This window comes from Rheinheimera tangshanensis (assembly GCF_014645135.1).
GTDB classification, from domain to species: domain Bacteria; phylum Pseudomonadota; class Gammaproteobacteria; order Enterobacterales; family Alteromonadaceae; genus Pararheinheimera; species Pararheinheimera tangshanensis.
In genome coordinates, this window is the sequence record NZ_BMLH01000011.1 from 57,672 (window position 1) to 154,752 (window position 97,081).

Sequence of the window (97,081 nt, forward strand, 5' to 3'; positions counted from 1 at the left end):
CGTTGGCATCCGCATCCTGAATCAGCGAGGCTAGTTCAGTGCTGTAAGCTACGCCTTGGTTAAACTGCATCCGAGCCGGGATTTGAGTCAGATCCGGAGCTCGATTAACCAGATAACGTCTTAGCGCAAGCTGGTTGTCATTATCTTCCAGATAAAGATGCTGGCCCAGCATAAAAGCATGACGTAAATTCGGATAGTCAGCAAAATCAATAGTTTGTTGTTCAACAGCAATACCAGACTCCAAATCCAGCTTAGCAATTTTTATACTGGACCAGCCGTCAGGGATCAGTACCATCCGCTCATCCAGATAATAAATGCTTTGATTAGGCAGGTTATTAAGTGACAGGAGTTTGAACTGGTCATCTATTTCTTTATAGACATATACAGTTGAATTTATATGCAGGTGTAGCTGACCTGAAACATATTTTAACTGTGTGAGGCTATAACCTGGTTGTGGCGCAGTGAATAAGTCACGTTGCTTCAACCTGTTATTGACGACTCTTAACTCTTGCACCGTACCAGTATTTGAATTGTTAACTACTAAATTACCATTCATTTCAGCGGTATATGCCAGATCTGGTAAGGTCGTGAACTCATTAATTCCGGCTGCTGCTGTATCAAGGTAGGTTAAGGTTTTATCGCCTAAGCTAAACAGATGCAGCTTCTGATTCGCTTTGATCAATAAGTATGAACCAAAGACTTTAGCACTATCAACGTAGGCAAGTTGGTTTAGATCACTCAGCTTGCTGTTTAAGTCGATTTCTGCCGTTTGGGTAATAGTTTCGCTGCTTTTATCAAAAGTAAGGAAACGGACCTTAGAGTTTCGCACTGCCAGAACTGTTGATTCTCCATGTTTATGTACAGTGGAGGAGTTCCAATATTGTGATACTGGATAGAATTCAGAGCTCTCAAAGAACTGCAGTGACTTAATTTTGCCATCGGCTTCTTTCTTATATAATTCGGCTTCATCTGATGTAGCTCTGAAAAAGTAATTGTCATTCAACATGATACTATCACCAGCGCTCATATCTAGTGGCAATAGAGACATACTTTGTTGACCACGTTTCAGAGTCACTTTTTCTGCACTATTCAGTCCTTGGGAGTAAAAAACCAGACTATTTTCATGCAAGCTAGCGATGCTACCGTTCAATTCAGTTATATCTTTGATTGATAAATCCGAGACTGTGTCTACATCAGTAATGACGGTGCCATTGAAGTTCAAAACTTGTATTCTGTCGCCGTAATTCACATAAAGCGTATTACCGGAGAATACTGAGTTATTATGATAGCCCTGTGGCAATATAGAATCATTACTGGTAATTTTCTGCAATGTGCCATCATTGGCTACATGCAATTGACTGCTTAAATATCCCATCAACAAAAGATTACCCGAGTCTTTTGAATAAGCTACATTTTGTTGATTGGGGACTGAGTTGACCGATACTTCAGAAACCAGATTCAGTTGTCCCAAGTTGTCCTTTTTATACGTTCTGACTAAACTAACTGACAAGTTATAGTTGTAATAACCAGCAATTAATACAGCTTTCGTCTCGTCATAAAGGGCAAATTGCGGCTCCGACGGTAATACTATTGTTGATGACGTAAAACTGGCTGTTGTTTTATCAAAGCTACGAACAGAAACATTAGTGTTTGGATAGGCATTGTTAGCATCGATGTAGCTGCTATTTGCGTCCATTCGATACTGGTCATAATAATAGCCATTTCTTGTTGCCAATTTTGTCAGTGTGCCATCCGTTGCTACTGAGTAAGCAGCGACTTCATTGTATTGGAAGACAAACAAGGTAGAGGCATCAGCACTCAGACTTACATGCTGGACACTGCTCAGATTTAAATCCTGAAGGTCATATTCTTTTAGTGTTGTAAACTGGTCTCCAGTTTGTCTGATTAACGTAAAACCATTTTGGTTGTATGCAACTGTAAGATCTGCCGCCGAAGTCAGGTTTTCCGCCAGATGTAAAAAACCTTCACGTTCAGTGGTTTCTTCAGTAATGGCTAATGCTTCAGGGCTTTCTGTCTGCACTGAGCTGGCAGGGATTTGTTCATAAAACGGAATTTCAAAGGCAGCTAAAGGGCTTGATAAAACAATGGCAACAGCACATGCCACGGATGTTAGACGTAACATCTATATACTTCCTTGTAGTTAATAAATTAATGAGGGAAAGAGGGATAAAATCATACTGTTTAGTACCGAATAAAATCAATTCCCAGATAATTTAATTTTACTTTTTTGTTTCTTATTTCTCTGTTTTTATTTTAGTTTTAGGCCGTTTTGTGTCTTTTTTACCTATCTATCACAATATTTTGTTTATCTTGCAGGTAAAGTTGTTTCTTAAGTTATAGCGCACTTAGACAAATCAGGGGATTGTTACACATCGACAGGCTGTACTTTCACCATTGAGCCAAAAGCCGGGCAATAGGGTGGTGCCGCTGACAATACCGTCGAGCAGACTGGCATTGTCGCTGCATAATAAATCAGTGGCTACTGGCCCTGCGTACATCAGTTGTTTATTTTGAAACAGTAGCAAGAGTGGCGCGGCTATCACCTCGAAGCCAAGCGCTTTTGCTTCTGTCAGTTCCAACATTTTGACAGCTAAATGTGGCTGACGTTGCTGCGTGCGTCGCAGATGATCTTTCGCAAAAGAACTGCAGCTGCAACGAGAGTCTGTGATCAACACAGCTTGCCATAGACGGTCGGGCTGCAACTGCTGATCCAATATGTTTTGCACTTGCGCTGGCAAAAGTGGTTGCTGTTGCCACAGACCCTGTTCATCAAACACGCCATAATGGCCTAAAAAAAACCAATAAAAAGCTGCAGCGCTGCCTGCAATCCAAACTGCCAGCAACACAACTGCAGCTTTTACTTTCTTGGTTGAACCTGATTGTTTCAACAGCTGAATCTGTTCGCTTCAAGCGCCAGTTGGTTGGCAACCTGTTCAATTTGAGCTGTACTTTGTTTTACTTTTTCGCAGCGCTGCATTTGTGCGGCGGCGCTATCATTCAGATACTGTGCACCCTGGGCCATCTCAGCACTGGCATGACGTTGTTGCTCTAAAGACCCCGCCATAATATCCGCAGAGCGAGCTACAGACTGCGCTTCACCTGTAATGGTATTGAGCAGTTCATCGCTGCGTTTTGCCAGACTGACGGTATGGTCAACCTGACTTAAACAATGCTGTACTGATTTCACTGAACTTTGGCTGGCTTCAGTTAAGGTTTGGATCATACGCTGAATTTGCTCTGTAGATTGCTGGGTTCTGCCAGCCAAAGTACGAACCTCATCCGCTACTACAGCAAAACCCCTGCCTTGTTCACCAGCCCGAGCTGCTTCAATAGCGGCATTTAATGCCAGCAGATTGGTTTGTTCAGCAATACTTTTAATGACCTCAAGTACAGAGGTGATCTCTTTGCTGGATAACGCCATGCTATCCACTTTTTGTCCGGCGTCCTGCAAAGTCACCGCCAAAGTCGAGATAGCCGCTATGGTTTGATCAACAGACTCTTTACCTGATACTGAACTAAGTTCAGCCTGTTTGGCTGCGCTCAACACTGCGGCTGCCAGTTCGCCAAGCGCCTGAATACTTTGTGCCATTTCTTCAGAGGCCGCGGCTATACGGTTCACCTGAGTGTTTTGCTGATGCATACCTGACACCAACTGCTGGCCATCGTCAGACAAATGCGCGCTTTCGCTGTGCAGTAATGAAACAGACTGGTTAATAGTGTGCACTGTGCGCTGGATGCCATCCAATGCCTGGTTAAACTGCTGAACCAGATGGGAGCGAATATCAGGACAGCGCACCGTCAAATTGATACGGGCGGGGTCAGCAACCAATTCTTTTGTTGTTTCTGAAAAGGCCAGTCCAACCATAGCCTCTTTATACGAATTCAAACTGATGATGATAAGTACAGCAGATTCCACAACCACATAAGCTGCATGGACCAGCACTATGCTGAGGGTAGCGTCTTCTGTCGGGACTAAATAAACGCTGCCATACTGAGTTTGCAGATAAGCGAAAAGTAAATGGTGCACAGCAATAGCGCCAGCTGCCACTGCAATAACCAACCAGTCACGAAAAGCGCTTAACACGGCGAGCAATACAAAGATACCAAAGTGCAGTTCAGTTACACCGTTGGACTGATGAATATGTAAAGCGCAAAACAGCATAAAAGATACACCAAAAGCAATACGAGACAGGCGGTGATCTCTTAAGGTTTTGTATAAGACAAAAGGTACGATCAAAGCGGGCAGGCCAATCAATAAAGCAGCGCCCCAGGTCTGGTGCCAACTGGCTAAAGCTAAAGCCAGCAACATCAGCACTAAATTGATGCTGTTCATGATTCGAAAGGCTTGTTGACGGAACGGATAGATATGCATAAAAACCTCATTTAGTCCGGCAACTTGAGTAGCCGGTCACTACTACAACTGTATCCTGCAACGGCCTGTTGATAATGATACGACACAACACTTGTATTAATTTAGCTGTTTGTATACGGCGATTTACTGCACTGGATCAATATCTGAGTTGAATCTAGTCCTTATTCAGACAAAGTGTAGTCCGTCTGAGTAGTTCGTCATCAAAAAATCATCTAGGCCAGACAGAATAGCTTCTTTTTGGAGGAACTATGGCCAACTTGAACAGACGAGATTTTCTTAAAAACACAGCCTTTTTAACCGGAGCAGCCTGGTTGAGTCACGCAGTATTGGGTTGTAGTAGTAGCGATCCTCAAGCGAAAAACAGTAGCTCTATTGAGTTTTTACACGGCGTGGCTTGTGGTGACCCTTTAACAGATAGTCTGATTTTATGGACTAAAGTGACTCCGGCGCAGCAACCGGACTTGGTGCAATTATTGCTGGAAGTGAGCGAGACAGCAGATTTTTCCGTGATAAAACACCAGCAGCTTTGTTTAGCCCGTAAGGAAGCTGATTACTGCTGCAAAGTGGATTTAACAGGTTTAAAGCCTGGACGCAGTTATTATTACCGTTTTAGTGACCGCAATACGGTATCTGCTACAGGCCATGGCAAAACTCTACCCAGTGGCTCCGTGTCAGAGGTTCGTTTTGCTGTCTTGTCTTGCTCCAATTATCCAGCCGGTTATTTCCATGTCTATCAACAGGTGGCGCAGCAACAGCTGGACGCTGTACTGCATTTAGGGGATTACATTTACGAATATGAGCAAGGTGGTTATGCCACAGAGCGCTCTGTTGAATTAGGCCGGGCTTTAGCTGCAGACAATCAAGCCGAGATGGTAAGCCTGCAGGATTATCGCAAACGTTACGCCTTGTACCGTAGCGATAAAGATTTACAGCAGGCTCATGCCAGCCATAGCTTTATTTGTGTCTGGGATGACCATGAGATTACCAACGACGCCTGGACAGATGGTGCCGAAAACCATCAGCCGAATGAAGGTGATTATCAGCTGCGTAAACTGAACGCGCTGCAGGCGTATTACGAGTGGATGCCAATACGGCCTCTGGTTTCTGGCAAACAGCTGTCTGGTCAGCAGCAAAGCTTAAGCCGCAGTTTTGCCTTTGGTGATCTCGTCGATTTGCATATGCTTGACACCCGTATTGAAGGACGCAACCTGCAACTGGACTACAAGCACTACACAGATGAAAAAACCGGTGCTTTTGATACCCAGCGTTTTATCACTGATTTAACCAATCCAAACCGTACTTTGCTTGGGCAAAAGCAACAGCAATGGTTGCAAACTCAGTTGATGCGCTCTAAAGCTCATTATCAGGTGCTGGGGCAGCAGGTGTTGATGGCGAAGATGATGTTTCCGTCTGAGCTGTTGTCAGCTTTTTCTAAACCAGGCCCGGAGTTAGTAGAAAAAATAGCTCAGTTAACCGCCTTAAAGCAGCGAGTTGCCAAAGGGGATAGCAGCCTGAGTGCAGAAGACAAAAAACGTATTGAGTCTGTTGTGGCCTATAACCTGGATGCCTGGGATGGCTATCCGTACGAGCGTGAGCTGGTTTATAAAACAGCGCAGCAGCAGAACAAGCAACTGGTGGTTTTGGCGGGGGATACCCATAACGCCTGGGCCTCTACTTTACATGATCAGCAAGGCAATAAAGTAGGGATAGAACTCGCCACACCTTCGGTCAGTTCGCCTGGTATTGAAACCTATCTGAAGCTGAACACCACACAAGTGGAGCAGTTAGCCAGCGTACTGCCAACGCTGATTGACGAGCTGGAGTATTGTAATTTACACCAGCGTGGTTATTTGCTGGTGGCCTTTAGCAAAGAGCAAATCGATGCGCAGTGGTTTTTTGTTGATGACATCACCAAAGCGCAGTATCAGACCAAAATGGGGTACCAGCAGAGCTACAAACTCTAGCCGTCAAAACTAAAAATGATAGCCAAAGTAATTGGAGTTGCAGGGAGGCGACAAGTCAGCTAGGCCCCAGGAGCATAGTTACCTATGTGACTGGGGCTAGATGATGCAGTCAACGAAGCTGCAGCTTCAAGTACGAAGGCTATAACGTCTGAAACTCAACAGTCCAACACATAACAAGCTGATGACAAGCAAAGGCCAGTCGTTCCATAGACTATATAAAGTGCGGCCCTGCACTAATGGTACTTCAGCTGTTAATACACCTTGTTCAAACTGAGGTAAACGCGCCTGTTCTTTGCCATCTGCTGTGACTGTGGCGGTAATGCCGTTATTGGTGGCACGCAGCAAAGGGCGGCCTAATTCCAAAGCACGCATCCGGGCTATTTCCAAATGCTGATGCGGGCCAATTGAATCTCCAAACCAGGCGTCGTTGCTAACGGTCAACAGAAAGTCAGTGTTGTCATCAAAGTTGGCAATCATCTGGCGTGGAAAGGCAATTTCAAAACATAAAGCCGCCAGCAGCGCATAGCCATTGGCTTGTAAATTAGGCTGCAGCCAGGCGCCACGACTAAATGAACTCATCGGCAAATTAAAAAATGGTGCCACATGTTTTAGTATGGACTGAAAGGGGACAAACTCGCCAATCGGTAACAAATGATGCTTTTGGTAGCGATTTTGGGTGCTGTATCTGTAATCACCGCCAGTGGCTTCTTTGCCTGATTTACCCAGCACTATCATGCCGTTATAAGCTTCACCGTTTTCTTTGTAATCCAGAATACCTGTCACTACGGCGGTATTATTTTCTGCCGCCAGCATATCCAGATTAAACAAATAAGCCAAAGCTAAGGGCTCTAATTGTGGAATTGCAGCTTCAGGCCAAATCATAATGTCGGCATTCAAGTGTGGGCGGCTCAGCTCCATATACTTGCGCATCGTAATGGCTTCTTGATCCGGATCCCAGCGTAAATCCTGCGCTATATTGCCTTGTACTAAGGCAACTTTGACGTGCTCGCCTGTCTCTTGCCAGCCTTTGATGGTGTCGAGTGCTGGGCTGACGATCAAGACAATAGCGGCTATTGCGGGCCAAACCCAAAGTTTAGATCGCACGGCAACAGCAACAGAGCCAGCTATGAACAAGATTAAAAAGCTGATACCGGTTTCGCCAAGCACTGGTGCCCAGGGCGCCATCCAGCCATCGGTCTGACTGTATCCTACAGACAACCAGGGGAAACCCGTTAAGAACCAGGAACGGATATTTTCAGTGATAAACCAGCTGGAGGCTAAGACCAGCGGAAACCAAAAGTTACCCCGAAAACGCCAGCTAAACCAGATGGCAAGGGCAGGGAATAGTGCCAGATAACCCACCAGCAGCGCCATAATAGCCAGGCTGGCAATCAGTGGCATACCACCAAAAGTAGCAATACTGACATGCACCCAGCTAATACCCACACCAAACCAGCCTAAGCCATAAGCATAACCAAACAGGGCCGCCTGTTTTGGGGTTTGCGCTTGCAGCAGAAGCCAGGCCAGCACAGACAAGGTCAGCAGCGGCAGCATATGGTAAGTAAAAGGAGCAAAAGCTAAGGTATTTAATGCACCCAGCCCTGCTAAAAGCAGGGCTGGAAACCAGCTGGTTTTCGACAACAGCAAAAGTTAGTCCTTCTGTAGCGTTGAAGTGTCAGCAGCGGTTTTGGCGCGGATCACCTGCAACTGCACCAGCCTTCTGTTATTGGCTTTGCTGACTTTAAAGGTCAGATTTTGCAGTTCTATGGTTTCGCCTTTTTCCGGCATATGACCAAAAGCATGCAGCACAATGCCACCTATAGTGCCGGCTTCTTCTTCATCGAAGGTGGTGCCGAAACTTTCGTTGAACTCATCGACAGGAGTTAAAGCGCTGACCTGATAGACATGGCTGGCCATTTTTTTGATATCGACATCTTCTTCACTGTCGTGTTCGTCTTCGATTTCACCGACAATTTGCTCGAGGATATCTTCAATAGTCACAAGACCTGACACGCCACCGTATTCATCCACCACTATGGCCATATGGTAACGTTTCTGGCGGAACTCTTTGAGTAAGGCATCCACTCTTTTACTTTCAGGAATAATGACAGCAGGGCGTAATAAGTCGCGAAGGCTCCATTCGGTGCTACCTTGCAACGCATGTTGCAGTAAATCTTTGACCAGCAAAATGCCTTCGATATGGTCTTTGTCTTCATTGACCACAGGATAACGGCTGTGGTTATTTTCCAACAGCAGCGGCATCATTTGTTCGAGACTTTGGTCAACATTGATGGTTGCCATCTGAGAGCGGGGCACCATGATGTCACGGGCGCGCATTTTGGATACATCCAAAACCCCCTGCAACATACTTTGAGTGTCGTTATCAATCAGCTTGCGCATCGCCGCTTCATTGATCACTTCAACCAGATCAGATAAATCCTGTGGTTCTGCAGTAAAAATCGCTGCTATCCTATCCAGCCACGATTTTGCGGCAGAACCCCGACTAGAGTGGGAATGGTCGTCACCCATGAGTGAACTTAAGCTCCAAATAAAACAAAAGAAAATACCCAAAGTCATGTGAGTTGCAGCCAGACATCAATGTCAGTACTGCTGCTTCAGGTACGCAAAGAATTAAAATACCAGTTAATCTTCTAAAATATAAGGGTTCTTTATGCCCAATTGCTGCAAAATCAGAATTTCTTCTGCTTCCATTTCTTCAGCATCTGCGTCATTTATATGGTCAAAGCCCAATAAATGCAAGCTACCGTGCACCACCATATGAGCCCAGTGATGATCGAGTTCTTTGCCTTGCTCAGCAGCTTCTGCGGCGACCACCTGAGCGCAAATGACTAAGTCACCTAACAAGGGCAATTCTTCCACACCAGGCGGCAGCTCAAAAGGGAAACTCAGTACGTTGGTTGGTTTATCTTTTTCACGGTAATCAAAATTTAATTGCTGACTTTCTGCTTCATCGACAATCCGTACTGTGACTTCAGCGACATCCTGAAATGGCAGAATAGCGGCTTCCAGCCAGTGCTGAAATTGGGCTTCTGTCGGCAGGTTTGGTGCTTCGCTGGCCAGCTGTAAATCCAGGGTAATGCTCATAATTTAGTCTTTACTCGTGTTGGCTGAGTCCAGCGCAGCTTGTTTTGCCGCCTGCAGCTCTTGTTGTTTTTTCTCTTCAAAAGCTTCGTACGCCATAACAATTTTTTGCACCACAGGATGGCGAACCACATCTTTGGCTTTAAAGAAGTTAAAACTAAGCTCCGGTACAGCAGATAACACATCCATCGCATGTTTTAAGCCGGAGTATTGGCCTCGCGGTAAATCGACCTGAGTGATATCGCCTGTGATCACGGCTTTGGCGTTAAAACCAATACGGGTCAGGAACATCTTCATTTGTTCTACTGTGGTGTTCTGGCTTTCATCCAGAATAATAAACGCATCGCTTAACGTACGGCCACGCATATAAGCCAGAGGCGCAATTTCAATCACACCACGCTCTAAGTACTTTTCGACTTTCTCAAAACCTAACATTTCAAATAAAGCGTCGTACAAAGGCCGTAAATAAGGATCGACTTTCTGGGCTAAATCACCGGGTAAAAAGCCCAGCTTTTCACCGGCCTCCACCGCTGGGCGGGTCAGCACTATACGGCGCACTTCACCCTTTTCCAGCGCATCAACAGCACAAGCAACAGCTAAATAGGTTTTGCCTGTACCGGCAGGACCAATACCAAAGGTCACGTCGTGACGCTGAATATTGCGCACATAAGCGTTTTGATTGGCGTTACGGCCTTTGACCGCGCCTTTTTTGGTTTTGATGCTGACCAGTTCTTCGTCAAACTGCTGCTCTGTTGGTTCCTGCTGCTGTTGCTGGATCACCAGATGCACTTGCTCCGGACTTAAAGGCACAGCTTTGCCCTGGGCATTGACGGTTTCGCCATACAGAGTTTCGATAATGTGTTTGACTTGCTCTAGCTGGTCAGTGAGACCCACCAAACGCAACTGGTTATCGCGGTAGGACACCTGCACACGGTAACGGCGTTCAATCTGACGTAAGTTATCGTCAAAAGGGCCCCATAAAAAAGCCAGACGCTGAGGTTCAAAAGGGGAGAGAGAAAATTCTAAACTGGTGATGGGGTTATCCAATGCTCAATCTCTTTGTTTAGCCTTCGTACTAGACGCCGCAGCTTTGTTGACTTCGAACGCCAGTCCAGGTCACATAGTGAACTATGCTCCCTGGGACTGCCGTCTTTGTCGTCGCGCTGCAACGCCAATTACTTTGGCTGGCATATTTAGGATCTGAAACTAAGGAGTAAAAGTCGCCACTCCCAATTCGTCTGTTTTTGCCGCTTTCGCTGCCATAATTTGTTGAGGCGATACGTCACGACGTAAATCCATGTCTTTTTCAGTACGGATCACTTTACCTTTTAATGAGTTGGTAAAGACATCTGTGACTAACACATCAACAAACTGACCAATCATATCCGGCGAGCCTTCAAAGTTCACCACGCGGTTATTTTCGGTGCGGCCAGTCAGCTCCATAATGTCTTTTTTCGACGGGCCTTCCACCAGAATACGTTGTTCAGTGCCGAGCATAGCACGGGCAATTTGTAATGACTGCTGGTTTATACGGTCCTGCAGTATATACAGACGTTGTTTTTTCTCTTCTTCCGACACATCGTCCGGTAAATCGGCCGCTGGAGTACCAGGGCGCGCGCTGTAGACAAAGCTGAAACTCATATCAAAGTTGATCGCTTTGATTAAATCCATAGTGGCTTCGAAGTCTTCTGCGGTTTCGCCGGGGAAGCCGATAATAAAGTCAGACGACATACATAAATTTGGCCGTACTTTTTTCAGGGCACGAATTTTTGATTTGTACTCAATGGCGGTGTGGTTACGTTTCATCAGCGCTAGAATACGGTCTGAACCCGATTGCACAGGTAAATGCAGGTGATCGACCAGCTCAGGCACGTCGCGGTACACTTCGATAATATCGTCAGTAAATTCAACAGGGTGCGATGTGGTGTAACGAATACGGTCAATACCGTCTATGGCTGCTACTAAACGCAGTAACTCGGAGAAATGGCAAATACCACCATCAAAAGTTGCACCACGGTAAGCGTTGACGTTCTGACCTAACAGGTTCACTTCACGTACACCTTGTTCTGCCAGCTGGGCAATTTCCAGTAAGACATCATCCAGCGGACGGCTGACTTCCTCACCCCGGGTGTAAGGCACCACACAGAAAGTACAGTACTTAGAACAGCCTTCCATAATAGACACGAAAGCTGTTGGGCCATCGGCTTTAGGTTCTGGCAGGCGGTCGAACTTCTCGATTTCCGGGAAGGACACATCCACCACAGGCGATTTATCGCCGCGCACAGCATTAATCATTTCCGGCAGACGGTGCAGCGTTTGTGGCCCAAAGACGATATCGACATAAGGGGCGCGATCGCGGATGGCCTTGCCTTCCTGCGAAGCGACACAACCACCGACGGCAATAATCAAATCCGGGTTTTTCTTTTTCAGCGGACGCCAGCGACCTAACTGATGGAATACCTTCTCCTGAGCCTTCTCACGAATAGAGCAGGTATTTAGCAGGATCACGTCTGCTTCTTCTGCTTCTTCAGTCAGTGTGTAGCCATGAGTTGCATCCAGCAGGTCCGCCATTTTGGATGAATCGTATTCGTTCATCTGGCAGCCCCAGGTCTTAATGTGCAGCTTTTTGCCCATTTGTGTTCTAGCCCGTAAAAAGTTAACGCCAAGAAAAAGGACGCGCATTTTATCCTAGTAGGGCCTGAAGTGCCAGCAGTGGATACAGGCCGTGATAATCAGATAATTTGCAGTGACTTTTACCAGCCGCTGCTCTGATAATATCCACAGATAAACAACAGCTCAGAGGATAATGATGGAAAGCTTGGGTGTAATTCAGTTTTGGACCTTTTTGGCTGGTGTGGTGGTGATAATCCTGATGCCAGGCCCTAACAGCCTGTTCGTGCTGAAAACCAGTATAGTGCAAGGGCCAAAACACGCCTGGTGTGCGCTTTGTGCTGTGCTATTGGGGGATGCAACTCTGATTTTGTTGTCCTACCTTGGCCTGGCTTCTGTGCTGTTAGCATCACCTGAGTTATTCCGCTGGATACGTTATTTAGGTGCCGCCTATTTGCTGTTTATCGGTGTACAAATTTTATTAAGTTTGCGTCAATCTAAAGTAAGCGAAGGTACCGAGGGGCCTGTGGTTGTCGCCGCAGCCAGCTGCGCTTCAGTATTCCGTAAGTCCTTGTTATTAAGTCTGACTAACCCAAAAGCTATTTTGTTTTTCCTGTCATTTTTTATCCAGTTTATCGACTCCGGTTTCACCCCCAGCTGGGTGCCTTATCTGGCGCTGGCGGTGGTGCTGGAAATCATCAGCCTGCTCTACCTGACCACTTTAGTTTACGCAGGAGCCGCCATAGCCAGCTTCTTCAAAGGCCAGCCCAAAGCAGGGCAAGCAGGCAATCTGTTATTAGGTCTGTTATTTACCGGCTTTGCGGTGAGATTGGCTTTGGCTTAAAGGCTTTTGACAATTCCTCTTGTGACTAAAAAATCTTTACAACAACCTAAGGTGCATCCGAGCGGGGGATATTCAGAGTTCTGTTGCTGTAGCTTCTTTCAGAGCTAAAAACAAAAATCCCTCAGCCGAAGGACAAAAAAGCTGAGGGAAAGGTTGGTAACTTTTCACTTACCAGGGAGTCGTTACAATAGGTCTAAGCCCGTCCTCTGGTCGCAGTCGCAGGCGAAATTTTCGAAGCTATTAAAGCAGGATAACTAACCGCTAACTGACCAACAATCAGCAAGGCCACAACACCTATCACCAGCAACACAGGGCTTAACGGGCTCATCTCAAAAGTCGCCACCAGCCAGATGTTTAAGCCTATTGCTCCTGCTGCACCTAAGATCACACCAGCAAAGCTTATCAGCAGGTTTTCCAGCATAAAGTAGCGCATCACTTGCCATTGGCTGGCGCCTAAAGCACGGCGGGTGCCAATTTGGCGGGTGCGTCTATTGATACTGAACATCGCCAGACCGACAATGCCAAAGCCTGTGATCAGCGTCAGCACAATAATCACCGTCAGCAGAATGGTATTGGTGGCCTGATGTTCCTGATAACTTTCGTCACGGGTTTGTTCCATGCTGTTGACATTACGGATAATGCGGCCTCTGTCACTTTCAGCCAGCATTTTTTCAATCACTGGCATTAACTCGTCACGACGGCCCGGTTCGGTGCGGATAAAAAAGCGGCTGCCTTTGCTGTCCAGTTGTTGCGGCACCAGCATGCTGCGTTCTACACCATTCCAGCCGTTCCATGGCGCCTGCAGGGCTTTGATAATACCTATCACCTGTACTGGCTGATGGTTGTCGATATAAACAGTTTTACCTAAAGCATTTTTCCAGTCGCCTTCAAACATGGTTTCTGCCAGCGCTTTGCTGATAATGGCTTTAGGTGGCCATTTGGTGCTGCCTTCTTCGCGCCAGCCTATATCTGAGTTTTGGAAATTCTCGCCGGCAATCAGCTCCAGCCCCATGGAATTAATGCCATGTTCGTCCACCATATAAACCGCTGTGCCTGTGCCTTCAATATCGTCACCGGCTTTGGTTTGCAGGCTCATCGACCAGCCACCGCCACTTAAAGGTATCGCATTGATTTGAGTGGCATCCACCACACCGGGAGTCTGGCGGATACGCTGCAAATCCTGTTGCAGCGCGGTTTTCAGATTGTAGTTTTGCGCAAACACAGTGTTGCTCAGATAAAAGGTATTGGCTTCATCCAAACCGCTGGCTCTGGCCATTTGCTGACTGCGTTCCTGCATCATAAAAATGGCGTTGACCATAATGGTCAGGGTCAGCGCGATTTGCAGAGCTATCAGCAAAGCACCAATTTTATTGCGCATTAAAGCGCGGAACATAGGGCCAAGTTCTAATTGGGTTAGTAAAGTGGACATGGCAAACTCCTTATTGGCTTTTCAGCTGAACGGACGGCTGCACCTGACAGGCGCGCCAGGTGGGATATAAACCGGCTAATAAAGCACTGACAATAGCCAGACCTATCGCCATAGCCACTAAGGTGAAATCCAGCTGAGCTAAATCGCGGATCCAGTCGCCATACATCACTTTGATGGCTTCAAGCCCCAAAATAGCCAGCACTAAACCCAATAAACCACCGGCCAAGCCTATACAACCTGATTCAATTAAATGCTGAATAAACAAATCGTTACGGCTGGCGCCTAAGGCCTGGCGTACGCCAATCTCACTGGCTTTACCTAAAAACTTCGCCAGCAACAAACCGACTGTGTTCAGTAAACACACCAACAAAAACATCAAAGACATCGCCATCATCATGCTGGCGTCGTCTGACACTACTTCGGCGTATTCCAGCCACTGCATCACATCCCGCAATTTATTATTGTCAGTGCGGGCAAAGCGGCCGTATTGATTTTGTTCTTTGGCGTAGGCATTCATAAAGCTGAAGTAGGCTTCTTTATCCTGGGCTGTGGGTAATTCCACCCACAATTGCACCCAGATACACTCCGAGTCTAAAAAGGCCTGAAAGCCTGATTCCGTAGGTTTCCAGCAGTTGGTGTTGCCTGAGCGGTCAAATTTTTGTTCGGTGATTAAGCTAAAAGGCACAAAAACTTCTTCCACGTCGTTAAAAGAGCCTGTACTGATATCGTAAAATCGTGGTTTAGGGTTCCATCTGTCCATCACACCGGTAATTTTGTAGTCTTCACCGGCCATACGCACTGTCTGGCCTGTCGAGTCTTTGCCGCCAAACAAACGTTCATTCAGTTCGGCGTTAATCACTATCACCCGTTCTTTTTTTAAATCAGCCTGATGGTCCCAGCCACTGCCATATAAAAAGGGCACATCAAACATAGGGAAAAAATCAGCACTGTTGGCGCGGCCCTGTACCATAAAAGGCAAGACTTCTTTATCAGCCGGTTCAATCACCGCCGCCATACCACTTTGAATAGTCTGGCGTTTGGCCTTTTGTGCCTGCCATAAGTAGGTGGCGTCGCGATAGGTTAATTGGGTGGGGGCATCGCCATCGTCGCTGTAGGGATCGTTCGGCTGCCAGCTGTCCATTTGCACAAAAAACAACTGCTCACTTTTTTGTGGAATAGGGTTGGCCGACATCAGGTAATTCACGGTAATGGTAGTCATGGACGCACCAATACCTAAACCTATGGCGCAGACCATCAACAGTGTCATGCCCCAGGTGCGTTTGCAGCTTAAATACGCCAGCTTCAGATAATAGGAAAACATAGCAGCTCCTTAAGCTTCGCCAACCAGATGCAGGTTCGAGTTTTGGTTGGTCAGCTCGCTGACATGACCGTCTTTGATATAAATTTGACGTTTAGCGCGGGCGGCCAGGCTTGGGTCATGCGTCACCATTAAAATAGTGGTGCCGGCTTTATTGATGTCTTCCAAAAGGCTCATCACACTTTGTGCCATCTGGCTGTCGAGGTTACCTGTAGGTTCATCCGCTAATAGAAAGCGTGGTGAGGTGGCTAAAGCCCGGGCTATAGCGACACGTTGCTGCTGACCACCAGACAGCTGGCTTGGCAGGTGCTTCATTCGGGAGGCTAAACCGACCTGATCCAGATGGTATTCAATACGTTTTTTGCGCTCGCTGGCATTTAAACCACGGTAACGTAATGGCACATCGACATTGTCGAACAGGTTTAAATCCGGAATAAGGTTAAAGCTTTGGAAAATAAAACCTATTTTCTGATTGCGCATCCGTGAGCGGCCGCTGTCGTTGAGCTTGGCGATGTCTTCACCATCCAACAGGTATTCGCCGCTGCTGCTGGTTTCAAGTAAACCGGCAATATTTAAAAAGGTGGTTTTGCCTGAGCCTGATGGGCCAGTCACACTGACAAAGTCGCCTTCGTTAACATGCAGCTGAATATCGCGCAGCGCATGAGTGGCCACATCGTCCGTGATAAAAGATTTACTGATTTTATTCATAGTTAGCATAAGTAATTCCCTAGCCGAATGGCCATTATTGGTTCAGTTGTACTGTGCTGGCGCCGTTAAAAATATCGGTGCCGGAGGTGATGATTTGATCGCCCGGTTGTAAACCGGCCAGAATTTCGACTGAGTTCAGACTGCGGGCACCCAGTTCAATTGGTGTTTTAATGGCCATGCCATTGCTGACTTTGTAAGCAAATTTGCCATTGCTGCTGTCAAGGAATTGACCTCGGGCCACCTGCATCACGCCTTCGCGGTGTTCCAGTAAAATACGGCTGCTTAAGCGTTGGTTTTGACGCAGGGCTGGCGGTGCCTCTTTCGTAAAACGCACCCGGCCTTTGACCTGGTTTTCAAACACTTCAGGAGAGATAGTCACCAGTTTGCCCATATACAGCTTCTGCTCAGCGGTAATTTCTACCGGCAGGCCAATAATTAAATCGTTGGCATAACTTTCTGGGACTGCAATTTCCACTTCAAACTGGCTTAAATCCACCACAGATAAAATCAGCTGGTTTTTGGTGATATAGCTTTTGTTTTCTACCGCCAGATTACCCAGTAAGCCATTGACCGGAGAGCGTACCTGCAGGCCATTGACTTGACGCTGGAAGTCTTCCACCAGTAAACGCTGACGATCGAGCTGCTGGGCTAAGCTTTGCACTTCAAAATCGAGGTTCTCTTTATTCAGGCGGGCATCTTCAACGGCGTGTTGATGCTGCACTTTGGCAGTTTCTAAATCGTCTTGTGCTTTTTCCAGTTCTAATTTGCTGATCACACCTTTTTCAAAACCCTGATCGGCGCGGCGTTTTTCTCTGTCTGCTGTAGTAAGCGTCATCAGCGCTATATCCACGGCTTTTTTGTCGGTTAATTGCTGCTTTTTCGCTAAGATTTTTTGCCGGTCATGGCTGGTTTGTAAGCTGTAAAAAGTGGCTTGCTCTTGTTGTAATCTGTTGTTCAGTTCAGGGCTGTCGATAATGGCCAGCACATCCCCTTGTTTGACTTCATTACCAGCATCGAGCAATAAGCTGATGGTGCCTTCGGCTGTGGCATAAAGTTTTGGGCTGACCGCCGCCACCACCTGGCCCTGAGCGGAGATATCGCGGGTAAAATCTGCGGTTCTGACTGTATCCAGCCGTACGCGCGATAAAGAAACCGACATATCCGATTGTGACCAGCTACGAGCTGCCGGAATAATTTGCCATAACAGCAACACCAGAAGCAGGCTGGTTGAGCCTGCGACCCAGATTTTTTTATTGGTTTTTTTTGGTGCCAGCCGCTCATCCTGGCTGCTGGTATCGGCTATTTTCATGGTGTTTCCTGCACTCTGTGTGTTTGGTGAAGCATTAAAAAATGCTGTGATTACCAATGAGTCGGAACAAGCAGAAAAAAGGTTTGAATGGAATAAAAATAAATTTTTCGGAATAAAAACCGGACTGTTGATTGTTAAGGCGTAGGGGCGACCTTTATGGTCGCCCGTCTATGTGGGCAAGTTAAAATGCAGGGGCGAAAGTATGAAGTCAACAAAGCTGCAGCTTCAAGTACGAAGGGCAATTACCATAAGCGTTGTCTGGTGCTGACATAACCTGCATAAAAAATGATAGCTACACCGGCAAACCAGCTCATAGTCACAGGTTCAGACCAGAATAAATAACCAAAAAGGCCGGCAAAAATCACCGAACTATAAGTCCAGATGCCAATATCAGAGGCTGGTGCTAAAGCATAAGCTTTGGTCATCGCCATTTGGCCTATGGCGGCTAATACCCCCATAAAGCCAAAAGCCCACCAGGCTACAGCAGGTAGTTCCTGCCAGTAAAAAGGTACAGGTACAAAAGAAATAATGGCGGTCAGCAACGAAAAGTAGAACACGATACGGGCTGCAGGCTCAGTGTCCGACATATAACGTATGGTGGTTTTCGTCACCGCTACTAATACGGCCGACAACAGGGCTATTAAAAACAAATAAAAAGCACCGCCGCCGCTAGCGATAGGTAAGGCCAACAATACTCCACCAAAGCCCAGCGCTATGCTAAATAAGGTCAGGCGGCTGGCGGTTTCTTTTAGCCAGAATTTGGCGATCAGCGGCACTATAAAAGGCGACATCAACAGCACCACCATAGCCTGCGCCAAAGGTAACTGGCTGATCACATAAAAGAAGCAGTACATCGAAATAATGCCGGTCACAGAGCGGCTTAAATGCAGATACCAGCGTTTGGTATAAAGCAGTTGTTTGCCTTGCAGCCACAGCCAGGGCAGCATCACCAGCAAAGCAAAAAAGTTTCGGAAAAATACCACCTGGGCATGACTGGCGCTGTCGCTGGTTAGTTTAACCAAAGCCCCTATACCGGCAAAACAAGCTTCAGCCAGTAACAGCAATAAGGCGCCTTTAAGCAAATTGGGTTGCATTGGAAATCACATCCATCGAAGAGGCGCGCAGTATAGCAGAGTACAAAATGTAGGGGCGACCTTTATGGCCGCCCGTCTGTCCGTTTCATCGACTTGGGCGAAAGCGCGCAGCCAACAAAGCTGTGGTTTTAATTGCTCAGTGCGCAGCGCCTAATTCAGGTGTTCACTATGCAGCCAATTAATCAGCTCAACAGCAGGCATCGGCTTGGCGAATAAATAACCCTGAATCAGATAACACTGACGGCTACTGAAAAAGGCCAATTGTTGTTCGGTTTCTACCCCTTCGGCAACACAGCTCATGCCTAAGCTGCCTGCCATAGATAAAATTGCTTCGATTATGGTCTCATCGTCCGGGTCTATGCCAATATCTTTGACAAAACTGCGGTCAATTTTAATGGCGTCTATCGGCAGTTCTTTTAAGTATTTCAGCGACGAATAGCCGGTACCAAAGTCGTCCAGAGCCAATTGTATGCCGAGCTGGTTCAGCGCCAGCATAGTGGTAATGGCTTTTTCGTGATCCCGCATCAAAGCGCTTTCTGTCACTTCAAACCGCAGACAGGAGGGCGGCAACTGATATTTGTTCAGCAGCTTTTCGGTATGCTCTGCCAACGACAGCTGCTCTAAATGACTGGTGGATAAATTTACCGACAAATACAAATCTAAGCCAGCCTGACGCCATTGCTGTAAATCCACCAAAGCCCGTTCCAGCAAAGATAAGGTCATGGGAATGATCAGACGCAAATCTTCTGCCATAGGGATAAATTCGGTGGGCGGGATCAGCGTGTTTTTATGGCTCCAGCGCATCAGCACTTCAACCCCTATCACCGACTGACTACGACAATCGACTATGGGTTGATAGTAGTTAATAAATTCGCCATCTTTAAAGGCCTGACGCAACTGAGTTTCTTTCGCCAGTTGCATATGAGCTTTTTCATTCATTTCGGCAATAAAAAACTGGAAGTTGTTGCGGCCTAAATCTTTGGCATGGTACATGGCCACGTCCGCATGCTTCAGTAGTGCATTGGCATCGAGTGCATCGTCCGGGTAAACTGCTATACCAATACTAGGCGAGACGCTGACCGTATGAGTGCCCAGCTGCATAGGTTCACCAATGGATTGCAACATTTTGCGCGCCACATGGCTGATGTTGTCATCGTTTTTATAGCTTTCCAGCAGTACCACAAATTCATCGCCACCCAGCCGCGCTATGGTATCGGTTTCTCTTAAGGTGGCGCGCAAACGTCGGGCGACTTCCTGCAATAATTGATCACCGACATCATGGCCTAAAGAATCGTTCACTTGTTTAAATTTATCTAAATCGATAAAACACAGGGCCAGAGTTTTTTTCGCGCGTTTGGCTTGCTCAATACCATGTTGAATTCTGTCCATCAGCAAAGTGCGGTTAGGTAAGCCTGTCAGTGAGTCATAGCTGGCTAAATAACGTAACTCTTCTTCCGCCACTTTTTGTGCTGTGATGTCGGTAAACACCAGCACAAAAAACTCAACTTTATCTGCATCACCAATAGCGCTGATATTAATCAGGGTAGGGCGTTCTTTGCCATCCGGTGTATGCACCAGCTCTTCGCCTTGCCAGTGCTGATTCACAGTTAAACCTCGTAATAATGAGGTATAAAAACGACGGCGTTGCAAACTGATGCCTAAATGATGAGTTTTAGGGCTGACCAGATATTCGTCGACTGAGCCAAACACATCCGCAAAAGACTGGTTCGCTGCAATCACACGCTGATTTGCATCTAAAATCACTACCCAATCCCGGGTTTGCTGGAAAGCTTCGCCAAATAACCGGGCTTTTTCCTGGTTGGCTCTGGTTTCAGTGATGTTGCTAAAGGTGCCTATCACCCGTTCAGGTTGGCCTTTGTCATCCACTTCTGCCACTTTACCTATATCGCGGAACCACAGCCATTTGCCGTTTTTATGCTGCATTCTGTAAGTGTGGTCAAAGGTTTTGTCCGGCGTTTGCATCAGTTTTTGCCAGGCTTGCTGGTAAGCGTCTTTATCTTCCGGATGCACTAACGACAAATGCTGCGTCATCGCCAGCGGATTTAAAGCTTCCTGATACCCCAGCATGCTGTGAATACGGGAGGCAAACATAATATTTTTACGGGCATGCCACTCCCAGGCTCCGCTGTCTATCGAGTCCAACGCTTGTTTTAAGCGCTGTTCACTGGTGGTTACTTTGGTATGAGCTACTTTGAGCATGCGTTGCTGTTTTTGGCGGGTTCTAAGGTAAAACAGCATGATGACGAGGCTGACAGATGCATAAAGCATATAAGCCCAATGACTGAGCCATGGTGCAGCTTGGACCTGAAGTTGTAAGGTGGCCACTTCACTTTCAAGACCAGTGACTGGAGAGACGGCCACTACATTAAACTGGTAATCTCCCGGAGTAAGCTGTGGAAACATCACCGAACTGGAGCTTTGTTCCGGAAACACCAGACGCTGTGGGCCGTCCAGCCAATAACGGTAACGCATTTTTGCGCTGTCGCGGAAATTCAGGCTGGAATAACTGATCGTTAAACCCTGGCTGTCATAAGGTAAAGTAAAATGCTGACCTGATAAGTCAGTCAGCGGGCTTTTAATCGGAGATGACAGCAAATCCAGCTGAGTAATGACAATGCGGGGTTTACGTCTGGACTCTGTCAGAGCGACAGGTGACAGTAAATTTACACCCCGGATAGAGCCAAAGGCCATTTCGCCGTTGCTTAAACTTTCGCTGCTTTGGCTAATAAACTCATTACTGGTTAAACCATCTTTTTTGCTGAATTGTTCGATATGCAGAGTATCGACATTTAACGAAGAGACTCCATGCAGGCTGGAAAACCAGATATGCCCCAACTGATCGCTGCTGACGGCATAAACCACATTGGTATTGAGTTTATTCTGGCTATGAAAATGATGTTTCAGTTGCATAGTCTTGGCATCAAACGCCAGTAAACCTATATCTGAGGCGCTAAACCAGAGTGTATTATTTTTATCCAATGCCATCTTATCAGCAAAACGCATACTAAAAGCAGGGCTTACTTCCGCCTGATACAGTAGCTTTAACTCTGCTGTTTTTTCATTAAACAACCAGAGTTTTTCGTAAGCCGATAGCACCAGCCAGTCGGGCTGATCAGGCCATTTTCCTAAAATAACCCGTACATTAATAGCGGAGAGTTTTTGTTTTAACTCCGCAATCTCATCCACCTGACCTGAGTTAGGATGATAACGATAAATACTCTGGTTGGTCAGTAAATAAAAGGGCTGTTGTTGATTGAGCCAACTGCCTGGTCTGGCAGCTTTCAGCACGGCTTGCTGGTTTGGGTCAAGCAGAGCTGGAGCTTGTAATTCTTTGTTCTGAACAGAGAAAAAACTTAAACCATTAGAGGAAATAAACCATAAATCTCCCTTGGTATTCATCGACAGATTCATAATAGTACTGGTGTGCCAGACCGCTTTTGGATCAGGGTTGACCAGAAAGTTTTGTACCTGCCGAGTGTCAAGATTTAATAAATTTAAGCCATTGCGGGTGCCAAGCCATAGTTCATCTGTATTTTTTTCAACAATAGAAATTATTTTGTCATTACTTAAGGCATCAGGACCCATTTGACTGAAATTACGAATGGCTTTGCTCCGTGGATGCCAGTAATAAGCGCCATCAAAACGACTGCCTAGCCAGTAACCGCCTTGATCATCTTCTTGCAAAGCCACCACATTATCGTCGGATAAGTTAAAGTTACTTTGGCTGAATTTCAGCACCTGTTCTGTGTCGCCTGACTCAGGCGAGTAACGCAATAAGCCACGTTCTGTTCCGATGAACAGATGATCGGACTGGATTTCAATTTGCCAGACATTAGGGCCTGCAATCAGTTCTTTACTGACAGGGAGTTGTCCTGTTTGCAGGAACTGCGTGATCTGCTCTAACTCCAGTTGATACAATCCTTCTACTGTACCAATCAGCAGTAGGTTTTTATTCAGTTGTAAGGCTTTGACATGACGCTGATAGTCGGAGCTCTGTCCCTGTGGTAAGTGCGGAACCAGACTCAGTGTCTTGGTACTTTTGTCGTACAGCACTAAACCATGGCTGGTACCCAATAAAATCCAGTCTTTGGTGTTGAGCAGAGTACGGATAACAGCATCGGGCAAATTAATATCTGCTAACTTGGCTAAAAGCGTTACTTGGCTGGTGTCGGTTTGATAGTTGTAAAGCTCAGTCCTGCTACTGAGCAACAGGTCGTCGTTGTCTGCGTGAGTTAAATTGATAAAACGGTTTTCCAGTGTCATAGCGCCTGGTAAAGAGCCATGCAAATACAACTGCGCTTTGGCTGGGTCAAAAGCATACAAACCTGAGCGCGGTGCCAAAGCCCATAAACGTTGTTTTTTATCCAGTAGCAGTTGGGTAAAAGCCAGACTTTGTAATTGCGCCGAGTCAGCGCCTATCAGTAAGTTTTTGTAGCCATCAAAGCGGTTTAAACCAGCGTCTGTTGCTATCCATAAAAAGCCCTGACGATCGAGTAATAAGTCGTTGACAGAGCCTTGCGATAAGTTTTGATCCGGAGTCAGAGGCTGCAATAGCGTTTCAGCCAAAACAGATTGGCAGCAGCAAACAAGCAGCAACAAGCCGCAAAGATAGCGCAGTGTGGCTAAAACAGGCAAAACTATTCCTCAGTAGGTCGGATTATTATTGTTATCTGCTGGTAGAAGGTCTAGAAAATACAGTGAATGGCGTCACAAAGTCCAGCAGAGTTCCAAAGAATTTTACAAAAACTGGCGGGATGTTAATAAAGTAGCCAAAGTATTTGTAACAGACTGAAAATAAATACAATAAAGGCTGAGTACAACTGAAATTGTCTGTTGAGTCTGAGTGCATTAAGCACATCTCTGACTTCAGGTAATTGAGTTGGACCCAAACGCTGGCGCTGGTTTTTTTGTTGCTGGTAGATCACAGGGCCGGCCAGATTAATCCGCAAGGCCGCGGCTAAAGCTCCAAGGATCAGCAAATGAGGCAGGCAAAGTCGTAATGACAAGGCCTGACGCCATTGCCTGAAAGCTGCTGTGATATCCGTTAAAAAAGCCAGTAGCAAAGCGGTGAGCAGGCTGGCAGGAAAGCTGGCCCATTGAGTTAATAACGAGGCAGGTCTACCGAAATACCGAAAGTTGTTTTGTTTGTCGTTCCACTCTTGGTTGCACAGCAGCAATAAGCGATAAGCCACGGCAGCTAATCCTCCTCCTACTAAAAACCAGAAACTCACCCCAACCCATTGTTTGGCGGTGCGAAGCCAGAGCATCTCAATAGTGGCTTTGCATAAGCCAGTGCCGCTTAAACTTTGAGTCTGACGCAGAACCAAAGGTTGTAATAAGTCTTTGGCTCTGCTGTGTTGTTTTTGGCTGATAGCCAGCGCCGTTTTATGGCTTTGTTGGCGGTAATAGACAAAATCCAGACAAAAATACAGCAATAAGCCATCCAATACCAAAGGCCAGTCGGACAGCCAGTATAAAGGTGCCAGCAAAGCAAGAGTGGGTAACATCACCAGAGCTAAAGCTAAACTGCCGGAGATCAACTGCTGGCTAGTGGCTCTGTGCGGGTCCGGATGAACTTTGACCGCTAACTGTTTGGCAAAAATGCGGAAAAAGGTTAAAGGCTGGTAATCCTGCGGCAATAACACCAGGCTGCCAAGTAACCAAATACTTAGCAGCACTAGTGGATAGACTGAGATATCTTCCAGCCAATAGGGCATTTAGCTCAGCTGCACCGTTTTCAGGTTTTTCAGAAGTTCCAGCACCATAGCCGAACTGTTTTTTGAAGCGATTTCTAAATAAGCTTCAAAAGAGGTTGGCGATTCTTTACCGGCTATATCACTTAAACTGCGGATCACCACAAAAGGAGTCTTGAGCTGATAACATGCCTGAGCTATAGCCGCGCCTTCCATTTCTACCGCCAGCATAGTGGGGAATTGTGCACGGGTTTGAGCAATACGCTCAGGCTGGCACATAAACACATCGCCCGTGGTGATTAAACCTTTTTTAGTTTTGCAAAAACCTAAGGTATTGATGCTTTGCTCTGCTGCACTGATTAAAGCCGGATGAGCGGTAAAGCCTGCTGGCATACGTGGTACCTGGCCAATTTCGTAACCAAAAGCTGTTACATCGACATCGTGATGGCGCACTTCAGAAGAAATAACCACATCACCTACATTCAACTCTGGGTCAAAACCACCGGCTGAACCTGTGTTGATGACACAGTCCGGTTTGAACTGGCTAATTAATAAGGTGGTTGCTACAGCAGAAGCCACTTTGCCTATACCAGATTGGACTAACACCACATCGGTATCGGCCAGACGGCCTTGGTAAAACTCGTAATCCGCCAGTTTGACCGTGGTCATATCGCTTAATTGAGCTTTTAAAATTGCAATTTCCGGCTCCATAGCGCCGATAATACCCACAAGTTGCATCTGCCGATCCTCAAGATAAGAAAGGGCAGATGATAACATTGAGCGCTTGCGGCTGTTAAGACTTATGAATAGCTATGGTTTTGGCCTGCTGATTATTGGTCAGTTTTCCGGCCTGATAGTCGCGGATCGCCTGCTCAATTTCTTCTGGCTTATTCATCACAAAAGGACCGTATTGCACCACGGGTTCTTTAATAGGTTTAGCTGAGAGCAGAATAAAACGAGCTTTGTCTTTGGCTGAAACTGTAACACTGTCGCCATCGCTCAGTACTGCGCCGTGATGATTCGCTACTTTTAAACCTTCAACAAACACCTCGCCTTCAAAAGGATACACATAAGCGTTATGACCGGCGGTGACAGGTAAGGTCAGACTTTGGCCAGCTTCTAACTGAACGTCCAGATACAGAGGTTCAGTGGATAGGCCGAAAATAGGACCTCTTACTCTATCGCCATTCACCACTGTTTCTCCAGCTATCACTTTGACAAAACTTTGTGCTGTTAAATGCACAAGCGGAATATCTGCGGCCGGAATATCCACATAGGCTGCTTCTTTCATTTTCTCTGCGGCTGGTAAATTAATCCACAGTTGAAAACCACGCATCAGGCCAGATTCCTGTTGCGGCATTTCAGAGTGAATAATGCCTCGGCCCGCTGTCATCCACTGCACTCCACCACTGGTTAAATGGCCTTTATTACCAAGGTGATCTTCGTGCAACATATGGCCGTCCAGCATATAAGTGACGGTTTCAAAACCACGATGCGGGTGGGCAGGGAAACCGGCAATATAGTCGTCGGCTTTGTCGGAGCCAAAAGCGTCCAGCATTAAAAAAGGATCCAGCCGCACGCCCTGACTTTGGCCCAGGCTACGTTTAATTTTTACGCCAGCACCGTCAGAGGCCTGCATAGCGGGGATCAATTGTTTTAAAGTACGGGCTGTCATCTTTATTTCACCTAATAGGAGTTGCTTGATAATCCTATTAAAACAGCTCTTTTATCGAAGCAATAGCGGATTGTTTTGCTGGTAATGTTCAAAAAAATTGAATGATTTCCCGTCGTCCTTGAAGCTGCAGCTTTGTTGGCTGTGCGGGCGACCATAAAGATCGCCCCTACGGATTAATGGGCTTCCAGCTGAAACAAGCCCAAGGCTAAAGCCGTATTTTGTTCATGTTTGAGTAGCCAGTCTTTGCGCTCTAATCCGCCGGCATAACCTGTTAAAGTGCCATTGGCACCTATGACTCTGTGGCAGGGCACAATAATAGTCAGAGGGTTTCGGCCATTGGCCGCTCCTACGGCCCTTACTGCTTTTGGGTTATTCAGCTCATGGGCTATATGGCTGTAGCTGCGAAGCTGTGCGAAAGGGATTTTACTCAGTTGCTGCCAGACGGCTTGTTGAAATTCAGTGCCTTGAGCTGCCAGAGGTAAATCAAATTGCTGCAGGTTGCCAGCAAAATAAGCATCAAATTGAGCTTTGCAGTCTTGTAGCAGTGTGTCATTGCTGTGATCCGGTACTTCGCTTAAATCCCTGAACAAGACTGACTCTACACCTTTGGGATTGGCCGTAACCACCAAAGGCCCCAATGGAGTAGCAAATTGCAGTTGTTTCATTCGGTTGTCTCCTTTAAAGCTGGGCGGGATAAACTAAACCAGAGCTGAAAAGTGGCGTAACTGCGCCAGGGGGCCAGCTGCTCCGGTGTGATATCGCCATGACGTTTTAAGGCTTTTTGTACGCCTAGATCTCCGCCTAACCAAATGTCCGGATCGGCAAGCCCCCGCATTTTGCTATAGGCCACAGTCCAGGGTCCAATGCCTTTGAGTTTCAGCCAGTCATCCGGTGTGCTTTCTGGCTCTGCGATCACTGTCGCCGCCAACTGTTTTAAGGTGTCGCGTCTGGCTTGCGGCACTTTAAGCATCAGTAATTCATTTTGGCTGATGGCTTGTGGCGTCGGAAACAGCTTTTTCTGTGGCTCATCCGGCAAAGGCTGTGCTAATTCAGCAAGTAAACGATTGAGCTGAGTGCGGGCGCCTTGCACACTGACTTGTTGGCCTAAAATAGCCCTTACGGCCGCTTCAAACGGGCTCCATAAACCCGGTAGCCGTAAACCTGATTCCAGAGCATCACCAAACACTGGTGCAAGTTGCTGCTCTATCTGCGGCATATTGGCATCTAAATCAGCCAGTTGGCGAATACGTTGCAGTACAGAGGTGAGCTCTTGCTGGCTGGGCCAATGCAGTTTTAACAACATCGCCCCTTCTTTAAGCGGGCTTAATTCAAACCAGCCATGCACAACACCCTCCAAAGTTGGCCAGCTAAAGGTTCTGCCGTAAGCATCACCCTTAACCCATTCCATGCCGTCCAGCGTACGCTGGCGCCAGAAATCCAGCTGGGCTTGCCAGTTCAGTGGTGGTCGATAACTCAGTTGTAATTCAATCACAGAGGAGTGTCCTGTTGTTTTTTTACGCCGGATTTGGCTCGGGCTTAATAACAATTGTTGTTTAAAGGCGTCGTTAAAACGCCGGATACTATGAAAACCACATAAAGCGGCAATCTGATGCACAGGCAAACTGCTTTGATGGAGTAACTGTTTTGCCAGCAACACTTGCTGGTACAGGGCATATTGTTTAGGTGCTACGCCTAAATGTTGCTGAAACAGCTTACGTAAATAACGCTCACTTATACCAAGACGCGATGCTAAAGCGGCCTGATCGCCATGCACTAAAGCACCTTCTGCGATGAGCTTTAAAGCACGTCTGACACTGGTTTCGACACCAAGCCAGGCGGGAGATTGCGGCGCACTGTCGGGTCTGCAACGTAAGCAAGGCCGGTAACCGGCAGAGGCAGCCGCTGCGGCACAGGAAAAGTAGGTCACCTGATGTTCAGCCGGAGACTTAGCCGGGCAAATAGTGCGGCAATAAATCCCTGTACTTTTTACCGCAATAAAAAACAGGCCATCAAAACGACTGTCGCGCGATAACCGGGCTTGTTGGCAGATCAGCGGATCCAGCATGCTACGGACTCTTTTGCAGAAAACTAAACAGAGTGTACCTTGAGTACAAGAAAAAATCTGGCCGGATCCGGTACTGAAAAAACGCATTTTTATAGTGGTTCGCCGAGTCTCAACAGCAGTTTGATCTCAGACGACTATAGTTAAAGCAAAGTGAAGCGAACCCCTAACGCCAGTTCGATCAGACATTAATGTGAAGGAATGCTGTATGGAACACCACCTTAATGCCCAACAAGCCATAGGCGCTGAGGAAGACCGCTTGTTGTTTGCTGTTGATGCGCAAGTCACAGAAAAGCAGCAAGCGTGCTGGACTGTACTTATTGTCGATGATGAACCTGAAATCCATCAAATTACCTTATTGGCACTGCGCGATTTTAGCTTTCTGCAGCACAAACTGAAGTTTATCAGCGCTTATAGTGCGGCCGAAGCAAGGCACATTCTTCAGCACAACAAAGAGATAGCGCTGATTTTATTGGATGTGGTGATGGAAACGGATGACGCAGGTTTAGTGCTGGTGCGTTATATCCGTGAGCAGCTGCAAAACCAGCTGGTACGAATTATTTTACGCACTGGCCAGCCAGGGCAAGCACCTGAGCATCGTATTGTGCTGGACTATGACATCAACGACTACCGAGCTAAAACCGAGCTGACAGTGCAGCGCCTGACGACCAGTGTGGTGTCGGCATTACGATCTTATATCGCTATCAGGCAACTGGCTGATCTGAATGAACATCTGGAGCAACAAATACAAACCAGAACAGAGCAGCTGCAAAGCAGCAATCAGCAATTGCAGCATTCATTGGCTGAGCTCGAAGCGGGTGAAAAAGCCGGTAAACAACTGCAGTTTAAAATGCTACCGCCTGCCATTTTTAACTATGCCGAGTATCAATTTAGCCATGTGTTATATCCGTCAGAATTTATGAGTGGCGACTTTGTTGACTACTTTTGTGTGGATGAGCATAAAGTGGTGTTTTATATCGCCGATGTCTCAGGCCATGGCGTGGCTTCGGCTTTTGTTACTGTGTACCTGAAACGTTTTATCAGCGCCATGCTGGAGCGTTATCAGCGCGACAGCTCAGCTTCAGTGCTGGATCCGGCCGCTGTATTAACACAACTGAATCAAGAGCTGCTGAAAGACAAAATCGGCAAATACATAGCGCTGTTTTATGCGGTGCTGGATACACAAACAGCTGAATTGACCTATGCCAATGCCGGAGCCTTTCCCTGGCCTTTGCTGCTGCAACAACAGGAGCAACAACAGCAGCATTATCTGGAATTGAAAAGTACCCCTGTGGGCATGTTTGACTTTGCCAGTTACCACAATCAGCACTTAGTCCTGCAGCAAAACAGCAGCCTGGTTTTATGTTCCGATGGCATTTTAGACTTGCTGCCGCAGCAAAATACGGAGCAAAAACTGCAGCATTTATTACAACAAAGTTACCAGCACAAGGACATAGCCGATTTATTACAGGCTTTGGCGATAGACCCAGAGCAGCAGTTGCCGGACGACTTAACAATACTGAAATTAACCCGGCAACAGAGCACCTGAGTGAGGACTGTATGACTGATCAAATCCTGTTCGCCTGCGTTGACCAGTGCTGTTTTTTCAAATTATCCGGTGAGCTGCGTTACACCAATGCCAGTGGTATGGATGATCTGGTGGAACGGCTGTTTTCTGCAAAAATTCAATGCACTGAATTGGTGGTGGATTTAAACCAGGCTAGTTTTATCGACAGCACTTATATTGGCCTATTGGCGGCTTTAGCGCGTTATGCCCAGCAGCATCAGTTAGCAAAACCCGTGTTGTTTTGCACTGTACCGGCCATCAATGAGCTACTGCTTAGTCTTTGTTTTGATCAAGCTTTTGACCTGGTGCAGCAGTCTACTGATCCTGATATTGACCTTACCAGCGTTCAGGCTATGCCTTACAGCGATCAACAAAAAGGCCAAATGATACTGCGTGCTCATGAAGCCTTGATTGCACTGAATGAACAAAACAAAACTCAGTTTCAGTCTGTGGTGGACTTATTAAAACAACAGCTTAGTTAGCCCCTGCAGCAGGCCTGCTTCTGGCTATACTCAAAGCGCTTTTTTCAGCAAAAACCAACATCAAGGAGAACATTATGACCGAGGTTCAGGCTATTCCATCCGGTTTTGGCGCTGTATTGCCTTATCTGGTGATCAAAAATGCGGCAGCCGCATTCGATTTTTATCAAAAGGCCTTTGGCGCTGAAACCACATTACGGATGAATATGCCATCCGGCGCTGTGATGCATGCGGAAATGCGCATTGGCAGTGCGACTTTTATGTTTAGCGAACAAAGTGATGATTGGGGTACTAAAAGCCCGGATATGCTGGGCGCGAGTCCTGTCACTTTAATGATTTATGTACCTGACGTGGATGCTTTTGTTGAGCGTGCCGCAGCCGCTGGAGCCACTGTCACTATGCCGGTCTCGGATCAATTCTGGGGTGATCGCAGCGGTTGTCTGCAAGACCCTTTTGGTCACAACTGGATGATTTCGACTCATATTGAAGATGTGTCGGAAGAGGAGATGGCAAAACGTGCCGCGCAGATGTTTGGCTAGCTCTCTGTTTGCAGCGGCAGAGAAAAGACTTGTGTAAAGTCCCTCGTAGGTTGTACTCGCCGCGAGGCGGCAGTACAACAGCTAAACTTCTTCTGTGCACCAGCTCACACCTTCAAATCAATCTGCTGTAATAAGCCGACATCTTTATCTTCAGTGATAAAAATGGAGCTGCGCTCCAGCCGGCCTCGTACTTCGTCTTTGTGGCGCAAGCTAAAAGGTGTTGCGATAGAATCGACACTCAATGCCGCCACGCCCATTTCTTTTAAGCTATATAAGCCTTTATCTTCAGGGCGCCATAACCATAAACTTTGCCAGATAGGGTCTTGTTGATCGATCAGGCCGTTTTGGTCTTTATCATAAGCAGCCAGTTCAGCAAAACCCTGACCTGTGGTTGGACCAAATAATTCTTTACCTGAATCGACAGCGCCGTTGTTATTACTGTCTTTGGCGAGATAATACTGACCTTGTGCAAGTTGCTGAATACGCTTGGCATTTTCGCTCAGATTAAAGGCTGAGCTTTGTCCGCTCAGTTCCACAGGATGGCCGTTAAAACTCATCACTAAAGGGTCTTTCATTGGCTGTTCTGTGCGTTGGCTGTAGCTGAATTCTTCGTAGCTCATGGCAAATTGCATCGACCAGCTAAAGCTGCCGCCATCCTCTAAAGTCACTGAGCCGGAAAAATCGGCACTAATGGCTTCATAGCGGTAGGACCATTCGCGAATAGTGACGCCAGTGGCATTTTGGTTTTGTGCGTGCTCCGCTAAAGTGCTGTTATCAGCCCCTTTTAAAGCACGGTTTAACTCAGCCGGGTCGACCCAACCTTGCAACTCTTCGCCTGTTAGTTGCTCTAATAAAAGCTTGATGGTGCGAATCGAATACACGGCGTTAAATAAACCTTGGTCACTATCACTGTCACTCTCAGTCGCTGGATCGGCGGATGCTGCAGGCATAGTTTCAGCAGAAGCGCTAGTAGCCGAAGGTAACAGAGAAGTCTGAGTTAAACTTCTGTTATCCTTTGTTACAGTTGAGTTGTCGTTTCGCTCTGGACTCTGGCTGCGGCCAGCATAAAATAGCTGCTGACTAGTGGATGTCTGTTGTTGCTTGATGCTGAGGATTTGCATGTGTAGCTCCCTCTCTTACTTGGGCTTGACGACTGTATCGGCAGTGTTGTTTAAAATTTAACCAGGATCGCTATTATGTTAGAAAATTTTTTCCGTCAGTTGACGACAGATCCAGACAGCATCAGCTTTTCGCAAAGCATAGACTTGATAGAAAGCTTATATGACTTTACTGAAACTGCGTTTCGTAATGGAGATAAACAGAATGCGGCGGGGGAAAATAACGGCTCCTGCAAGATTTTTGCTTTTGCTTTACTACACCGTTTGTCAGAGCCTCAAACTTTGCAGATGTTTGGTGATTATTACCGCAAAGATGTGCTGGCAAGCCCTACAGGCACCGACCACCTTAATATCAGGCAGTTTATGCAGTATGGCTGGGATGGTATTGAATTTGCCAGTCAGGCGTTAAGCCCAAAATCGGTTTAAACAGATTTTACTTGTGGCAGTTTGCAGATGCGATTCATAGTGGCTTGAATTTTTTGCGGCGTAAAAGGTTTGGCCATAAAACCGCTTGCTCCACCTTCGACACTACGTTTCACATTTTCCACTGTGCTGTGTGCTGACATAATCACCACATGGCACTTCGGGTCCAAGGCTTTGATGTGGGTTAACAGCTCGTGGCCATTACTATCCGGCAGTTCAATATCTAAGAAAATTACGTCTGGTTGCTCAGTGCTGATCGCTATCAATGCCTGTTGGCCTGTGCTGGCTTCCGCCACTTTTTCGGCACCCATAATGCGTAAGTTTTGATTTAAGAAATAACGAACTGAGCTGACGTCATCAACGATCAGAATAGAGGATTGCTCCAGAGTCATGCACAACATCCTTGCTTGAGGCATTTAACTTTGGTTGAGCATGCAGCGATCCAGAGAAAAGCGCAATAAATAAACGATATTATTGCAATAAAGCGGGATTAAGAACGAAACTGGCTTGGTAGCAAGCCTGTCCAGCGTTTAAATGCGCGGCGGAAGTTATGTTCGTCGGAATAACCCAGCCGGTTGGCCAGTGTTTTATTTGACATACCTTGCACTAACAAAGCCTGTTGCGCCGCACAAGCTTTAACCTGATCCTGTAGCTGTTGGTAGCTGGTGTGTTGTAGCGCCAATAGACGTTTTAAGCTGCTCAAACTTAAACCCCAATGCCGTGCTGCGTCTTCCTGCGATGGCGATTGGCGTAATACAGTAAAAAGCCATTGTTCCAGTTGTTCAGTAAACGCAGCTTTTTCTGGTATCGACTGCTGCAAGTACAGGCACCAGTTCTGTTGTTGTTGCCAAAGAACAGGGTTGGCGTCAGCAAAAGGATGCTTTAGCAGTGCAAGGGGCAAGGACAAACAATTTTGCAAACAAAGTTCTGGTGTCAGTTGCCATTGATGCTGGTATAACCAACTGGTTTCATAATCCATACCCGTTGCACTGATACTTAGCCTTGATGTATCACCCAGCTGTTGTTTCACTAAACCCAGTAAGTAGTGAAGCATCAGTTGTTCTATAAAAGCCTGTTGTTTTCCCAGATCAAAAGAGGGTCGTAGCACTAAGCGTAACTGCCCCTGCACTCGTTGCAAACGTATATAAACCAGAGGCAACAGTTGTGAGCGGTAGCGGTAAAAGCTCAGTAACGCTTGCTGTAAATTGGCACTGTGTCTGAGCATCAGCAGCAAAGGTGAATGGCTGTGATGTAACCAGCTTTGGGCTGTTAAATACGCCAGCTCAGGCCCAGGCAAGGCTTTTTGGCAATTACTGACCAGTTGCAGATACTGCGCAGGGCTGATTTTAGTGGTGGCTTTGCGTAAATCTTGTTCAAATAACTTAGTGCCTTTGAGCAGGGAGTCTAAGGCAAAACCTCGACGCTGACACAATAAAATCATATCCAAAGCTGCAGTGCTGAGCAGCATGGCTTTGTCATCAAAGGCCAGCAAGGCTTTACTCACACTAAGCTCCACAGGGTTTTCTGCTGTTTCTGCCTTTGTAATTGTTGCCAGAGCTGGGATAGCAACCTTTGGGGTTGAGTGACGTGCTGCATGGCTGTGATTTCAGTGATGGTCCAGTGCAGTTGAGTTGGTAAATAGGTCGTGAGTTCTCTGCTGGCATTTTGCAACAGACTCTGCGCTATCGCCTGATTGCTTTGTGGCATCAGAATGACAAATTTATCGCCGCTGTAACGACAGACTAAATCACCGGATCTGAATTGCAGCAGCGTCAGTTCGCTGAGCTGTTGCAGCAATAAATCGGCAGCCGCCATGCCTTGTTCCCTGTTAAAACGTGAGAATTGGCTGATATCCACTAAGGCCAGACAAAAAGGCTGCTGGTGCTGTTGTTGTAGCTCCAGTTCACGTTTCAGTACAGCCAATAAATACTCTGGTTTATACAGTTTGGTTAATGGGTCAAGTAATTGATAATGGCGTAAATGCAGCTCGCGGCTGGCTAATTGCCTGTTAATAAAAGCTTGTTCTTTATGCCAGCCAATCAGGCCTAAAGTTAAGATCAGCATGCCAACAGGAGCCGGAATAGACTCAAGCCAGCTTAGTAGTCTGTGGCTATCCGGGTACTGGAAAAACTCGTCGAGTAAGTTCAGCTGGTAGGACAGTACCAACAATAAAGAACCGACATAAAGACCATTGGTAACCGGACCTGCCGGTCTGCTGTACAGCACTAATAATAACCAGGCAAGAACGACAGCCAGACTGCTGCCTTCGCCTAAAATATCCATCCAGTCGATGTCGGCCGCTGTTTTTAACTCGCCATAATTCACTGCCAGCAAAATACAAAGCAAAAAAAGTAGCGCTGTCAGCCAGAGTTTGGCCGGGTGCTGTGAGCTAAATCCCATCTCGACTCCTGCTTATGAAAGCATGGAAAAATAAACTCAGTTTGACCTTTGGATATGACAATGCCATGACAGAAATAAACGCAGCAGAGCTAAGCAGACCCCGGGTCAACTTAGCTCAGGCATAGCAGCTTTGACACGCTGAGTTGTCATAAAAACGCCGCAGAATAAATTCCAATCACTATAAACATTTTCAGGAATTGGGGTTCTTCTTATGCAAACGAACACAGTGTTTCGTCGCGCTTTATTGGCCAGCAGTATCAGTTTGATCTGCGCTTCAGTGATGTCGGCACAGGCCGCTGAATTAACAGGCCGGGTGGTGGATAGCCGTCAGGTATTATTGTCTGGTGTGCAGGTCAGTATTCCGGCATTAAAAATCAGTAAAGTGACAGGCCATGATGGTCGTTTTGTGTTTTCTAATTTGCCAGAAGGTCAGTACCAACTGCAATTTAGTTATGCCGGTGTGCCGCAGCAAAAATCAGACGTTAACCTGAGTTCAGATCAGGCGCTGGGTGATATCACGCTGGCAAAAGTGGAATCCGGCATTGAAAAACTGGAAGTACAAGGTCAGCTAGCTTCAGCAGGGAAGGCCTTAAGTCAGCAACGTTTTGCCAGCGGTATTGTCAGTGTGGCAACGACAGACGAACTGGGTCAGTTCCCGGATAAAAACGTCAGTGAATCCTTAGCCCGTTTAGCAGGTTTGTCTGTAGAGCCGGATCAGGGCGAAGGCCGTTTTATCCGCGTGCGTGGTTTAGCGCCGGATTATAATACTGTGACCTACAACGGCACTCAGCTGGCTGCGCCAGAATCAGGCCGCCGTGCCGTGGCTTTGGATGTGATCCCCTCAGATTTATTGTCCTCGGTTGAAGTCACCAAAACCATAGCACCAGAGCAAGCTGCTGGTTCTTTAGGTGGCACTGTCGATATCAAAAGTATCTCCGCTTTTGACCGCAGCTCGGATTTTTATACCTTTAGCGCTGAAGGTAGTTACAACCAGCAACAAAGCGAAACCAGCCCAAAAGTATCAGGTTTATACAGTAGCATTTTTGATGTAGCTGGTGATAAAGATGCTTTAGGTGTAGCACTTTCCGCAAGCTATGCCGATCGTAAATTTGGCTCAGACAACGTCGAGACTGGAGGTAACTGGGACATTGAAGAACAAGCTTTAGCTGAGTTTGAGCAGCGCCAGTATCAAATCAGTCGTAAACGTATGGGCTTAGCACTGAATTTAGATTATCGCCCTGAAGGCGATACCGACTACTACCTGCGGACTTTGTACAGCAAGTTTACCGACGATGAAGTGCGTCAGAGTTTACTGACTGAATTTGCAGAGCCAGTGCAAGCAGGCGCAGATTCCGCAGGTGAGCTGGTGCGCGGTATTAAAGCCCGTGAAGAAACTCAAACCATCAGCGCTCTGGTGCTGGGTATGCAACAGCAGTTAGCAGACTGGCAGTGGAAAGCCGAGGTTGGAGCCAGCAAAGCCGATGAAAAAACACCTTTTAGTCTGGCTGATGGTCAGTTTAAGCAAGAGTTTGACGAAGGTTTAAGTTTTAGCGGCACAGACAAGCTGCAGTTACTGGCGCCTGAATCTGCTTACAGTGCCGAAGACTACGAGCTGGATGAAGTCGAAGTCGCTGACACTTTCACTGAAGAAAAAGAGAAAAACGCCAAGTTTGATCTAAGCCGCGAATTGCTCCAAAGCTGGGGCGCGCTGGAAGTCAAAGCTGGTGTGAAATGGAGTGACAGAAGCAAAGTTGCAGATGAAAGCCTGTGGCTGTTTGAAGATTTAGAAGACGCTGGCCTGAGTAAATTAACCCTGGCTGATTACCCTATGGGCAATGCAGATTATGGTTTAGGGCGGTTTGGTCCTGCCATCAATCCCGGCTTGTTATTGTCGGAATTAAGCACCTTAGACAGAGATGATTATCTGGACCCGGTGGAATCACAAATTAATGATTTCAGGGTGGATGAAGAAATTAAAGCAGCTTATCTGCAAGGCAACTGGCAAGGCGAAAACTGGCAGGTCATTGCAGGCAGCCGTTTTGAGCATGACCAACGTGACGCTGTAGGTAGTAAATACGACGCCACAACAGAAGAATTCAGCCCACAATTGTACAGCGGCTCTGAATCACACTGGTTACCAGCAGTCATTAGCCGTTACAGTCTGTCGGATCAAACCCAGGTTCGAGCAGCCATTACCAGTTCTTTAGTGCGTCCAAGTTTTGCTCAACTGGCACCGGCTTTTGTGCTGGAAGAAGATGATGGTGATGTTGAAGCCAGCTTTGGTAACCCGGCACTTGAGGCCTTAACTTCAACCAACCTGGATTTAGGTGTGGAGTACTACCCGGATAAGTTAGGCGTCATGTCAGCCATGTTGTTCTACAAAGACATTAAAGACTTTATCTACGCCACAGACCTGGCAGGTCAGGGTGAATACGAAGACTTTAACCACGCCGAAACCTTTATCAATGGCGATGATGCCACTTTGTATGGTCTGGAGCTGAACTATGTGCAGCAACTGCAAGGGGTCAGCGAGTTTTGGGATCACTGGTTAGTCTCAGCCAATTTAACCTTAAGCCGCTCTGAAGCGCAAATCAGCTGGTTTGATGATGGCGAGCTGCTGACCCGTGATATTGATTTACCTAGTCAGTCGGATAAAACCGCCAATATGGCCATTGGTTATGAAGACAACAGCTGGAGTTTGCGTTTAGCGGCCAATTATAAGTCGGATTATCTGGTGGAAGTCAGCGAGTTTGACGACCCGGCTTATGACTTATTCAGCGACAGCCAGTTGCAATGGGATTTCAGCGCTAAGTGGAAAATCGACCCGGCCGTGCAGTTGTACTTTAATGCGGTGAACTTAACAGACGAGCCGTATTACAACTACACAGGCACACGCGCCTTTAATGCTCAGTACGAAGAATATGGCCGTACTTTTGCCGTCGGTATTCAGTTAACCAACTGGTAAGGATGGCGCATGAATAAGAAATCATATGAAAACCTGCGGGGGCCAGTTGCTGGCCTGCTGCTGGTGTTAAGCTTTGTGGCCAGTGCCAGTAATACTTCAGTACCTGAAGGAAAAAACCGGTATCTGGCGAGTAGCTTTGCCGATCGCATCGTGTTGTTACCTGCTACCGATGCTGCCAGCAGTCAGGCGGTCGGTTGGCGTAGCAGCATAGCGCAAAGCCAGCTGCAATGGGCTAAAGCTATTGATGGCCCTGCACTGGAGCTGGATGCAAAAACGCTGGATGTCAAAGGCACTTTAGTTAAGACCGACAATGGCTCAGCCTATTTTTATAAGGCCACTATGTCTGGTTTACAGAGCGATACCTTGTATGCCTACAGAGTCAAAGGCGAAGGCAACTGGAGTGAGTGGCTGCAATTTCGCACCGCCAAAGCAGAGTTTGAACCTTTTAGTCTGCTGTATTTTGGTGATGCGCAAAACAACTTAAAAGCGCATTTCTCGCGTTTGGTGCGCAGTGCTCAGCAGCACGTGCCGCAGGCTAAACTGATGCTCCATGCAGGTGATCTGGTCAATTCCCGTTACGGCATTTTAGATCACGAATGGGGTGAATGGTTTGACGCTATCGGCTGGGTGGGCGCTATGACGCCGCAGCTGATTGCCGCTGGTAACCATGAATACCTGAAAAGTGAGAATGCCAAAGGGGAGGAACGCAGGGAGCTGGCCGCACAATTTACCGCGCAGTTTCAGAGCCTGAGCAATGGCCCCGCCGCTTTGCAGGATACAGTGTTTTACCACGACTATCAGGGCGTGCGCTTTATTGTGCTGAATTCCACTGCAGCAGTGGAAGATGAAAGCCTGGCTAAAGTACAGGCCGGCTGGTTAAAGCAGGTGCTTTCGAACAATCCGAACCGCTGGACTATCGCCATCTATCATCATCCGATGTTTTCGGTGTCTTTAGGCCGGGATAACCCGAGATTACGTCAGTACTGGCAGCCTTTATTCGACCAGTACAAAGTCGATTTGGTGTTGCAGGGCCACGATCATGTCTATGGTCGCTATCAGCCTGAGAACAAAGGCCCGGTCTATATGGTGTCAGTGGCTGGTCCAAAAATGTATCTGGTGTCAAAACAGGCTCGTGCCCAAATGGCTCAGGTTGGCGAAGATACTCAGTTATTTCAGCAACTTGATATCAGCGAAAACCAGCTCAAAGTAAAAGCCATGACAGTGACAGGCCGCTTATACGACAGCTTCACGTTAAAGCGTCAAAGCGATGGTTCGAACCTGTTGCAGCAACAATTTAAAGCCAAAGTTGCCCATTGCAGCGCTAAAACCATTAATGACAACAAATGCTGGCAAGGCACAGAATTCAGCGCTGCAGAGAGCGCCCCGGAGAAAAAATGAAATACTCTTTAATCGCCACCTTAGTTTCAGCTGCCATGCTGATGGCCTGTCAGGCGCAAAGCCAACATAGCGCCGCAGTTGATTCGGCTGCTACTGTATATGCTGAATTAAATACCACAGCAGGGCAGTTTCAAAGCTCTGCTACTGCCTTAGTCTGGCAGGATGGCAAAGGTGCAGTGATCGAACAATGGCCTGGTGTATTTCGCCGTTTAAAAGCTTTGCCCCAAACCGATGGCTCTGTGTTACTGGCTGCTATTGAAACGGAAAGCAATCAGCTGCACTGGTGGCAACTGCAAGGTAAAACAGTACAGCGCTCTGGCAAGCAGTTGGTCAGCCAACTGGTGGTGGACGATGTATGCTGGTATCAAAGTGCAGAAAACAAACAACTTAGCCTGTTTTTAATAGGTGACAGAGGTGTGGGTGAGCAGTGGTTACTGGCGCAGGATTCCAAATTTTTAGCTGCGCCTTTATCTATCCGTACTCTAAACCTGCCCACAGATGCCACAGCTTGTGCTGTGGATCAGCAAAAAGGCACCTTGTATCTGGCGGAAGGCGCAACAGCGCTCTGGTCTTATAATGCCGAAGTAGAAGCCGATGAAGGCCGCCGCCTGATTGACGTGCAGGCACCATTAGGCAAATTAACAGCTGAAGTGAAAGCGCTGGAATTAACTGCCAACGGTACTTTATTAGCCTTACAGGAAGAACCTGCTTTGTTGCAAAGTTATCAAACCCAAGGTGATGATTTGGTGTGGCAACAGAGCAAAGCCATCCCCGCACTGGAATCCGCAGAGCAGTTAGGCCTGTCTGCCGGCATCTTGTCTGTGGTCAGTGAAGAGGGTCAGCATACACAATTAAAAGATGAAGCCTATCAGGCTCAAGCGGCTGTATTACCAGAGCGTGCCACTTTACCTATGCAGCAGTTAAGCCCAACCTTGGAAACCGTGGCCGTCAGCTACAGAGGGGATGCCATAGACGATCCTGCCGTCTGGCAGAATAAGAAAAATCCTGACAACAGCCGTATTTTAGCCACGGATAAAAGAGCCGGTGTGGCTGTTTACACTATGAAAGGTGAGCAGCTGCAGTTTTTACAGGTGGGCCGGGTCAACAATATTGACCTGCGTTATGGCCTGGAGTATCAGGGTAAAAAACAGGATATAGCGGCTGCGACCTTAAGAGCTGATAACTCGGTGCAGCTGTTTGCAATAGATGCAGAGGGGCAGGTGAACACAGCGCTGAAATTTGCTACACCTTTTAGCGATATTTATGGTTTGTGTTTGTATCAGTCCAAACGCAGCGGCCAGACTTATGTGTTTGCCAATGACAAAGATGGCACAGTATTGCAGTACCAGATTAGCTCCAGTGGCCAGCACTGGAGTGCCAAAGAAGTGCGGCGTTTAAAAGTGCCAAGTCAACCTGAAGGTTGTGTTGCTGATGATCAGAATGACCTGCTGTTTTTGGGCGAAGAAGATGTGGGGATTTGGCGTTTTTCCGCTGATGCCAAAGCGGATACCCAAGGCGAGCTGGTCATAAAAGCTGATGGCGATGTGCTGGTGGCTGATGTGGAAGGTTTAGCCCTGTTGCCTGGAAAAGCTGGAAAGCCATCCTATTTACTGGCATCCAGTCAAGGCAATGACAGTTATGTGTTGTTTCAAACTACAGCCCCTTATAAAGCCGTAGCCCGCTTTCGTATTCGTTTAAATGCAGAGCTGGGCATAGATGGCAGTTCAGAAACCGATGGTCTGGAGCTAACCACTTTGTCCTTGGGTAAAGGTTTTGAACAAGGTGCTGTGATAGTGCAGGATGGTCGTAATCGTATGCCGGAGCAGGGCCAGAATCTGAAGCTGGTGCCTTTAGAGCAGGTATTGGAATTACTGCCTGCTCATTGAGAACAGAATAGATAGCGCTCAACAAAAGGCCGGTGTTTGACTAAACACCGGCCTTTTCACACGTCCTGCCAAATTAAAATAAAAACAAAAAATCAAAACTTAACATTTACCTTTTTTCGCTTGTCCTGGCGGGCAATGTTTGCCGTGACCATGACCTTCGACTATGACACCAGGCACCAGAACTTTAGGTGGTTCAACTGTGACACTAGGACCTCTGACGGCACAGCCTGTTAGACCTGACATCATCACTACTGCAACAACTAAAGCTGAATAGATACGCATTTTTTTCCCTTTTATTTAAACTTACCCGCTTAGCTTAGAGCGAATTCCAACACTTGTACAATCTGAAGTGTCAATCCGCTCAGTCATCATGACGGTGGTAATGGCGTTTATGTTTTTTGTGCTTTTTATGATAGTGCCTGTCTTGGTAATAATGGCGTTCCTCAACCACTATGACGCTTGGTCTGGGCTCCACTATCACAGCTGGTCCGTAATAAACCGGAGGCTCAACCCAAACCGTAGGGCCTCGTACCGCACAACCTGTCAGTGTTAGCAGTGCGGCTATAGTTGTGGTCATCAACAATGCTTTTTTCATCATAAGCTCCGTCTGTTAATCTGACAGGTAGTAGTCAACTGTCGCTACTACTCTGACTTTTTTGATATAAGGGGTATTGCTGTCCCGATCAGTAATGCTGAATTGGCCCTGACTTGCCGTTTTGATTTTGCCCAGTTTACTGTCCGAATCAGCGGCAAATTTAGTGGCGACCTCACGGGCGTTGCGAGTCGCCTCCTCAATCATGTCGGGTTTTAATTCGTTTAAACCACTGAAGATAAATTCGGGTTTACTGTCGTAATCCTGACCCGCTATAGCTATGCCTGTTTTACTCAGTTCCAATAACTTCGCCATCGCCTGATGCACTAAATCGACATTGCTGCTGTACACAGTCACGGTAGAGCTGGCGGTGTAACGCATCTGATTGGCGTTGGGGTCGTAATAACCCGCCTGACGATCGACAATTTGTGGCACTGCAATAGTGATTTCTTTTTGACTAAAGCCCTGCAACTTTAAAAACGCCTGAATTTGCTCGTTTTTACGTTCAAGATTGGCGACCAAAGTGGTTAGGTTATTGTCGACCTCATTAAATTTAATAGGCCAGATGACGCTGTCTGCGGCCACTTCACGCTCCGACAAACCTTTGACCTGAACTACACGTTCCATAGCCCTGAATTCAATCACGCTGCTGGCTAAGATGGCGCTACCTGCGACCATACCTGCGGCTAGTATTGCGGCAGCAACCCAAGAGAGGGACTGTTGCATATAAACTCCTGTTCTTTAGATAAGTTCAGTGTATGCAGAGTAGCTGAATGGCTGATTAATGCCTTGAGCACTTGGGTATAGTTGGCAAAAACATGCTGGTGCCTTTGCATCTGGCCCTTTATTATGGAAGCTCAGACTTCTATTTCAGACGAACTTTTATGCAAATTGAACAGAGCAAAGTCAGCTTAACAACGGCAACAGGGCCTATGTTGGTGTATCAGTATCAGCCGCTGGGCGCAGCCACAGCAGGTAAAACTTATCCTGCAATTTTGTTTTATTCAGAGATTTTCCAGCAAACTGCGCCTATAGCGCGTAGCGCCGTTATGCTCGCCAGTCATGGTTTTGTGGTGCTGGTGCCTGAGATTTTTCATGAGTTAAATCCGCCGGGTACTGTGCTTGCCTACGACGATGCAGGCAAAGACAAAGGCAATCAGGATAAATGGACTAAACCGTTGGAAAGGTACGATAGCGATAATCAGGCCCTGTTGGATTATTTAAAGACGTTGCCCTATGTCCGGCCAGAGGTGGGGGCTATGGGAGTTTGTATTGGTGGTCATCTGGCGTTTCGTGCTGCACTCAATCCGGCGATTAAAGCCACCTATTGTTTGTATGCCACAGATTTACACAGCGATACTTTGCCTTGCGGTAAAGGCCAGCAGACCCTGGACCGTGCCGCTGATATTCAGGGCGAATTGGTGATGGTCTGGGGCAAACAAGACCCTCATGTATCCGCTGAAGGACGGCAGAAAGTCTACCAAAAGCTGATCGAAGCTAATCTTCGTTTTAGCTGGCATGAATACAATGCCCAACACGCTTTTATGCGCGATGAAGGTGAACGTTACGACGCCGCATTAGCGCTGCAGAACTATCAGCAGGCAGTAGCTTTGTTTTTTCGAATGTAATATATTTGTTTAACAATTGTGTTTATATTGTTTTGTAAGGACAGGGAATGTTTAATCAATGTGTTAAATTCATTGTTGCTTTGGTGTGGCTGTTCTCCTCATTCAGCCTGATTGCAGCCTCCACTGATATCACAGCCTTATTGGCTAAACACGATACCTACTCCAACGTGAAAATTGCGCCTGATGGTAAACATCTTGCTGTAGTGGTGCGGCTGGAGAATAAAAGAGCCTTGCTATTTATTCAACTGGACGGATTTAAGCCTGCAGGTCAAATCAAATTCCCGGGCGATATTGAAGTGGGTGATTATCACTGGGTAAACAATGAACGTGTTGTGATCAGCCTGGCTGAAGCCTCTCCCTGGGATGCCGAACCTAAGTTTTATGGTGAGCTTTATGCCGTGAATTATACAGGGAAAAAAGGCGAAATGATTTTTGGCTTCAGGGTGGACGAGAGTTCAAACTTTAGTCGTATCCGAGCGAAGGAGGCCAAAAGAGCTTGGGGAGAGGTGATCGACACTCTGCAACATGACGATGACAACATTCTTATTTCCAGTACCCAATGGACAGTAAGAGGGGAGCACCACTCTGAATTATTGTTGCTCAATACCTATACTGGCAGGTCTAAAAAAATTGCAGTTTCGCCAGCACCAAACAGCCAGATCCTGACCAATAGTCAAGGGGAAATCCGAGCAGCTGTGGTGCTGACAGAAGATTACAGTAGCGAGCTTTATTACTATGAGCAGAAGAAATGGCATCAGATCCCATCGGATAAATTTGGCGAAAGGCTGACTGCTATAGCGGTCAACAACTCGGATGATGGACTAATCATTCTTGATCAATTTAACGCCAAGCAGCAGGGGCTCTCGGAGTTGAAATTCACAGATGCCAGCAGACGTTTAATTTATCGCGACCCCGTTGTCGAGGTGAGCTCTGTTGCTCTTACCCAAAAGGAACGCCAAGCCTATGCGTTAAGAGTGGATGATGGTAAACCTGCCTACCTTATTTTAGAGGGGCAACAAAAAGAAGCCCAAATATTCAAAGAGTTGGTTGCCGCTCTGCCAGGAAGTGCAGTGCATATTACCAGTAGGACAGATGACGATAATATCTGGGTGGTTTTTAGTTATAGTGATGATCACGCTGGTACTTATTATCTGTATCGAAAAGACAAAAATTCGTTAGTCGAATTAATGCAACGTAAACCTGAATTGAGCCAAATCCAGTTTGCAAAAACAGAACCTGTTCAATTTAGTGCTTCTGATCAAACCAAAGTGCACGGCTATATCACCAGAGCAGCCAAAGCGGACAGCAAATCTATGGTGGTCCTTGTACATGGCGGCCCACATGGTATTCGTGATTATTGGGGCTTTGATAATGAGGTTCAACTGTTGAGTCAGGCAGGTTTTAACGTGCTACAGGTGAATTACCGTGGCTCTGGCGGCTATGGTGCTGATTTTCTGAAAGCGGGTTATCGGCAGTGGGGCGGGGCTGTGCAGCAAGATATTATTGCCGGGACTCGGTGGGCTATCAGTCAGGGTTATGCTGAGCAAGGGAAAATATGCATTATGGGCACATCCTTTGGTGGTTATTCTGCAGTTCAGTCTGCAGCCATAGAGCCTGATTTGTTCAGCTGCGCAGTAGCGGTATCTGGAGTTTATGAGTTGAATTTAATGAAAACTGATGGGGATGTGCCGCTACGCTCTTTTGGTATTTCTTATCTGGATGAAGTGCTGGGGACTGATCCAGAGGAACTGAAGTTATTTTCTCCGGTCCACAGAGTCGCCACGCTAAAGGCGCCTTTGTTGTTAGCTCATGGTAAAAAAGACAAACGGGCTCCGATGTCTCAGGCTGAAGCTTTACGAGAAGCTCTGGATAAACACAATAAAACCTATAAATGGCTTGAATTTGATAATGAGCGCCATGGCTTTTATGACCCGGAAAACAGGCAACATTACTTTGAACAGGTGACTCAGTTTATTCGTCAGCATACCCACTGATCAGTCCAGATCCGGTTTCAAGGGGTTGTGAATGCTCAGCTCTGGGGTAAAATAAAGGCTATCTGGCGATAGCCTTTATTTATTTAGTTGAGAATCTATGTTTTGTCGTGAATTTGCGGAAGGTCGGTGCCACTCCTGTGCTCATTTAGCTGAACCTTATCCTGCACAGTTGGAGACAAAGCAGCACTCTTTGCAACAACTGTTGGAACCCTTTCATCCTGAAGTTCTGTTGTTCCCCGTAGCCAGTGAAGAACAAGGTTTTCGGACCAAAGCCAAAATGGTGGTGTCGGGCAGTAAAGATCAGCCTGTGCTGGGTATTCTTACTGACCGGACAGCTGTTGATTTATCGGCTTGTCCTTTGTATCCACCTTCATTTGCGCCAGCTTTTGCTCTGATCAAAAGTTTTATACAACGCGCAGGCTTAACTCCTTACCAGGTGGAACAAAAACAAGGCGAGCTGAAATTTGTTCTGCTTAGTCAAAGTCAGCACTCCGCTCGCTTTATGCTGCGTTTTGTGTTGCGTTCTAAAAACTGTCTTGCGTCGATTCAAAAACACTTACCCTGGCTGCAACAGCAATGGCCAGAGTTAGAGGTGTGTTCTGTGAATGTGCAGCCCGTGCATATGGCAGTGCTGGAAGGGCCTGAGGAAGTCCTGTTAACTTTGCAGGATGTCTTGCGGGAAGAGTTAAACGATATCCCTCTGTATTTAACTCCGCAAAGCTTTTTTCAGACCAATACAGCCGTAGCTGCAGCTTTATATGCTACCGCCAAAGACTGGGCTGAAGCTATTCCCGGAAAACGACTGTGGGATTTATTTTGTGGGATCGGAGGCTTTGGCTTACATCTGGCGCGGGATAACAAATGGGATTTAACTGGTATTGAAATCGCGCCTAAAGCCATCGCCAGCGCAACACGCTCAGCTGCAGAATTGGCGTTGACCGGAGTGACTTTTCAGGCGTTGGATGCCGCTGCTTTTGCAAAAGCCTCTACCTGTGCTCCTGATTTATTAGTGGTGAATCCGCCCAGACGCGGTTTAGGAGCCGCGCTTTGTCAGTCTGTTCTGGCGCTACAACCTGCCTGGCTCATGTATTCCAGTTGTAATCCTCAGAGCCTGGCCAGTGATTTGGCTATGCTTAGCCAGGATTACCAACTGTCAAAGGTACAGTTGTTTGATATGTTTCCTCACACGGATCATGCGGAAGTGTTAACCTTGTTACAAAGACGTCCGTTGTAAGTGACTCAGTAATTTATATATTTTTGTATTTTCCCTGTCCAAGATCTAAATCTGCTGCTAATTTTTTATCAGTATTTTCATTTCCCTGTTTTTAATTTATGTCCGTGGAATATTGTTCTATCGCGGACTTGCTAAGGAGAGTGTTGTTAATGCGCAAGAACCTGCCTGTGACTGACAAAGAACGTACTTTTCCAAAAGAGCAGCAGCTCATCTCTTCAACGGACATTAAAGGTACAATTTTGCATTGTAATGATGCTTTTGTGTCTATAAGTGGATTTAGCAAAGAGGAGCTGGTCGGTAAACCTCACAGTATTGTGCGGCATCCTGATATGCCTGAGGCGGCTTTTAAAACTATGTGGGGCTATTTACAGCAAGGTAAACCCTGGATGGGGCTGGTTAAAAACCGCTGTAAAAATGGAGATTATTATTGGGTCAATGCCTATGTCACTCCTGTGACTGAGCATGGCCGGGTGGTAGGGTATGAATCGGTACGTACTTTGCCCAGCAGGGCTCAGGTCGAGCATGCAGAGCAACTGTATAAAGCGATTAACGCGGGTAAAAATACCGAAAAGGCGGCATCGGATCTGGCTGCAGATTTACGCTGGGCCGTGATGCCACTGTTGGCGGTGATGCTATCTTTGGTGCTGTGGTGGGCTATCGGATCTACTGCAGCTGCTATCGCTTTTATTATCACGGCCTTATTTAGTTATGGTTTAGGTGTGTATCGCCTGAAGCAATCGTTAAGTGGTTTAGTGGAGTTATTGCCCACTCCTTTTACTGATCCATTAGCGGTGGCGTCTTATGCAAAACATCAGGGGCGATTAGGGCAGTTGGAAGTCGCTTTACTTGCTGAGAGCGCGCACTTAAATACAGTTCTCACCCGGATTGAAGACGCGTCGACCAAAGTGGCGATGCAGTCGGAGCAGGTCAGGCATTTATCTGTCGATGCAGCGGACAGTATTCGTAAGCAGCAGATGCAAACGGAGCAAGTAGCCACAGCCATGAACCAGATGACGACCACTATTGCTGAAGTATCTTCTCATGTGCAGGATACTGCGAGTAAAGCGGATGATGCTGATGCGTTAGCTCGTTCAGGTTCGACTGTGGCGGGACAAACCCGTGGCGCTATGCAGCAGTTACAAAAAACGGTCAATGATATCAGTCAGTCGGTGGCAGATTTGGCTGAGCAAACCAATAAAATAGTTGGCGCAGCCCAAATCATTGAACAAATAGCTGAACAAACTAACTTGCTTGCGCTTAATGCAGCTATTGAAGCGGCGCGTGCTGGTGATCAAGGCCGAGGATTTGCTGTGGTGGCCGATGAAGTAAGGCAACTGGCTTCCCGCACTACCGCATCCACTAAAGAGATTTATGAGATTATTCAGCAGCTCTCTGCAAAAGCCAAAGCGTCGGTGCAGGTCGCGGAGAGTGGTCGTAAGGACGCTGAATTGGGTGTGACTCAGGTTGCTCAGGCAGAAAAAGCGCTGGAAGGTATTAGTGTCGCTGTCAGCAGTATAGCGGCTATGGCTGGACAAATGGCTGCAGCCGTGGAAGAGCAGGCTCATGTAGCTGAGGATATTAACCAGCAAATTGTCAGTATTTCCGATTTAGCCACTACCTCATTAAATCAGGGGACTGCAGTCAGCGAGAGTGGTAAGGATTTACAGAATACCTCAGAGCAGTTGCACGAATTGGTCGAGCGGTTCCGTAAAGTCTAGAGCCTGTTCACTTTTAGATTGATTAGAACTGAAGTTGCAGTGGGCAACAACGCACTGCAACTTCAGATACTGCGAGCTGGACGACAACCTTAGCGCTTTTGTTTCATCTGGCTTTGATTCAGGTTTTGGATGACAGGCAGATGGAAGGTTGTTTGATGCTAAAGCTGAACAAACTATATCCCTGCTCTGACTGCTTTAATTGATAGACCACTCCATAGTCTTGTTCTGTCATTACAGGTGCAGCAAGCTTGCTGAGTAAATATACCAGTTCAGGCGTAGTATTACTGTGACCTACCACCAACACTGCCGCATCCTGCTGCTGAATTCTTGTAACAAGATGAGCTAAATCAGCTGCATTGTAGAGGTCGATTTTTGCGCTCGGTTGTGTCAACCCAATCTGTTGCGCTGTTTGCCGGGTGCGCTGATAGCCGCTGTGGTAGATAGTCGACAGCGAACCAGGTATGAGTTTTGCCATAGCTTGTGCTTGCGCTACGCCACAAGGACTCAGTTGTGGGTCCCTGTCCTTTGACGTTAATTTTTCTGCATGGCGCAGCAGATAAATTTCGCTGGGCGCTGCGCGCAGAGTCGATATGAAGCAGCCCAAGACTAGGACTGCGACAAAAACTGGTACCTTGTTCAACACGGCGTCCTCATTTTTGCTGTTTTGTCAGTGTTAAAACCAGTGGAGCATGCCAGATATGCGGAACATACACCAGCAGCTAAAAAGAAAGGTTCACGGCAAGGCTTTTATTTTTTACACTAAGGTTGTTTTTATTCCGGATGCTGTGTAGTGGAACCTGTATTAACTTTTTTGACCTCTTATCCCGAAGCTGTGAGGATTCAGGTGCAAGCTCTTATTGCTCAAAATCGTTTGGCTGAAGTGCTGGCAAGCCGTTATCCCGAATCATCACATGACATTCAGAATGACAAAAGTCTGTACCAATTTACTCAGGAGCTGAAGCAACGTTTTGTCAAATCCAGCCCACCCGTCAGTAAAGTCTGTTTTGATGGCAAAATACATCTGGATAATAGCTTAGGTTTACATAGTTTTGTCAGCCGGGTGCAAGGCGGAAAATTAAAGGCTAAACAGGAAATCCGTATTTCGGCTTTATTTAAGCAGCTACCTTTCCCTCTGTTAAAGATGGTTGTTGTGCATGAATTGGCGCACTTACGCGAAAAAGATCACAACAAAGCCTTTTATCAATTGTGTCAGCATATGGAACCCCAGTATCATCAACTGGAATTTGACTTACGCCTGTTTTTAACACTGAGACAGCTGGAAGGAAAAGCCTTATGAGCTCTGGTGATGCCGTTTTTGTGTATGGTTTATTGACCTTTCCTGAAGTGGTTTATGCAATTACAGGACAGCGCTATAACATGCAGCCAGCCAGTCTGGTTGATTACAAAAGCTATGGCTTAAGCCAGCAGCCAGGAGAGACGCCTGCACCGGCGTTAACCCGCAGTCCTGGGCATTTACAGCATGGACAGCTATTGCTGGATGTTTTACCGCCAGAGCTGGATAAACTGGACTTTTTCGAAGAGGTGGATTCAGGTTTGTATGTACGCCAAAAGGTTAGGGTTCAGTCTTCTGGCCAATGGCTGGATGCCTGGTGTTATGCCGCCGGGCCAGCTCTGCTGCCTTATCTGGCAGGAGAATGGTCTTTGCAGCAAGTTAGTGAAGAACATAAAAAGCATTTGATTACGCAGTTGATACCGTCGATGTTAACGACTTATCATAATTTATCTGGCTGTAGCGGCACTAAAACAAAGGCATCCCCTTTGTCTGAGGACTAACACATTGAAATTAATCCAATTACTGGTGGGCGCATTCCTCGTCCTTTCCCCCCAGTTACTGGCGGCTAATGTTGACGAACTGGCTACCAATTTTGACTGGCATTTTCGCCAGACATTAAAAAAGAACAATATTCCTGGCGCTGCCTACGCTATTGTCAAAGACAACAGAGTCGTAAAAGTCGGTGCTTATGGTGTGCGCTCCGTGGGCTCCAAATCGAATATTGATGCCTATACCGTATTTAGATTGGCGTCTGTATCTAAAACTTTTGCTGGTCAATTATCTTCTTTGCTGGTGCATCAGGGCCGTTTCCAGTGGGATGATCCTGTCACCCGTTATGTGCCGTCTTTTTCCTTTAAAAGTCCGCGCCATACCGGAGCTTTAAAAGTTGAACATTTGTTATCACAAAGCGCTGGTTTAGTGCCTAATACCTATGACGATTTAATTGAAGCTAATCAAACGCCTGCTCAAATTTTACCTAAGTTCCGTTATTTAAATCCTCGTTGTAATCCGGGGAAATGTTATGGCTATCAAAACGTCCTGTTCAGTCTGATCCGGCCTGTGATGGAAAAAACTACCGGCAGCAGTTACGAAAGCCTGATGGAACAAAAACTGTTTAAACCACTAAAAATGCCCACTGCTTCGGTAGGGTACTCCGCCTTTTTAGCCTCGAAAAACCGTGCCATGCCTCATGTGCGGGTTAAACGTGGCTGGGCTGAAACCAAAGTAAATCCAAGCTATTACAGAGTCAGTCCTGCTGCCGGCGTAAATGCCAGTGTGATGGATATGAGCCAATGGTTAATGGCACAGTTAGGGCAGTATCCAGCGGTATTAAGTCCCGCCATGCTGCAAGATGTTCGGACCAAAAGAGTGAAGGTAGCCGATGATTTAGGGGGCCGTACCTGGGGGCAATATGTCACGACCTCACATTATGGTTTAGGAGTGCGTATTTTTAACTTTGGCGGACATGAGGTTTATTACCACGGCGGCTGGGTGAAAGGTTATCGTACTGAAATGGCTTACTCCAAAGAAAAAGGTGTAGGTTTTGTTGTACTGATCAACGCTGAAACCAATCTGGTTGGCGATTTATCTACCTGGTTCTGGTCTAATTTATTGGCGGTTAAACCTAAGCAGAAAAAACGTATGGCAGCTCAAATGCAGGATGAATGGCAATTGGAGATGGACGAGGAAGTTCAGTGGCAGGCCCCTATGCTGGCTGACTGATGCTGGACAGATGCAAAGCACTGCTATACTCATGCTGATTAAATTGAAGTAGTTCGTACATAAGGATAGATGCCCGATATGTCGATGGGAACCATAAGTCAGTCTTCGTATAGTAAAACCGTAAAAACTATCCTGAGCAAAATTCATGATGCCACAGCACTGAATGATTCAGTGTATGAAGTCGCTACTGATTATTTTCGTCACGCAAAGCAGCAAGAGGACAAACTTACTCAACTGCAGATGCAGGTGCGTAAGTTTGAAAAAAAACCAGAGCTTTCCAGCGCAGAACAAAAGCAACTAGCAGAAGCACAGTCAGCATTAAAACTTTATGTCCGCATGTTGGATGATAGTCGTCTGGAGCGCTATCGAGCCTTAAAGGCCTTATGTTTGCAAGTGTTACAACTGACTGAAGGCGAAAGCTTTGACGAAACAGTCCAGATGTCCTCTAAGTTTTTGGGGACTATTCAGCTGCTTGCTCCCAGCAACGGCAAATATGTGGCGTCGGTGAATCAAAAGTTTAAGCATTTATACAAAGGCGTTTTAAGTTTGCGACTGCTGGATCGTTTGCTGCTGGACGACGAACTGAACAATAATTACGTGCAGGCGAAAGTGCGTGCCGCCAAAGAAATGCTGGATAACTCAGAGGCCGCTTATCAGGCTGACTATTCTCCTTTTCGTGATGATGTGCAATTGCCATTGTTAATGGCTGCTATTTTGCAGGATATCGGCACCTATCATCCGGACGCGCTGGCTATCTTGAAAGGACCTGAGGGCGATCTGGATGAGTTTCGGGTGCTGGATGATACAAGTCGGGTTGCGCTATTAAAAATTAATTATCAGGAAACCTTAAGTTATGTGACAAAAGGGTTGGCCTGTGATCGTTACGTCGGTAATTCCAAAGAAGAGCGGGAGTTGTTTAATCAGAACGAGCAAGACAAACTGAATTTTGTTTACACCTTGCTTAAAAATGCGATTAAACCCGAAGGTGGTGTTGGGAATCTGCTAAAAATCCCACAGATTTATACATCCGTCGTCTTGTCGACCAAATTAAATCACAGCTATGAATCATTGCCTAAAGCGGCTCTGGTGCTACAAAGTGGTGTGGAACGTGGTTATTACCATAAAGCTGCTGTGGATGCGCTGCTTAAAATTACCGGCTTGTTTCCGCAAGGTTATGGGGTGACTTATATTCCAAAAGATTCCGATAAACGTGATCTGGACAGATATGAGTATGCGTTGGTTGTGTCTTTGTATCCGCCAGCTTTGGATATGCCGATCTGCAGGGTGGTCACCCGTAGCATGACCTTTAGTAATACCGGGACTAATGTGGTGGTTAGTGTGGATAATAATCTGTATTTTCCAGCGGCCCGAAAAAAGTTAGAAAAAATGAGCGAAGAGCGGTTACTGGAAATACTGAGCAAGCTGGTCTCTAATTTTGAAGAACGCAAAAATATGGAGTTAATTCCAAAGTGCTGGTTTCCTGATGAGTATTTTTCTTACAGTAAAAATCAAAACTTATGGAATAAAGTGACTACTATCCAGAATTGATCGTGATGCTGTGCCGTGAAATAAAAAAAGCCCGGCTGGATAGCCGGGCGAAAAATAGCGGTTCAGGGAGATAAACAAAACCGCTTGCGCTAGAACTCCTCACACTACAAACCTATTGATGGCCAGAAGACTCATCATTTCGTGATGGCGTCCATACTGCAGCTAACAACATGGACCACAGCCATTAGTATTGGTTCAGTCTCAGGTGGTATCAGCTTCTCAACTGGTTAATGGCTGAGCAAAAGGCGGAGCAGCAGAAGGGGTCAGTTGCTTTGAGCATCACTGCATCCGTCTTGCGTTGACTTGTGCTCAGCATAAAGATGGATGCAGATGAAAGATAACGTTTTAACTCAATAGCCTCTATCGGTTTAATTGATAAAGCGACTGTTGAGTGTCAGTAAGATCAGCAGAGATGCATCACAAGCAAAGTATTCTCTATTGCTCTGTCATCGATCTAGGACCCAAGAGGTTTTTTCCTGCTCAGACTCAGCTATTTTTCCTATATAAGTCTAAATAAAAGTTCAGACTGATCTGAGGCGAGCTTGCAGCAAACAGCTGTTTTTGCTCCGGTTTAAACTTCCAGGCTAAAGGTGTCATTTCCAGCAGGTTTAACACCATATCAGCAGGTAAATGTGTCAGTTGCAATTGAAGTTCGTGACGCTGCTGATGTTCAAAGCCGGCTATGGCTTCAATCTGATCGCTATGCAAGCGCACTGAACTGTAAACCTGCTGTTTAATTTCGATCAAATGCTGTGGAGCCGGAGTGACCGTGAGTAACAGGCCATCCGTTTTTAATACCCGTGCCAGTTCGTCAGGCTCGCAAGGTGCACAGAGTTTTAAAGCCGCATCAAAGCTTTGGTCGGCAAAAGGCAAATGCCAGGCACTGGCGACACAAAATTTGATCGCCGGATAGCTTTTAGCGGCTTTTTTGATAGCGGTTTTAGCAATGTCCAGACCATACAATCCGAGTTCTTTATTCGCTAAAGCCTGCATCAATCTATTGCTGTAATAACCTTCGCCACAACCTAAGTCCAATAAGCTTGCCTGTGCTGGCAACACTTCGGAAAATATCTGATTTACTGCATCAGATAATGGCTGGTAGTACCCGGCGTTTAAAAAGTCCCGGCGGCTTTGCATCATCAGTGCGGAATCGCCCGGCACTTTAGAGTTTTTTTGTTGTACCGGCAATAAGTGCAAATATCCCTCTTTGGCTATGTCAAAGCTATGGTTGGATGCACAGACAAAGCTATTGTGCTGTTGCGTCAGGTGCTGCTGGCAAAGTGGGCAACGATACATACAGGCGTCTCCGGTTTAATTCAGTTGCAGCAAATCCCAGCGGGTGCCATATAAATCCTCAAAAACAGCCACAGTACCATAAGCTTCTTCGCGAGGTGTTTCGAGGAACTTCACGCCTTGTTGTTGCATTCTTGAGTGATCGCGCCAAAAATCGTCGGTATTTAAAAACAGAAAAACCCGGCCGCCACATTGATTGCCAATCTGTTGTTTTTGCTGTTCGTTACTGGCTTTAGCGAGTAACAGTGCGGTTTCAGTTGCACCTTGAGGCCGCACTACCACCCATCTTTTATCCCCTTGCGGGCTGTCTTCCACTAAATCAAAACCAAGTTTTTGAGTGTAAAACTGTATCGCTTCGTCGTAGTCAGCGACCAATAGACTTATTAAACCTAAACGTTGTTTCATCATGTCGACCAGGGGACGGGTTAAAAAGTGGCGTTATGCTACCGACCTGCGGCCTGGGATACCAGTAAATATTCTCTCTTCACAGGCCTTTGGCTGGGCAGACAAAGAACTGAGTTGGTATAATGCCTTCTTTAATCGATCCCTGTGGAGAAACGAATGTCTGGCTCAGAACTTGAACTCTGGACTTTGGATGAGTTGTGCGATCACGCCTTTGTAATTTTTGAAGAGTTAGCAGAGGAGAACTTGTCTGCTACAGATTATGCGCTGTATCAACAACATGCGGTTGAATCTGCTTATGTAGATTTAGTGCCAGCCACTGAGGATTGGGTGGATATGATTGCTATGGACATAGACCCGGAACTGCATGTGGAGGCGCATATTGGTTTGTCAGAGATCAATGGTGTTGCTGAGTTGGTGCTTGCCCGCATTTTGTTGAGCAAAGAGAAGTTTGAAACTTTATGCCATGCCCGTTGGCGTGGACAAGACTAAAACGAGCTAAAAAGTAAGCCAAGCCTCGGATTTTATATCATTTTTTGGGATTTTTCGTTTGCGACTGGCTATCTTGCGCCTACACTAAAGAAGTGTCAGTGATCGGATTTCAGGATCTGAGATAAACGAGGCAAAGGTTTGAGTCTTACCCGATTTGATTTTAGTAAGTTATTTGAACTCAATGTTTTAGTGATTGAGTCTGATCCTGCGTCTGGCCATCAGTTAAAGCAAAGCCTGATCGGCCTGGGTATCAAAAAGGTGGAACTGAGTCGCACAGCTCAAACGCTAATAAACGGCGAGGGCACAGCACCTTATGATGTGATCTTTCTGGATGATGATGCAGAACCTGCTTTAGCTGGTATCGATTTGATTGAGCTGTTGCTCAATCAACATAGTATCAGCCCTTTGTGCCGTCTGGTGGTGTTGTCGACAGCAACAGAGCGGCAAAAATATGCTGTGGATTATCCTTTTCATCAAATTGATTTTCTCGACAGACCTTGCAATAAATTTCATATGGATGAGCAACTGAAATTGCATGTCCGCTTAAAACCTTTTATGGATCAAATTCTGCCACTTGTGCATAAACGCCGTTATGTTGACGCCTTTAAATTGATAGGCGAGTTGCAGCATAGAGCGGGGCTGGATACTCCGGTGTCGGTACTGAAGCTCAAAGCAGAGATGTTATTAGAGCTTGGAGTCTGTGACGCCGCTTCTGCACTGATTAAAACCGCCTGTGCTAAACAGCAAAGCTGGGCTTTATGGTTACAGTTCTTATTGGATTACGAACAGGGAGATCTGGAGTCTTGTTACAGCTTTTTAGCCAGTAGCAGTGATGATTTGCAGCCTTATCAGGAACGAAAAGAAGTCTGGCAAATTTATCTGGCACTGGAAAACGAAGATTATGCAGCCGCTTTTGAGATAGCTTCAAAGTTTCCGGCCGCTGGCATGTCAACCCAGATCACTCAGTTAGTGCAGTTAGTGATGATGGCGTCAGGTAAGGCTGAGCAGGCGATAGATTTAGTTGAACGTAAAAGACGTCTTGCTGCGAGCGGTTTTCAGTTTTGTGCTCTGACTGTAAGTTTGTGCAAGCTGTTATTGTTTTTAATGGCCCAGACAACGGAACAGCAGCGGAGCTCACAATTACAAACACTGCTACAGCAGTCTTTTCGCCAGTTGATCGCAGACAAAGAAGCCAGTCAGTTTGCGGCTGAAATTATCTGGTTACAGGCCAGCCTGTTGGCTCAGGCAGAGGGGAAAGAGGCGGCTATTGCGTTCTTAGAGAAACAAAAACAGCATTTATCGTCCATGCAGATGTCAGTCGCCAGTCAATGCCATGGGGCTACTCTGATGGCTGATCTTGGTAAAATGAATGCTGCATTTGATTTACTGTATCTGGCGAATAAAACTTTAAACAGACTGCCGCACAGCATGCATAAAGTCTATGCAGCCTGCGTTCATCAACAAGCTTTTCATTTCATTTATGCCGCAGCAGAACGTGGGCATATTTATGCTCAAATGGGGTTACGACACGAAAAAGAAGGCGAATTGCGCCCTGCAGCGCAAATGTACTACAAAGCCTTTCTGGCAGAACCCGATGATTTAGCTCATCAGGAACATTTGGCAAACTTGCTCAGCCAGTTAAAGCTAAGCAAGTTTAAAACCTTTGTGCTGGATCAATTTAACCAGCGTTAGAGGCGTGATTAAAGCTGTGCTCCAGCACTAAAGCCAGACGCACTGCAGCTTGTTGCAGACGTTGCTCCAACTGCGGCAGATGCTGTTGCTGGTAGTTTTCATCGATAAGCATGCCTGGCTTATAACCCTGATAAATCAGTTTCACCAGCATCACGGACTCATTGGCCCAATCCATTACGTTGACGCTTTGCCATTCTTGTTGTTTCGTCTTTAGCGCCTGATACAAAGCCTGCTGTTTGGTCGCATCCTGATAAGAGGCCGCTTCCAGAATACGGCTATCCCAGACTCCATGTAAATTCGATGGTTCACCTTCGAAATACACCGCGGTTCTATTACCACCTAAATCATCAGCATAACCCGCATGCAGAGGCTGATGTAAATCTGCAATAAAATGACCGACAAAAAGCAAAGCCTCCAGTTGAGTTTTTGAGGGGGCAAAAGGCGTTAGTTTTTTCCGCTGCTGTTCAATGGCCGATAAGACACAACCTTCAGCAGGACAGTGTTGCATAGTTAATTTGCTGTCAGAGCGCTGAATATTGACGTAATGCCAGACTTTGGTGTGCTGATATTCTGGCAGAGAGCGGACCTGATCCGGCCAGGAGCAGGCTTGGGTGAAATCTTTTTGTTCATGCAACTGCATCAGTTGCTGCACTTTTTGCTGGCTGACCGGGCTTAATAACTGATAAGCCATAGAGCAGACCATCTGATGACCTAATTCGCCAAAAGCAAATACAGGGCTACAAAACAAAGCCAAAGCTAAAACCAGACTACGCATAAAGTATTTCCTTATTCATCCACGAGTTGAGTGACTTGCCAGTGTGCAAGCGGACTTTGTGAAAGCAACGGCGACAGCTGTTTTAAGCAGTTTTCCATGTCTTGTTTCAGCGTAAAAGGCGGGTTAATCACCAGCATACCGCTACCTGTCATACCAAAACCCTCAGCATCTGGCTGTGGGCAATATTCTATTCGTAGCTGATTGCGAATTTGTGTATCAACAATGGCATCAATAAAGCTTTCGACCGCCTGACGTTCAATCACCGGATACCAGATAGCATAAGTACCTTGCGGGAAACGCTGGTAAGCTTGCTGTAAACCTTTGATTAAATCCTGATATTCAGTTTTTAACTCATAAGGTGGATCAATCAGCACTAAGCCGCGTTTGGACAAAGGCGGCAACATAGCGCGAAGGCCGGCCCAGGCATCCATTTTTTCAATACGGCTATGACGACGACGCTGAAACTGACTGGCCAGTATAGGATGATCGCTTGGGTGTAATTCGGTGGCCTGAATAGTATCTGTAGCGCGACAGAGTAAATCGGCAATTTTAGGCGAACCCGGATAAAAGGCTAAATCGTCGTTGTCGTTTACCAGTCTGATGGTATTTACATAAGCCTGGATATCCGCATTGCTGCCCTGATAGTTCCAGAGTTTGCCTATGCCGGTTTGGTATTCAGCCGTTTTTTGCGCATGTTCGCTGTGCAGGCTGTATAAACCAGCTCCGGCATGAGTATCATGGTAGCAAAAAGGTTTCTCTTTGCGTTTTAAGTAATTCAGGATACAAATCTGCACCAGATGTTTAATCACATCAGCGTGATTGCCTGCATGATAACTATGACGATAACTCAGCATAAGCTCACTCTTTTAAAACTATTTTCGCGCCGACAACGCATTAAAAGCGCAAGCATACTGCGCCAGAGCAGAAAGGCAAGTATTCTGTGAGCCAGAAGTTGCTTGGGATTCTGGCTGTTGCAGTGGTAAAATCTTCTCTATTCGCGACACCGCAGCTACAGGATCTCCCTTGAATCGCAAAACCCCAGCACCACAGCATAAAAAAAATCAGCCTGGTTCAGAGCTGCAAAAACCCTGGACTAAGGTAAAACCAGCGTCAGGTAAAACAGCTGAAGCAAAAACTGCGGCGCCTAAAGCTGTGTCTGCCAAAGTGTTTAAACAGAACCGTCAGGAAGAAGCCAAAATTTATGGTGAAAATGCCTGTCGTGTCGCCTTTGTGCAGCGCCCGCAAGCTTTAGTGCGTTTGTATTTAAGCGAGCAAATGGCGCCTAAATTTGCAGATTTGATGAAATATCTGGCGGCTAATAAAAAAGCCTACCATGTGGTGTCTGAAGCTGAGCTTGAAAAAGTTGCAGGCAGTCAGCATCACGGTGGTGTGGTACTACTGGTCAAACGTAAAGCAGTGATGTCACTGGCGACTTATTTAACTCAAAACGGTCGTAAAAAGCAGGATTGTTTGTTGGCCTTAGATGGTGTCGGTAATCCGCATAATTTAGGAGCTATAGCCCGCAGCTGCGCTCACTTTGGTATCAGTGGCATCGTAATGAAAGACCCTGAATTACTGGCGCAGGGTGCTGCTGCCCGCACTGCTGAAGGTGGTGTTGAGTTTGTAGAGGGGTTAAGTTGTGACAACCTGCCTTTGGCATTGCAGTTGTGCAAACAAGCAGGTTATACCCTGGTGACCACGTCAAGCCATGGTGGCGTCTCGCTGTACAGCAGCCAGTTGCCAGCCAAAGTCGTCATTGTGTTTGGTGAGGAAATGTTTGGTGTATCTCAGTCTGTGGCTAAATCTGCTGATATTGCGCTGCAAATTCCAGGCACTGGCAAAGTGGAATCGTTAAATGTGAGTGTGGCTGCCAGCCTGATTCTGGGCGAATGGTACCGTCAGCAGCAGTAAATCAGTCAGTAAGTCTGAGCAATGATAGGTACATCTGGTTGGGGGCTAAATATGGATTCAGAGTATTAATCTTAATAAAGAACCCAGGGCAGGGGCTGTTTTTAGGGTTAAATAGGGGCCTGCCGCCAGGATCAAGCTAAGGCAAATAAAACTAAGTAAAAATCCGGTGACGCTTTGTTTGTTGTTGTCCATCATCTTTGTGTCCGTTGAAATCCAGAGACCATTGTGCTTTCACTATTGGTTATTGTTTTCGAAAAAGTGATAAGCGGCGATTTTAGGGGATAGAAGGTCATTACAGAGCTGCTGGGTGTTGCACCCGTCTGGCCTTGCGCGTTTTGAGGTCACTGGGTTATATGGTGGTAACGAATTGGGAAAGGTGAAAGCAGGATGAAACAAAGCGCGTGGTTAGTTGTATTTTTTGCTGTATTGATATGGTCTGGTATTGAACCTAAAGACCAATTTACCTGGTTTCTGGAAGTGTTACCTGCCTTGATTGGTCTGGTTGTACTGGCTCTGACCAAAAACCGTTTTCCTCTAACATCTTTGTTGTACAGCTTGATTTTGCTGCACTGCATTATTTTAATGGTGGGCGGGCATTACACTTATGCTGAAGTACCACTGTTTGACTGGATCCGGGACTGGACAGGCGGTGAGCGCAATAACTATGACAAAGTCGGGCATTTTGCGCAGGGTTTTATCCCTGTGATTATTTGCCGTGAAATTATTTTGCGCAGAGCTTTAATTTTTGGTCAAAGCTGGCAATGTTTTTTCAGCGTCTGTTTTTGTTTAGCCTTCAGTGCTTTTTATGAATTGATAGAGTGGTGGGTGGCTTTGTTGTCAGGCGAAGATGCGGCAGCATTTTTAGGGACTCAGGGTTATGTCTGGGATACGCAGTCCGATATGGCCTGGGCTTTGACTGGCGCTCTGATTGGCTGGTTTAGCCTCAAAGCTTTGCATGATAAACAATTGCGGCAGTTACGGACCGAAAAGGGGCAGAGCTAGGCTCTGCCCTGATACTCTGTGTTTAATCTTTATTCAGGCTGACAGGGCCATTGATCTGGTCAATTTTCAGCTCACCCGAACCGTCGTCCAGTAAGGTAAAACCCCCAGTTTGTTGCACATGGATATCGCCTGAACCATCGCTAACACTCACCATCCCTGTGACTTGCTGGATATCGATATCACCGGAGCCGTCTTCGACCTGCACAGTACCAGACACTTGCCGGATGAACAGATCACCAGAGCCATCTTCAACCTTCAGATTGCCACTTAGCTGGGTCAGACTCACATTGCCAGAACCATCTTCCAGTACCAGATGACGGCCACCTTGCACTGTTAAATTGCCTGAGCCGTCTTCAATCATCAGATCTGCGTTCAAGCCCTGAATATCAATATCACCTGAACCCTCTTCCAGAGTCAAAGCCAGTTCTGCCGGAACCCGAACCACCAGATCTGCATAAGCTGAAGAGCCAGTACAGATCCCAACACAAGGGCCTCCAACAGCTTTAAGTACAGCCGCGGAGCCTTGCTTTTCCAGAGATAAAGTAAAGGGTCTGTCTTCGCTGGCATATAAATCCGCAGTTACTTCGATTTGACTGAGGCCCTGGACTCCCATGATTTTCAAATCACCTGCTTCAGTTTCAGCTTTTAATTCCGTTAAACCAGCGGCATTGAGTTGCAACTGACGTTTTTGGTGTTTTAGATCTTCAGCGGCAGCACTGTGGCCTACGTGGATCACACAAGCACTGAGCAAAAACACGGGCATACAAACTGCTATTAATTGTTTCATCACAAATCCTTAAAAAAACATCCTTAAAACTACTATTAGTGTGCCCCTGGTATTTGGGAATTGCAAAAGAATGGAACCTGTAAAAGATGTTTAAAAACATATGCTTATAAATTGTTACTCTTTGCTTTTAAATGTTTCAGTCGTTTTATATAGCTTTTTGATATCGTGACCAGAGTAATACAACTCTTTCTACGTAGAGTTGAGTTTCTGTATAAGGAGGAATGCCTTGATGTTTATCCACAGCACCAGGCCCAGCATTGTACGCCGCCATTGCCAGCTTGATGTTGCCTTTGTAACGTTTGAGTAAAGAAGAAAGGTAAGCAGCACCACCTTGAATATTTTGCTGCTGGTGCCAGACATTTGTGACACCAAGGTCAGTAGCCGTCTCAGGCATCAGTTGCATTAAGCCGGCAGCGCCACTTTTAGATAATGCTTTGGCATCAAAGGCAGATTCAGCGTGGATCACAGCCCTTAATAAAGCTGGATCCAGCTGATGTTGCTTTGCTGCACTGGTTATTTCCTGCTGATATTTCTGCAGAAACAAAGGAGTGTTGTGCCAGAGCACTGCGCTTTGCACACTACAGGCGAAACAATCAAAACGAAGCAGCTGATAAGGCCTGTTTTTCGGAGCACGGTCGGAAAACGCGATAATCCCATTGGCTTGCCGGTAACGGTGTACCGGCGGATTTTCAGCTACAACAGCAGGGGGCAGCATCAAAAAAACACTCAAGGTCAGGGCTTTAGCTGCTTGAAGTTTCAATTTATGCCCCCACTTAGATATCAGCTTATTCAGCATAGTCATTCTTTGCACTTTTGTGTTCTCTATCAGCAAAGAAGGTCTGCAGCTCAGAACCTGATGTTTTTCTTATTGTCATACAGGCACTGTAGATTAAAGTGAAAAAACAGATAAGCATCTGAGTTTTGCAATCATAAAAACAGATTAGGTTTATAGATTTAATTCGTTATCTCTAATCGTGTGGAACAGTTATTCTTTGTTCCATCGAAGCGAGTTCATTTTTAGTAATCAACCAACATGGAGTAAGACAATGTCTTCAATTATCAACAGCACCATCAAGCCATTTAAAGCGACAGCCTTCCATCACGGTAAATTTGTTCCAGTTACTGAACAGGATCTGTTAGGCAAATGGTCAGTAGTAGTGTTCTACCCAGCTGACTTCACTTTCGTTTGCCCAACTGAATTAGGTGATTTAGCTGATTTCTACGCTAAGTTCCAGGAAATCGGTGTTGAAGTGTATTCAGTATCTACTGACACGCATTTCACTCACAAAGCGTGGCACGATGCTTCTGAAACTATCAAGAAAATCAACTACCCAATGATCGGTGACCCAACAGGTACTATCACTCGTAACTTCGGTGTGATGATCGAGGAAGAAGGTTTAGCTTTACGTGGTACTTTCGTGATCAACCCACAAGGCGAAATCAAAGTTGCTGAAATTCACGACTTAGGTATCGGCCGTAGCGCTGCAGAACTGTTCCGTAAAGTTCAGGCTGCACAATACGTTGCAAACCACGACGGTGAAGTATGTCCGGCTAAATGGACTCCAGGTGAAGCGACTTTAGCTCCATCTTTAGACCTGGTAGGTAAAATCTAAGTCTGATTCATTCATCAGATCCCAAAGTAGTTGATGTTGCAGTTAGGCGACAAAAGAACGAGACCCCATGAGCATAGTAGTCCTATGTGATTGGGGTGAGTGAAAGCAGTCAACAACACTGCGGCTTCAAATACGATGGGAAAAAGGGGCTGAGTTCTCAGCCCCTAATCCAAGTAAATTTGTGAGTTTTGCTCACCAGTATGTACTGGTACGGCGAAGCTTTGTCCAAAAGGGCAGTGGCAATCCACCTCAAGGTGGCCGTGACTGTGGCTATAAGAAAGGGGCCAAATATGTTAGATACCAATTTAAAGAACCAGTTAAAAACCTATTTGCAAAACCTGAAAAGCCCGGTGGAGCTGGTAGTTGCGTTAGACGGCAGCGATAAAGCAGCCGAGTTGAAAAGTTTGGCTGAAGATATCGCCAGTTTAAGTTCGCTGATCCATCTAAAAGATGAGACAGACACAGCCGTATTAAAGCCATCTATGCTTGTACGCTCTACTGTTAAAAATACTGAAATTCGGTTTGCTGGTGTGCCCATGGGCCACGAGTTTACCTCACTGGTGTTGGCTTTATTGCATTCAGGCGGCCACACCATTAAAGAAGAAGCTGCTGTGCTGGAGCAAATTGCTGCACTGCAGGGTGAGTTTAACTTTGAAATTTTTGTGTCGTTAAGCTGTCAGACTTGTCCTGAAGTTGTGCAGGCGCTGAATTTAATGGCGGCAGTAAACCCTGCTATTAAAACCACCATGATTGACGGTGCTGTGTTCCCTGATGAAGTCAGCAAACGTAATATCATGGCCGTACCAACAGTGTATTTAAATGGTCAGCAGTTCTCTCAGGGTGCTATAACCCTGACCAACATTCTGAACAAAGTCGACAGCGGCGCTGCGGCTCGTCAGGCTGAAGCATTGAAGACCAAAGACAACTTCGACATGCTGATTGTGGGTGGTGGTCCTGCTGGTTCTGCAGCTGCTATTTATGCAGCCCGTAAAGGCTTAAACACTGGTATTGTCGCTGAGCGTTTTGGCGGCCAGGTGGCTGATACCGTAGGTATCGAGAACTTTATTTCTGTCAAAGAAACTGAAGGTCCAAAATTGGTGGCTAATTTAGAGTCTCACGTTCGTCATTACGAAGTAGACATTATGAATAGTCAGAAGGCCGTGAAGCTGGGCAAAGACGAATTATTTGAAATCACGCTTGAAAATGGCGCCGTGCTGAAAAGTAAAAGCATAGTTCTATCTCCTGGGGCTCGTTGGAGAGAGATGAATGTGCCAGGTGAAAAAGAATACCGTGGTAAAGGCGTAGCCTATTGTCCGCACTGTGATGGTCCTTTATTCAAAGGTAAAAAAGTTGCAGTCATAGGTGGTGGTAACTCAGGTATTGAAGCTGCGATCGACTTAGCTGGTATTGTTCAGCATGTGACAGTGCTGGAGTTTGACAGCAAGCTGCGTGCAGATGCAGTACTGATCAAAAAAGCAGAGTCTATGGGCAACATCACTATTATCACGCAAGCACAAACCACAGAAGTGCTGGGTGATGGTCAGCGTGTTGTTGGCTTGCAGTACACAGACCGTACCAATGGCGAAAGCAAAACTGTGGAACTGGCCGGTATCTTTGTACAAATTGGTTTAGTGCCAAATACCGAATGGTTACGTGGTGCTGTGGAATTAACGCCACGCGGTGAAATTATTGTCGACAGCCATGGCCAGACCTCATTAAAAGGTGTGTTTGCAGCAGGCGACGCAACTAATACACCCTATAAGCAAATCATTATTGCGATGGGCAGTGGTGCAACAGCGGCTTTAGGTGCCTTTGATTACCTGATCCGTAACTAATTGCTTATACTGTTTGAAAAGACCACTTCTATCGACGTGGTCTTTTTTTATGCTTGTAAAATAAAAGCGATTTAGGTTAAATGAAGCTGTTTTTGAAATAGCAACAACAGGACGTTGATATGTTACATCAGGGAAGACTCAAAGATTGGAATCCCACTCAAGGCCGTGGTTTGATTCAACGCGATAAAGCAGGGCCAGATATCAGTATCTGCAGCAGTGGTTTTCGAAAGAAACCAGAGCAGCTGCAAAACGGTGACAGCATTTTTTTTCAGATCGAAGTCGACTCAGCAGGACAGCTCATAGCAGTAGGAGCCTATAAAGCCGGCCAGCATTTTGTGCCTGCTCCAGACTTGAAAAAACCAAGGCTTTCGTCTTTGCCATTTCAACGCCTGTTGTCTGGCTTGGTCAGCTTGTCTATTTTGGCATGGCTGGGTTATCAATCTGTGTATTTGTTCAGTGCGCAGGCCTCTTTGCCAGCTATGACAGGGACGGATGAGAGTGCAAAAGAACAAAAAGCTACAGTTTTATCCGACAGTCCGGTCTGGCCACCGATACAAACTCAGAGCCTTACTCAGTTTCAATGCGAAGGTAAGCAGTATTGCACTGAAATGCAGTCTTGCGAAGAGGCCGAATTTTATTTAAAAAATTGCCCTGATGTAATGATTGATGGGGATCGCGACGGCATTCCGTGTGAGCAACAGCATTGTGGTCGCAGTCGTTTTTAGGTCTCAGCTTATAGCCTGGCGTTTGTCAAATAAGCTTTTGCCGTAGCCCACCGCAAAATAAATCATCAGGCTATGGAACACCATCACGGCGGCGTAAGTTAAAGCAGCGTCGGTGAAATGCTGAACAGCGATTATGCCGGCAGGGCTGCTGAACGTTAGCACTGCCTGTATCAACGCATCGCTTAGGATTAGCGCATAAATCACCTTTTGACTTTGCTCTGTTGTCAGTACTGCACTTTGTTTTTTACTGTACTGATACACCAGAAACACTGTCAGTGCCGGCAGTAATAATACGTCCTGCACAAAACCTAATTTAATGGCTGAAAAATAGTTGGCTAAAGCCAGAACCAATAAAATCAGGATCTGAATAGCGAAAAAGCGGCTGATGATAAAAGGCAACATAGATCACACCTGGGCAAAACAAAGAATATCAGCTTAAAGTATTGTTGATGAAATGGCGCTTCGACTTAAGTCTAAGGTGTTGCTATGGCTTGTTCTGTTGAACCTGTAGCAATAACCACCTGATTACGGCCATTGTGTTTAGCCTGATACAAAGCCACATCAGCGTTTTGTAACCAGCTTTCCCAGTCACTGGCATGTTGTACAGTCGCTATACCTATAGACGTGGTCAGCGCTGAACCATCTGGCAGAGTCAACTGATGCCAAATGGCATGGCGGATTTTTTCGGCCAAACGATGTAAATCGGCCAGCTGGATTTCTTTGATCAGTAAGACAAACTCTTCACCGCCATAACGAAATACAGAGTCCTGCTGACGGATCATTTGTTTCAACAACGGTACCAGCTGACTTAAAATTTGATCGCCAGCATGATGACCAAAATTGTCATTGATACGTTTGAAGTGGTCTAAATCCAGTAGCATTAAACCGCTGACTACGCCTTTTTGTTGAAACAGCTGGATGGCATAGGTTAACTCGTCGGTCAGAGAATGCCGGGTGGCCGCTCCTGTCAGCGGATCTGTAGTAGCCAAACGCCTTAATTCCTGACGCTGCAGATGGGTGCGGTAAGCAAAAATATACGCAAAAATACTGGTGATTAAGGTGGTAGTGATAAAAGCCAACAACTGAAAGTTAGTACTAAAAATAGCGGAGTGTTCAGAAAAATGCAGCGATACAATAGCGCAGACCATCAACAATAACAGCAATAAGGCTTTGATAGGCGCCACTAAAAAGAAGATAAATACCATCAGAGGATAGATCCAGAACAGCACATCCTGTCCCAGTTTCATACAAACAAGCACTGCTCCGAAACAGAATACGGCGGCCATCAAAAAGCCTGGCTTTTCCGTCTCTCCGGAGCGCCACGCCATCCAGACCGAAACTGTACTGACGGTAATCATCAGTATATCTACCATGCCAACCAGATAGTCTTCTGTAGCCATACGGTATAACGCATAAGGCAATAGCGTACAGCTGGCGATCAGACCCACCAGCGTAATCATGAAAAGATGGAAATCATGCTTTAGGCGTTGTAACAAGAGCTACCTCTGGTGTTCCATATCGTTGGATGGCCTGGATATAAAATCTGTTTATTCGTTTGCTCCTTACTCTGACAAAGAAAGCAGATGAAAACAACCTTATTGTTTTATCTGCTTTTTTTGTATTGTAAAGTTCAGCACTGTTAGTTTTTAAAACGTAATGCCAACTGCTGCAAAGCGTCCAATTGCTGCACTATTAAGCTTTGAATACGTTCATCTGTCAGTGTGTTGTCTGCATCGAAAGTATTGGCAAAGGCATTACAGAAGACTTCCGGTTTATTCACTAAATGTAAGTCCAAAAACACACAAACCTGGCGTAAATGGTACTGAGCTCTTGAAGTGCCCATACCTCCGCCTGATCCCATAATAGCTGCCACTTTACCAGCCATTAAGGCGTTGTTGGGTTCACGCGATGCCCAGTCCAGTGCGTTTTTCAGCGCGGGCGCAATAGAGTAATTGTATTCAGGACAGGCCAGCAAAAAAGCATCTGCCTGTGCACACTGAGCCAGCAGCTGTTCTACGGCGACAGGTTTAGTGGCGATGTCTGAGTTATAAAAAGGTACATCCGTTAAATCAGCCAGTTCAATCTGCATGCCCTTTGGTGCATGAGCTATTGCATACTCAACTAAAGCTTTGTTGGTAGATTTCGCTCTTAAGCTGCCGCACAGAGCCAGTACTTTGAGTCCGGACATTGGATTCTCCTTGATGTGAAGTTCTACTCTACACTAAGGCTGAATCCGTGGTATGACAACCTGATTTAAAACAAATCTGAATTTAAAAATGGGATCATCGCCAGAATTAAGGCTTGATGATAGACAGAACTGCGGCTTAATCTGTTTTGAGTCAAGAGGGCTATGGCGCCACCTTTTTGTTTGATATTGTTCTGATTAAACATGGCATCCATCACCTCACCCAGCTCTTTGCCTGCTTTGAGTTGCAACAAGGCTGCTGGCGGCAACATTAAACTGGCAGAGCGTGCCTTGCCTATTTTTCCCTGATGTTCAACCACCATCCAGGCGAAGGTAAAATCACCATCTAAACCCGCTTCTATCGCAACACGGTAATCTGCCTTGACGCTTGCCAATTCAGCCACACGATTCATGGCGCCCAGTAAGGTTTCATCGCTGCTCATTGGCTGATTGGCGACACCACTGGCTACCGCTATGCCTTGCACATCCAGAGTTTCAGCTGGGAACACCTCAGCAAAAGCAGAAGCAACAGCTTTGATTTTTGCCGGATTGGCGGAAGCTACTTTGATCACTAACATCAGCACACCTGCTTATCAAAAGCTCAGATACAACAAAGGCGGCCAGAGCCGCCTTATGTTCAGTCCGCAGTATTAACCTGCTAAACCGACGTATACGTGTTGTACGTCATCGTCGGCGTCAATGGCTTCCAAAAAGGCTTCCACTTCAGCACGGGCGGCGTCATCCAGAGTCACAGGGTTATTTGGACGATACACTAACTTGGCTGAGGTGACGTTAAAACCAAAAGCAGGCAACGCTTTGCTGACGGCATCCAGATCGGTGGGTTCAGTCAGGAACACGCTGTCGCCTTCTTCACCTTCCTCAAAGTCCTGTGCACCGGCTTCAATAGCCGCAACTTCCAGATCGGCATCTGGTGTTACGGCGTGAGCCACAATTTCACCTAAGTATTTGAAGTCCCAGGACACTGAACCTGAACCACCCAACTGACCTTTACGGAACAACACACGGATACTTTGAGCCGAGCGGTTTTTGTTGTCTGTTAAACATTCAACAATCACAGGCACCTGATGTGGCGCAAACCCCTCATAAACCACAGTTTCATAGTTAGCAGGGCCGTCCAGTAAACCAGCACCTTTTTTGATAGCGCGCTCTAAAGTTTCACGTGGCATCGAGGCTTTTTTCGCAGCTTCTACCGCTACACGTAATTTAGAGTTCATATCAGGGTCGGCGCCATTACGCGCTGCAACCATGATTTCTTTGGCTAATTTAGTAAAAATACGGCCTTTGGCAGCCGAGGCATCTGCTTTATGTTTAACTTTCCATTGAGCGCCCATTGCTTCTCTCTCGTATCTGTATCAGTAAAAATTAATGCTGGTGACCACAATCATGGTCACAATGTTCGCCGTGTTCATCATCAAAATCGTCATCGCCGTCCTGATGTTGCATCACGCCCCAGCCATCATTGTGGCCGCCAAATTTCTTGGCGAACTTATCCAGTTCAGCCTCACGTGCTGTGACTGCTGCATGTTCTGGTACCATGGTCTGACTGACAATCAGCTCCCACTGTTCCAGGTCGTTGAAATGTAATTCCACTTCGCCTTGCAGCTCTGAGGCTACTAAAGCCGCCATGGCTTTTTCTGCGTGCTCTTTGGTTTTAAATACCAGATAAAAATCAATGGCCAGAGGCTGGCTTAAATCTATTCCGGCGTCCATTAAGGCACGCAGCATATCGCCATTGCCGTCATCAGGAAATTGCATGGTCCGCTCTCCACATCAGGTTAATAGGCCGACCCGGTAGGCCCAGTGCGGCAAGTGGCCGGATTATAGCAATATTTTCGGCTGTCTGTGTATCGCAATCTGGTGTCGAACTTGACCCCTATCATGGATAGTTGCAGACTCAGGCTTCATACAATCAGAGAGTGGGTGCCGATGAAAAATATTTGTCTTGTGTTGAATGTGCATTTTTTGCGATCGAAGCGAAGCCTTCTCTGATGCTAGTGTATTTAGTGCGCCATGCCACAGCGCAGGACCGAACTTTGGGAGTGCCCGATCCCAGTCGTCATTTGGTGGAAAAAGGGATTAAACAAACACTGAAGTTGGCAGATTTTTGTAAACGGCAGCTACAAGCACCGCAGCTGCTACTGACCAGTCCTTTGGTGCGGGCTGAACAAACTGCAGTAGTATTGCATCAACATACACACTGGCCAGAGCCTCAAAAGCAGGCCTGGTTGATTATTGATACTTTGCCTGAAATACAGCACAAGGCGCTGATTGATCTGCTCAAACAGGGGGTAGAGTCTGTCTGTTGTATCGGTCATGAGCCCGATATTTCAACTTTGCTGGCCTTGCTGCTCAATAGCGAGGCCGAACATTTTTTTATTAAAAAGGCGTCCATCACAGCCCTTGAACTGACACCAGATCAAGCTGTATTACTCTGGTCTCTGCCCGTGGCTTTGTTGTAACGCTCCAAGGCCAAAAGTGGATGCTGTTCTATCGCAGCTTGTTGAATAAATTGTTGTAGCTGAGGAAAAAAACTCAAAAATACCTGTTCTGTTGAGGCCTGAAGCTGCGGTAGTTCATCCGCTATTGCAGCATAACGCGCAGTGAAGCGGCCACCTGACGCCATGCGCCGCAGAGCATGCTGTATCCCTTCAAGTTGTGCGTAGTTGCCAAACCAATCTTGTTCAGTCACGGCTTTGAAGGTTCTGGCCATTGTCTCAGGCATCTGTGGTAAGTCATGCTGCAGGTTAAAGTACAACTGATGTTTATAGTCTGTAAAATCTGAATCATAAAAGCGCCTCCAGTGTTTGATCAGACAAAAATCAAACAGCATATCCAGAGCTATAGGTGCAAAACGCCGCATCTGTGGGCTAAACAGTAAGCGGGCCGCTCTGACCTCTGGATGGCGATCGGTAAACCAATCCACGGCTCTGTGATTATACAAACCTGCGGCCATCGCAGGGCTTAAAAGCTCTAATCTGGTACCGTAGAAAAAGTCGCCCAATAAATTGCCAATGCGGGAATGGGATGTGGGTTGTGCTAACAGCAAATGGGCCAGATAATTCATGAGGCTACAGCATTTCAATTCATAAAAACTGCCTTTAGTCTAAGGCAAAAAAGATGTATTTGCTGCGCTGATCCGTTATAAGTAGGTGTCTTTACATGAAAAGTATCACAAAGGAATAGGTCCGATGAAACAAGGGGTTTTGTTGATTGCTCTACTGGCGCTTACTGGATGTAGCAGCATCAGTCCACAGGAATGTCAGGTTGGTGACTGGTTTGCCATTGGCAAAACGGATGGCCAGCAAGGCATTGCCAGCAGTAAATTTCGCAGCTATCAGAAAGAGTGCGCTGAACATGGGCTGAGTTCTGATTTCCAGGCTTATCAACAAGGTCATGCCGAAGGGGTATTGTTGTATTGCACTTATGATGAGGGTCGTGAGTTAGGCCAAAGTGGGGGAAGCTATAACAAAGTCTGTGCCGGCGCATTGGAGCCTCAGTTTCGTTTAGGTTATGACCGCGGCCGCCAATGGTATCAGGCTGAATCTGCTTTATTGAACTTACAAAAAACCTTGCAGCAAAATGCTGACACTATTGATCAGCTAGAACAACGTATTGACGATAACTCGGAAGAGCTGAGCGTGCTCAAAGACAAACAACAGAAACAAAAGCTCCTGGATGAAAACCGCAATTTACAGCAGGAGTTGCGTCAGTTAAATCAAATGCAAGGTCAGCTGCAACGCGATTTAAAGCAAGCTGAACTCCAGTTCAGTTTGATCCAACAAGGCGGCTAAGCCATGAAATCTATCTGTAGCTTGTTGTGCTTTGTGTCGTTATTCACACAGGCTGCGCCTATGGATTTACTTTGGACCAGCGAAAAGCTGCTGATTGCAGGGCAACAAAGTCGTCTGCCACATGAGCCGCCATGGCCCGTAAAGCAGGCCGACCTTGTTGCTTATAGTATGACAGGCGTGATACCTGAAGGCGTGAAATGCCAGTTAGAGCTCAGACTGCAGCAAGAATTACTGCTGAGTTTACCTTGCTCTAAGCGTTATATATTGAAGCGGCCTCTGCGTATCACCCCCGGCATCAGAGTGGAATTGTATTTACACAACACCAACCTGTTCAGTCCAGGGGAGACAGTAACACTGCGCAACAGGCTCTCTTTAGAAGTTGCCGAATAACTTATTTAATTTCAGTATCCTGAGTCAGCCACGCCTGAGCGACGCCGGAACTTAGGATCACCAGAGCACCTAACCATTGTAACCACGACATGGGTTCAGCAAAGAGCAACCAGGCAGCAGTAATCACGACTACAGGCTCCAGATAAGCCAGAGTGCCAAAGACCCGGGTAGGTAAGTGCTCAATAGCCTGCAAAGCACAGATCAAGGCTAAAAATCCGGGAAATAAACCTGCAATCACTAACCAGATCCATTGTTGCGCTTCAGGCCAGGGTTGATTGACCATGAAAGGCAGTACGCAACAAGAGCCCACCAACAGCTGATAAAAACTTTTGTGATACAGAGGCACTGTGTCTGGCACTTTTTTGTTGAGCAAAATAAAAGCTGTGTAGGTAATCAAAGACGCCAGCGCGTACCACAGGCCTTGTTGCTGCTCAATGCGACTGTCGATCTGAAATTCCTGTAACATAGCAAAGCCAAAGAATGCCAGTAGGATCAACAGAAAAGTACGGCTAGTCAGGCGCTCTGCAAACAAAAAATGAGCGATGATGGCCGAAAGCGCCGGGGCCAGATACACCAGCAAAATAGCTAAGGTCAGAGAAATAGTCTGAATAGCAGATAAAAAACACAAAATAAAACTGGCCAGTAACACACCGTTGAGCAACACCAGCAGTGGTGGTCTGGCTATGATGAACCTGAGCTGGCCTGTCAGCGCAAGATAGAGAGCCAGGATAAACGCACCTAAACCCAGGCGGTAAAAGGTCAGACTGGCAGGAGCTACTTCACTGTAGCGCGCTATGACACCAATAGTACCCATCATCATGGCAGCTAAAGCGGCCATATAAAAATAGCGGTAAGACGAGAAGTTCATGCAGGTAGCAAACCACAAATGGGTCATCAGGGGCGCCACTGTAGCCAGCCGCAGCAAACAATTCAAGTGAGACTGTTCAGACCGCTTTATGCCTTGCCGAAAAAAGTTGTGTATTTCTGCCCTCTACAAAAATGATTCGCTTTTTTCTGTACTAAATCAATCACCTGCCTATAGTTAATTCAGCACTAATTCAAATTAGATTCAGGGATATGGAGTGTGGTTATGTTTGGTTTTAATTCTAATTCAGACAACATCCTAAATGCCATTAATGCAACCCAGGCTGTGATCCAGTTTTCGCTGGATGGACGGATTGAGCATGCCAACAGTAACTTTTTAGATCTGATGGGCTACCAGTTGCATGAAGTGCAAGGCAAGCATCACAGTATTTTTGTGGAGCCTGGTACTGCTAATTCTGCGGCTTATCAGCAGTTTTGGGCAGATTTACGTGAAGGTAAATCTCAAACTGCTGAATTTAAACGTATTGCTAAAAGTGGCAGAGAAGTTTGGATCCGTGCTTCTTACACGCCTATTGTCAAAAATGGCAAAGTGCATAAGGTGATTAAGTTTGCATCCGATGTGACAGAGCAGGTTGCCAAACAGGCCAATTTTGAGTCGCAGTTGCAGGCCATTCACAGAGCCCAGGCGGTGATTGAATTTGATCTGGATGGCAAAATTCTGTTTGCTAACCCTAATTTTCTGAGTTTGATGGGCTACAGCCTGAAAGAGGTGACAGGGCAGCATCATCGTATTTTTGTTGATCCACAAGAGGCTGCTTCAAGCCGTTACAGTGACTTTTGGCGACGTTTAAAAGAGGGGCAGTATCAGACGGCTGAATACAAAAGATTCACCAAAAGTGGCAAAGAAGTCTGGATCCATGCTACCTACAATCCGATCAAAGGACCTGATGGTAAAGTACTGAAAATCGTCAAGTTTGCCAGTGATATCAGTCGTGAAATCGAACAGAAAAAAGAGTTTCGGCTGCTTTCTATGGTCGCCAATGAGACGGACAATGCGGTGCTGATATCCGGTGCTGACAGACGGATCCAGTATGTAAATAAAGGCTTTAGTCAGATGACGGGCTACAACCAACAGGAAGTACTGGGTCATATTGCCAGAGAGTTTTTGGTTGGACCCAAAACAGATCCTGTGACTAAAGAGCGGATTGAAGCGGAGTTAAATGCTCCACGGGCTTTTTATGATGAAATTGAAATTCATCGTAAAGACGGTTCTTCATTATGGATCTCCGTGACCAGTAACCCTGTCTACGATGAACAGGGTCAGCACAGTCATTACATTGCTATTCTGGCAGATATCAGCAAAGTAAAATCTTCAGCTTTGGAATATCAAACCCGATTTTTGGCGATTAGTCAGTCGAATCTGATGTTGGAGTGGAATAATGCCGGGCAACTGATGGAGATCAATGATTACCCGCAGCGGCAATTTAAGTTAAACAACGAACAATTCAGCCGTCTGGTTGCAGACTGGCGTAGTTTTTTGACTCAGGAGCAGGCCGCCAAGGTACTGGCCGGACAGAGTGTAATTTCTGATATTCATATAGAGTGCAATGGCAGACAATTAGGCATCGCCGCTACTTTTTGTGCTGTCAGAGATACACAGGGCGAGTTGCAGAAAATTATCATGTTTGGTGCTGATATTTCGGAGCGGTTACAGGTGGTACAAACCAGTGATTCTGTGATGTCTGAACTGGTGAACTCTGGCCAAAGTATCAACAATATGGTGTCTTCGATTAATTCCATTGCCGATCAGACCAACTTACTGGCGCTGAACGCCGCTATAGAGGCCGCCAGGGCAGGTGAGGCTGGGCGGGGATTTTCTGTGGTTGCTGATGAAGTCAGGAGTCTGGCATCTAAAGCTAGTGCTTCGGCCAGTGAAATAAATTCAGTGGTAGGTAAAAATCAGTCGTTACTCACTAGTTTGTCTGAAACCTTAAATAAACTGAATAAAAGAGCTTAAGTCCTGAGTCTTCTATTTATGGCTGGATAACGAAACAAAGGGAGCAACATGCTCCCTTTCGATTGTTAAGGCAAATCAAACCACAAGGCTTTGACTGGACCTTGGGTTGCCAGAGCTTTCAGTTCAGTCTGTTGACTGATCTTTGCGCCATCACCAGGTTGCATTGGAGTGCCGTTTAACTCTAATTCCCCAGTAATTAAATGCAGGTAAAAGTTACGTTTGGCAGTCACAGGTAATTCAATCACATCATGCTCACTTAGCAAAAGCTGTGATAAATAGGCATCCTGCTTGATTTGAAGCGTACCGTCGCGGCCGTCCGGCGATATCACCAAAGTTAAGCCTGGTTCAGCTTTAAAGTCTTTTTGCTGATAACCTGGTACACCACCAAATTGGTTTGGCTGGATCCAGATCTGCAAAAACTTTAAGTTGTCTTTATCACTGGCGTTAAATTCGCTGTGGTAAATGCCTTTGCCTGCGCTCATCAATTGGAATTCACCTGCGGGTAAAGTTTTGACATTACCGGCTGAATCTTTATGAGCAATTTGTCCTTCCAGTACATAGCTAATGATTTCCATGTCCTGATGGCCATGGGTATCAAAGCCTGCAGCTGCATCAACTTCGTCATCATTAATCACTCTTAAGGCTGAGAATCCCATATGAGCTGGGTCGTAATAACGGCCAAAAGAGAAGCTGTGTTTGCTTTTTAACCAGCCGAAACTGGCTATACCGCGATCGGCAGAAAGTCTTAATTCAATCATGATATCCCTCGTTCTTGAAGCTGCAGCTTTGTTGTCTGCGCTCATTCGCCCCAATCACATAGTGAACTATGCTCATGGGGTCTCAATTGCTTGTCGCCGTGCTGCAACTCCAATTACTTTGGGCTACATCCCTCGTTCTTGAAGCTGCAGCTTTGTTTTCTGCGCTCATTCGCCCCAATCACATAGTGAACTATGCTCATGGGGTCTCAATTGCTTGTCGCCGTGCTGCAACTCCAATTACTTTGGGCTATATCCCTCGTTCTTGAAGCTGCAGCCCGGTAGGCTACTTTGGGCAAGACTCTCTCTGTGGCAGAGAGAGTCTCTTTGAGTGGATTATTAGTTCAGTTTCTTCGCGATAATGGCGTCGATGGAGGCTTTGCCCGCACCGCTGAACAGCAGAGAGACGCTGGCGGCTAACAGAGCTAAACCAAATTCGTAACCGTTATTGCTCATAAAGAGGCCATTGGCGAAGTGCACTTTAAAGATAGCCACTAACATGGCGATAATTAAAGTCACAGCGGCAGGGCGGGTTAACACACCAAACACCAATGCCAGACCACCAAAAAACTCAGCCGCGCCTGCTAAAAACGCCATCAGTACACCTGGTGCCAGGCCTATACTTTCCATCCAGCCGCCAGTGCCTTCTAAACCGTAGCCGCCAAACCAGCCAAATAATTTCTGAGCACCGTGTGCAGCAAAAATAATACCGACTGGTACTCGTAAAGCTAAAGCGCCAAAACCTGCGTTTGTACTAAAAATTTGTTGTAAAGTTGCTTTGTTCATACTATTCACCTTTAAATAAATTGACCGTTAATTAGGGTTGTCAGACTGCTTTAAACCGCTTGTCAGTTCCGATGTGTGTACTTTAGATTGGCTTGCATTTTTAAAAAAGCAGAATAAACTGAGTTGAATGTTCAAAATATTTGAATATGAATCTGTGAAGGATCCACTTTAAGGTTTTTATGGCTAATCATCCTATTTTGACGCTGGACGCTTTACGCGCCATGGACGCAATTGACCGCAAGGGCAGTTTTGCTGCGGCGGCTGAACATTTATACAAAGTACCGTCTGCTTTAAGCTATACCATAGCGAAGCTGGAGTCTGATCTGGATGTACAGCTGTTTGATCGTTCCAAGCAAAAAGCTCAACTGACTCCGGCAGGACAGCTATTGTTGCAGCAAGGGCGAGAGCTATTACAGGCAGCCAGTCGGTTACAGGATGCGATTAAGCAAGTCGATACCGGCTGGGAGACCCAGTTTGTTATCGCCAAAGACAGCATAGTGCCTTATCCACCTGTGCTGAGTTTGATTAATGAATTTATGCTGCTTGGCAAAATGACCGAAGTCAGTATCCGTGAAGAGGTATTGGGTGGAGGCTGGGAAGCATTGGAAACTGGTCGCGCACAAATGGCAGTGGGGGTGTCGGCCGATATGCCCAAAGGTAAATATGAGCTGGTGCCTATAGGCGAGGTTGAGTTTGTCTTTGCGTTATCGCCTTTGCATGAACTGGCCAATATCAACCGACAGATTGATTTAGCCGATGTAGAGCAGGAAACGGCTATTGTCGTTTCAGACTCAGCTCTAGATGCACCTAAACGCAGCTCAGGTTTATTTACTACCCGCAGAGTGCTTAGGGTCAGCTCTATGCAGGCCAAAATTGCCGCGCAGGTGCAGGGCTTAGGGGTTGGTTTTTTACCTAAACATTTGATCAGAGACGAGCTGGCCAGAGGCTTATTAATAGCCAAAAAAACCAGCATTCCACGCGAAAAAGCCATGCTGTATCTGGCCTGGCAAAAACAAGGCCAGGGTAAGGCGCTGCAATGGTTTAGTGAAGCTTTTAGTCAGTACCCATGGGCACCGGTCTGGACGGGGTAAAGAGTGAAAAAACTTCAATCCAAACGGTATATTTTTGCTGTATTTCAATACATTGATTGGTTAAAGTAGCGCCAATTTTACCGCCTGATTAAAAGGGTCAGCAGCTTATGTTATTAACCTTAGTGATTTGTTATTGGGTATTTTCTGTTGCGTTGGGGCTCTGGGCTGCATTGAGAGTTAAAAACACCCGCGATTTCGCTGTCGCAGGCCGGCATCTGCCTTTTTATATGGTGACAGCCACAGTCTTTGCCACCTGGTTTGGCAGCGAAGCTGTGCTCGGTATTCCTGCTACTTTCATTGATGGCAGTTTACGTGACATAGTGGCCGACCCTTTTGGTGCTGCACTTTGTTTAATTCTGGTTGGGGTGTTTTTTGCCGCCCCTTTGTACCGGATGAAACTGCTGACTATTGGTGACTTTTATAAAAGACGTTATGGCCGTTCAGTGGAGGTGCTGACGACTTTAGCTATTGTTTTGTCTTACTTAGGTTGGGTTGGCGCTCAGTTAACGGCTTTAGGTCTGGTGTTTAATGTGGTCTCGGACGGTGCTATCAGCATGACAGCCGGTATGTGGATTGGAGCTGGCAGTATTCTGATTTACACACTGTTTGGCGGTATGTGGGCTGTGGCTATTACCGACCTGGTGCAGATGATAGTCATAGTGCTGGGGCTTTTATACATAGGCGGTGAAGTGTCGGATATGGTTGGCGGTGTGTCCGTGGTGGTAGACCACGCGGCAGCAGCGGGCAAACTGGAGTTTTGGCCGGAAGCTGATTTAAAAGCCATTATTGCGTTTATGGCTGCTGCCTGCACCATGATGTTAGGCTCTATGCCACAGCAGGATGTGTTCCAGCGGGTGCAGTCTGCTAAGTCGGAGAAAATTGCAGTTTGGGGTTCTATTCTCGGTGGCTCTTTGTATTTCCTGTTTGCTTTTATTCCACTGTTTATTGGTTATGCCGCCACTATAGTGGCGCCGGATATGGTGAAAAATCTGATGGCGTCTGACTCACAACTGATTCTGCCGCAATTGGTATTGCAGCATATGCCATTGATTGCTCAGGTGATCTTTTTTGGTGCTTTGTTATCTGCCATTAAAGGTTGTGCTTCAGCCACCTTGTTGGCGCCTTCGGTGTCTTTTGCTGAAAATATTCTTAAACCATTGTTACCCCCGATGCAGGATAAACAGTTGCTGCGACTGATGCAGGCTGTGACCCTGGTGTTTGCTGCTTGTACTCTGGCTTATGCACTCAATAGTGAATCCACCATTTTTGGCATGGTGGAAGATGCCTATCAGGTGACTTTAGTTGCCGCTTTTGTGCCGCTGGCTTTTGGTGTGTATTGGCGCAAAGCCACCAATCAGGGCGCTTTAATGGCTATAGCTTTTGGTGTCAGCACCTGGCTGGGTATTATTTTCCTTGGCCCTGAAGATCCTTATGTGCCAGCCCAGTTTGCCGGATTGCTGGCCAGTATTGCCGGTATGTTGATTGGCTCTTTGATGCCTCAGTATCTGGAGCACGATCACGCTGTACATGACAAATTACACCGGGGTGAAATGGCACATACAGGGTCAGAGCATGGCTGAATTTCTGCAGCAAATTAAAGCCGTTGTTTTTGATTTAGATGGAACCCTAGTCGATTCGCAGCTTGATTTTACTGAGCTGCGTCGTCGTCTAGGCTGGCCTGAGCACACTTTGATCCTGGAGCATTTAGCTACTCTAAGTTGCGCTATTGAGAAACAGCAGGCCGCGCAAATTATTGTCGACTTTGAGCTCGAAGGCGCGCGTAACGCCAGTTGGATGCCCAATGCAGATCTGTTGCTAAAGCAGCTGAAGCACAGACAAATACCCATGGCTATTTTGACGCGCAATATGCGTCAGGCCACAGAACTTTGTATGCAGGCGCTGGATATACCTATTGAGTTGGTTCTGACCCGCGATGATGCACCTGCTAAACCTCAGCCTGAAGGGTTATGGCTGATTGCCGAACGTTTGGGCGTGATGCCGGATGAAATCCTGTATGTCGGCGATTATCTGTTTGATATTCAAACCGCTCGTAATGCCGGCTCTTATTGTTGTTTATACCGCTACGGTGATAACCATATTTATGCGGAGCAAGCTGATTTAGTGGTCGATGACTTGCTGGAGTTGTTAGTGCATTTGCAAAACTAAGTCACTACTTAGTTAAAGATCCTTATCCAGCATCTTTGGCAGGCGGCGGTGTTTTTCTTTGGCTTCTTTAATAGCGTCACTAAAAGCCGATGCCAAAATGCCTGTTGGCACTGCAATCATACAAATACCAGTGACAGCGGTAATACCTGCCAGAATTCGGCCAAGCACTGTGATGGGGTAGACATCGCCATAACCTACGGTCGTTAAGGTGGCGACAGCCCACCAGGTGGCGCGTGGGATAGAACCAAAAGCTTCGGGTTGAATATCGCCTTCCACTAAATACAGACAAGTGGCGGCAAAGAGCAGGATAATGACGCCAAAAATAGCACTGACTAAAAGCTCATAGGTGCGGCTGCGCACTGCTTCAGCTATACATTCCAGCGCAGTGGAGAACCGGCCCAATCGAGCTAAACGAACGACCCGTATTAATAACACCAGACGTAAAATCACGCCACCATTGCCCAGATAAAGCGAAAAGGCGACAAAAATCGCCAGTAAGTCGGCCAGAGCAAAAAAAGAAAAGAAATGTTGCCAGCGATTTTTCACAGAGTCATTTTCAACGCAAGTCCAGAGCCTTGCCAGATACTCCAGTAAAAACAGCGAGCCCAAAGCCAGCTCTGTCACTCGAAACCACTGCTCATGCCCCTGACGAATACTGGGCTCTGTCTGAATAATGGCCAGAAAAATACCTGCCAGTATGACAATCGCGATAGCTATGTTCAGCGGTGACATACCATTGCCTGAATACAGCACGGGGTCGAGCTGATGCGCCAGACGGGAGCGGAGTTTGTGTAACAGACTTTGATCCTGCATAACGTATCCATAGAAAAAGCTATAGCTGATTGTCTGAGCAAGTTGCTGATTTAGCAAGGTGTTCTTCAGAATTTGGATCTAAAAATCAACCAGAACCTGCTGTAAATCGCCCATCGCATCTTGCTGTAAGGCCTGTTGTCTTTCCTGCTCAGTTAAAATACCCACAAAAGGAGTGCGGCGGCGTAACTTACGTAAATAGGGACTATCTTCTGTAATACCTGCACAGAATTGTTCGGGCTGCTGATACAACTCCAGCACTGAAACCCAGTGCATGTAAGCGCCATAACCCAGCTGGCCGTTGTCGCGTCGCTCCTCCAGTTTGGCGTTAACCTGTGCCAATAAAGCAGGCTCTGCTAATAATTTGGCGGCAATAGCCTGATGTAGCACCAGAATTTGCCGGTCGATGTTTTCATCTTTAATACCGGTTTTTTTCACCCTGTAGGGTTTGTTTCTTTTATTACTTTTTGGTGTCCACATCGCTTGTATTCTTCAATGTTAATTAATCAGAACCCAAAATAATTGATGTTGCAGCGAGGCGACAAGCGAACGAGACACCAGGAGCATAGTAGTCCTATCTGACTGGGGCGATGAGCGCGATCAACAAAGCTGCGGCTTCAAGTATGAAGGGGTTAATGGAATTCTCTGGAGTAGGACTTCAACGAGCCAAGTAGTGGCGTCAGATCGGTTAAACGTCCGGCAATGATATGAATCACGCCATCTTTTTTCTCAAGAATGCCATTGACCTTCAATAGCTTAGATTTTAAGTAAGCCTGGCGCTGCGCTGAAGCTGTGGCCGACCAGACCACTAAATTACTAAAACCTGTACCATCTTCCAGCGTAATAAAAGTCACGCCTGACGCTGTGCCCGGGCTTTGTCTTGCTGTAACCAAACCTATTACAGTCACCACCGACTTATGGTTCAGTGCGCTAAGCTCTGCGGCCTGCACAAATTTACCCAACAGGCCTTGTTGTTTTAATAACTGCACGGGGTGAGTGCGTAAACTCAGGCCTGTACTTTGATAATCTTCTACTACTTCAGTCAGTTCAGAGGCCATAGGTAACTGATACTGAGTCTGATAAGGCTCAGCCGCCAGTAAAGGTAACTTATGCTGCTGATCCAACAGCTGCCAGCGTGCCTGATAACGTTGACCTGACAGTTGTTGCAAGGCATTGGCACTGGCAAGGGCGGTTAAATCACCATCACTCAGGCCAGACTGCGCTACTTCGTCCAGTTGCTGATAACCGCCCTTTGGCCTGTGTGTTAACAACAGCAGTGCGCCTTGCTGACTTAAGCCTTTGACCAGTCGCAATCCTAAACGAATGGCAAAACCAGATTTAGCTGTGGCGGGCACCATTAAATGATCCCAATCAGAGTCATTGACACAAACAGGCAGCACTTCGACATTATGTTGCCGCGCATCCTGAATCAGTTGGCTGGGCGCATAAAAACCCATTGGCTGGCTATTAAGCAAAGCCACATAAAAAGCCACAGGGTAATAATGCTTTAAATAAGCTGAGACATAAGCCAGTACCGCAAAACTGGCTGAATGGGATTCAGGAAAACCATATTCACCAAAACCACAAATTTGCTGGTAAATACGTTCGGCAAATTCTTGCTGATAGCCTCTGCTTAACATGCCATCGATCAGTTTTTGTTTAAACTGAATAAGCTCGCCGGTTTTTTTCCAACTGGCCATAGCACGGCGCAGCTGATCGGCTTCACCACCAGTAAAACCAGCGGCCACCATCGCCAGTTTAATCACCTGCTCCTGAAAAATAGGCACACCTAAAGTACGCTCCAACACTTGTTGTACCGCAGCAGAAGGATAAGACACAGCTTCTTCGCCATGGCGGCGTTTTAAATAAGGATGCACCATATCACCCTGAATAGGGCCTGGCCGTACTATGGCTATCTGGATCACCAAGTCGTAATAGGTTTCAGGACGAAGTCGTGGCAACATCGACATCTGGGCTCGTGATTCAATCTGAAATAAGCCGACAGTGTCGGCTTTTTGAATGGCTTCATACACCTTGGGGTCGTCACCTGCTTTGGTGATGGCCGCTATGCTTAACCCGGTGTTCTGGTAACGCCGGACTAAATCAAAAGCTTTGCGAATGGCGCTCAGCATGCCCAAAGCCAGCACATCCACTTTCAATAGTTTTAACGATTCCAGATCATCTTTATCCCACTGGATCACGGTGCGATCGGCCATGGCGGCATTTTCTACCGGCACCAGTTCGTACAAAGGCCCCTGAGATATAACAAAGCCACCAACATGCTGGGATAAATGCCGTGGCATACCCACTAACTGCTGCACCAGTTGCACCAGTAGCTGTGCTTGTTTGGCATCAGGATCCAGCCCAAGCTGAGTCAGTTGGCTACTCCAGTGTTGATTTTTATCCCGCCTGTGCAGGTTTTTTAGGAAAAACTCCACCTGATGCAGCTCAAAACCCAGAGCTTTGCTGATATCGCGAAAGGCACTTTTAAAGCGATAACAAATGACAGTAGCAGCCAAAGCTGCCCGCTCGCGGCCGTATTTCTGATAAATATACTGAATAACTTCTTCACGACGTTCATGTTCAAAATCGACATCTATATCTGGCGGTTCTGCGCGCTCTATCGAGATAAAACGTTCAATCAATACCTTGATCTGGCGTGGATCGACAGCAGTTATTGCCAGACAATAACAGACAACCGAGTTCGCCGCTGAGCCACGGCCCTGGTATAAAATCTGCTGTTTTTGCGCAAAGACGACCAAATCATGGATCGTTAAAAAGTAATAGGGATAATTCAGTTGTTCTATTAAATCCAGCTCTTTGTGGATGGTCTGCTGAATATCAGCAGGCACTCCTTCAGGAAAACGTTGTGCCTCACCAGCTTTGACCAAATCCCGTAAATGCTGCATGGCGGTTTTGCCTGCAGGTACCAGCTCTGTCGGGTACTGGTAACTTAATTCATCCAATGAAAAGTGGCATAAATTCGCCAGTTTCTGGCTATTGTCTAAAAGTTCAGCCGGAAATAACTGCTGCAATTTTTTTATCGGTCTTAAGCTTTGTTCGGCGTTACTTAATAGCTGCCGCGCCATATCAGGCACAGCTTTAGCCGCTTTAATGGCGCTTAGCGCATGTTGTAAAGGCAAGCGACTTGCCTGATGCATCAGCACTTCACCTACAGCGCAGCAGGGCAGTTGCAGCTGCTGAGCCAGTTGCTGGCAATAGGGCAAATAAAACTGATCCTGGCTTTGTAATTTGCGGCTGGCTCCCAGCCATAAGCGTTCGGCGTGATGTTGAATTAACCAATGGCCCCAGTACTGATCCGTTTGTTGATCGCCACTGGGCAGCCAGAGGATCTGACAATGCTGTATACGCTGAATATCCCATTCGGCCAGCTGGTAGCAGCCTTTTTCGACGCGGCGTCTGGCCTGAGTAATAATACGGCATAACTCGCTATAAGCGGCTTTATCCGGGCAAAGCAACACCAGCCGTAACTGTGGGTTTAATACCAGCATAGAGCCAATAATCAGCTTCAGTGGCAATTGTTTTTCCTGGATCTGATGGTGAGCACGTACTACGCCTGCCAATGAGCATTCATCGGTAATAGCCAAGGCTTTATAGCCTAAAGCTGCGGCTTGTTGTACCAATTCAGCCGGGCTGGACGCGCCGTGCAGAAAAGAGAAATGACTCTGGCAGACTAATTCAGAGTAATTACAGTGTTTGCTGGCAGCAGTGATCTTCATCAGCTGAAATACCCCTGCAGATACAACTGTTCCGGCTGCTGTAAATCCCGGAATAACCACAGCCATTGGCCCTGTGCATTTTGGCCGACATAATAGTCACGGTGCTGGCTCTGTTGTTGCCACCAGCCACTACTTAAACGTTCAGGACCATAATAAAGCTGTAACTGCTGCTGTTGTTCTGCATCTAACACCAAAGGCGGGTCGACTAAAAATGCGGGGCGCACCGTCGCTAAAGTACCGGCAATAGCAGCTTGTGGCTCTAAAGCAGCAGCATAGCTACTGGCCTGCTCAGGTAGCAGATCATTGTGCAGACAGGGGCTTGTGACCTGATCTTTACCCAAACGAGCCTGTAATAACGACAAGAGCTGTAAAGCCGAATACAGCTGCTGTTTCCCAGCGAACAGGGTTTTGTACTGAGCGTAACGCGGCCCGGCGCGGCGGAGTATCAGTTTGAGCTGGATCACCGGCTTTTTCAGCTTTAACCGCTCCATCTGCAACTCGCAGAGCTTTAGCCATTCTTTGCTTTGGTATTCGCCCTGAGCTGAATGCAGTTGCAACTGTTGTTGCTGCTCCTGACGTTGTTGTAAGCAAAGCTCCAACTGGTAGGCCAGTTGATCCCTTTGTTGTAAATACAGCTGCAGTAAGCCAAACAGATACTGTAAAGGCCCAAGCAACTGGTCGCTGCGCTCCATTTCATACAGCAGTTCCAACTGCTGCTCAAAGTGTTCTGCAGGCTGGACAAACTGTAACAGCGCGGGTTTTGCTCCTGTGAGTTGTTGTAAATAGTGCAGCATGCCTGCCCCAAAACGCCGCACCAGTTCCGCCTGTGGGATCTTTAGTACATCACCCAGTTGAGTCAGCCCAAGCCGTTGTAATTGTTCCTGTAGTTTGTCTGGTAATTGAGCCTGCTGTAGTGGCAAAACCTTGAGTTGTTGCTGAATTTGCTCGTTTTGCAGTAAAAATTGATCCCAGCCTTGCTGCGCCAGTAAACGCGCCACTAAAGGTTGCTGTGCTGTGGCAAAATGGTACTGATAACCCGTTTGTTGCAGTACCTGTTGCAGTTGCTGCCAAAACTGCATAGCACCGCCATACAAAGCCAGCATGGGGCTTAGTTTCAGTACTAAACCGCAGTTGGGCTGCAGTGCTATATCAGCGCAGTATTGATACAACAGTTGAGCTAACTGCTGTAGTTGCTGTTGTTCTTGCTCAGCCTGATGAGGTACTAACTGCAATTGATGGCATAAAGAGGCTGCGGACGCCAATCCCATGCCCAAAGTTAAACCCGCCTGCCTGGCTGCAGAGTTGAGTTGCAGCAACTGATGGTCAGCGCCTACTATCGCTAGCGGAGCTGTTAAATCCAGATGATGACTCTTGCCTTTGTCTGATAAGGTTTTAGTTGCAGGCGTGCTTGAGTGCAGCACGAGCAACTTATCCAGCTGCAATTGCGGGAAATATAAATACAACCAAAACTCCATCTGGGCAGACATACTGCTAGCCTCAGCTGACTCTGGATAAAGGTGGCTTGGAATACTGCTTTTGCTGTAACTCCGGCTTAATAAACTGCGGATACAGCTCTGCCCATGGCAACACGACCTCCTGCTGTTGCCAGCCACCTTTACGTTTCAGAATACGGATCTGTAAGCCAGTCGTTACCGGAGTCAGCTGTAAACTTAAAGCCCAGGGTAAAAGTTGTTGTTCAGCCATAGCTGGGCGGAAAAAATACAACTGGCTTTGGCCTTGTGCTGCGGCTAATTGCAAACGTTTAAGCTGGGTTAAATTTAAGTTGTTTTGCCACAGCAGCACATCGGTACAACTGCCACTTTTTAAGCACAGCTCTGCCGCCCAGAGCGCATCAGCAGAGCGGGGTGCATTCAATTGCAAGACCTGATGCAAAGGCCGCTTTTGTTGTAGTAAGTATTCAGCACAAAGTGCTGCAGGTGGATTGATCCAAACTTGCAGCAGATCCGATCCGGATTGTCCTAGCGCTTTTGAGATCAATTGCAGTTCAGCACAAGCGCCATGGCTTTGTAACTCAACCACGTTATGCTGTGGCCAGCCACCGCCCAGAAGCTGATCCAAAGCGGGAAAACCTGTGCTTTGGCAGTGCTCATAAGGCGCTTCGGTCTGATTCGCATGCCAGATCAGTTGTCTGTTCTGGAGCTGTTGCAGCAGTGCATTCATGATTTTTATCTCAAAATACTGTATATAAAAACAGTATAAAAGATCTGGTTTGGATCGCAAGGGTAAAGTCAGAGTTTTCTGATCTTTTGCTTTGGGTCGATCAGGGCCCTGGACTTATGTTAATGTGCGCGACTTTTCCGCCCCTCTTTATCTAAATTGCTTTGCGCCAGGGCGCTGATCTGACTTAGGGTACTGTGATGACTGAAACCTCTAAATTTACCGCCAAAACCTGGATTTTGATCCTGAGTTTAGTGCTACTCGCTCTGACTTTACGGCCTTCTATGGCCTCTATCGGACCTTTATTACCTTTGATGCAACCAGAATTGCATCTGTCTTTTACTCAGGCTTCGTTACTGACTATGTTGCCTGTACTGGCGATGGGCTTAGGCATCTTTTTTGCGCATCAGTTGGCGATATGGTTTGGCTCTTATCAGGTGGTGTTCTGGGCCTCCATTGCCATAGCCGCTGCTACAGCGCAGCGTTATTGGGCTGTAGGAGCTTTAGATTTAACTCTAAGTGCGATAGTGGCGGGTTTAGGGATTGCCATGGTACAGGCTGTGGTGCCTGGGGTGATTAAACAAAAATTCGGTACAAAAGCGCCTTTAGTGATGGGCTGGTATATCTCCGCCATTATTGCCGGTGCGGCTTTAACGGCCTCTTTAGCAGCGTTTTGGGCCGATTGGGCACAGAGTTGGCGGGTGGCTTTATCCGGTTGGGTGGTTTTATCTGTAGTGGCTTTGCTGTTGTGGTTTTCACAAAAAAACGCTATTGAAAATTTGCCTGTGGTGCAATCGCCACAAAAACCTCTGGGTTTTGCCAACTACGGCCGGGCCTGGACCTTAGCGATGTTTTTTGGTTTGGTCACTTGTGCTTTTACCTGTGTGTTGGCCTGGTTACCTGCGTATTATGTCGAGCAGGGCTGGAGTGAACAAAAAAGTGGCTTGCTGCTGGGGTTGTTGCTGTGCATGGAGGTCGTGTCGGGTTTTATCAGCCCGTGGCTGGCTAGTCGTAAAGCCGACCGTCGTGCTGTACTACTGGTACTTTTAGTCCTGATGGCGACAGGCTTTTCCGGTTTAGTGATAGCACCTGCGCTGGGTTTAGTTTGGGCTTCGCTGTTAGGTTTAGGTATTGGTGGGTTGTTTCCTTTGTCTTTAATTGTCTCGATGGATCATCAACACCAACCTGCCTCTGCCGCCAGTCTGACGGCTTTTGTGCAGGGTATAGGCTATACGCTGGCGGCTTTTTCGCCGCTGATTGCTGGTTTTATCCGTGACTTTAGCCAAAGCTTTAGTATCAGCTGGTTATTATTAGCCGCCATTGCAGTGCTTCTGATGGCGATGGCGACACGTTTTAACCCGGCGTTTTACAGCACAAAATTTCAATAGGCTTTTTTAGGGAGTCGACCATGCAAGCCAATCTGATGTTATTACTGGCCGCGGCGATCTGGGGTTTAGGTTTTGTTGCCCAGCGTTTGGGTATGGAGCATTTAGGGCCTTATTCCTTTAACGGCCTACGCTTTTTGATTGGCGCTTTGAGTTTATTGCCTTTGATCTGGTGGTATCAACGTCAGGGTAAATTGCAGCAGGTCGACTGGAAACTGTTGTTATGGGGCGCTGTGCCTGTTGGGGTTTTACTTTTTATTGCCGCATCACTGCAACAGGTTGGACTTTTATATACGACTGCTGCCAACGCAGGTTTTATTACCGGGCTTTATATAGTGCTGGTGCCGCTGTTGGGGATTTTCCTGAACCATAAAATCAGTGCCAATATCTGGCTCGGTTGCGCTATTGCCGTCTCAGGTTTGTATATATTGAGTGTTGGTGATAATTTTTCAGTCAATTTCGGCGATTTATTGCAGTTGATAGGCGCATTGTTCTGGGCTGCCCACTTACTGACTATTGACCACTACAGCAAAAAAGTGCCGCCAATTTTATTAGCTTGTCTGCAATTTGTGGTCTGCGGTGTTTTGAGCATGCTGGTGGCTTTTAGCATTGAAACACCCACAGTCACCAATGCTTTATTAGCCTGGAAGTCGGTGCTTTATGCGGGTGTGGTGTCAGTGGGTATAGCCTATACCTTACAAGTGATGGCACAAAAACATGCTCATCCGGCTCATGCGGCTATTATTTTAAGCTTAGAAACTGTGTTTGCCGCTATAGGTGGAGTCTGGCTGTTAGGTGAAGAGCTAAGCAGCAGGGCGCTGACAGGCTGTGGTTTGATGCTGCTGGGGATGTTAGTGTCGCAATTGCCACTGCGCTGGTTGTTGCGTTCTAAGGCTTTTACTTAGGAAGCTGGTGATGACCAAACCAGAGTTGCAACAGCACTACCAAGCCTTGTGGCAACAGTCTTTACTGAAGTTTGAACAACATCAATTTGAGACTGACCCTCTGTTAACTGCCAAAGATGATAAGCGGTATGGTATTACTTTGTTGGCCCGTCCTTCTGAGCAGGTAAAACAACAAATCCGGCATCATCTGGCAGAGCTGATGCAGCTGGAGCCACAACAGTATTATTATCCGGCTTCAGATTTACATTTGACGGTCTTATCGCTGATTTCCTGCTATGCAGGTTTTACTTTATCGCAGATAGATACAGCGGCTTATGTTGAATTAGTCAAAGAGGTGATAGCGGATACAGGCCCGTTCCGGTTGGATTTTCAGGGGATCACCGCATCGCCTTCTTGTGTGTTGGTGCAGGGCTTTTTTGATGATCAAAAGCTCAATCAGTTAAGAGCAAAGCTGCGCTCTGCCTTTGGGCAATCGACTTTGCAGCATTCCATTGACCAGCGTTATGCCATTCAAACTGCTCATATGACAGTATTACGTTTCACCCAACAGCCTGCTAACCCCGTGCTGTTTCTGCAGAAAATCAAAGCCTTAACTTCCGTGGATTTTGGCTCTTGCCTGATAGATGAGTTGGAACTGGTAGGTAATGACTGGTATCAGCGCCAACAAAATACAGTGTTACTAAGTCGCTTTGATTTAAACAAATCAGCTGTTAATACTGCAGTTTAAACAACAGTTCTGATAAATCAGGTTGCCACCAAAAATCTTTAGCAACCCGTCCATTTCTTACTATCACACCTTCGGCCAGCAGCAATTGTTGTTGTGTTAAAGCCTGGGGGGTACCTGCTGCAAACGCCAACTGACCACCCGAGCGCATCACTCTGTACCAGGGCAGTTGCAGCTCATCCGGTGCTAAGCCCAGCGTTTTTCCGACTAAGCGGGCACGGCCAGGCAAGCCAGCTAAATCGGCAATTTGACCATAACTGGCAATTTTTCCGGCCGGAATTTGTAACACCGTTTGCCAGATTTTTTGTTGTTTGGATGGCGTTTGTTCAGGCATGGGCGCAGATCTGTCATTATTTTTTTAAGGACAATGCTACAATGCCGCCGCCTTTTTTGCCGGAGTTTTTTATGTTTACCACTATTGACGGTATTCGGCTGCGTATACCTACCGAAGAACCTGTTGCGCCAGAAAGCAGCGATTGCTGTGGCAGCGGCAGCTGCTGTCCTTGTGTCTGGGATTATTACCGTGCACAGCAAAAAGCCTGGCAGGTACAAAAAGAACAAAAGCAAAAACAACTGCAAGAGCAAGAGTAAGAGCCATTTTGCTGACCCTTACTCCGTTGTCCGCTTAATAAGCTTTATTGACCACAGTACGGCCTATAGGGGCCAGACTTAAAGTGGCCAGCTTTAAGTGAGCTAAGCCAAACGGAATGCCGATGATGGTAACAAAACAGGCCACAGCATGAATTAAATGCCCCAGGGCCAGCCAGAAACCGGCAAACACAAACCAAATCACGTTACCGACAAAACCTAGTGGTCCAGTGCCAATATCGGAAATGCGGTTCAGGCGCTCGCGATTGACATGCTCGTTACCAAAAGGCCAGAACGCCATTTCACCAATGACAAAACAGGCGCGACCAAAAGGAATAAATACAATACTTAAAAAGCAGAGTAAACCAATACACCACCAGGCCAGCCCCATTAAAAAACCACCCATCACAAACCAGAAAACATTAAATATCAGTCGTAAAGCACCCATGGTCGTTCTCCTTTTTTCACTTATGCCAAAAGGGTTACAAGATTGGGGCCAATTTTAATTGTGATATAAATCATAAAGATAAAGTTAATGTATGAAATTTAAACCGTGAAAATCACCATTTAATAGTGAATTTCGCCGCTGGTCAGACTGGACTAGCCACAGGAAAAGCTTGCTGAGTTCTCTGGCAACGGCTTTAATAAGGCCGTTTTAAGACTTTAAGACTTTAAGACTTTAAGACTTTAAGACTTTAAGACTAATACCCAAATTAATTGGAGTTGCAGCGCGGCGACAAGTGCACAAGACCCCAGGAGCATAGTTCACCTATGTGACTGGGGCGAGGGCGGGAAGTCAACAAAGCTGCAGCTTCAAGTAAGAAGGGGATAATAATTACAGTATTCGCGGATCCCTATGACAACTACTACTCTTCCTGTACAGCGACAGCTGCTCGGCCATCCCATGGGCCTTTATGTGTGTTTTTTCACCGAAATGTGGGAACGTTTTGCCTTTTATGGCTTAAAAGCCCTGTTGTTTTTATACCTGACCAAACACCATTTATTTTCTGATGACGACGGTTATATTCTGCTTGGCACTTATGCCGGTTTAGCCTATGCCTTGCCGGTGGTCGGTGGTTTATTGGCAGATAAATACCTTGGAATGCGCAAAGCCGTTACTTTTGGTGGCGCTTTAATGGCGGTAGGGATGCTTGGCATGGCCTATAGAGGTCACGCCGCTACCCCAGAAATGGGGTTTGATAATGTCGCGGTGCAAATTATGTATTTGTCGCTGGCCTTAGTTGCAGTGGGGGTAGGTTTTTTAAAACCGAATATTTCCACCATAGTAGGGCGCTTGTACCAGGATAACGATCCGCGCCGTGACTCTGCTTTTACCATCTTTTATATGGGCATCAATATGGGGGCCTTTATCTCCAGTTTGTTTGTTGGCTGGGTCGGTATTGAATATGGCTGGGAATATGGTTTTGGTTCAGCTGGCATAGGCCTGATTTTAGGCTGGCTGGTGTTTGTTACCCAAACCAAACATTTGCAGGGCCAGGCTGAACCGGGTCGTCCTGAGCTTTTGGACGAAAAACGTTTTGGTATTCGCCGTGAAACGCTGATTTATATCGGTGCTTTGATTGGCGTTATTGTGGTGCAGCAAATCCTGCAAACCCGCTTTGACTTTGGCGCTTTAGCAGCCGTTTTAGGTCTGGCTGAAGGCACTGAAATCACGGCCACTGAAGTGGTGGCTATTCTGATGACTATCGCCTTACTGATTTGGTGGTTTAAGTTTATTTTTGTTGAGTGCAGCAAAGTCGAACGCGCCAATATGATAGTGCTGATGGTGCTGATTGGTATCTCTGCTGTGTTCTGGGGCTTGTACGAACAAACTTATGGTACCTGGCTGGCATTTTCCGACCGGGTGATGAACAGCTACACCTTCAACCTGTTGGTCAGCGACTTTACGCCTAACGCTTCACAATTAACTTCGGTGGGCGCCTTGTTTATTTTTGCTTTGGCTATTCCTTTTGCCTGGCTTTGGCCTGTGCTGGATAAAAAAGGCTGGAACCCATCTGCCCCTGCCAAATTTGGTTTTGGTTTATTGTTCGCAGGTCTGGCGCATTTTGTATTGCAATACGCGGCACTGAACCCTGAAGCCAATGGATTAGCTGGTTTTTGGTGGTTTATTCTGGCTTACCTGGTGCTGGAAATAGGTGAGATGGTGTTATCGCCTATAGGTTTATCTGCTGTTACTACCTTGTCGGTCAGCCGCGTAGTCAGCTTAATGATGGGCGTCTGGTTTTTAGCTTCGGCTTTTGGTGAAATGTTAGCGGGGCGTTTTGGTACCTTAGCCTCTATGCCAGCAGGTACTGACACAGGCACTGCATTGGCTATTTATGCTGATGTATTCGCCATTTTAGGTTGGGTTGGGGTAGGCTGCGCCATCTTTATGTTTGCCTTAACGCCACTGTTGAATAAACAAATTCATCAGGCACAAAACAGCTGATGATTTAAACTAAGCGCACAGATGAAGGCCGGGTTTAGACCCGGCCTTTGTGTTTGTGATTATCTTTGTTCTGGCGTTTCAGTTTGAATGGGCGGAGCCAAAGCCCGGCCTGTCATACCTGCCGGAAAGGCTGGCGAGTCACAAACCCGCACAGTGTAACTGTAACCTACAGGCTTATTTACATCAGGTGTGATCACCAGCACTTCGTAGTCGTTAATATGCACCAGATGCTCAGGCTCTGTCAGTTTGCAACTGGACGCGCCAAGGCTTTCGATATGGTAGTTAAAAGACGCCACCAGTTTATTCAACCACAGCATAGTGGGTAATTTAAAACCTCTGTCGCCCATTAAATAGCCGTCTTCAATAAAGATCTGAAACTCCGGGACTTTGCTATGAGGCCCTTGTTGCTGCTGTTGCAACTCTGCTTCACGTTGCTTTATTTCTGCCAGTTGTTTTTGTATCGCTTCAGGGCTGTTTTGTTGCTCAGTCGTGGTCCAGTTTAAAAATTGCTCCGGATGGCCGCTGAAATAGCTGAATAAAGTAAAAGTTAAAATGATAGTAACCACTGGCAAGTAGATAATACGGGCGGCTAAAGTCCAGACCGGAAAAACTTCATCATCCAGCAGATGTTTCGAAGGAACGCCAAAAGGTCGCAACATCAACAGCAGCATGACTTTAATCAAATGCAGCATGGAATAAAACTGCAAGGTCAGCATGCTGCCAATTAAGGTCCAGGCCGGGGCCAGCAGTAAAGCCGCTAAGTTGACGCTGTAAGGTACTATATCAGGCCTTACGCCTATCACACCGTTGACCAGAGATTCGGCATAAGCAAAAGAAAAATTCAGCACTATGGCGTAGAAAGTCAGGATACAGGCTTTGCCTAGCAGGCTGTGCCACCAGATAGCAAAGCGTTGCCACATTTCTTTGGCTGTCGCGAGCAGTAATAACACAGAGCCTATTTTTGCCAGAACGCTGTTGTCTGCCCCCAGTAACAAAAACAGCAGAAAAAACACTGTGGCCAGTAAATAACCCCACTGGGCAAAATGTAACTGTGCTAAACGGGGAAAACGCTCATTCCATGCTTGCATAAGTAGTTGATCCATCGTGTTGTTTTTATGCCACTATTGTTAGCACGATGCGGCTTTTTGCTCAATCCGTCTGACAAAAGAATCAGACATGCCACTTGGCTCAAATTTCCCACGCTGAACTAAACACAGTTGCACCAGAGCGCTTTCCATGGATAATTTAACGCCTTTGTGCTTCACAAATGAAAACTACAACGAAAAACCCCAAGGGATCCTATGAAATCTGTTTATTTGCTTAGTACCTTAGCCTTGGCTATCAGTTTTGCCACTACTGCCGACGAAGGTCAGTGGCAGCCACATCAACTGGCTGAATTACAAAAAGAATTAACCGCCAAAGGCATTGAAATACCAGGCAAACAGCTGGCTGATTTAAGCCAGTATCCTATGAATGCTATTGTCAGCCTTGGCTACTGCTCGGCTTCTTTTGTTTCACCAAAAGGCCTGGTGGTGACGAACCATCACTGCGCCTACAATGCTATTCAGAACAATTCGACCAAAGACAATAACCTGATTGATAAAGGCTTTTTAGCTAAAACTATGGCTGAAGAGCTACCAGCCGGGCCGCAGGAACGCTTGTATATCACTGAAGCTGTGACCGATGTAACTGCACAAGTTACCGGTGCTTTGGCTGCAGATTTATCCGGCAAAGCGCGTTATGAGGCGATAGAAGCCAACCGCAAAGCGCTGATTAAAGACTGCGAAAGCGATGCGAATTATCGCTGCTCTGTGGTGAGTTTTCACCATGGCATGGAATACTTTCAAATTAAACAGCTGATGCTGCAGGATGTACGTTTGGTGTATGCACCCTCAGAATCTGTAGGGAATTACGGTGGTGATATCGATAACTTCGAATACCCACGCCATACAGGCGATTACACCTTTATCCGTGGTTATGTCGGCAAAGATGGTAAACCAGCACCGTATTCAGTGGATAACGTGCCTTACCAAAGCAAAAACTTCTTAAAAATTAATGCCAGTGGTGTACGCCAGGGCGATGGCATTTTATTGGCTGGTTACCCTGGCCAAACCAGCCGTTACCGTTTAGCCGATGAAATCTCTTTTGCCGCCGACTGGCAATATCCGGCTCAGGTAAAAACCTATCAACAAATGATCAACACCATTGATCGTTTAAGTGCCGCTGACGGCGACCTAAAAGTGAAATACGCCTCCACTGTCAAAGGCCACAATAACCGCATGAAAAAACTGCAGGGTTTATTGGATGGTTTTAAAGTGACGGATATTCAGGCCATTAAAGAAATGCAGGAAAAAGCCTTGCTGGATTGGATTAAAGCCGATGCAGAGCGCGCGCCTTACCAGCAAAGCATTGATGCATTAAAGCAAGTAATAGACGCCGAACAGGCTTTTACCCAGCAAACTTATTACTTTGAAGCGGCCAAACGCAGTGATTTATTACAAGCCGCTATTTTGCTGTACCGTTTAGCGCAGGAAAACCAAAAGCCGGACGCAGAACGGGAAATGGGCTTTCAGCAACGTGACTTAAAAATGATCGAAGGCCGTTTAGCCCGGATGGAGAAAAGCTTCCACCCGACTATGGATATCGCCATTTGGTCAGAACAGCTCGCAGAGTATTTAGCTCAGCCTGATGCGGTGCGTGTAGCAGAGTTAGACGCCGCTTTAGGTTTAACTGCTGGCATGAGCCAGGCACAGGTTGCTGAAAAAATCACAGCGCTTTACCCACAAAGCAGCTTAACCAGCACCGAAGGGCGTAAAACCTGGCTGGGTAAAACACCAGCTGATTTTGCGCAAAGTGCAGACCCCTTTATTCGCATCGCAGTGGCTATTTCTGACAAAAACCTGGCTTTAGAAGCTCAGGATAAAGAGCTGAAAGGGCAGCTGTCCCAAGTGCGCCCAGCTTATATGCAAGCTATTATTGCCTACAACAAAGCACAGGGAAAACCAGTGTACCCGGACGCCAACAGCACCTTGCGTATCACTTATGGATCTGTGGACGGTTATCCGGCCAAAGACGGTGTCTATAAAACGCCTTTTACTTCAGTGAAGGGGTTAATCGCCAAACGTCAGGCTGAGTATCCGTTTAACGCGCCGCAAAAGCTGGTGGATGCCTATCAGGCAGGTAAAACAGCTGGCTACTTTTATGCTGACTTAGCTGCCCAAAGCAAAGAGCCTTGGTTCTGTGGCATTTTTAACTGCCCAAAAAACGAGGTAAAAGCCTTTAACTCGGTGCCGGTCAACTTCTTATCCAGCGCCGACACCACAGGCGGCAACTCAGGCTCAGCAGTGATGAACGGCAAAGGCGAGTTGGTGGGCTTAAACTTCGATTCGACTTATGAGTCCATCACCAAAGACTGGTATTTCAACCCGGAAATCACCCGCGCTATTCATGTGGATATCCGTTATGTATTGTGGATGATGCAATACGTTGATAACGCTGATAATTTATTGGCAGAGATGGAAATAGTAAGGTAATCAACCCGTCGAAAATACTGTAGGGGAGGGCTTTATGCCCTCCCGTTTTAAATTCCATACCGATCTCTATGGGTCTTGTACCCGCCCGTCTATGGATACTGTTGTGCCCGTTGACGGGGCGGGACAAGCTACGCCCCCTACAATCCTCCCGTCTATCGTTCAGTCAGAAACTCTCCAAACCTTCACCCATTCAGCAACAAAGACAACGGACTTTTCACTGCATTGCCACCCCGATTTAATACATGGGTATAAATTTGTGTAGTTTTTACATCGCTATGGCCGAGTTGTTCTTGTACTGTTCGAATATCAACACCTGCTTCTAATAGGTGAGTTGCAAAACTATGACGTAAGGTATGGCACGTAACATTCTTTGATATTTTTGCCAATCTGGCTGCGACTTTTATAGCGCGTCTGACGGTAGTTTCATCCAAATGATGTCGACGGATAAGTTTAGATTCAGGGTCAAGGCTAAGCAGGTTGGATGGAAATAAATAATGCCAGCCAATCTCTTTTGGCGCTGCTGGATATTTTCGAGCCAACGCAAAAGGCAACCAGACTCCAGCATAAGAGGGGTTATGAAGATCAGTCTGAAAATGCTGTTTTACATGTTCTATTTGCAGTTTCAGGGAAGGAATAAGCTCTGGTGCCAAAGTCACACGGCGGTTTTTATTACCTTTACCCTGCCAAACCAGCACCGACAAATAATCAAAATCAATATCCTGCACCCGCAGCCGAACTGCTTCCATTAAACGCAATCCACTGCCATACATGATTTGCGCCAATAATTTGTATTTAGGCTCAATAACAGCCAGCAACTGCTGAACCTCAGCACGAGTAAGTACCACAGGCAGTTTTTGCGCAACTTGGGCTTTATTAAAATTAAGGTTTAGCGACAGTGGCCGCAGAATAATATGCCGGTACAAAAAGCTCAGTGCATTTAAAGCAGTAGCCTGAGTTTTTATGGCCACAGTACGCTGATTGGAAAGGTAAGATAAAAAACTCTCCACATCGGTATCGGACAATTGATTCGGATGCTGTTTGTGATGAAACAAAATGTAGAACCGAATCCAATACAAATAGGTTTCGACGGTGCGCTTGGCATAACGCCGCGACACTATAAATTCCCTGACGTAATCCAAAAAAGGCGAGGCCATTTTTTGCTCCTGAATAACTGTTTAAATAAACAGTGGTTCAGTTTGAGTAAAAAATCCACCAACTAGCGTGCAGGCTGTATAGATTTTGTCGGGCATAAATTTACTGATTTCAGAAAAAGTTGTTGAAATAGAGGAACATCAGCGTTAATTTGCTATGAGTAAAAATCATGAAAGAAGGCGGAAAAATGTTCGACTTGCGGGCAGAAACCCTTCTATTAAATTGTTGAACTAAGCCGCTACGCGGAGCCTGATTTCACAGACTGAGTCTGAGCTTCCACACTTACTCCGGGACTGTTCCCAAGACAACCGGAGAACCATCATGACCCCTTTACGC

Annotated in this window: 88 protein-coding genes and 2 pseudogenes (1 of these 90 running past the window's edge); 38 read left to right on the top strand and 52 right to left on the bottom strand. The window is 46.6% G+C overall.

Translation table 11 applies throughout. The annotated features are described in order from the left end of the window. The 3 genes from IEW88_RS16685 to IEW88_RS16695 form a co-directional block, all read right to left on the bottom strand. Window positions 1–2,143 carry the 5' portion of a putative Ig domain-containing protein gene (locus IEW88_RS16685; protein ID WP_147905158.1) on the bottom strand. It extends 773 nt beyond the left edge of the window, so the window shows 2,143 of its 2,916 coding nt (coding positions 1–2,143); its start codon is at window positions 2,141–2,143; its stop codon lies off the left edge, out of view. Window positions 2,144–2,375: 232 nt separating this feature from the next. After that, a complete protein-coding gene (locus IEW88_RS16690) occupies window positions 2,376–2,909 on the bottom strand; it encodes a DUF6436 domain-containing protein (protein ID WP_147905157.1) in 534 nt (177 codons plus the stop codon). Further along, the gene (locus IEW88_RS16695) at window positions 2,906–4,393 is read right to left on the bottom strand and encodes a methyl-accepting chemotaxis protein (protein ID WP_147905156.1); all 1,488 of its coding nucleotides are present in this window, start codon (window positions 4,391–4,393) and stop codon (window positions 2,906–2,908) included. Before IEW88_RS16695 ends, IEW88_RS16690 begins: the two co-directional genes overlap by 4 nt. Window positions 4,394–4,641: 248 nt before the next feature. On the opposite strand from IEW88_RS16695, the gene IEW88_RS16700 reads away from it, so the two are divergent. Then, the gene (locus tag IEW88_RS16700) at window positions 4,642–6,357 is read left to right on the top strand and encodes an alkaline phosphatase D family protein (protein WP_147905155.1); all 1,716 of its coding nucleotides are present in this window, start codon (window positions 4,642–4,644) and stop codon (window positions 6,355–6,357) included. A 126-nt stretch (window positions 6,358–6,483) separates the two neighbouring features. On the opposite strand, the gene lnt is transcribed toward IEW88_RS16700, so the two are convergent. From lnt to miaB, 5 genes are all read right to left on the bottom strand, one after another. Further along, the gene (gene lnt / locus IEW88_RS16705) at window positions 6,484–8,004 is read right to left on the bottom strand and encodes an apolipoprotein N-acyltransferase (protein WP_147905154.1); all 1,521 of its coding nucleotides are present in this window, start codon (window positions 8,002–8,004) and stop codon (window positions 6,484–6,486) included. A 3-nt stretch (window positions 8,005–8,007) separates the two neighbouring features. Next, window positions 8,008–8,886 (bottom strand): CorC family transporter, encoded by an 879-nt coding sequence (locus tag IEW88_RS16710; protein ID WP_053422750.1) that lies wholly within the window; start codon window positions 8,884–8,886, stop codon window positions 8,008–8,010. Window positions 8,887–9,000: 114 nt separating this feature from the next. Beyond that, window positions 9,001–9,462, bottom strand: coding sequence for an rRNA maturation RNase YbeY (gene ybeY, locus IEW88_RS16715; protein ID WP_147905153.1), 462 nt, complete (start codon window positions 9,460–9,462; stop codon window positions 9,001–9,003). 3 nt (window positions 9,463–9,465) lie between these two features. Beyond that, on the bottom strand, window positions 9,466–10,506 hold the full coding sequence (locus IEW88_RS16720; RefSeq protein WP_147905152.1) for a PhoH family protein: 1,041 nt from the start codon (window positions 10,504–10,506) through the stop codon (window positions 9,466–9,468). A 159-nt stretch (window positions 10,507–10,665) separates the two neighbouring features. Then, window positions 10,666–12,093, bottom strand: coding sequence for a tRNA (N6-isopentenyl adenosine(37)-C2)-methylthiotransferase MiaB (gene miaB / locus IEW88_RS16725; RefSeq protein WP_147905151.1), 1,428 nt, complete (start codon window positions 12,091–12,093; stop codon window positions 10,666–10,668). A 172-nt stretch (window positions 12,094–12,265) separates the two neighbouring features. Between miaB and leuE the strand changes: the two genes are divergently transcribed. Continuing rightward, window positions 12,266–12,913: a leucine efflux protein LeuE gene (gene leuE / locus IEW88_RS16730; protein ID WP_185148643.1), complete on the top strand. Its 648-nt coding sequence runs from the start codon at window positions 12,266–12,268 to the stop codon at window positions 12,911–12,913. Window positions 12,914–13,106: 193 nt separating this feature from the next. On the opposite strand, the gene IEW88_RS16735 is transcribed toward leuE, so the two are convergent. The 11 genes from IEW88_RS16735 to IEW88_RS16785 form a co-directional block, all read right to left on the bottom strand. After that, on the bottom strand, window positions 13,107–14,342 hold the full coding sequence (locus IEW88_RS16735) for an ABC transporter permease (protein ID WP_147905150.1): 1,236 nt from the start codon (window positions 14,340–14,342) through the stop codon (window positions 13,107–13,109). A gap of 10 nt (window positions 14,343–14,352) precedes the next feature. Then, window positions 14,353–15,663 carry an ABC transporter permease gene (locus tag IEW88_RS16740; RefSeq protein ID WP_147905149.1) on the bottom strand — a complete coding sequence of 437 codons (1,311 nt, stop codon included), beginning with the start codon at window positions 15,661–15,663 and terminating at the stop codon, window positions 14,353–14,355. Between the two features lie 9 nt (window positions 15,664–15,672). Then, on the bottom strand, window positions 15,673–16,377 hold the full coding sequence (locus IEW88_RS16745; protein ID WP_147905148.1) for an ABC transporter ATP-binding protein: 705 nt from the start codon (window positions 16,375–16,377) through the stop codon (window positions 15,673–15,675). A gap of 25 nt (window positions 16,378–16,402) precedes the next feature. Beyond that, the gene (locus IEW88_RS16750) at window positions 16,403–17,677 is read right to left on the bottom strand and encodes an efflux RND transporter periplasmic adaptor subunit (protein WP_147905147.1); all 1,275 of its coding nucleotides are present in this window, start codon (window positions 17,675–17,677) and stop codon (window positions 16,403–16,405) included. Between the two features lie 242 nt (window positions 17,678–17,919). Further along, a complete protein-coding gene (locus IEW88_RS16755) occupies window positions 17,920–18,771 on the bottom strand; it encodes a DMT family transporter (protein WP_147905146.1) in 852 nt (283 codons plus the stop codon). Between the two features lie 150 nt (window positions 18,772–18,921). Next, on the bottom strand, window positions 18,922–23,358 hold the full coding sequence (locus IEW88_RS16760; RefSeq protein WP_229670578.1) for an EAL domain-containing protein: 4,437 nt from the start codon (window positions 23,356–23,358) through the stop codon (window positions 18,922–18,924). A gap of 191 nt (window positions 23,359–23,549) precedes the next feature. Beyond that, window positions 23,550–24,509 (bottom strand): cobalamin biosynthesis protein CobD/CbiB, encoded by a 960-nt coding sequence (locus IEW88_RS16765; RefSeq protein ID WP_147905144.1) that lies wholly within the window; start codon window positions 24,507–24,509, stop codon window positions 23,550–23,552. After that, window positions 24,510–25,223, bottom strand: a complete 714-nt coding sequence (gene mtnN, locus IEW88_RS16770; protein ID WP_147905143.1) for a 5'-methylthioadenosine/S-adenosylhomocysteine nucleosidase — start codon at window positions 25,221–25,223, stop codon at window positions 24,510–24,512. A gap of 55 nt (window positions 25,224–25,278) precedes the next feature. Further along, complete coding sequence (locus tag IEW88_RS16775) at window positions 25,279–26,160, bottom strand: pirin family protein (protein WP_147905142.1); 882 nt, start codon at window positions 26,158–26,160, stop codon at window positions 25,279–25,281. 173 nt (window positions 26,161–26,333) lie between these two features. Beyond that, window positions 26,334–26,825, bottom strand: coding sequence for a methylated-DNA--[protein]-cysteine S-methyltransferase (locus IEW88_RS16780; protein WP_147905141.1), 492 nt, complete (start codon window positions 26,823–26,825; stop codon window positions 26,334–26,336). Then, window positions 26,822–28,225, bottom strand: a complete 1,404-nt coding sequence (locus IEW88_RS16785; RefSeq protein WP_147905140.1) for an AlkA N-terminal domain-containing protein — start codon at window positions 28,223–28,225, stop codon at window positions 26,822–26,824. Before IEW88_RS16785 ends, IEW88_RS16780 begins: the two co-directional genes overlap by 4 nt. Before the next feature lie 205 nt (window positions 28,226–28,430). On the opposite strand from IEW88_RS16785, the gene IEW88_RS16790 reads away from it, so the two are divergent. The 3 genes from IEW88_RS16790 (at window position 28,431) to IEW88_RS16800 (ending at window position 30,807) form a co-directional block, all read left to right on the top strand. Continuing rightward, entirely contained in the window at window positions 28,431–29,771 is a 1,341-nt protein-coding gene (locus IEW88_RS16790; protein WP_147905139.1) for a PP2C family protein-serine/threonine phosphatase, read from the top strand. A gap of 11 nt (window positions 29,772–29,782) precedes the next feature. After that, a complete protein-coding gene (locus IEW88_RS16795; protein WP_147905138.1) occupies window positions 29,783–30,271 on the top strand; it encodes an STAS domain-containing protein in 489 nt (162 codons plus the stop codon). Between the two features lie 74 nt (window positions 30,272–30,345). Further along, window positions 30,346–30,807 (top strand): VOC family protein, encoded by a 462-nt coding sequence (locus IEW88_RS16800; protein WP_053423203.1) that lies wholly within the window; start codon window positions 30,346–30,348, stop codon window positions 30,805–30,807. A gap of 104 nt (window positions 30,808–30,911) precedes the next feature. Here the strand turns inward: IEW88_RS16800 and IEW88_RS16805 are convergent, their stop codons facing one another. Further along, on the bottom strand, window positions 30,912–31,928 hold the full coding sequence (locus IEW88_RS16805) for an SPM autocatalytic domain-containing protein (protein WP_147905137.1): 1,017 nt from the start codon (window positions 31,926–31,928) through the stop codon (window positions 30,912–30,914). Window positions 31,929–32,003: 75 nt separating this feature from the next. Between IEW88_RS16805 and IEW88_RS16810 the strand changes: the two genes are divergently transcribed. After that, window positions 32,004–32,351 (top strand): HopJ type III effector protein, encoded by a 348-nt coding sequence (locus tag IEW88_RS16810; RefSeq protein WP_053423201.1) that lies wholly within the window; start codon window positions 32,004–32,006, stop codon window positions 32,349–32,351. Here IEW88_RS16810 and IEW88_RS16815 read toward each other — a convergent pair. The 3 genes from IEW88_RS16815 to IEW88_RS16825 all read right to left on the bottom strand — a co-directional run bounded on the left by IEW88_RS16815 (window position 32,348) and on the right by IEW88_RS16825 (window position 34,748). Then, window positions 32,348–32,740, bottom strand: coding sequence for a response regulator (locus IEW88_RS16815; RefSeq protein ID WP_053423200.1), 393 nt, complete (start codon window positions 32,738–32,740; stop codon window positions 32,348–32,350). The two genes, IEW88_RS16810 and IEW88_RS16815, sit on opposite strands and share 4 nt — an antisense overlap. 98 nt (window positions 32,741–32,838) lie before the next feature. Then, entirely contained in the window at window positions 32,839–33,852 is a 1,014-nt protein-coding gene (locus IEW88_RS16820) for an AraC family transcriptional regulator (protein ID WP_147905136.1), read from the bottom strand. Then, a complete protein-coding gene (locus IEW88_RS16825; RefSeq protein WP_147905135.1) occupies window positions 33,849–34,748 on the bottom strand; it encodes a GGDEF domain-containing protein in 900 nt (299 codons plus the stop codon). Before IEW88_RS16825 ends, IEW88_RS16820 begins: the two co-directional genes overlap by 4 nt. 211 nt (window positions 34,749–34,959) lie before the next feature. On the opposite strand from IEW88_RS16825, the gene IEW88_RS16830 reads away from it, so the two are divergent. Genes IEW88_RS16830 through IEW88_RS16840 form a run of 3 tightly spaced genes read left to right on the top strand, consistent with a single transcriptional unit; the run spans window position 34,960 to window position 40,997 of the window. Next, window positions 34,960–37,713 carry a TonB-dependent receptor gene (locus IEW88_RS16830; protein ID WP_147905134.1) on the top strand — a complete coding sequence of 918 codons (2,754 nt, stop codon included), beginning with the start codon at window positions 34,960–34,962 and terminating at the stop codon, window positions 37,711–37,713. A 9-nt stretch (window positions 37,714–37,722) separates the two neighbouring features. Continuing rightward, window positions 37,723–39,111, top strand: a complete 1,389-nt coding sequence (locus IEW88_RS16835) for a purple acid phosphatase family protein (protein WP_147905133.1) — start codon at window positions 37,723–37,725, stop codon at window positions 39,109–39,111. Beyond that, window positions 39,108–40,997, top strand: a complete 1,890-nt coding sequence (locus IEW88_RS16840; protein ID WP_147905132.1) for a phytase — start codon at window positions 39,108–39,110, stop codon at window positions 40,995–40,997. The genes IEW88_RS16835 and IEW88_RS16840 overlap by 4 nt, the downstream gene beginning before the upstream one ends. A 99-nt stretch (window positions 40,998–41,096) precedes the next feature. Here IEW88_RS16840 and IEW88_RS16845 read toward each other — a convergent pair whose 3' ends face one another. From IEW88_RS16845 to IEW88_RS16855, 3 genes are all read right to left on the bottom strand, one after another. Continuing rightward, on the bottom strand, window positions 41,097–41,279 hold the full coding sequence (locus IEW88_RS16845; RefSeq protein WP_053423195.1) for a hypothetical protein: 183 nt from the start codon (window positions 41,277–41,279) through the stop codon (window positions 41,097–41,099). Between the two features lie 79 nt (window positions 41,280–41,358). Beyond that, complete coding sequence (locus IEW88_RS16850; protein WP_185148642.1) at window positions 41,359–41,592, bottom strand: YajG family lipoprotein; 234 nt, start codon at window positions 41,590–41,592, stop codon at window positions 41,359–41,361. 15 nt (window positions 41,593–41,607) lie between these two features. After that, on the bottom strand, window positions 41,608–42,315 hold the full coding sequence (locus IEW88_RS16855; RefSeq protein WP_147905130.1) for an SIMPL domain-containing protein: 708 nt from the start codon (window positions 42,313–42,315) through the stop codon (window positions 41,608–41,610). Window positions 42,316–42,473: 158 nt separating this feature from the next. Here IEW88_RS16855 and IEW88_RS16860 point away from each other — a divergent pair, with 158 nt between their 5' ends. The 4 genes from IEW88_RS16860 to IEW88_RS16875 all read left to right on the top strand — a co-directional run bounded on the left by IEW88_RS16860 (window position 42,474) and on the right by IEW88_RS16875 (window position 48,163). After that, window positions 42,474–43,217 carry a dienelactone hydrolase family protein gene (locus tag IEW88_RS16860; RefSeq protein ID WP_147905129.1) on the top strand — a complete coding sequence of 248 codons (744 nt, stop codon included), beginning with the start codon at window positions 42,474–42,476 and terminating at the stop codon, window positions 43,215–43,217. Between the two features lie 47 nt (window positions 43,218–43,264). Continuing rightward, window positions 43,265–45,211 carry an alpha/beta hydrolase family protein gene (locus tag IEW88_RS16865; RefSeq protein WP_147905128.1) on the top strand — a complete coding sequence of 649 codons (1,947 nt, stop codon included), beginning with the start codon at window positions 43,265–43,267 and terminating at the stop codon, window positions 45,209–45,211. A gap of 97 nt (window positions 45,212–45,308) precedes the next feature. Then, window positions 45,309–46,445 (top strand): 23S rRNA (uracil(747)-C(5))-methyltransferase RlmC, encoded by a 1,137-nt coding sequence (gene rlmC, locus IEW88_RS16870; protein WP_147905127.1) that lies wholly within the window; start codon window positions 45,309–45,311, stop codon window positions 46,443–46,445. 149 nt (window positions 46,446–46,594) lie between these two features. Continuing rightward, entirely contained in the window at window positions 46,595–48,163 is a 1,569-nt protein-coding gene (locus IEW88_RS16875; RefSeq protein WP_147905126.1) for a methyl-accepting chemotaxis protein, read from the top strand. A gap of 118 nt (window positions 48,164–48,281) precedes the next feature. Here IEW88_RS16875 and IEW88_RS16880 read toward each other — a convergent pair whose 3' ends face one another. After that, window positions 48,282–48,806: a SixA phosphatase family protein gene (locus IEW88_RS16880; RefSeq protein ID WP_147905125.1), complete on the bottom strand. Its 525-nt coding sequence runs from the start codon at window positions 48,804–48,806 to the stop codon at window positions 48,282–48,284. Between the two features lie 201 nt (window positions 48,807–49,007). Between IEW88_RS16880 and IEW88_RS16885 the strand changes: the two genes are divergently transcribed. The 4 genes from IEW88_RS16885 to IEW88_RS16900 all read left to right on the top strand — a co-directional run bounded on the left by IEW88_RS16885 (window position 49,008) and on the right by IEW88_RS16900 (window position 52,727). Then, window positions 49,008–49,460 (top strand): YgjP-like metallopeptidase domain-containing protein, encoded by a 453-nt coding sequence (locus tag IEW88_RS16885; RefSeq protein WP_229670580.1) that lies wholly within the window; start codon window positions 49,008–49,010, stop codon window positions 49,458–49,460. Next, the gene (locus IEW88_RS16890) at window positions 49,457–49,957 is read left to right on the top strand and encodes a gamma-glutamylcyclotransferase family protein (protein WP_147905123.1); all 501 of its coding nucleotides are present in this window, start codon (window positions 49,457–49,459) and stop codon (window positions 49,955–49,957) included. Before IEW88_RS16885 ends, IEW88_RS16890 begins: the two co-directional genes overlap by 4 nt. Window positions 49,958–49,961: 4 nt before the next feature. Beyond that, window positions 49,962–51,179: a serine hydrolase domain-containing protein gene (locus IEW88_RS16895; protein WP_147905122.1), complete on the top strand. Its 1,218-nt coding sequence runs from the start codon at window positions 49,962–49,964 to the stop codon at window positions 51,177–51,179. A 78-nt stretch (window positions 51,180–51,257) separates the two neighbouring features. After that, entirely contained in the window at window positions 51,258–52,727 is a 1,470-nt protein-coding gene (locus IEW88_RS16900) for a hypothetical protein (protein ID WP_147905121.1), read from the top strand. Between the two features lie 486 nt (window positions 52,728–53,213). On the opposite strand, the gene rlmA is transcribed toward IEW88_RS16900, so the two are convergent. Beyond that, a complete protein-coding gene (rlmA, locus tag IEW88_RS16905) occupies window positions 53,214–54,023 on the bottom strand; it encodes a 23S rRNA (guanine(745)-N(1))-methyltransferase (protein WP_147905120.1) in 810 nt (269 codons plus the stop codon). Window positions 54,024–54,038: 15 nt separating this feature from the next. Continuing rightward, window positions 54,039–54,428: a VOC family protein gene (locus IEW88_RS16910; RefSeq protein ID WP_229670582.1), complete on the bottom strand. Its 390-nt coding sequence runs from the start codon at window positions 54,426–54,428 to the stop codon at window positions 54,039–54,041. A 153-nt stretch (window positions 54,429–54,581) separates the two neighbouring features. On the opposite strand from IEW88_RS16910, the gene IEW88_RS16915 reads away from it, so the two are divergent. Next, entirely contained in the window at window positions 54,582–54,914 is a 333-nt protein-coding gene (locus IEW88_RS16915; protein ID WP_053423181.1) for a DUF440 family protein, read from the top strand. 138 nt (window positions 54,915–55,052) lie between these two features. Next, window positions 55,053–56,606 (top strand): hypothetical protein, encoded by a 1,554-nt coding sequence (locus IEW88_RS16920; protein WP_147905119.1) that lies wholly within the window; start codon window positions 55,053–55,055, stop codon window positions 56,604–56,606. On the opposite strand, the gene IEW88_RS16925 is transcribed toward IEW88_RS16920, so the two are convergent. Together IEW88_RS16925 and IEW88_RS16930 are read right to left on the bottom strand one after the other, a co-directional pair. Beyond that, a complete protein-coding gene (locus tag IEW88_RS16925; RefSeq protein ID WP_147905118.1) occupies window positions 56,593–57,381 on the bottom strand; it encodes a S1/P1 nuclease in 789 nt (262 codons plus the stop codon). The genes IEW88_RS16920 and IEW88_RS16925 overlap by 14 nt on opposite strands. Before the next feature lie 11 nt (window positions 57,382–57,392). Next, window positions 57,393–58,235: a 23S rRNA (adenine(2030)-N(6))-methyltransferase RlmJ gene (locus IEW88_RS16930; RefSeq protein ID WP_147905117.1), complete on the bottom strand. Its 843-nt coding sequence runs from the start codon at window positions 58,233–58,235 to the stop codon at window positions 57,393–57,395. A gap of 169 nt (window positions 58,236–58,404) precedes the next feature. On the opposite strand from IEW88_RS16930, the gene IEW88_RS16935 reads away from it, so the two are divergent. Further along, entirely contained in the window at window positions 58,405–59,292 is an 888-nt protein-coding gene (locus tag IEW88_RS16935; RefSeq protein ID WP_147905116.1) for a tRNA/rRNA methyltransferase, read from the top strand. A gap of 387 nt (window positions 59,293–59,679) precedes the next feature. After that, complete coding sequence (locus IEW88_RS16940; protein WP_147905115.1) at window positions 59,680–60,294, top strand: DUF2238 domain-containing protein; 615 nt, start codon at window positions 59,680–59,682, stop codon at window positions 60,292–60,294. A gap of 22 nt (window positions 60,295–60,316) precedes the next feature. Here IEW88_RS16940 and IEW88_RS16945 read toward each other — a convergent pair whose 3' ends face one another. Then, the gene (locus tag IEW88_RS16945) at window positions 60,317–61,081 is read right to left on the bottom strand and encodes a DUF4097 family beta strand repeat-containing protein (protein WP_147905114.1); all 765 of its coding nucleotides are present in this window, start codon (window positions 61,079–61,081) and stop codon (window positions 60,317–60,319) included. A 145-nt stretch (window positions 61,082–61,226) separates the two neighbouring features. Further along, window positions 61,227–61,841, bottom strand: a complete 615-nt coding sequence (locus IEW88_RS16950; RefSeq protein WP_229670584.1) for a lytic transglycosylase domain-containing protein — start codon at window positions 61,839–61,841, stop codon at window positions 61,227–61,229. 286 nt (window positions 61,842–62,127) lie between these two features. Between IEW88_RS16950 and ahpC the strand changes: the two genes are divergently transcribed. From ahpC to IEW88_RS16965, 3 genes are all read left to right on the top strand, one after another. After that, window positions 62,128–62,694: an alkyl hydroperoxide reductase subunit C gene (ahpC, locus tag IEW88_RS16955; RefSeq protein ID WP_053423174.1), complete on the top strand. Its 567-nt coding sequence runs from the start codon at window positions 62,128–62,130 to the stop codon at window positions 62,692–62,694. Window positions 62,695–62,984: 290 nt separating this feature from the next. After that, window positions 62,985–64,529, top strand: a complete 1,545-nt coding sequence (ahpF, locus tag IEW88_RS16960) for an alkyl hydroperoxide reductase subunit F (protein ID WP_053423173.1) — start codon at window positions 62,985–62,987, stop codon at window positions 64,527–64,529. Between the two features lie 119 nt (window positions 64,530–64,648). After that, window positions 64,649–65,254: an excalibur calcium-binding domain-containing protein gene (locus IEW88_RS16965; RefSeq protein ID WP_147905113.1), complete on the top strand. Its 606-nt coding sequence runs from the start codon at window positions 64,649–64,651 to the stop codon at window positions 65,252–65,254. Window positions 65,255–65,257: 3 nt separating this feature from the next. Here IEW88_RS16965 and IEW88_RS16970 read toward each other — a convergent pair whose 3' ends face one another. The 6 genes from IEW88_RS16970 to IEW88_RS16995 all read right to left on the bottom strand — a co-directional run bounded on the left by IEW88_RS16970 (window position 65,258) and on the right by IEW88_RS16995 (window position 69,215). After that, window positions 65,258–65,656 carry a hypothetical protein gene (locus IEW88_RS16970; protein WP_053423171.1) on the bottom strand — a complete coding sequence of 133 codons (399 nt, stop codon included), beginning with the start codon at window positions 65,654–65,656 and terminating at the stop codon, window positions 65,258–65,260. A gap of 71 nt (window positions 65,657–65,727) precedes the next feature. Continuing rightward, a complete protein-coding gene (locus IEW88_RS16975) occupies window positions 65,728–66,714 on the bottom strand; it encodes a GGDEF domain-containing protein (RefSeq protein WP_229670586.1) in 987 nt (328 codons plus the stop codon). 179 nt (window positions 66,715–66,893) lie between these two features. Continuing rightward, the gene (locus tag IEW88_RS16980) at window positions 66,894–67,442 is read right to left on the bottom strand and encodes an NADPH-dependent FMN reductase (protein WP_147905111.1); all 549 of its coding nucleotides are present in this window, start codon (window positions 67,440–67,442) and stop codon (window positions 66,894–66,896) included. Between the two features lie 65 nt (window positions 67,443–67,507). Next, window positions 67,508–68,017 carry an inosine/xanthosine triphosphatase gene (yjjX, locus tag IEW88_RS16985; RefSeq protein ID WP_147905110.1) on the bottom strand — a complete coding sequence of 170 codons (510 nt, stop codon included), beginning with the start codon at window positions 68,015–68,017 and terminating at the stop codon, window positions 67,508–67,510. 72 nt (window positions 68,018–68,089) lie between these two features. After that, window positions 68,090–68,791 (bottom strand): YebC/PmpR family DNA-binding transcriptional regulator, encoded by a 702-nt coding sequence (locus IEW88_RS16990; RefSeq protein WP_008900266.1) that lies wholly within the window; start codon window positions 68,789–68,791, stop codon window positions 68,090–68,092. A 31-nt stretch (window positions 68,792–68,822) separates the two neighbouring features. Further along, complete coding sequence (locus IEW88_RS16995) at window positions 68,823–69,215, bottom strand: ribonuclease E inhibitor RraB (RefSeq protein WP_147905109.1); 393 nt, start codon at window positions 69,213–69,215, stop codon at window positions 68,823–68,825. Window positions 69,216–69,448: 233 nt separating this feature from the next. Between IEW88_RS16995 and sixA the strand changes: the two genes are divergently transcribed. Then, the gene (gene sixA, locus IEW88_RS17000; RefSeq protein ID WP_147905108.1) at window positions 69,449–69,919 is read left to right on the top strand and encodes a phosphohistidine phosphatase SixA; all 471 of its coding nucleotides are present in this window, start codon (window positions 69,449–69,451) and stop codon (window positions 69,917–69,919) included. Here the strand turns inward: sixA and IEW88_RS17005 are convergent. Continuing rightward, window positions 69,877–70,524: an acyl carrier protein phosphodiesterase gene (locus IEW88_RS17005; RefSeq protein WP_147905107.1), complete on the bottom strand. Its 648-nt coding sequence runs from the start codon at window positions 70,522–70,524 to the stop codon at window positions 69,877–69,879. The genes sixA and IEW88_RS17005 overlap by 43 nt on opposite strands. 124 nt (window positions 70,525–70,648) lie before the next feature. Here IEW88_RS17005 and IEW88_RS17010 point away from each other — a divergent pair, with 124 nt between their 5' ends. Together IEW88_RS17010 and IEW88_RS17015 are read left to right on the top strand one after the other, a co-directional pair. Continuing rightward, on the top strand, window positions 70,649–71,251 hold the full coding sequence (locus tag IEW88_RS17010) for a DUF2799 domain-containing protein (RefSeq protein WP_147905106.1): 603 nt from the start codon (window positions 70,649–70,651) through the stop codon (window positions 71,249–71,251). Window positions 71,252–71,254: 3 nt separating this feature from the next. After that, on the top strand, window positions 71,255–71,641 hold the full coding sequence (locus IEW88_RS17015) for a hypothetical protein (RefSeq protein ID WP_147905105.1): 387 nt from the start codon (window positions 71,255–71,257) through the stop codon (window positions 71,639–71,641). 1 nt (window position 71,642) lies between these two features. On the opposite strand, the gene IEW88_RS17020 is transcribed toward IEW88_RS17015, so the two are convergent. Then, on the bottom strand, window positions 71,643–72,536 hold the full coding sequence (locus IEW88_RS17020; protein ID WP_229670588.1) for a DMT family transporter: 894 nt from the start codon (window positions 72,534–72,536) through the stop codon (window positions 71,643–71,645). Window positions 72,537–72,731: 195 nt separating this feature from the next. Here IEW88_RS17020 and IEW88_RS18910 point away from each other — a divergent pair. Both IEW88_RS18910 and IEW88_RS18915 read left to right on the top strand, forming a co-directional pair. Further along, window positions 72,732–73,826, top strand: a pseudogene (locus IEW88_RS18910) (PAS domain-containing protein); the annotation flags it as partial. A gap of 351 nt (window positions 73,827–74,177) precedes the next feature. Beyond that, window positions 74,178–74,435: pseudogene (locus tag IEW88_RS18915) on the top strand (methyl-accepting chemotaxis protein); the annotation flags it as partial. 113 nt (window positions 74,436–74,548) lie between these two features. Here IEW88_RS18915 and IEW88_RS17040 read toward each other — a convergent pair. Both IEW88_RS17040 and IEW88_RS17045 read right to left on the bottom strand, forming a co-directional pair. Next, window positions 74,549–75,241 carry a pirin family protein gene (locus IEW88_RS17040; protein WP_147905104.1) on the bottom strand — a complete coding sequence of 231 codons (693 nt, stop codon included), beginning with the start codon at window positions 75,239–75,241 and terminating at the stop codon, window positions 74,549–74,551. A 336-nt stretch (window positions 75,242–75,577) separates the two neighbouring features. Beyond that, window positions 75,578–76,024: a DoxX family protein gene (locus IEW88_RS17045; RefSeq protein WP_147905103.1), complete on the bottom strand. Its 447-nt coding sequence runs from the start codon at window positions 76,022–76,024 to the stop codon at window positions 75,578–75,580. A gap of 179 nt (window positions 76,025–76,203) precedes the next feature. Here IEW88_RS17045 and IEW88_RS17050 point away from each other — a divergent pair, with 179 nt between their 5' ends. From IEW88_RS17050 to IEW88_RS17060, 3 genes are all read left to right on the top strand, one after another. Continuing rightward, window positions 76,204–77,115: a LysR family transcriptional regulator gene (locus IEW88_RS17050; protein WP_147905102.1), complete on the top strand. Its 912-nt coding sequence runs from the start codon at window positions 76,204–76,206 to the stop codon at window positions 77,113–77,115. A 107-nt stretch (window positions 77,116–77,222) separates the two neighbouring features. After that, window positions 77,223–78,695, top strand: a complete 1,473-nt coding sequence (locus tag IEW88_RS17055) for a high affinity choline transporter 1 (RefSeq protein WP_147905101.1) — start codon at window positions 77,223–77,225, stop codon at window positions 78,693–78,695. Continuing rightward, on the top strand, window positions 78,688–79,281 hold the full coding sequence (locus tag IEW88_RS17060; protein WP_147905100.1) for an HAD family hydrolase: 594 nt from the start codon (window positions 78,688–78,690) through the stop codon (window positions 79,279–79,281). Before IEW88_RS17055 ends, IEW88_RS17060 begins: the two co-directional genes overlap by 8 nt. A 12-nt stretch (window positions 79,282–79,293) precedes the next feature. Here IEW88_RS17060 and IEW88_RS17065 read toward each other — a convergent pair whose 3' ends face one another. The 5 genes from IEW88_RS17065 to imuA form a co-directional block, all read right to left on the bottom strand. Next, entirely contained in the window at window positions 79,294–80,094 is an 801-nt protein-coding gene (locus IEW88_RS17065) for an ion transporter (RefSeq protein WP_053423157.1), read from the bottom strand. Between the two features lie 78 nt (window positions 80,095–80,172). Beyond that, on the bottom strand, window positions 80,173–80,571 hold the full coding sequence (locus tag IEW88_RS17070) for a YggT family protein (RefSeq protein WP_147905099.1): 399 nt from the start codon (window positions 80,569–80,571) through the stop codon (window positions 80,173–80,175). A 152-nt stretch (window positions 80,572–80,723) separates the two neighbouring features. After that, window positions 80,724–83,831: an error-prone DNA polymerase gene (locus IEW88_RS17075; RefSeq protein WP_147905098.1), complete on the bottom strand. Its 3,108-nt coding sequence runs from the start codon at window positions 83,829–83,831 to the stop codon at window positions 80,724–80,726. After that, window positions 83,831–85,318, bottom strand: a complete 1,488-nt coding sequence (locus IEW88_RS17080) for a Y-family DNA polymerase (protein ID WP_147905097.1) — start codon at window positions 85,316–85,318, stop codon at window positions 83,831–83,833. Before IEW88_RS17080 ends, IEW88_RS17075 begins: the two co-directional genes overlap by 1 nt. 10 nt (window positions 85,319–85,328) lie before the next feature. Further along, entirely contained in the window at window positions 85,329–86,012 is a 684-nt protein-coding gene (gene imuA, locus IEW88_RS17085; protein WP_147905096.1) for a translesion DNA synthesis-associated protein ImuA, read from the bottom strand. Window positions 86,013–86,209: 197 nt separating this feature from the next. On the opposite strand from imuA, the gene IEW88_RS17090 reads away from it, so the two are divergent. Genes IEW88_RS17090 through IEW88_RS17100 form a run of 3 tightly spaced genes read left to right on the top strand, consistent with a single transcriptional unit; the run spans window position 86,210 to window position 89,026 of the window. Further along, window positions 86,210–87,397 carry an MFS transporter gene (locus IEW88_RS17090; RefSeq protein ID WP_147905095.1) on the top strand — a complete coding sequence of 396 codons (1,188 nt, stop codon included), beginning with the start codon at window positions 86,210–86,212 and terminating at the stop codon, window positions 87,395–87,397. A gap of 20 nt (window positions 87,398–87,417) precedes the next feature. Beyond that, window positions 87,418–88,299 (top strand): DMT family transporter, encoded by an 882-nt coding sequence (locus IEW88_RS17095; RefSeq protein ID WP_147905094.1) that lies wholly within the window; start codon window positions 87,418–87,420, stop codon window positions 88,297–88,299. A 10-nt stretch (window positions 88,300–88,309) separates the two neighbouring features. Continuing rightward, complete coding sequence (locus tag IEW88_RS17100) at window positions 88,310–89,026, top strand: 2'-5' RNA ligase family protein (RefSeq protein WP_147905093.1); 717 nt, start codon at window positions 88,310–88,312, stop codon at window positions 89,024–89,026. Here the strand turns inward: IEW88_RS17100 and IEW88_RS17105 are convergent. Continuing rightward, window positions 89,010–89,357: an MGMT family protein gene (locus IEW88_RS17105; RefSeq protein WP_147905092.1), complete on the bottom strand. Its 348-nt coding sequence runs from the start codon at window positions 89,355–89,357 to the stop codon at window positions 89,010–89,012. The genes IEW88_RS17100 and IEW88_RS17105 overlap by 17 nt on opposite strands. 71 nt (window positions 89,358–89,428) lie before the next feature. On the opposite strand from IEW88_RS17105, the gene IEW88_RS17110 reads away from it, so the two are divergent. Beyond that, window positions 89,429–89,614 carry an oxidoreductase-like domain-containing protein gene (locus tag IEW88_RS17110; protein WP_147905091.1) on the top strand — a complete coding sequence of 62 codons (186 nt, stop codon included), beginning with the start codon at window positions 89,429–89,431 and terminating at the stop codon, window positions 89,612–89,614. Window positions 89,615–89,648: 34 nt separating this feature from the next. On the opposite strand, the gene IEW88_RS17115 is transcribed toward IEW88_RS17110, so the two are convergent. Beyond that, a complete protein-coding gene (locus IEW88_RS17115) occupies window positions 89,649–90,059 on the bottom strand; it encodes a YccF domain-containing protein (RefSeq protein WP_053423148.1) in 411 nt (136 codons plus the stop codon). Between the two features lie 408 nt (window positions 90,060–90,467). On the opposite strand from IEW88_RS17115, the gene IEW88_RS17120 reads away from it, so the two are divergent. Next, window positions 90,468–92,060: a peptide MFS transporter gene (locus IEW88_RS17120; RefSeq protein WP_147905090.1), complete on the top strand. Its 1,593-nt coding sequence runs from the start codon at window positions 90,468–90,470 to the stop codon at window positions 92,058–92,060. A 59-nt stretch (window positions 92,061–92,119) separates the two neighbouring features. Here IEW88_RS17120 and IEW88_RS17125 read toward each other — a convergent pair whose 3' ends face one another. Continuing rightward, a complete protein-coding gene (locus IEW88_RS17125; protein ID WP_147905089.1) occupies window positions 92,120–93,148 on the bottom strand; it encodes a hypothetical protein in 1,029 nt (342 codons plus the stop codon). Window positions 93,149–93,361: 213 nt separating this feature from the next. Between IEW88_RS17125 and IEW88_RS17130 the strand changes: the two genes are divergently transcribed. After that, window positions 93,362–95,593: a S46 family peptidase gene (locus IEW88_RS17130; RefSeq protein ID WP_147905088.1), complete on the top strand. Its 2,232-nt coding sequence runs from the start codon at window positions 93,362–93,364 to the stop codon at window positions 95,591–95,593. Between the two features lie 182 nt (window positions 95,594–95,775). Here the strand turns inward: IEW88_RS17130 and IEW88_RS17135 are convergent, their stop codons facing one another. Then, a complete protein-coding gene (locus IEW88_RS17135) occupies window positions 95,776–96,747 on the bottom strand; it encodes an integron integrase (RefSeq protein ID WP_147905087.1) in 972 nt (323 codons plus the stop codon). Between the last annotated feature and the right edge of the window lie 334 nt (window positions 96,748–97,081).

Coding starts and splice junctions, on each gene's coding strand:
- rlmC (WP_147905127.1), top strand. CDS start 45,309: ATGTTTTGTCGTGAATTTGCGGAAGGTCGGTGCCACTCCTGTGCTCAT.
- IEW88_RS16915 (WP_053423181.1), top strand. CDS start 54,582: ATGTCTGGCTCAGAACTTGAACTCTGGACTTTGGATGAGTTGTGCGAT.
- IEW88_RS17075 (WP_147905098.1), bottom strand. CDS start 83,831: ATGAAGATCACTGCTGCCAGCAAACACTGTAATTACTCTGAATTAGTC.
- IEW88_RS16875 (WP_147905126.1), top strand. CDS start 46,595: ATGCGCAAGAACCTGCCTGTGACTGACAAAGAACGTACTTTTCCAAAA.
- IEW88_RS17040 (WP_147905104.1), bottom strand. CDS start 75,241: ATGATTGAATTAAGACTTTCTGCCGATCGCGGTATAGCCAGTTTCGGC.
- IEW88_RS17105 (WP_147905092.1), bottom strand. CDS start 89,357: ATGCCTGAACAAACGCCATCCAAACAACAAAAAATCTGGCAAACGGTG.
- IEW88_RS17080 (WP_147905097.1), bottom strand. CDS start 85,318: ATGTCTGCCCAGATGGAGTTTTGGTTGTATTTATATTTCCCGCAATTG.
- IEW88_RS17005 (WP_147905107.1), bottom strand. CDS start 70,524: ATGAATTATCTGGCCCATTTGCTGTTAGCACAACCCACATCCCATTCC.
- IEW88_RS16775 (WP_147905142.1), bottom strand. CDS start 26,160: ATGACAGCCCGTACTTTAAAACAATTGATCCCCGCTATGCAGGCCTCT.
- ahpC (WP_053423174.1), top strand. CDS start 62,128: ATGTCTTCAATTATCAACAGCACCATCAAGCCATTTAAAGCGACAGCC.
- IEW88_RS17135 (WP_147905087.1), bottom strand. CDS start 96,747: ATGGCCTCGCCTTTTTTGGATTACGTCAGGGAATTTATAGTGTCGCGG.
- IEW88_RS16845 (WP_053423195.1), bottom strand. CDS start 41,279: ATGCGTATCTATTCAGCTTTAGTTGTTGCAGTAGTGATGATGTCAGGT.
- IEW88_RS17090 (WP_147905095.1), top strand. CDS start 86,210: ATGACTGAAACCTCTAAATTTACCGCCAAAACCTGGATTTTGATCCTG.
- IEW88_RS17060 (WP_147905100.1), top strand. CDS start 78,688: ATGGCTGAATTTCTGCAGCAAATTAAAGCCGTTGTTTTTGATTTAGAT.
- IEW88_RS17065 (WP_053423157.1), bottom strand. CDS start 80,094: ATGCAGGATCAAAGTCTGTTACACAAACTCCGCTCCCGTCTGGCGCAT.
- IEW88_RS17015 (WP_147905105.1), top strand. CDS start 71,255: ATGAAATCTATCTGTAGCTTGTTGTGCTTTGTGTCGTTATTCACACAG.
- IEW88_RS16910 (WP_229670582.1), bottom strand. CDS start 54,428: ATGATGAAACAACGTTTAGGTTTAATAAGTCTATTGGTCGCTGACTAC.
- imuA (WP_147905096.1), bottom strand. CDS start 86,012: ATGAATGCACTGCTGCAACAGCTCCAGAACAGACAACTGATCTGGCAT.
- IEW88_RS16840 (WP_147905132.1), top strand. CDS start 39,108: ATGAAATACTCTTTAATCGCCACCTTAGTTTCAGCTGCCATGCTGATG.
- IEW88_RS17045 (WP_147905103.1), bottom strand. CDS start 76,024: ATGAACAAAGCAACTTTACAACAAATTTTTAGTACAAACGCAGGTTTT.
- IEW88_RS16995 (WP_147905109.1), bottom strand. CDS start 69,215: ATGCAATTTCCTGATGACGGCAATGGCGATATGCTGCGTGCCTTAATG.
- IEW88_RS16890 (WP_147905123.1), top strand. CDS start 49,457: ATGAGCTCTGGTGATGCCGTTTTTGTGTATGGTTTATTGACCTTTCCT.
- IEW88_RS16710 (WP_053422750.1), bottom strand. CDS start 8,886: ATGGGTGACGACCATTCCCACTCTAGTCGGGGTTCTGCCGCAAAATCG.
- IEW88_RS16965 (WP_147905113.1), top strand. CDS start 64,649: ATGTTACATCAGGGAAGACTCAAAGATTGGAATCCCACTCAAGGCCGT.
- sixA (WP_147905108.1), top strand. CDS start 69,449: ATGCTAGTGTATTTAGTGCGCCATGCCACAGCGCAGGACCGAACTTTG.
- IEW88_RS16855 (WP_147905130.1), bottom strand. CDS start 42,315: ATGCAACAGTCCCTCTCTTGGGTTGCTGCCGCAATACTAGCCGCAGGT.
- IEW88_RS16990 (WP_008900266.1), bottom strand. CDS start 68,791: ATGGGCGCTCAATGGAAAGTTAAACATAAAGCAGATGCCTCGGCTGCC.
- IEW88_RS16755 (WP_147905146.1), bottom strand. CDS start 18,771: ATGCAACCCAATTTGCTTAAAGGCGCCTTATTGCTGTTACTGGCTGAA.
- IEW88_RS17050 (WP_147905102.1), top strand. CDS start 76,204: ATGGCTAATCATCCTATTTTGACGCTGGACGCTTTACGCGCCATGGAC.
- IEW88_RS17070 (WP_147905099.1), bottom strand. CDS start 80,571: ATGTGGACACCAAAAAGTAATAAAAGAAACAAACCCTACAGGGTGAAA.
- IEW88_RS17055 (WP_147905101.1), top strand. CDS start 77,223: ATGTTATTAACCTTAGTGATTTGTTATTGGGTATTTTCTGTTGCGTTG.
- IEW88_RS16930 (WP_147905117.1), bottom strand. CDS start 58,235: ATGCTGAGTTATCGTCATAGTTATCATGCAGGCAATCACGCTGATGTG.
- IEW88_RS16745 (WP_147905148.1), bottom strand. CDS start 16,377: ATGCTAACTATGAATAAAATCAGTAAATCTTTTATCACGGACGATGTG.
- IEW88_RS16790 (WP_147905139.1), top strand. CDS start 28,431: ATGGAACACCACCTTAATGCCCAACAAGCCATAGGCGCTGAGGAAGAC.
- yjjX (WP_147905110.1), bottom strand. CDS start 68,017: ATGTTAGTGATCAAAGTAGCTTCCGCCAATCCGGCAAAAATCAAAGCT.
- IEW88_RS16805 (WP_147905137.1), bottom strand. CDS start 31,928: ATGCAAATCCTCAGCATCAAGCAACAACAGACATCCACTAGTCAGCAG.
- IEW88_RS16850 (WP_185148642.1), bottom strand. CDS start 41,592: ATGAAAAAAGCATTGTTGATGACCACAACTATAGCCGCACTGCTAACA.
- ahpF (WP_053423173.1), top strand. CDS start 62,985: ATGTTAGATACCAATTTAAAGAACCAGTTAAAAACCTATTTGCAAAAC.
- miaB (WP_147905151.1), bottom strand. CDS start 12,093: ATGGGCAAAAAGCTGCACATTAAGACCTGGGGCTGCCAGATGAACGAA.
- IEW88_RS16975 (WP_229670586.1), bottom strand. CDS start 66,714: ATGATTACGCTGGTGGGTCTGATCGCCAGCTGTACGCTATTGCCTTAT.
- IEW88_RS17125 (WP_147905089.1), bottom strand. CDS start 93,148: ATGCAAGCATGGAATGAGCGTTTTCCCCGTTTAGCACAGTTACATTTT.
- IEW88_RS16825 (WP_147905135.1), bottom strand. CDS start 34,748: ATGGGATTTAGCTCACAGCACCCGGCCAAACTCTGGCTGACAGCGCTA.
- IEW88_RS17110 (WP_147905091.1), top strand. CDS start 89,429: ATGTTTACCACTATTGACGGTATTCGGCTGCGTATACCTACCGAAGAA.
- IEW88_RS17120 (WP_147905090.1), top strand. CDS start 90,468: ATGACAACTACTACTCTTCCTGTACAGCGACAGCTGCTCGGCCATCCC.
- IEW88_RS17100 (WP_147905093.1), top strand. CDS start 88,310: ATGACCAAACCAGAGTTGCAACAGCACTACCAAGCCTTGTGGCAACAG.
- IEW88_RS16860 (WP_147905129.1), top strand. CDS start 42,474: ATGCAAATTGAACAGAGCAAAGTCAGCTTAACAACGGCAACAGGGCCT.
- IEW88_RS16980 (WP_147905111.1), bottom strand. CDS start 67,442: ATGTCCGGACTCAAAGTACTGGCTCTGTGCGGCAGCTTAAGAGCGAAA.
- IEW88_RS16830 (WP_147905134.1), top strand. CDS start 34,960: ATGCAAACGAACACAGTGTTTCGTCGCGCTTTATTGGCCAGCAGTATC.
- IEW88_RS16800 (WP_053423203.1), top strand. CDS start 30,346: ATGACCGAGGTTCAGGCTATTCCATCCGGTTTTGGCGCTGTATTGCCT.
- IEW88_RS16740 (WP_147905149.1), bottom strand. CDS start 15,663: ATGTTTTCCTATTATCTGAAGCTGGCGTATTTAAGCTGCAAACGCACC.
- IEW88_RS16945 (WP_147905114.1), bottom strand. CDS start 61,081: ATGAAACAATTAATAGCAGTTTGTATGCCCGTGTTTTTGCTCAGTGCT.
- mtnN (WP_147905143.1), bottom strand. CDS start 25,223: ATGCAACTTGTGGGTATTATCGGCGCTATGGAGCCGGAAATTGCAATT.
- IEW88_RS17095 (WP_147905094.1), top strand. CDS start 87,418: ATGCAAGCCAATCTGATGTTATTACTGGCCGCGGCGATCTGGGGTTTA.
- IEW88_RS16700 (WP_147905155.1), top strand. CDS start 4,642: ATGGCCAACTTGAACAGACGAGATTTTCTTAAAAACACAGCCTTTTTA.
- IEW88_RS16695 (WP_147905156.1), bottom strand. CDS start 4,393: ATGCATATCTATCCGTTCCGTCAACAAGCCTTTCGAATCATGAACAGC.
- IEW88_RS16925 (WP_147905118.1), bottom strand. CDS start 57,381: ATGCGTAGTCTGGTTTTAGCTTTGGCTTTGTTTTGTAGCCCTGTATTT.
- IEW88_RS16795 (WP_147905138.1), top strand. CDS start 29,783: ATGACTGATCAAATCCTGTTCGCCTGCGTTGACCAGTGCTGTTTTTTC.
- IEW88_RS16810 (WP_053423201.1), top strand. CDS start 32,004: ATGTTAGAAAATTTTTTCCGTCAGTTGACGACAGATCCAGACAGCATC.
- IEW88_RS16735 (WP_147905150.1), bottom strand. CDS start 14,342: ATGTCCACTTTACTAACCCAATTAGAACTTGGCCCTATGTTCCGCGCT.
- IEW88_RS17020 (WP_229670588.1), bottom strand. CDS start 72,536: ATGACCCATTTGTGGTTTGCTACCTGCATGAACTTCTCGTCTTACCGC.
- IEW88_RS17130 (WP_147905088.1), top strand. CDS start 93,362: ATGAAATCTGTTTATTTGCTTAGTACCTTAGCCTTGGCTATCAGTTTT.
- IEW88_RS16970 (WP_053423171.1), bottom strand. CDS start 65,656: ATGTTGCCTTTTATCATCAGCCGCTTTTTCGCTATTCAGATCCTGATT.
- rlmA (WP_147905120.1), bottom strand. CDS start 54,023: ATGTATCGTTGCCCACTTTGCCAGCAGCACCTGACGCAACAGCACAAT.
- IEW88_RS16750 (WP_147905147.1), bottom strand. CDS start 17,677: ATGAAAATAGCCGATACCAGCAGCCAGGATGAGCGGCTGGCACCAAAA.
- IEW88_RS16780 (WP_147905141.1), bottom strand. CDS start 26,825: ATGAAACAACTGCAATTTGCTACTCCATTGGGGCCTTTGGTGGTTACG.
- IEW88_RS16940 (WP_147905115.1), top strand. CDS start 59,680: ATGAAACAAAGCGCGTGGTTAGTTGTATTTTTTGCTGTATTGATATGG.
- IEW88_RS16765 (WP_147905144.1), bottom strand. CDS start 24,509: ATGCCCTATTGGCTGGAAGATATCTCAGTCTATCCACTAGTGCTGCTA.
- IEW88_RS16900 (WP_147905121.1), top strand. CDS start 51,258: ATGTCGATGGGAACCATAAGTCAGTCTTCGTATAGTAAAACCGTAAAA.
- IEW88_RS16815 (WP_053423200.1), bottom strand. CDS start 32,740: ATGACTCTGGAGCAATCCTCTATTCTGATCGTTGATGACGTCAGCTCA.
- ybeY (WP_147905153.1), bottom strand. CDS start 9,462: ATGAGCATTACCCTGGATTTACAGCTGGCCAGCGAAGCACCAAACCTG.
- IEW88_RS16865 (WP_147905128.1), top strand. CDS start 43,265: ATGTTTAATCAATGTGTTAAATTCATTGTTGCTTTGGTGTGGCTGTTC.
- IEW88_RS16835 (WP_147905133.1), top strand. CDS start 37,723: ATGAATAAGAAATCATATGAAAACCTGCGGGGGCCAGTTGCTGGCCTG.
- IEW88_RS16785 (WP_147905140.1), bottom strand. CDS start 28,225: ATGCTGGATCCGCTGATCTGCCAACAAGCCCGGTTATCGCGCGACAGT.
- leuE (WP_185148643.1), top strand. CDS start 12,266: ATGATGGAAAGCTTGGGTGTAATTCAGTTTTGGACCTTTTTGGCTGGT.
- IEW88_RS17010 (WP_147905106.1), top strand. CDS start 70,649: ATGAAACAAGGGGTTTTGTTGATTGCTCTACTGGCGCTTACTGGATGT.
- IEW88_RS17115 (WP_053423148.1), bottom strand. CDS start 90,059: ATGGGTGCTTTACGACTGATATTTAATGTTTTCTGGTTTGTGATGGGT.